The 111,423-nt window shown below is 64.1% G+C and carries 111 protein-coding genes and 1 tRNA gene (1 of these 112 only partly in view); 61 read left to right on the forward strand and 51 right to left on the reverse strand.

Features of this window, described 5'->3' with window-relative positions; all coding sequences use genetic code 11:
* Window positions 1-37 precede the first annotated feature (37 nt).
* On the reverse strand, window positions 38-445 hold the full coding sequence (locus G0P99_RS02845; protein ID WP_164127518.1) for a tyrosine-type recombinase/integrase: 408 nt from the start codon (window positions 443-445) through the stop codon (window positions 38-40).
* Complete coding sequence (locus G0P99_RS02850; protein ID WP_164127520.1) at window positions 388-933, reverse strand: hypothetical protein; 546 nt, start codon at window positions 931-933, stop codon at window positions 388-390. The genes G0P99_RS02845 and G0P99_RS02850 overlap by 58 nt, the downstream gene beginning before the upstream one ends.
* A 423-nt stretch (window positions 934-1,356) precedes the next feature.
* On the opposite strand from G0P99_RS02850, the gene G0P99_RS02855 reads away from it, so the two are divergent.
* The 10 genes from G0P99_RS02855 to G0P99_RS02900 all read left to right on the forward strand — a co-directional run bounded on the left by G0P99_RS02855 (window position 1,357) and on the right by G0P99_RS02900 (window position 12,682).
* Window positions 1,357-1,971 (forward strand): hypothetical protein, encoded by a 615-nt coding sequence (locus G0P99_RS02855; protein WP_164127522.1) that lies wholly within the window; start codon window positions 1,357-1,359, stop codon window positions 1,969-1,971.
* A 181-nt stretch (window positions 1,972-2,152) separates the two neighbouring features.
* On the forward strand, window positions 2,153-2,788 hold the full coding sequence (locus G0P99_RS02860; protein WP_164127524.1) for a TetR/AcrR family transcriptional regulator: 636 nt from the start codon (window positions 2,153-2,155) through the stop codon (window positions 2,786-2,788).
* Between the two features lie 19 nt (window positions 2,789-2,807).
* Complete coding sequence (locus G0P99_RS02865; RefSeq protein WP_164127525.1) at window positions 2,808-3,836, forward strand: zinc-binding dehydrogenase; 1,029 nt, start codon at window positions 2,808-2,810, stop codon at window positions 3,834-3,836.
* An 81-nt stretch (window positions 3,837-3,917) separates the two neighbouring features.
* Entirely contained in the window at window positions 3,918-4,793 is an 876-nt protein-coding gene (locus G0P99_RS02870; RefSeq protein ID WP_164127527.1) for a branched-chain amino acid ABC transporter permease, read from the forward strand.
* Window positions 4,794-4,797: 4 nt separating this feature from the next.
* Window positions 4,798-5,895: a branched-chain amino acid ABC transporter permease gene (locus G0P99_RS02875; RefSeq protein WP_164127529.1), complete on the forward strand. Its 1,098-nt coding sequence runs from the start codon at window positions 4,798-4,800 to the stop codon at window positions 5,893-5,895.
* A complete protein-coding gene (locus tag G0P99_RS02880) occupies window positions 5,892-6,656 on the forward strand; it encodes an ABC transporter ATP-binding protein (protein WP_164127531.1) in 765 nt (254 codons plus the stop codon). The genes G0P99_RS02875 and G0P99_RS02880 overlap by 4 nt, the downstream gene beginning before the upstream one ends.
* Window positions 6,653-7,426 carry an ABC transporter ATP-binding protein gene (locus tag G0P99_RS02885; RefSeq protein ID WP_164127534.1) on the forward strand — a complete coding sequence of 258 codons (774 nt, stop codon included), beginning with the start codon at window positions 6,653-6,655 and terminating at the stop codon, window positions 7,424-7,426. Before G0P99_RS02880 ends, G0P99_RS02885 begins: the two co-directional genes overlap by 4 nt.
* Before the next feature lie 17 nt (window positions 7,427-7,443).
* Window positions 7,444-9,327, forward strand: coding sequence for a long-chain fatty acid--CoA ligase (locus tag G0P99_RS02890; RefSeq protein WP_164127740.1), 1,884 nt, complete (start codon window positions 7,444-7,446; stop codon window positions 9,325-9,327).
* 32 nt (window positions 9,328-9,359) lie between these two features.
* Window positions 9,360-10,520, forward strand: a complete 1,161-nt coding sequence (locus G0P99_RS02895; protein ID WP_164127536.1) for an ABC transporter substrate-binding protein — start codon at window positions 9,360-9,362, stop codon at window positions 10,518-10,520.
* 71 nt (window positions 10,521-10,591) lie between these two features.
* On the forward strand, window positions 10,592-12,682 hold the full coding sequence (locus G0P99_RS02900; protein ID WP_164127537.1) for a molybdopterin oxidoreductase family protein: 2,091 nt from the start codon (window positions 10,592-10,594) through the stop codon (window positions 12,680-12,682).
* A gap of 171 nt (window positions 12,683-12,853) precedes the next feature.
* Here G0P99_RS02900 and G0P99_RS02905 read toward each other — a convergent pair whose 3' ends face one another.
* The 5 genes from G0P99_RS02905 to G0P99_RS02925 all read right to left on the reverse strand — a co-directional run bounded on the left by G0P99_RS02905 (window position 12,854) and on the right by G0P99_RS02925 (window position 17,241).
* The gene (locus G0P99_RS02905; protein WP_164127539.1) at window positions 12,854-13,756 is read right to left on the reverse strand and encodes an oxaloacetate decarboxylase; all 903 of its coding nucleotides are present in this window, start codon (window positions 13,754-13,756) and stop codon (window positions 12,854-12,856) included.
* 4 nt (window positions 13,757-13,760) lie between these two features.
* Window positions 13,761-15,035 carry a TRAP transporter large permease gene (locus G0P99_RS02910; RefSeq protein WP_164127541.1) on the reverse strand — a complete coding sequence of 425 codons (1,275 nt, stop codon included), beginning with the start codon at window positions 15,033-15,035 and terminating at the stop codon, window positions 13,761-13,763.
* Window positions 15,032-15,529 carry a TRAP transporter small permease gene (locus G0P99_RS02915; protein WP_164127543.1) on the reverse strand — a complete coding sequence of 166 codons (498 nt, stop codon included), beginning with the start codon at window positions 15,527-15,529 and terminating at the stop codon, window positions 15,032-15,034. The genes G0P99_RS02910 and G0P99_RS02915 overlap by 4 nt, the downstream gene beginning before the upstream one ends.
* A gap of 47 nt (window positions 15,530-15,576) precedes the next feature.
* Window positions 15,577-16,557 (reverse strand): TRAP transporter substrate-binding protein DctP, encoded by a 981-nt coding sequence (gene dctP, locus G0P99_RS02920; RefSeq protein ID WP_164127544.1) that lies wholly within the window; start codon window positions 16,555-16,557, stop codon window positions 15,577-15,579.
* A 105-nt stretch (window positions 16,558-16,662) separates the two neighbouring features.
* Window positions 16,663-17,241 carry a lytic transglycosylase domain-containing protein gene (locus tag G0P99_RS02925; protein WP_164127546.1) on the reverse strand — a complete coding sequence of 193 codons (579 nt, stop codon included), beginning with the start codon at window positions 17,239-17,241 and terminating at the stop codon, window positions 16,663-16,665.
* A gap of 205 nt (window positions 17,242-17,446) precedes the next feature.
* On the opposite strand from G0P99_RS02925, the gene ssb reads away from it, so the two are divergent.
* Together ssb and G0P99_RS02935 are read left to right on the forward strand one after the other, a co-directional pair.
* A complete protein-coding gene (gene ssb / locus G0P99_RS02930) occupies window positions 17,447-17,986 on the forward strand; it encodes a single-stranded DNA-binding protein (RefSeq protein ID WP_164127548.1) in 540 nt (179 codons plus the stop codon).
* A gap of 15 nt (window positions 17,987-18,001) precedes the next feature.
* Window positions 18,002-19,072 carry a site-2 protease family protein gene (locus G0P99_RS02935; RefSeq protein ID WP_164127550.1) on the forward strand — a complete coding sequence of 357 codons (1,071 nt, stop codon included), beginning with the start codon at window positions 18,002-18,004 and terminating at the stop codon, window positions 19,070-19,072.
* Between the two features lie 12 nt (window positions 19,073-19,084).
* Here G0P99_RS02935 and aroB read toward each other — a convergent pair whose 3' ends face one another.
* A complete protein-coding gene (gene aroB, locus G0P99_RS02940; RefSeq protein WP_164127552.1) occupies window positions 19,085-20,197 on the reverse strand; it encodes a 3-dehydroquinate synthase in 1,113 nt (370 codons plus the stop codon).
* 1 nt (window position 20,198) lies between these two features.
* On the reverse strand, window positions 20,199-20,786 hold the full coding sequence (locus tag G0P99_RS02945; RefSeq protein WP_164127554.1) for a shikimate kinase: 588 nt from the start codon (window positions 20,784-20,786) through the stop codon (window positions 20,199-20,201).
* 61 nt (window positions 20,787-20,847) lie between these two features.
* On the opposite strand from G0P99_RS02945, the gene G0P99_RS02950 reads away from it, so the two are divergent.
* The 5 genes from G0P99_RS02950 to G0P99_RS02970 all read left to right on the forward strand — a co-directional run bounded on the left by G0P99_RS02950 (window position 20,848) and on the right by G0P99_RS02970 (window position 26,495).
* Window positions 20,848-21,015: a hypothetical protein gene (locus G0P99_RS02950; protein WP_164127515.1), complete on the forward strand. Its 168-nt coding sequence runs from the start codon at window positions 20,848-20,850 to the stop codon at window positions 21,013-21,015.
* On the forward strand, window positions 21,005-22,537 hold the full coding sequence (locus G0P99_RS02955) for a hypothetical protein (protein WP_164127556.1): 1,533 nt from the start codon (window positions 21,005-21,007) through the stop codon (window positions 22,535-22,537). The genes G0P99_RS02950 and G0P99_RS02955 overlap by 11 nt, the downstream gene beginning before the upstream one ends.
* 3 nt (window positions 22,538-22,540) lie before the next feature.
* Window positions 22,541-23,497, forward strand: a complete 957-nt coding sequence (locus G0P99_RS02960; protein ID WP_164127558.1) for a site-specific tyrosine recombinase XerD — start codon at window positions 22,541-22,543, stop codon at window positions 23,495-23,497.
* 62 nt (window positions 23,498-23,559) lie between these two features.
* Complete coding sequence (locus G0P99_RS02965; protein WP_164127560.1) at window positions 23,560-24,867, forward strand: HlyC/CorC family transporter; 1,308 nt, start codon at window positions 23,560-23,562, stop codon at window positions 24,865-24,867.
* A complete protein-coding gene (locus tag G0P99_RS02970; protein WP_164127562.1) occupies window positions 24,864-26,495 on the forward strand; it encodes a folate/biopterin family MFS transporter in 1,632 nt (543 codons plus the stop codon). Before G0P99_RS02965 ends, G0P99_RS02970 begins: the two co-directional genes overlap by 4 nt.
* Here the strand turns inward: G0P99_RS02970 and G0P99_RS02975 are convergent.
* Complete coding sequence (locus G0P99_RS02975) at window positions 26,479-27,726, reverse strand: DUF2254 domain-containing protein (RefSeq protein ID WP_164127564.1); 1,248 nt, start codon at window positions 27,724-27,726, stop codon at window positions 26,479-26,481. The two genes, G0P99_RS02970 and G0P99_RS02975, sit on opposite strands and share 17 nt — an antisense overlap.
* Window positions 27,727-27,849: 123 nt before the next feature.
* Here G0P99_RS02975 and G0P99_RS02980 point away from each other — a divergent pair, with 123 nt between their 5' ends.
* Both G0P99_RS02980 and G0P99_RS02985 read left to right on the forward strand, forming a co-directional pair.
* Window positions 27,850-30,258, forward strand: a complete 2,409-nt coding sequence (locus tag G0P99_RS02980) for an FAD-dependent oxidoreductase (protein ID WP_164127566.1) — start codon at window positions 27,850-27,852, stop codon at window positions 30,256-30,258.
* Between the two features lie 31 nt (window positions 30,259-30,289).
* The gene (locus G0P99_RS02985; RefSeq protein ID WP_164127568.1) at window positions 30,290-30,886 is read left to right on the forward strand and encodes an NTP transferase domain-containing protein; all 597 of its coding nucleotides are present in this window, start codon (window positions 30,290-30,292) and stop codon (window positions 30,884-30,886) included.
* A gap of 90 nt (window positions 30,887-30,976) precedes the next feature.
* On the opposite strand, the gene G0P99_RS02990 is transcribed toward G0P99_RS02985, so the two are convergent.
* Window positions 30,977-34,816, reverse strand: coding sequence for a Hint domain-containing protein (locus G0P99_RS02990; protein ID WP_239059652.1), 3,840 nt, complete (start codon window positions 34,814-34,816; stop codon window positions 30,977-30,979).
* A 469-nt stretch (window positions 34,817-35,285) separates the two neighbouring features.
* Complete coding sequence (locus tag G0P99_RS02995; protein ID WP_164127570.1) at window positions 35,286-35,471, reverse strand: hypothetical protein; 186 nt, start codon at window positions 35,469-35,471, stop codon at window positions 35,286-35,288.
* A 311-nt stretch (window positions 35,472-35,782) separates the two neighbouring features.
* On the opposite strand from G0P99_RS02995, the gene G0P99_RS03000 reads away from it, so the two are divergent.
* The 6 genes from G0P99_RS03000 (at window position 35,783) to G0P99_RS03025 (ending at window position 42,810) form a co-directional block, all read left to right on the forward strand.
* On the forward strand, window positions 35,783-37,411 hold the full coding sequence (locus G0P99_RS03000) for an amidohydrolase (protein ID WP_164127572.1): 1,629 nt from the start codon (window positions 35,783-35,785) through the stop codon (window positions 37,409-37,411).
* The gene (locus tag G0P99_RS03005) at window positions 37,411-38,271 is read left to right on the forward strand and encodes a GTP-binding protein (RefSeq protein WP_370462687.1); all 861 of its coding nucleotides are present in this window, start codon (window positions 37,411-37,413) and stop codon (window positions 38,269-38,271) included. Before G0P99_RS03000 ends, G0P99_RS03005 begins: the two co-directional genes overlap by 1 nt.
* A 9-nt stretch (window positions 38,272-38,280) precedes the next feature.
* On the forward strand, window positions 38,281-39,051 hold the full coding sequence (locus G0P99_RS03010) for a M20/M25/M40 family metallo-hydrolase (RefSeq protein WP_164127574.1): 771 nt from the start codon (window positions 38,281-38,283) through the stop codon (window positions 39,049-39,051).
* A 104-nt stretch (window positions 39,052-39,155) separates the two neighbouring features.
* Entirely contained in the window at window positions 39,156-40,592 is a 1,437-nt protein-coding gene (locus G0P99_RS03015; RefSeq protein WP_164127576.1) for a DegQ family serine endoprotease, read from the forward strand.
* Between the two features lie 177 nt (window positions 40,593-40,769).
* The gene (locus G0P99_RS03020; protein ID WP_164127578.1) at window positions 40,770-41,450 is read left to right on the forward strand and encodes a response regulator transcription factor; all 681 of its coding nucleotides are present in this window, start codon (window positions 40,770-40,772) and stop codon (window positions 41,448-41,450) included.
* Window positions 41,443-42,810, forward strand: a complete 1,368-nt coding sequence (locus tag G0P99_RS03025; RefSeq protein WP_164127580.1) for a HAMP domain-containing sensor histidine kinase — start codon at window positions 41,443-41,445, stop codon at window positions 42,808-42,810. The genes G0P99_RS03020 and G0P99_RS03025 overlap by 8 nt, the downstream gene beginning before the upstream one ends.
* A 2-nt stretch (window positions 42,811-42,812) precedes the next feature.
* On the opposite strand, the gene G0P99_RS03030 is transcribed toward G0P99_RS03025, so the two are convergent.
* The 4 genes from G0P99_RS03030 to G0P99_RS03045 all read right to left on the reverse strand — a co-directional run bounded on the left by G0P99_RS03030 (window position 42,813) and on the right by G0P99_RS03045 (window position 47,207).
* Window positions 42,813-43,550, reverse strand: a complete 738-nt coding sequence (locus G0P99_RS03030) for a ParA family protein (RefSeq protein WP_164127582.1) — start codon at window positions 43,548-43,550, stop codon at window positions 42,813-42,815.
* Window positions 43,551-43,553: 3 nt separating this feature from the next.
* On the reverse strand, window positions 43,554-45,062 hold the full coding sequence (locus G0P99_RS03035; protein WP_164127584.1) for a CHAD domain-containing protein: 1,509 nt from the start codon (window positions 45,060-45,062) through the stop codon (window positions 43,554-43,556).
* A gap of 71 nt (window positions 45,063-45,133) precedes the next feature.
* Window positions 45,134-46,363, reverse strand: coding sequence for a cytochrome P450 (locus G0P99_RS03040; RefSeq protein WP_164127586.1), 1,230 nt, complete (start codon window positions 46,361-46,363; stop codon window positions 45,134-45,136).
* A gap of 22 nt (window positions 46,364-46,385) precedes the next feature.
* On the reverse strand, window positions 46,386-47,207 hold the full coding sequence (locus G0P99_RS03045; protein WP_164127589.1) for a class I SAM-dependent methyltransferase: 822 nt from the start codon (window positions 47,205-47,207) through the stop codon (window positions 46,386-46,388).
* 104 nt (window positions 47,208-47,311) lie between these two features.
* Between G0P99_RS03045 and G0P99_RS03050 the strand changes: the two genes are divergently transcribed.
* Window positions 47,312-47,662: a TfoX/Sxy family DNA transformation protein gene (locus G0P99_RS03050; protein WP_164127591.1), complete on the forward strand. Its 351-nt coding sequence runs from the start codon at window positions 47,312-47,314 to the stop codon at window positions 47,660-47,662.
* A 150-nt stretch (window positions 47,663-47,812) separates the two neighbouring features.
* On the opposite strand, the gene ndk is transcribed toward G0P99_RS03050, so the two are convergent.
* Complete coding sequence (gene ndk / locus G0P99_RS03055; RefSeq protein WP_093027089.1) at window positions 47,813-48,235, reverse strand: nucleoside-diphosphate kinase; 423 nt, start codon at window positions 48,233-48,235, stop codon at window positions 47,813-47,815.
* 127 nt (window positions 48,236-48,362) lie between these two features.
* The gene (locus G0P99_RS03060) at window positions 48,363-49,562 is read right to left on the reverse strand and encodes a multidrug effflux MFS transporter (RefSeq protein ID WP_164127593.1); all 1,200 of its coding nucleotides are present in this window, start codon (window positions 49,560-49,562) and stop codon (window positions 48,363-48,365) included.
* Window positions 49,563-49,682: 120 nt separating this feature from the next.
* On the opposite strand from G0P99_RS03060, the gene G0P99_RS03065 reads away from it, so the two are divergent.
* The 4 genes from G0P99_RS03065 to G0P99_RS03080 are packed head-to-tail and all read left to right on the forward strand — an operon-like array spanning window position 49,683 to window position 53,250.
* Window positions 49,683-51,533 (forward strand): ABC-F family ATP-binding cassette domain-containing protein, encoded by a 1,851-nt coding sequence (locus tag G0P99_RS03065; protein WP_164127595.1) that lies wholly within the window; start codon window positions 49,683-49,685, stop codon window positions 51,531-51,533.
* The gene (locus tag G0P99_RS03070; RefSeq protein WP_203582952.1) at window positions 51,530-52,012 is read left to right on the forward strand and encodes a GNAT family N-acetyltransferase; all 483 of its coding nucleotides are present in this window, start codon (window positions 51,530-51,532) and stop codon (window positions 52,010-52,012) included. Before G0P99_RS03065 ends, G0P99_RS03070 begins: the two co-directional genes overlap by 4 nt.
* On the forward strand, window positions 52,009-52,629 hold the full coding sequence (locus G0P99_RS03075; protein WP_164127599.1) for a MarC family protein: 621 nt from the start codon (window positions 52,009-52,011) through the stop codon (window positions 52,627-52,629). The genes G0P99_RS03070 and G0P99_RS03075 overlap by 4 nt, the downstream gene beginning before the upstream one ends.
* Before the next feature lie 39 nt (window positions 52,630-52,668).
* Complete coding sequence (locus G0P99_RS03080; protein ID WP_164127601.1) at window positions 52,669-53,250, forward strand: TIGR02281 family clan AA aspartic protease; 582 nt, start codon at window positions 52,669-52,671, stop codon at window positions 53,248-53,250.
* A gap of 9 nt (window positions 53,251-53,259) precedes the next feature.
* On the opposite strand, the gene G0P99_RS03085 is transcribed toward G0P99_RS03080, so the two are convergent.
* Window positions 53,260-54,816, reverse strand: a complete 1,557-nt coding sequence (locus G0P99_RS03085; RefSeq protein ID WP_164127603.1) for an AMP-binding protein — start codon at window positions 54,814-54,816, stop codon at window positions 53,260-53,262.
* Between the two features lie 266 nt (window positions 54,817-55,082).
* Here G0P99_RS03085 and G0P99_RS03090 point away from each other — a divergent pair, with 266 nt between their 5' ends.
* Window positions 55,083-55,655, forward strand: a complete 573-nt coding sequence (locus G0P99_RS03090; RefSeq protein WP_164127605.1) for an N-acetyltransferase — start codon at window positions 55,083-55,085, stop codon at window positions 55,653-55,655.
* Between the two features lie 41 nt (window positions 55,656-55,696).
* On the opposite strand, the gene G0P99_RS03095 is transcribed toward G0P99_RS03090, so the two are convergent.
* Window positions 55,697-56,161, reverse strand: coding sequence for a DNA polymerase III subunit chi (locus G0P99_RS03095; RefSeq protein ID WP_164127607.1), 465 nt, complete (start codon window positions 56,159-56,161; stop codon window positions 55,697-55,699).
* 5 nt (window positions 56,162-56,166) lie between these two features.
* A complete protein-coding gene (locus G0P99_RS03100; RefSeq protein ID WP_164127609.1) occupies window positions 56,167-57,642 on the reverse strand; it encodes a leucyl aminopeptidase in 1,476 nt (491 codons plus the stop codon).
* 252 nt (window positions 57,643-57,894) lie between these two features.
* Between G0P99_RS03100 and lptG the strand changes: the two genes are divergently transcribed.
* From lptG to rsmA, 5 genes are all read left to right on the forward strand, one after another.
* Window positions 57,895-58,992 carry an LPS export ABC transporter permease LptG gene (gene lptG / locus G0P99_RS03105; protein WP_164127611.1) on the forward strand — a complete coding sequence of 366 codons (1,098 nt, stop codon included), beginning with the start codon at window positions 57,895-57,897 and terminating at the stop codon, window positions 58,990-58,992.
* Window positions 58,992-61,139 (forward strand): LPS-assembly protein LptD, encoded by a 2,148-nt coding sequence (locus G0P99_RS03110; protein ID WP_164127613.1) that lies wholly within the window; start codon window positions 58,992-58,994, stop codon window positions 61,137-61,139. Before lptG ends, G0P99_RS03110 begins: the two co-directional genes overlap by 1 nt.
* Window positions 61,124-62,362 carry a peptidylprolyl isomerase gene (locus G0P99_RS03115; protein WP_164127615.1) on the forward strand — a complete coding sequence of 413 codons (1,239 nt, stop codon included), beginning with the start codon at window positions 61,124-61,126 and terminating at the stop codon, window positions 62,360-62,362. The genes G0P99_RS03110 and G0P99_RS03115 overlap by 16 nt, the downstream gene beginning before the upstream one ends.
* Before the next feature lie 3 nt (window positions 62,363-62,365).
* The gene (pdxA, locus tag G0P99_RS03120; protein ID WP_164127617.1) at window positions 62,366-63,325 is read left to right on the forward strand and encodes a 4-hydroxythreonine-4-phosphate dehydrogenase PdxA; all 960 of its coding nucleotides are present in this window, start codon (window positions 62,366-62,368) and stop codon (window positions 63,323-63,325) included.
* Window positions 63,326-63,409: 84 nt separating this feature from the next.
* On the forward strand, window positions 63,410-64,249 hold the full coding sequence (gene rsmA, locus G0P99_RS03125; protein WP_164127619.1) for a 16S rRNA (adenine(1518)-N(6)/adenine(1519)-N(6))-dimethyltransferase RsmA: 840 nt from the start codon (window positions 63,410-63,412) through the stop codon (window positions 64,247-64,249).
* A gap of 86 nt (window positions 64,250-64,335) precedes the next feature.
* Here the strand turns inward: rsmA and G0P99_RS03130 are convergent, their stop codons facing one another.
* The 4 genes from G0P99_RS03130 to prfA form a co-directional block, all read right to left on the reverse strand.
* Window positions 64,336-65,910 carry a trimethylamine methyltransferase family protein gene (locus tag G0P99_RS03130; protein WP_164127621.1) on the reverse strand — a complete coding sequence of 525 codons (1,575 nt, stop codon included), beginning with the start codon at window positions 65,908-65,910 and terminating at the stop codon, window positions 64,336-64,338.
* Window positions 65,911-66,082: 172 nt separating this feature from the next.
* The gene (locus G0P99_RS03135) at window positions 66,083-66,715 is read right to left on the reverse strand and encodes a DUF4167 domain-containing protein (RefSeq protein ID WP_164127623.1); all 633 of its coding nucleotides are present in this window, start codon (window positions 66,713-66,715) and stop codon (window positions 66,083-66,085) included.
* Window positions 66,716-66,949: 234 nt separating this feature from the next.
* Window positions 66,950-67,792 carry a peptide chain release factor N(5)-glutamine methyltransferase gene (gene prmC / locus G0P99_RS03140; protein WP_164127625.1) on the reverse strand — a complete coding sequence of 281 codons (843 nt, stop codon included), beginning with the start codon at window positions 67,790-67,792 and terminating at the stop codon, window positions 66,950-66,952.
* Entirely contained in the window at window positions 67,789-68,844 is a 1,056-nt protein-coding gene (gene prfA, locus G0P99_RS03145) for a peptide chain release factor 1 (RefSeq protein WP_164127627.1), read from the reverse strand. The genes prmC and prfA overlap by 4 nt, the downstream gene beginning before the upstream one ends.
* A 62-nt stretch (window positions 68,845-68,906) precedes the next feature.
* On the opposite strand from prfA, the gene G0P99_RS03150 reads away from it, so the two are divergent.
* Complete coding sequence (locus tag G0P99_RS03150) at window positions 68,907-69,200, forward strand: hypothetical protein (RefSeq protein WP_164127629.1); 294 nt, start codon at window positions 68,907-68,909, stop codon at window positions 69,198-69,200.
* Here the strand turns inward: G0P99_RS03150 and G0P99_RS03155 are convergent.
* From G0P99_RS03155 to G0P99_RS03170, 4 genes are read right to left on the reverse strand one after another with little or no spacing between them, the layout of a single operon-like run.
* Window positions 69,141-69,539, reverse strand: coding sequence for a DUF1499 domain-containing protein (locus G0P99_RS03155; protein ID WP_203582953.1), 399 nt, complete (start codon window positions 69,537-69,539; stop codon window positions 69,141-69,143). The genes G0P99_RS03150 and G0P99_RS03155 overlap by 60 nt on opposite strands.
* Window positions 69,540-69,548: 9 nt before the next feature.
* Entirely contained in the window at window positions 69,549-70,496 is a 948-nt protein-coding gene (gene speB, locus G0P99_RS03160; protein WP_164127633.1) for an agmatinase, read from the reverse strand.
* Window positions 70,493-71,455, reverse strand: a complete 963-nt coding sequence (gene speB, locus G0P99_RS03165) for an agmatinase (protein WP_164127635.1) — start codon at window positions 71,453-71,455, stop codon at window positions 70,493-70,495. The genes speB (G0P99_RS03160) and speB (G0P99_RS03165) overlap by 4 nt, the downstream gene beginning before the upstream one ends.
* A gap of 51 nt (window positions 71,456-71,506) precedes the next feature.
* Window positions 71,507-72,670: a M20 aminoacylase family protein gene (locus G0P99_RS03170; RefSeq protein WP_164127637.1), complete on the reverse strand. Its 1,164-nt coding sequence runs from the start codon at window positions 72,668-72,670 to the stop codon at window positions 71,507-71,509.
* Window positions 72,671-72,736: 66 nt separating this feature from the next.
* On the opposite strand from G0P99_RS03170, the gene mazG reads away from it, so the two are divergent.
* From mazG to G0P99_RS03190, 4 genes are all read left to right on the forward strand, one after another.
* Entirely contained in the window at window positions 72,737-73,558 is an 822-nt protein-coding gene (mazG, locus tag G0P99_RS03175; RefSeq protein ID WP_164127640.1) for a nucleoside triphosphate pyrophosphohydrolase, read from the forward strand.
* A 126-nt stretch (window positions 73,559-73,684) separates the two neighbouring features.
* Entirely contained in the window at window positions 73,685-74,626 is a 942-nt protein-coding gene (locus tag G0P99_RS03180) for a nucleoside hydrolase (protein WP_164127642.1), read from the forward strand.
* Window positions 74,623-75,135 (forward strand): GrpB family protein, encoded by a 513-nt coding sequence (locus G0P99_RS03185; RefSeq protein ID WP_164127644.1) that lies wholly within the window; start codon window positions 74,623-74,625, stop codon window positions 75,133-75,135. Before G0P99_RS03180 ends, G0P99_RS03185 begins: the two co-directional genes overlap by 4 nt.
* Entirely contained in the window at window positions 75,132-75,581 is a 450-nt protein-coding gene (locus G0P99_RS03190; RefSeq protein ID WP_164127646.1) for a GNAT family N-acetyltransferase, read from the forward strand. Before G0P99_RS03185 ends, G0P99_RS03190 begins: the two co-directional genes overlap by 4 nt.
* Window positions 75,582-75,596: 15 nt before the next feature.
* On the opposite strand, the gene G0P99_RS03195 is transcribed toward G0P99_RS03190, so the two are convergent.
* Window positions 75,597-76,286 carry a haloacid dehalogenase type II gene (locus tag G0P99_RS03195; protein ID WP_164127648.1) on the reverse strand — a complete coding sequence of 230 codons (690 nt, stop codon included), beginning with the start codon at window positions 76,284-76,286 and terminating at the stop codon, window positions 75,597-75,599.
* 107 nt (window positions 76,287-76,393) lie between these two features.
* Between G0P99_RS03195 and G0P99_RS03200 the strand changes: the two genes are divergently transcribed.
* Window positions 76,394-76,690: an antibiotic biosynthesis monooxygenase gene (locus tag G0P99_RS03200; RefSeq protein WP_164127650.1), complete on the forward strand. Its 297-nt coding sequence runs from the start codon at window positions 76,394-76,396 to the stop codon at window positions 76,688-76,690.
* A gap of 129 nt (window positions 76,691-76,819) precedes the next feature.
* Here G0P99_RS03200 and eno read toward each other — a convergent pair whose 3' ends face one another.
* From eno to G0P99_RS03215, 3 genes are all read right to left on the reverse strand, one after another.
* Window positions 76,820-78,097: a phosphopyruvate hydratase gene (gene eno, locus G0P99_RS03205; RefSeq protein ID WP_164127652.1), complete on the reverse strand. Its 1,278-nt coding sequence runs from the start codon at window positions 78,095-78,097 to the stop codon at window positions 76,820-76,822.
* Window positions 78,098-78,243: 146 nt separating this feature from the next.
* Window positions 78,244-79,155: a DMT family transporter gene (locus tag G0P99_RS03210; protein ID WP_164127654.1), complete on the reverse strand. Its 912-nt coding sequence runs from the start codon at window positions 79,153-79,155 to the stop codon at window positions 78,244-78,246.
* 141 nt (window positions 79,156-79,296) lie between these two features.
* Window positions 79,297-79,701, reverse strand: coding sequence for an ACT domain-containing protein (locus G0P99_RS03215; RefSeq protein ID WP_164127656.1), 405 nt, complete (start codon window positions 79,699-79,701; stop codon window positions 79,297-79,299).
* Between the two features lie 150 nt (window positions 79,702-79,851).
* Between G0P99_RS03215 and G0P99_RS03220 the strand changes: the two genes are divergently transcribed.
* Window positions 79,852-80,178, forward strand: coding sequence for a hypothetical protein (locus G0P99_RS03220; protein WP_164127658.1), 327 nt, complete (start codon window positions 79,852-79,854; stop codon window positions 80,176-80,178).
* Window positions 80,179-80,276: 98 nt separating this feature from the next.
* Here the strand turns inward: G0P99_RS03220 and G0P99_RS03225 are convergent, their stop codons facing one another.
* The gene (locus G0P99_RS03225; RefSeq protein WP_164127660.1) at window positions 80,277-80,690 is read right to left on the reverse strand and encodes a Fur family transcriptional regulator; all 414 of its coding nucleotides are present in this window, start codon (window positions 80,688-80,690) and stop codon (window positions 80,277-80,279) included.
* 337 nt (window positions 80,691-81,027) lie between these two features.
* Between G0P99_RS03225 and G0P99_RS03230 the strand changes: the two genes are divergently transcribed.
* Window positions 81,028-82,287 carry a DEAD/DEAH box helicase gene (locus G0P99_RS03230; RefSeq protein ID WP_370462688.1) on the forward strand — a complete coding sequence of 420 codons (1,260 nt, stop codon included), beginning with the start codon at window positions 81,028-81,030 and terminating at the stop codon, window positions 82,285-82,287.
* 253 nt (window positions 82,288-82,540) lie between these two features.
* Window positions 82,541-82,825, forward strand: coding sequence for a DUF1330 domain-containing protein (locus G0P99_RS03235; protein WP_164127661.1), 285 nt, complete (start codon window positions 82,541-82,543; stop codon window positions 82,823-82,825).
* A gap of 268 nt (window positions 82,826-83,093) precedes the next feature.
* Here G0P99_RS03235 and G0P99_RS03240 read toward each other — a convergent pair whose 3' ends face one another.
* Window positions 83,094-83,819 (reverse strand): endonuclease/exonuclease/phosphatase family protein, encoded by a 726-nt coding sequence (locus G0P99_RS03240; protein WP_239059653.1) that lies wholly within the window; start codon window positions 83,817-83,819, stop codon window positions 83,094-83,096.
* 55 nt (window positions 83,820-83,874) lie between these two features.
* Between G0P99_RS03240 and G0P99_RS03245 the strand changes: the two genes are divergently transcribed.
* Complete coding sequence (locus G0P99_RS03245) at window positions 83,875-84,780, forward strand: DMT family transporter (RefSeq protein ID WP_239059654.1); 906 nt, start codon at window positions 83,875-83,877, stop codon at window positions 84,778-84,780.
* A gap of 94 nt (window positions 84,781-84,874) precedes the next feature.
* Here the strand turns inward: G0P99_RS03245 and G0P99_RS03250 are convergent, their stop codons facing one another.
* Window positions 84,875-86,293: a YdiU family protein gene (locus G0P99_RS03250; protein WP_164127663.1), complete on the reverse strand. Its 1,419-nt coding sequence runs from the start codon at window positions 86,291-86,293 to the stop codon at window positions 84,875-84,877.
* A gap of 53 nt (window positions 86,294-86,346) precedes the next feature.
* On the opposite strand from G0P99_RS03250, the gene G0P99_RS03255 reads away from it, so the two are divergent.
* Both G0P99_RS03255 and G0P99_RS03260 read left to right on the forward strand, forming a co-directional pair.
* Window positions 86,347-86,778, forward strand: coding sequence for a cupin domain-containing protein (locus G0P99_RS03255; protein ID WP_370462689.1), 432 nt, complete (start codon window positions 86,347-86,349; stop codon window positions 86,776-86,778).
* A gap of 31 nt (window positions 86,779-86,809) precedes the next feature.
* Entirely contained in the window at window positions 86,810-87,700 is an 891-nt protein-coding gene (locus G0P99_RS03260; protein WP_164127665.1) for a fatty acid desaturase, read from the forward strand.
* A gap of 66 nt (window positions 87,701-87,766) precedes the next feature.
* Here G0P99_RS03260 and G0P99_RS03265 read toward each other — a convergent pair whose 3' ends face one another.
* Window positions 87,767-88,879, reverse strand: coding sequence for an anhydro-N-acetylmuramic acid kinase (locus tag G0P99_RS03265; RefSeq protein WP_164127667.1), 1,113 nt, complete (start codon window positions 88,877-88,879; stop codon window positions 87,767-87,769).
* Window positions 88,880-88,941: 62 nt separating this feature from the next.
* On the opposite strand from G0P99_RS03265, the gene tyrS reads away from it, so the two are divergent.
* A complete protein-coding gene (gene tyrS, locus G0P99_RS03270) occupies window positions 88,942-90,189 on the forward strand; it encodes a tyrosine--tRNA ligase (protein ID WP_164127669.1) in 1,248 nt (415 codons plus the stop codon).
* Window positions 90,190-90,278: 89 nt separating this feature from the next.
* Here the strand turns inward: tyrS and G0P99_RS24915 are convergent, their stop codons facing one another.
* A complete protein-coding gene (locus G0P99_RS24915; protein ID WP_255455748.1) occupies window positions 90,279-90,401 on the reverse strand; it encodes a hypothetical protein in 123 nt (40 codons plus the stop codon).
* 45 nt (window positions 90,402-90,446) lie between these two features.
* Between G0P99_RS24915 and G0P99_RS03275 the strand changes: the two genes are divergently transcribed.
* Complete coding sequence (locus G0P99_RS03275; protein ID WP_164127671.1) at window positions 90,447-91,349, forward strand: GNAT family N-acetyltransferase; 903 nt, start codon at window positions 90,447-90,449, stop codon at window positions 91,347-91,349.
* A 27-nt stretch (window positions 91,350-91,376) separates the two neighbouring features.
* Window positions 91,377-92,132, forward strand: a complete 756-nt coding sequence (locus G0P99_RS03280; protein WP_164127673.1) for an SDR family NAD(P)-dependent oxidoreductase — start codon at window positions 91,377-91,379, stop codon at window positions 92,130-92,132.
* 72 nt (window positions 92,133-92,204) lie between these two features.
* On the opposite strand, the gene G0P99_RS03285 is transcribed toward G0P99_RS03280, so the two are convergent.
* The 3 genes from G0P99_RS03285 to G0P99_RS03295 form a co-directional block, all read right to left on the reverse strand.
* Window positions 92,205-94,013: an ABC-F family ATP-binding cassette domain-containing protein gene (locus tag G0P99_RS03285; protein ID WP_164127675.1), complete on the reverse strand. Its 1,809-nt coding sequence runs from the start codon at window positions 94,011-94,013 to the stop codon at window positions 92,205-92,207.
* A gap of 52 nt (window positions 94,014-94,065) precedes the next feature.
* Window positions 94,066-94,806: a GNAT family N-acetyltransferase gene (locus tag G0P99_RS03290; RefSeq protein ID WP_164127677.1), complete on the reverse strand. Its 741-nt coding sequence runs from the start codon at window positions 94,804-94,806 to the stop codon at window positions 94,066-94,068.
* Window positions 94,807-94,905: 99 nt separating this feature from the next.
* Complete coding sequence (locus G0P99_RS03295; protein WP_164127679.1) at window positions 94,906-95,373, reverse strand: outer membrane protein assembly factor BamE; 468 nt, start codon at window positions 95,371-95,373, stop codon at window positions 94,906-94,908.
* An 84-nt stretch (window positions 95,374-95,457) separates the two neighbouring features.
* Here G0P99_RS03295 and G0P99_RS03300 point away from each other — a divergent pair, with 84 nt between their 5' ends.
* The 8 genes from G0P99_RS03300 to G0P99_RS03335 all read left to right on the forward strand — a co-directional run bounded on the left by G0P99_RS03300 (window position 95,458) and on the right by G0P99_RS03335 (window position 100,936).
* The gene (locus G0P99_RS03300; RefSeq protein ID WP_164127681.1) at window positions 95,458-95,994 is read left to right on the forward strand and encodes a DUF177 domain-containing protein; all 537 of its coding nucleotides are present in this window, start codon (window positions 95,458-95,460) and stop codon (window positions 95,992-95,994) included.
* A 207-nt stretch (window positions 95,995-96,201) separates the two neighbouring features.
* Entirely contained in the window at window positions 96,202-96,408 is a 207-nt protein-coding gene (gene rpmF, locus G0P99_RS03305; protein ID WP_093027172.1) for a 50S ribosomal protein L32, read from the forward strand.
* Between the two features lie 24 nt (window positions 96,409-96,432).
* A complete protein-coding gene (gene plsX / locus G0P99_RS03310; protein WP_164127683.1) occupies window positions 96,433-97,551 on the forward strand; it encodes a phosphate acyltransferase PlsX in 1,119 nt (372 codons plus the stop codon).
* A gap of 4 nt (window positions 97,552-97,555) precedes the next feature.
* On the forward strand, window positions 97,556-98,527 hold the full coding sequence (locus G0P99_RS03315) for a beta-ketoacyl-ACP synthase III (RefSeq protein WP_164127684.1): 972 nt from the start codon (window positions 97,556-97,558) through the stop codon (window positions 98,525-98,527).
* A gap of 85 nt (window positions 98,528-98,612) precedes the next feature.
* Window positions 98,613-98,915, forward strand: a complete 303-nt coding sequence (gene ihfA / locus G0P99_RS03320) for an integration host factor subunit alpha (RefSeq protein ID WP_164127686.1) — start codon at window positions 98,613-98,615, stop codon at window positions 98,913-98,915.
* 16 nt (window positions 98,916-98,931) lie between these two features.
* On the forward strand, window positions 98,932-99,657 hold the full coding sequence (locus tag G0P99_RS24640; protein ID WP_239059655.1) for a MerR family transcriptional regulator: 726 nt from the start codon (window positions 98,932-98,934) through the stop codon (window positions 99,655-99,657).
* 61 nt (window positions 99,658-99,718) lie between these two features.
* Window positions 99,719-99,795 (forward strand) — tRNA-Pro (locus G0P99_RS03330).
* Window positions 99,796-99,856: 61 nt separating this feature from the next.
* Window positions 99,857-100,936: a 2'-deoxycytidine 5'-triphosphate deaminase gene (locus G0P99_RS03335; RefSeq protein WP_164127688.1), complete on the forward strand. Its 1,080-nt coding sequence runs from the start codon at window positions 99,857-99,859 to the stop codon at window positions 100,934-100,936.
* An 11-nt stretch (window positions 100,937-100,947) separates the two neighbouring features.
* On the opposite strand, the gene G0P99_RS03340 is transcribed toward G0P99_RS03335, so the two are convergent.
* From G0P99_RS03340 to G0P99_RS03370, 7 genes are all read right to left on the reverse strand, one after another.
* Window positions 100,948-101,169 (reverse strand): hypothetical protein, encoded by a 222-nt coding sequence (locus tag G0P99_RS03340; protein ID WP_164127690.1) that lies wholly within the window; start codon window positions 101,167-101,169, stop codon window positions 100,948-100,950.
* A gap of 64 nt (window positions 101,170-101,233) precedes the next feature.
* Window positions 101,234-101,893 carry an SMC-Scp complex subunit ScpB gene (gene scpB, locus G0P99_RS03345; protein WP_164127692.1) on the reverse strand — a complete coding sequence of 220 codons (660 nt, stop codon included), beginning with the start codon at window positions 101,891-101,893 and terminating at the stop codon, window positions 101,234-101,236.
* On the reverse strand, window positions 101,890-102,681 hold the full coding sequence (locus G0P99_RS03350; protein ID WP_164127694.1) for a ScpA family protein: 792 nt from the start codon (window positions 102,679-102,681) through the stop codon (window positions 101,890-101,892). Before G0P99_RS03350 ends, scpB begins: the two co-directional genes overlap by 4 nt.
* A complete protein-coding gene (gene nagZ, locus G0P99_RS03355; protein WP_164127756.1) occupies window positions 102,671-103,678 on the reverse strand; it encodes a beta-N-acetylhexosaminidase in 1,008 nt (335 codons plus the stop codon). Before nagZ ends, G0P99_RS03350 begins: the two co-directional genes overlap by 11 nt.
* On the reverse strand, window positions 103,675-104,763 hold the full coding sequence (locus G0P99_RS03360; RefSeq protein WP_164127696.1) for an SPOR domain-containing protein: 1,089 nt from the start codon (window positions 104,761-104,763) through the stop codon (window positions 103,675-103,677). The genes nagZ and G0P99_RS03360 overlap by 4 nt, the downstream gene beginning before the upstream one ends.
* A gap of 94 nt (window positions 104,764-104,857) precedes the next feature.
* Window positions 104,858-106,609: an arginine--tRNA ligase gene (gene argS, locus G0P99_RS03365; RefSeq protein WP_164127698.1), complete on the reverse strand. Its 1,752-nt coding sequence runs from the start codon at window positions 106,607-106,609 to the stop codon at window positions 104,858-104,860.
* A gap of 72 nt (window positions 106,610-106,681) precedes the next feature.
* On the reverse strand, window positions 106,682-107,839 hold the full coding sequence (locus G0P99_RS03370) for a deoxyguanosinetriphosphate triphosphohydrolase (RefSeq protein WP_370462690.1): 1,158 nt from the start codon (window positions 107,837-107,839) through the stop codon (window positions 106,682-106,684).
* A 76-nt stretch (window positions 107,840-107,915) separates the two neighbouring features.
* Here G0P99_RS03370 and G0P99_RS03375 point away from each other — a divergent pair, with 76 nt between their 5' ends.
* Window positions 107,916-108,239 carry an iron-sulfur cluster assembly accessory protein gene (locus G0P99_RS03375; protein ID WP_164127702.1) on the forward strand — a complete coding sequence of 108 codons (324 nt, stop codon included), beginning with the start codon at window positions 107,916-107,918 and terminating at the stop codon, window positions 108,237-108,239.
* Window positions 108,240-108,246: 7 nt separating this feature from the next.
* On the opposite strand, the gene G0P99_RS03380 is transcribed toward G0P99_RS03375, so the two are convergent.
* From G0P99_RS03380 to G0P99_RS03390, 3 genes are all read right to left on the reverse strand, one after another.
* Window positions 108,247-109,134, reverse strand: coding sequence for a DMT family transporter (locus G0P99_RS03380; protein ID WP_164127704.1), 888 nt, complete (start codon window positions 109,132-109,134; stop codon window positions 108,247-108,249).
* Entirely contained in the window at window positions 109,131-110,207 is a 1,077-nt protein-coding gene (locus G0P99_RS03385) for a hypothetical protein (protein WP_164127706.1), read from the reverse strand. The genes G0P99_RS03380 and G0P99_RS03385 overlap by 4 nt, the downstream gene beginning before the upstream one ends.
* Window positions 110,208-110,270: 63 nt before the next feature.
* Window positions 110,271-110,690 (reverse strand): DUF6749 family protein, encoded by a 420-nt coding sequence (locus tag G0P99_RS03390; RefSeq protein ID WP_164127708.1) that lies wholly within the window; start codon window positions 110,688-110,690, stop codon window positions 110,271-110,273.
* A gap of 342 nt (window positions 110,691-111,032) precedes the next feature.
* Here G0P99_RS03390 and xth point away from each other — a divergent pair, with 342 nt between their 5' ends.
* Window positions 111,033-111,423, forward strand: the 5' end (the start) of a protein-coding gene (gene xth, locus G0P99_RS03395; RefSeq protein WP_164127710.1) for an exodeoxyribonuclease III. It continues 416 nt past the right edge of the window; only the first 391 of its 807 coding nucleotides appear in the window; its start codon is at window positions 111,033-111,035; its stop codon lies beyond the right edge, outside the window.

Raw genomic sequence — 111,423 nt, forward strand, 5'->3', positions numbered from 1 at the left:
CGGGGAAAGGTTCACATGGCTCAGTTCTCAGTGGAAATTATCCGCCGGCCCGGCTCACTTCTGGGTGGAAATCAACAGACTCGGCTGGGAACACATATCCCTCGCGGTGCGGCAGCAAGGTCAGCGCCTCAATCAGCACGTCCGCGATGGGGAACGTCCGCGACAGGCCGTTCTTCATTTCGGACAGGGTGATCGTCTTTTTTTTCAGATCAACCTGCTCCCAGGTCAGGGTGGGCACGTTGATCGAGCGGAAGCCCGTGAACAGCATTGTCAGCCATGCCGAGCGGGTGATCAGGCTCCGCGTGTCCATGATCAGGTCGAGCGCGGGCCATTTGTCCTTCGGGTCGAACAGCACGGCGCTTGACGCCTTGTGCTTCTGCGTCACCTTCAAGTCGGCTGACGCGTCGAAGCAGCGCCGCACGATAGCCGCACGGCGGAACGCCATTTGATGATCTGCACGAGGTGCTTCGCCGTCGAGGGCGGTTTGCCTTTCAGCGCGTCCTCGAGCATCGGCAAGGTGATCTGCTCAATCGGGCGCGCGAACAGGTCGGACAGGTGGTTTTTGATCTGCAAGCGGTAGGTCGCGATTGTCACCTCCTTCGCGTGGGAGCGGGCAACGTGGGACTCGAAGGCATCCATCAGTGACGCGATGTTGGTCGATTTCGCGTCCGTCCCTGTCTCACGTTCCGCGATCTTCGCCTTCGCAATCTCCTCAGCCGCCCCGCCCGTCGCGACAGCAGGCCAATCACCGAGTTTGATCGAGCGCACCTTGCCGTCGATCCGCTTCGTCAGAATCCACAACTTCGTACGGGCACCGACAGCAAGGCGGATGCCCTTCAAAGCGTCGCCGTCGTGCGAGTAGAAAACCGTCCCCGTGTCGGGGTGCTTGATCTTGGCGATCTCGGGGTGGGAAGTCAGCTTGGCCGTGGGCATGGCGATCCTCTGCAACATCCCCTGCAACATTAAGTCCCGATATAGTACGATCTAAGCCGAAAATGACCAACTTGTTTTTTGTTGCAGAGTGCAAGAATACCTTATTTTCAGGCATTTAACGGATCATATCCCGATCAAGCCCGATTGACACCAAACGCCTGTCAATCAATTGGTCGTAGGTTCGATCCCTACCGCCGGAGCCATGAAAAGCCCTTGAGCCCTGCTCGAGGGCTTTTCTGTTTGCGGGATCGCGATGCGCCGCCTCGCGTTCCTTTGACAGAGGCGGCGGCTTGCCCAACGGATCAGTTCGGCCGGGCGGAAAAGCGCCGGGCGGGGCCGGTTGATGAACAGGCGCGGGTTTTCCCCCTAGCCGAGGGCACCCGGCCCCTCCATCTAGACCACAGAATTGCCTTGGAGGTCTTCATGACACGCATTCTCGTTATTCTCGGAGCGGCAGCAGCCGGCGCTGCGGCCTATTTCCTTGTGATCCGGACCGAGCCCCAGGAAGCCGCTGTCGAGCCGTCGGCCCCGGCGGTTGTGACGCCGGCAGAACCCGGAACGGCCACGCTGGGCGACCAGATCAGACAAGCCGCTGAAACCGCCCGGACAGAAGTCGAGGCCGCCGCCGAGCAAGCGTCAGAGCAATTGGCCGAAGCTCGCGATACCGCGGCCGAGGCCGCAGCGGAAGCCATCGAATCCGCCAGCGAGGCGGCATCGCAGGCAGCCGAAGCCGCGAGCGAAGCGGCAAGCAGCGCCGCCGAGGCCACCACCGAGGCGGTGGGCACCGCGATTGCCGCAGCGAACCAGGAGACCACGGCGGCCATCGCCTCGGCCCGCGAACTGGTCGAAAGCTGGGACAGCGAAGGCATGCTGACGCAGTCGGGCTTTGACTATGACACCATGGTTGCCGCCGTCGAAGACAGCTCGATGAACGAGACGCTCAAGACCGGCATTCTGGGCATTCTCGAAGATATCCGGTCGGCGCCCGAGGCCATCGCGGTCCATGCCCAGGCGCTGCGCGCCTTGATCGGCATGTGACGGGACCTGTCCACCCCCCTGCAAACCCCCGCTGCGGCGGGGGTTTTTGTTTTCTGCGGTGTGCGGCATTCGAAACCCTGCCGCCACGTCACGGTTTGGGTCGGTTGACAGACATACCCGTCGGTATGTTTGATCATACCCGAGAGTATGTCGCCAATGCCAACCGAGGAGGCCGTGCCCCGTGACCGAGATTGCAACCACAGCCCGCAACGACCGGTACGAGGAATTGCTGACGGCCGCGGCGGAGTGTTTCCAGAGCCGGGGATTCGATGCGACCTCGATCGACACGGTGGCGCGCCATCTCGGCGCGACCAAGGGCCGGGTCTATCATTATTTCCCGTCCAAGATGGATCTGTTCAACGCGGTGCGCGACCGGGGCATGGACATCGTCTTTCAGGCGACCGATCCGGGGTATTTTGCAGATCTGCCGGTATTGGACCGGCTGGAAGCCATGGCGCGCGGCCATGTCAACGCGATGCTGCAACACCACTCCTTCATGCTGGTTCTGAAGGACGGCTTGCTGATGCGGCGCTATACCACCACGACCGATTTCCAGAAGGAATCGCTGGCCCAGCACATTGCCCGGCGCGACGCCTATGAGGCGCGGTTCCGCGAGTTGCTGGCGATGGGGCTGGCCGAGGGCAGCCTGCGGGCCGGTCCCGATCCGGCGATCACGGTGCAGACCTTCATGAGCGCGCTGAACGGGCCGGTGGCCTGGTTCCGCCCGCGCCCCGGCGACACGCCGGAGAAATACGATGCGATCGCGGAAGAGATCGTGCGTTTTGCGATGCAGGGCCTGCGCGCCCTGCCCTCCTGACCCTGTGACGAGGACTATGATGACCGACATTCCCGAAACGATGTATGCCGTGCTGCAAACCGGCGACGGCTATTCCGGCAAGGCCACCGGCCCGGCGATTGACGATGCCGCCGACTGGCTGGAGCCGGGTCAGATCGCGGTGCCGAAACCCGGACCGGGACAGGTGCTGATCCGGCTGCGCATGGCCTCGGTCAATCCGTCCGATTTGCATTTCATCAAGGGCGAATACGGCCAGCCGCGCGTCAAGGGCACGCCAGCGGGGTTCGAGGGCTGCGGCGACGTGGTCGCGGCGGGCAAAGGCGCCGAGGGGCTGGTGGGCCAGCGGGTCGCGTTTATCGCCTCGGGGTCCGGCGCCTGGGCGGAGTATGTGGTGACGCAGGCGCAGATGTGCATTCCGCTGCGCCCCGATATCAGCGACGAGGACGGCTCGGCGCAGATCGTCAACCCGATGACCGCCATGGCGATGGTCGATATCGCGCGGTCCGAGGGCGAGGCATTCGTCGTATCGGCGGCCACCAGCCAGCTGGGCAAGCTGATGGTGTCGCTGGGCCGCGATCTGGGGTTGAAAACCATCGCGCTGGTGCGCCGGGCCGAGGCGGTGGAGCCGCTCAAGGCGTTGGGCGCGGCCGAGGTTCTGGTCACCTCGGACCCCGAGATGGGGCAGAAGTTCGCCGCCATAAGCCGGGCGCTGAAACCGCGCGTGTTCCTGGATGCGGTGTCGGACCAGACCTCGGAACGCATCTTTACCGCCATGCCAAACGGCGCGCGCTGGGTGTCCTATGGCAAGCTCGACGCCGAATTGCCGGTGCTGACGCAGATGGGTCAGCTGATTTTCATGGGCAAGCGAATCGAAGGCTTCTGGCTCACCCAGTGGATGATGACCACCCCGCCCGCCGATCAGGCGCGCGTGGTGACCGAGGTGCAGGCGCGTTTTGCCGACGGGCGTTGGAAAACCGATGTGTCAGGCTACCTTCCGCTTCGTGACGTTGTGTCAGGTCTGTCCGAGGCGCTGAAAAAGACTGACGGAAAGGTGATGATCACGCCATAGTGAGGCGAGGCCCGGCGACCGACACGCTGCCGGGCCAAAAGAACGGGACGCCGGGGTACATACCGGCGCAGGGAGGAAAATTTGGATAACGTACAGCTGCTGATCAGCGGGCTGGCGAACGGCTGTGTCTATGGCCTGATCGCGCTTGGCTTTGTTCTGATCTACAAGGCGACCGAGGCGGTGAATTTCGCGCAGGGCGATTTCATGATGCTGGGCGCCTTTGTCACCATCGGGTTGACCAACACCGAATATATGGGCCTGCCCTTCTGGATGGCGCTGCCGATCTCGATCGGGATCATGGCCGGGCTCGGCTATCTGCTGGACCGGCTGGTGATCCGGCGCATGTTTGGGCAAAGCCAGACGGCGGTGGTGATCCTGACCATCGCGCTGGGCTTCGTCATCCGATTTGTCGCCGGTCTGATCTGGGGCCACGAGCCGCAGACCTTGCAGAACCCCTTGGCCGGGCGCGAGATCGCCTTTGGTGGGCTGGTGCTGGGAATGGAGGATGTGGCGGTCATCGTGGTCACCGTGCTGCTGACCGGTAGTCTGTTCCTGTTCTTCAGCCGCACCAAGCTGGGCCTTGCCATGCAGGGCGCGTCGCAGAACCAGCTGGCGGCCTATTACATGGGCATTCCGGTGAAACGGGTTCAGGGCTTTATCTGGGCGCTGGCGGGCGCGGTTGCGGCCATCGCCGGCATCCTGTTCGCGGCCAAGGGATCGGTCGATCCCTCGACCGGCCTGTTGGGCATCAAGGCCTTTGCCGCCGCCGTGATCGGCGGGTTCGGCAGCCTGCCGGGCGCACTGGCGGGCGGGCTGATCGTGGGCGTCATCGAACCCTTTGCCAGCCGCTATATCGCCGCCGGTTACAGCCAGATCGCGCCTTATGCGCTGCTGCTTGCGGTGCTGGTCTTCCGTCCCCACGGCCTGTTCAGTCAGGTCCGAGTCAAGAAGGTCTGAGCCCATGCGTATCGTATTCAAGACCGATTACATGCAGGATATCCGCCCCTGGAAGGACCGGTACCAGCTGAGCCTCTACCTGATCCTGCTGGCCGTGGTCTTTGCCGCGCCCTGGGTACTGGACGTGTTCTATCTGGGCGAGCTGACCAACGTGCTGATCTGGGCCATCGCCGGGATGGGGCTGATGGTGCTGACCGGGCATACCGGTCAGGCGAGCCTGGGGCATGCGGCCTTTCTCGCCTTTGGCTGTTATTCCAACGTGATCCTGCTTGAGGCCGGGGTGCCGTTCATCCTCGCCTTTCCGCTGGCCGGTGTGATCACCGGGATCATCGGCGCGCTGGTCGCCATTCCGGCGCTGCGGCTGCATGGCATCTACCTGGCGATCTTTACCCTGGCGATGTCGATCCTGGTCGACGACATCATCGTGCTGACCGAACCCTGGAGCGGCGGCGTGTCGGGCAAGTATATCGCGGGGATCGACCTGTTTGGTCTGACCATCGACCGCTGGGGCACGCCGATGCTGTTCTATTGGCTGGTGCTGGCGGTGACGGTGATCGTGACACTGGGCTATATCAACCTGCTGCGCTCGCCGCTGGGGCGCAGTTTCATCGCGGTGCGCGACAGCGAGGTTTCGGCACAGGCGATGGGTGTGGACATTGCCCGGACCAAGACCATCTCCTTCGGCCTGTCATGCATGGTCACCGGCTGGGCGGGCGCGTTCATGGGCCTGTTTGCGGGCGCGTTCAACAACGAGACCTTCAGCGTTGTGATCTCGATCGAGCTGTTGATGATGATCGTGATCGGCGGGCTGGGGTCGATCCACGGGGCGTTCTTTGGCGCCATCATCATCGGGTTCTTGCCGCAATTCCTGTCGATCGCCAAGGAATACGTGGGCGCGGTGTTCGGAGGCAGCACGGTGGCCATACCGGGTCTGGAGTTCGGCATCTTCGGCATGATCCTGATCGCTTTCATCCTGTTCGAGCCGATGGGCATCTACGGGCGATGGCTCAAGATACGGACGTTCTTCGAGCTGTTCCCCTTCTACCGCAAGGACATGTTCAAGCGGCAGAAGTCCTATCTGAAGACGGAGCGCCTGAGATGAGCCTGCTCGAGATTGAAAATGTCACGCTGAAATTCGGCGGGCTGACCGCGGTCGACAACCTGTCGTTCTCGGTCGAGGAAGGCGAGGTTTTCGCCATCGTCGGCCCCAACGGGGCGGGCAAGTCGACAGTGTTCAACCTGATTTCGCGGTTCTACGATCCCTATGCGGGCAGTATCCGGTTCGACGGGCATAACCTGTTGGAGGTCAAACCCTCGGGCGTGGCTGCATATGGGGTGGCGCGCACGTTCCAGAACATCGAACTGTTCGAGCATGCGACCGTGTTGCAGAACCTGCTGGTCGGCCGTCACCGGCACCGCCGCACCAATCTGTTCTCGGAGATCCTCTTTACCCCCTCGGCCCGGCGGCAGGAGTTGGAGAACCGCGAGAAGGTGGAGGAAGTGATCGACTTCCTCGACCTGCAAGCCTATCGCGACAAGATGATCGCGGGCCTGCCTTATGGCGTGCGCAAGGTGGTCGAGGTGGCCCGCGCGCTGGCGACCGACCCCAAGCTCTTGCTGCTGGACGAACCGGCCTCGGGCCTGTCGGTGGAAGAGACCACCGACATGCGCTGGTGGATCGACGATATCCGCCGTCAGATGGGGATCACGGTGCTGATGGTGGAACATGACATGGGGCTGGTCTCGGGCGTGAGCGACCGGGTGCTGGCCATGGCCGATGGCGCGAAACTGGCGCTGGGAACACCAGCGGAGGTGCAATCGCACCCGGCGGTGATCGAAGCCTATCTGGGGAAGGCGTCATGAGCGAAGCAATACTCAAGATCCGCAACATCGAGAGCTTTTACGGGCCGATCATGGCGATCCGGGGAGTCTCGCTGGAGGTGCGGCCGGGCCAGATCGTGTCGATCCTGGGGGCCAATGGCGCGGGCAAGACCACGCTGATGAAGACGATCTCGGGCGTGATGGACCCTGAAAAGGGCACCATCACCTTTGACGGCGAAGAGATCCAGGGATCGGAGCCGCACAAGGTGGTGCAGAAGGGCATCGTGCACGTCCCCGAGGGACGCGAGGTGTTCCCGCTCTTGACGGTGGACGAGAACCTGAGCCTAGGCGCCTATACCGCCACAGACAAGGCGCAGATCGAACGCGACCGGGAACTGGTGTTCAGCTATTTTCCGATCCTGAAGGAGCGGCGCGGCCAGGAGGCCGGGACGCTGTCGGGCGGTCAGCAGCAGATGCTGGCCATTGGCCGGGGCCTGATGGCCAACCCGCGCATCATGCTGCTGGACGAACCCAGCCTGGGGCTGTCTCCGCTGTTGGTGCAGGAGATCTTTGCCATCCTCAAACGGTTGAACGAAGAGCAGAACATGACGATGATGCTGGTGGAACAGAATGCCAGCGCGGCGCTGAACCTGGCACATCATGGCTATGTGATGGAGGTGGGCCGCATCGTGATGGACGGCTCGGCCCAGGCGCTGATGGCGTCCGAGGACATCCAGAACTTCTATCTGGGGGTTCAGGAGGAAGGCGCGCGGGAGAACCGCCGCTGGAAACGCAAGAAGACATGGCGATAACCGGAGAGGTGGACAAGATGGATACACGCACCCTGCCCGCCCAGACGCGGATCAACGGCGTCAGTTTCAACGCCACGCCGGGCCAGCGCCCGGTGCTGGTCGATGGCACGACGACAATCGTCGGCCTGTTCCAGAAGCGCTGCGCCGAACTGGGCAATCGCACCGCACATCGGGAAAAGGATTTCGGCATCTGGAAGACCTATTCCTGGGCCGATTACTGGCAGCATGCCAAGTGGATCGGGCTGGCCCTGCGCAAGCTAGGCCTGCAACGGGGCGGGGTCGTCTCGATCCTGAGCGAGGACCGCAAGGAATGGGCCTATTTCGACATGGGCATTCAGGCGGTCGGCGGCATCGCTTCGGGCGTCTACACGACCGATTCGGCCAACCAGTTGAAGTATTTGGTCAATGACAGCGACAGCCGGTTCCTGATCGTCGAGAACGAAGAGCAGCTAGACAAGTTCATGCAGATCGAGGGCGAGGTTCCCGGCCTCTTGAACGTGATCATCCTGGAGGACGAGGGTCTGCATGATCTGGATCATCCGCGCTGTCTGATGATCGACCGGCTCTACGAGATCGGCCGCCAGGCAGAGCGGGACGAACCTGACGCGTTCGAGGCAGAAATCGCACTGGCACGGCCCGAGGATGTCGCGCTGCTCATCTATACGTCGGGCACCACCGGCATGCCCAAGGGCGCGATGCTGACCCATGAGAACATCATGGCGGCCATCGAGGCTGGCGCGCACAGGTTGCCGACCCTGCCCGAAGACGAGCAGCTCTGTTTCTTGCCGCTCTGCCATATCCTGGAGCGGGACGTGTCGATCTATTTCCCGCTGGCGTCGAAAAGCACGGTGAACTTTGCCGAGAGCCCGGAAACGGTGTTTGCCAACCTGCAAGAGGTCTCGCCCGCCACCTTCACGGCGGTGCCGCGGGTCTGGGAGAAGATCTATTCCCAGGTGCTGATCATGGCGCAGGAGGCCACGCCCGCCGGGCGCGCCGCCTTTGGCATGGCCTTGAAGGCGGGGATGAAGCGCGCCGAATACCTGATTGAAAACAAACCGGTTCCTGCCGGTGTGGCCGCGAATTTCTGGTTCTGGGACCGGTTGGTTCTGCGCAATCTGCGGCGGATGCTGGGCATGGACAAGATGCGCCGGGGCGGCACCGGGGCGGCACCGATCTCGCCCGCGCTGCTGAAATGGTACTGGTCCATTGGCGTGCCGCTGGTCGAAGGTTACGGCATGACCGAGACCGCCGGGATCGCCACCATCAACACGCCCGAGGAAAACCGCATCGGCACCATCGGCAAGGTGGTTCCGGGTATCGAGGTGCGCATTGCCGACGGAGGCGAGATCCAGGTCAAGGGGCTCAACACCTTCAAGGGTTATTGGCGCAATAACGAAAAGACCGCCGAGACCTATACCGCCGATGGCTGGCTGCGCACCGGAGACATCGGCAGGGTCGATGCCGAGGGCTATGTCACCATCACCGGGCGCCTCAAGGACATCATCATCACCGCAGGCGGCAAGAACATCACCCCCGCCGAGATCGAAAGCCGACTGAAGTTCAGCCACTATATCTCGGACGCGGTGATCATCGGCGACAAGCGCAAGTACCTGACCTGCCTGATCATGATCGACCAGGAGAATGTCGAGAAATTCGCGCAGGACCGCAAGGTGCCGTTTTCGAACTTCGCCTCGCTCTGCGCGGCGCAGGAGGTCAAGGACCTGATCGCCGCCGAGGTGGCGGCGGTCAACAAGGAGTTCGCCCGTGTCGAGCAGATCAAGGATTTCCGCCTGATCGACGTGCTGCTGACGGCGGAGGACGAGGAACTGACCGCAACGATGAAGCTGAAACGCAGTTTCGTCGAAAAGAAACACGCACATCTCATCGAAGATATGTACTAATGATAAATGGGTTATCCATAGGGAGGAGAACTATGAAAACACTCATCAAACGTCTGGTCGCCGCATCGGCGCTGACGGCGGCGGCGACACTGGCCAACGCCCAGGCCCAGGGTGTGACCGACGATGAAATCGTCATCGGCGCGGTCAACGACCTGAGCGGCATCTTTGCCGCCGTGGGCGTGCCCGCGACCAAGGGCGCCAACGTCTATTTCGACAAGGTCAACGCCGCAGGCGGCGTGCACGGGCGCAAGATCCGCTATGTGGTCGAAGACCACGGCTATCAGATGCCGCGCGCGATGCAGGGCTTCAACAAGCTGCTGAACCGCGACAAGGTGTTTGCGATGATGCAGAACCTTGGCACGCCGATGAACCTGGCCGGGTTCAAGCTGATTGATCCGATGGGCATTCCGAACATCGCCCCGCTGTCAGCGGCGCGTCAGATGATCCAGGATCCGATGCACAACAAGTTCACCTCGTTCTCGAGCTATTACGACCAGAGCCGGGTGGGCGTGAAATATCTGGCCAGCACCTTTGGGGCCAAGAACGTCTGCACCATGTATCTGCCAACCGATTTCGGCAAGGAGATCCTGGATGGCACCAAGGCCGGGGTCGAGGAAGCGGGGCTGACCTTTGCCGCCGAGACCACGCACAAGCCGGATGAGACCGATTTTGTCGGCTCGCTGAGCAAGCTCAAGGAATCGGGCTGCGAAATCGTGACCATCGCGCTGGGCGTGCGCCAGGCGATCACCATCGTCGGCACCGCCAAGAAGATGGGCCTCACGGACATGAAATTCATGGGCACCTCGGCCAGCTTCCTGACCGTGGTGGCGCAGGTTCCGGGCGGCGTGACCGAGGGCTTCTATGCCGCGGCCAGCTGGCAAGACCTGTATGCGCGGGCCGAAGAGCCCGTCGTCAAGGCGTTCATCGAGGAATACAAGGCCGCAACCGGCGAGGATCCGCAGGGATTTGCGATGCTGGGCTATGCCGCGGCGCAACAGATGGTGATGGCGCTTGAGGCCGCAGGCCGCGACCTGACGCAGGAAAGCTTCATCGCGGCGATGGAAACGCTGGACTATCAGGATGACCTGGTCGGCAACCATATCAACTATGGCCCGGACGATCATCAGGGCGCGGACTCGGTCTATGTGCTGCTGGTCGAGAATGGCGGCTGGAAGAAAGTTCACGAGGAATAATCCTCGGTCTGGGCGTCCGTGGCAAACGGGCGCCCTCTTTGTGTCCGCCGTACCCGACAGGAGATACCCCGATGGCTGAGCCGATGGTCCAGTACCGCAGCTGCAACATCTGCGAGGCGATGTGCGGCCTGATCGTGACCCATGACGGGAGCGATGTTCTGTCGATCCGGCCGGACCCGGACGACCCGCTGTCGCGCGGTCACATCTGCCCCAAGGCGGTGGCCTTGCAGGATTTCCGCACCGATCCCGACCGGGTGACGAAACCCCTGCTGAAACGCGGCACCGATTTCGAGGAAATCAGCTGGGACGAAGCGTACGACCATGCCGCCGAGCGTATCCGCGCGGTGCAGGCCACGCACGGACAGGATGCAGTCGCCGTCTATCTGGGCAATCCCAACGCGCATAAGTTCGGCAACATGCTGAACCTGCCGACGCTGATCAAGGCAATCGGAACCGGCAACCGTTTCAGCTCGGCCACAGCCGACCAGATCCCGCATCACGTGGCGTCGATCCATATGCTGGGTCATCCGATGTTGATGCCGATCCCCGATATCGACCGCACCGATTTCCTGCTGATCATCGGCGGCAATCCGGTGATCTCGAACGGGTCGATGATGACCGCGCCGGGATATGGCCGTCGCATGGACGCGATCCGCGCGCGCGGCGGAAGGGTGGTGGTGATCGACCCGCGCCGGACCGAGACCGCCGAGCGCGCCGGTGAGCATCATTTCATCCGCCCCGAGACCGACGCCTGGCTGATCCTGTCGATGATCCATGTGATCCTGGTGGACGGCCCTGCCCGGCTGGGTCACCTGGCGCCGCTGGTCGACGGGTTGCAGGCGCTGACAGACGCGGTCGAGCCCTTCACACCCGAAGCCACCGCAGCGGCAACCGGCATCGAGGCCGAGACCATCCGCAGGCTGGCGCGCGACTTCGCCGCAGCACCCCGCGCCGTCTGCTACGCCCGCATGGGCGCCTCGACGCAAAGCTTTGGTACGCTGTGCCAATGGGCTGCCAATGCGCTCAACATCGTGACCGCCAATTTCGATGCCGAGGGTGGCGCCATGTTCACCACGCCGGCGCTCGACTATGTCGGGCTGACCTCGCGCAAGGGCAAGGCACGGACCTATCCCGAGCGCCGCTCGCGGGTCTCGGGACAGCCGCTTTATAACGGCGAATTTCCGGTATCGACACTGGCCGAAGAAATCGAGACACCCGGTTCGGGCCAGATCCGCGCGCTGGTGACGGTGGCCGGCAACCCGGTTCTGACCGCGCCCAACGGACGGCGCATCGAACGGGCGCTGACGGGGCTCGATTTCATGATGTCGCTCGACATTCATGTGAACGACACCACCCGGCATGCCGACCTGATCCTGCCCGGGACCGTGGCGCTGGAGGAACCCATGTATGACATGGTGTTCCACACCTTTGCGGTGCGCAACACGGTGGGCTTTGCCCCGGCACTTTTTGCGCCGCCGCACGGCAACCCTTCCGAATGGGAGGTGATCACGCGGCTCGCCGCCCGGCTGACCGGCGCCAACCATATCGGCCCCGCGCCCGAGCAGGTGCTGGGCATGCTGCTGCCCGAGGGGTTTCATGGCGACAAGGTCACGCTTGACGGGCTGCGTTCCCGGGGCCGCCCCATGGACCTCGGCCCGCTGGTGGCCAATCTGAGCGACCGGCTGGAAACTCCGGACGGGCGGCTGAACCTCGCGCCAGGCGCCTTTCTCGACGACCTGCCGCGCCTTTTGGCCCTGGCCGACCACCGGGATACATCCCGTCCCTTTGCCCTGATCGGGCGCAGGCAGGTGCGCAGCCACAACAGCTGGACCCAGAACAGCCCGCGCCTGGTCAAGGGCCGCAACCGCTGCACGGTCGAGGTCAATCCCGAGGATGCCGCCCGCCTGGGTCTTTCCGACGGGGCGGATGTGGTGGTGACGAGCGCCACCGGATCGGTCACCCTGCCGGTCGAGATCACCCCGGCAATGGCGCCGGGCGTGGTCTCCATTCCCCAGGGCTGGGGCCAGAAAAACGGCCGTCTCAGCGCCGCCACGCAAACCGCCACCGTCTCGATCAACGACCTGACCGATGACAGCCGCACCGACCCGCTCAGCGGCAATGCCGCCTTCAACGGCCTGCCCGTGGCCCTGCATCCGGTCTGAGACCGCCATAGCGCTTCTTTCTGGTTTGAAATACTCCGGGGGAGTCGCGCACCCGCGCGACGGGGGCAGCGCCCCCAGCGCCGCGCAGAGCGCGGCGCCCGGCCCAACGGCTGGGGGCGTTTTCGTCAGAAAACGATCTCAGCGGGCGGGAGTGCCCTGTCTCTCGGGTGGTCAGGTCCCGTCGCTGCGCGCCGGACTGTGGTCGCGTTTTGACGAGGCATAGCGTTCAGACGTCTTGTAATAGTCGTCGAACCCGATCCGCTGGCGCAATTCGGCGAAATCCATCAACCCGGTCCGCGTTTCTCCCCGCATCTGCCGCAGGCAGGTGACCATCGCCTGCATCGCAACCGCCATCAGCGACAGCGGATAGGCGGCGATGGAATAGCCGATGTCGTGCAGCGCCGCATTGGGCAGGTCCGGGGTTTCCCCGCCTTCGACGATATTGGCCATCTTGGGCCCGGGCAGATTGGCGCAAACCTGCCGCATCTCGGTCTCGTTGCGCGGCGCCTCGACAAACAGGATGTCGGCGCCCAGTTGGGCAAAGCGTTCGGCACGGGCGATGGCCTCGGCCAGCCCGTGTTCATGCCGTGCATCTGTGCGGGCAAGGATCAGGATATCGCCGCCCGCGGCACGCAGTTCCTCGCGCGCATCCACCGCAGCACGGATGCGGTCGAATGCCTCATCCCGCCCGACCACCGCCTTGCCGGGCGTATGACCGCAGCGTTTGGGCGCCAGCTGATCCTCGATCATGACCGAGGCACAGCCCGCGCGGGCAAACCCGGTCACCGTGCGGCGCACGTTCATCGCATTACCATAGCCGGTGTCGCCATCGCCGATCAGCGGAATATTGACCGCCTCGGTGATGTTGCGGGCCTGATCGACCACCTCGCCATAGCTCATCAACCCCAGGTCGGGCGCGCCGATCCGGCTGGCCGAAATCGCAAACCCCGACATGAAGGTCAGCTCATAGCCCTCCTGCGCGATCAGCCGGGCCGAGAGCGCGTCAAAACAGCAGGGCATCACATGGCAACGGTCCTCGGCCAGGAGAGAGCGGAGTTTTTGCGCTTGTATCATCGGGTTACCACTTGAAAGGGATGTAAAGGGCGAGATCGGGCCAAAGGTAGAGCAGCACCACCGTCAGCAGCATCAGGAGCAGGAAGGGCCAGACGCCACGCGCCACCTCGCCCAGCGAGACCCGCGCTACGGCCTGGATCACATAGAGGTTCAGCCCCACCGGCGGCGTGATCAGGGCGCATTCGACCATGATCACCATGAAGATGCCGAACCAGATCGGGTCGAACCCCAGCGCCATCGCCGCCGGCAGCAGCACCGGCGTCATGATCAGGATCATCGACAGCGCCTCGAACACCAGCCCCATCAGGAGGAGAACGACAGAGACCAGCAGGATGAACACCACCGGCCCGTCGATATGGGCAGCGATAAAGGCCGAGATGTCCTGAGGAATGCGGTAGAGGGCGATGGCCTTGCCGAAGATCTTGGCCCCGGCGATGATCAGCAGGATCGCGGTGGTGGTGACCGCACTGTCGCGCACGGCCTCCCACAGCTTGGCCCAGGTCAGGGTCCGGAGACCCAGCCCGGTGATGACCAGCGCGGCGGCAAAGCCGACGGCCGCTGCCTCGGTCGGGGTAAAGGCGCCGGAATAGAGGCCCAGCACGATCAGCAGCGCCAGCGCCAGCGATGGCAGCGCGCGAAAGGTGGCGGCCATGCGCTCGGGCCCGCTGGCCTTGGGCATGGGCGTATAGCTGGAGGTGAAGCGCGCATGGATCATCGCAAAGACGATGAACAGCCCCACCAGCAGGATGCCGGGGCCGATCCCGGCCAGGAACAGGGCGATGACCGATTCCTCGGCCACAAAGCCAAAGACGATCATCGGGATCGACGGCGGGATCAGGATGCCCAGGGTGCCACCGGCGGCCAGGAGGCCATAGACGAAACGGCGGTCATAGCCGCGACCAACCATTTCGGGGATGGCAACCGTGCCGATGGTGGCGGCCGTCGCCACCGAAGAACCGGAGATCGCGGCGAAGAGGCCGCAGCTGAGGATCGTGGCCACCGCCAGCCCACCGGGCCAATGCCCGACCCAGGCCTGCACTGCGGCAAAGAGATCGCGCCCGACGCCGCCCTTGAGCAGGATGTTCGACATCAGCAGGAAGAGCGGCACGGCGAGCAGAATGAACCCGTCGAGCGTGGAGAGCACCGCCTGTGGCGCCATCAGGGGCGAGAACCCGCCCAGGATCAGCATGCCAAGGCCAAGTCCACCCAGGGCAAAGGCAACGGGCACGCCGATCAGCAGCACCGCGAAGAGACAGACAAGGATCAGGACGATGGTCATTCGTGGCTGCTTCCCAATGAGGCGATGTCGCCGTGGCGCAGGCTGGCCAGTTCGACCAGCGCCTGTACTGTCAACAGGGCGAACCCGACCGGAACCGAAAGCTCGGCCACCCAACTCGGCAAGTCGAGCAGCGAGCCGGTGGTGCGGCCGCGCACGAAACTGTCATGGAAGATGTCCCAGCCCCAGATGGTGACGATGACCGAGAACACGATCACCGCCAGCAACGACAGCACCACGCAAAGCCTTTGCGCGGCCGGCGGCAACAGGTCGGTGACCGCGTTCACCGTTATATGGCGGCGCATGTTCAGCACCCAGGCCATCGCCAGCAGGCAGCCCCAGATCAGGCAGAGCTGGCTGAGCTCTGCCGCCCAGATCGTTGGTTTCACGAAGAAATAGCGCGCGACGACCTCATAGGTCAACATCGCGCCGGTGGCCGCCAGCAGGCAAGCGCCAAAGACGCCCGCCCAGCGGGAGATGGTGGTAACCAGCATCATGGCAAATCCCTTGGGCGGCTGTCGCCAGCCGCCCGGTATGGTCAGGTTCAGTTGCCTGCGGCGTCAAGGATCGCCTTGCCCGCATCGCCCGTGGCCGCAAGGTAAGCGTCATAGACCGGCTGCGCCACGGCTTTCCAGGCGGCCAGGTCCTCGTCGCTGAGCTCGACCACTGTCATGCCGTTTTCCTTGGCGGCAGCATAGGCTTCGGCCTCGATCTCGGACATGCGGTTGCGCACATCCTCTTGCGCGACGCTGGCGGCCTCGCGGATCTGGCCTTGGATCTCGGGCGAAAGACCGTTCCACCAGTCGGTGTTGACCACCACGACAAACTCGATATCGGCATGGTTGGTCACGGTGATCGTGTCCATCACCTCCCACAGCTTGCGCGACTTGACGCCGGAGACGCCGGTCATGCCGACATCGACGGTGCCACGCTGATAGGCCAGGTATTGTTCCGAGCCGGAGACCAGTGTCGGCGCCCCGCCAGCGGCGGTGACAAAATCGCCCAGCGTCTTGCCGAATACCCGCACCTTCTTGCCCTTGAGGTCCTCGGGCGTCTTGATCGGCCCGCCCTGCGACAGCATCACCGCGCCGCCATAGGCCTGCCAGAACAGAATCTGGCCGCCTGTCTTGGCCACCTCGGCCTCGATGGCGGTGCGGATCGGGCTGCCTTCGGCGACGGCAGCGCGCACCTTGTCCTCGGAGTTGAAGAGGAAGGGCATGTAGAAGACATCGACCACCGGCGCATCCCCCACATAGCGCGTCAAGGAGGCCACCCCGGCCTCGATCGCACCCGAGCCGACGGCAGCGGGCACTTCCTTGTCCTTGTAGAGCGTGGCGCTGTCGTAGATCTCGACGTCGATGGCGCCGCCGGTGCGGGCCTCGACCTCTTTCTCGAACAGTTGCAGGTTCTGGCCCAGGTGGCTCTTCAGCGGCAATTGCAGCGAGATGCGCATCTTTTCGGTGGCACTGGCGGTCGTTGCCATCAGGGTCAGGCCCAATGCGGTGCCCAGCAATGTCTTCATCATATCTCTCTCCTCCCAATTGTGGAGCGAGACTATCGCGACGGTCCCATTTCGCAAGACCTTATGCACATTGTGGAATATCAGGAACGGGGCCGCTGGCCCGTGCCCTCAGCTGCCCCAAATCGCCTTGACGTAGTTGCGGGTTTCCTCGTAGGGCGGCACGCCGCCGTGCTTGGTGACCGCCTCGGGCCCGGCGTTGTAGGCCGCAAGCGCCAGGCGCCAGGACTTGAACCTTGTGTACTGGCGCGACAGATAGCGCGCGCCGCCGTCCAGGTTTTCATAAGGGTTCTTCGGATCGACCCCCAGGCGCCGGGCGGTATCGGGCATCAGCTGTGCCAGGCCCATGGCGCCCTTGTGCGATTTGGCGTGCGGGTTCCAGCCGCTTTCCTGCTGCACGAGGCGCAGGAACAGATCCTCGGGCACGTTGTGTCGGCGCGCGGCGTCGCGGGCCATTTGCAGATACTCGCCCTTGTATTTGCCGACATAGCGCTTGTCGAAACTGCCTTGGGCCGAGGGCGGCTTCAGGCGGGTCGACGACTCGTACTGGCTGGCGCCGCGGGTATCCAGAAGCTTGGCCTGTTTCTGAAAGATGTCGCGCCGATTCTTGGTGGAGAACATATCCGCCTGCACGGGCATGGCCGCAACAGAGACCGCCGCGATAAGAAAACCGGAAACAAGCCTGCGCATTCTTGGTAACCTGTTCTTAAACCCTCGCGCGGGACTATACGGTCTTTGGCGTGAATTGGAACCCTTGCGAGACCCGGGCGACGGGATCGGCGGCCTGCCGCTTCCGGTTTCCCTCTGCCGCCCGGCGCGTGTAGGGTCTGCGCAGCGGGTCTTGGTGAGATTCGCGACACATGAATCAGACAGTGAGAAAAAAGCGGGGAAACATATGGCTGGCTCGGTCAACAAAGTCATTCTGGTGGGAAATCTGGGCCGCGACCCCGAAGTGAGGTCGTTTCAGAACGGCGGCAAGGTCTGCAACCTGCGAATCGCAACATCCGAGACCTGGAAAGACCGCAACACCGGTGAACGCCGCGAACGCACCGAATGGCATTCGGTCGCAATTTTCAACGAGGGTCTGGCCCGCGTCGCCGAGCAGTACCTGCGCAAAGGGTCCAAGGTCTATATCGAGGGCCAGTTGCAGACTCGCAAATGGCAGGACCAGTCCGGCCAGGACCGTTATTCCACCGAGGTTGTGTTGCAGGGCTTTGGCTCGACGCTGGTGATGCTCGACGGCCGTGGCGAAGGCGGCGGCAGTGGCGGCGGAAACTATGGCGGCGGCCAGGGCGGCGGCGATCCTTATGGCGGCTATGACAGCGGCCCCTCGGGCGATCCCTATGGCGGCGGCCCCTCGGGCGGTGGCAGCGGTGGCGGACGCGGGCGTGGACCGACCTCGGGCGGGATCGACGACGACGAAATCCCGTTCTAAGATCGGAGGCTAATCATGACATGGTCCTTCTCCCTCGGCCGTCTCTTCGGCTCGGAACTGAAGGTCCATGTCACCTTTTTCCTGCTGATCGGCTGGATCGGTGTTTCCGCCTATCAGATGGGCGGCTGGCCGAGCGCGGTGGAGAACACCGGTTTTGTGCTGGCGCTGTTTGCCTGTGTGGTGGCGCATGAATATGGTCATGCCCTGACCGCGCGCCGCTATGGCATCCGCACCCCCGATATCACGTTACTGCCCATCGGCGGGCTGGCCCGGCTGGACCGGATGCCCGAGAAACCGGGGCAAGAGATCGTGGTGGCGCTGGCCGGCCCGGCGGTGAATGTCGCGATCTGGATCGTGCTGACCCTGCTCGGCGTCGATACAAGGCTGGAGACGCTGACGGCCATCGACAGTGCCGAGCCCGATTTCCTGTCCCGGTTGGCGATGGTCAATCTGTTCCTGGCGGTGTTCAACATGATCCCCGCCTTTCCGATGGATGGCGGGCGCGTTCTGCGTGCGGCGCTCAGCCTGAGCATGGACCGGGTACGCGCCACCCGGATCGCGGCCGCCGCCGGGCAGCTGGTGGCGCTGCTCTTCGGCTTTGCCGGGCTGAGCGGCGGCAACCCGGTGCTGGTGCTGATCGCGGTCTTTGTCTTTATCGCCGCCAATGCCGAGGCGCAGGATGTCGCCATGCGCGCAGTGACCCGCCGCCTGCTGGCGCGCGACGCAATGATCACCCGGTTCGAGACACTGGGCCCGACTGACACGCTGGCCACCGCCGCGCAGGCGGTGCTGCATACCACCCAGCATGAGTTTCCGGTGCTGGATGGCGATGGGCAACTCTTGGGGTTCGTGACACGGGCACGGCTGTTCGCGGCGCTGGCCTCGGACCATCCGCGCTCGGATTCAGCGGAAACCGTGATGGAGCGTGACATCCCGCAGGTGCCGCTTTCCAGCGGGTTGGAGACGGTTCTGGACGCGCTTTACAAAGGGGCACCCGCGGTTGCGGTCACCACATCAGAGGGGCGGATGCTGGGCTATGTCACCCGCGAGAATGTGGGCGAACTGATGGTGATCCAGGGGCGGTAAACGCCCCCTTTTTCAACAGGTTGCCAGCGCATCCTCAAGCACGGAAAGCACCGCCGCGCGCGGCACGTCCGAGGTGACGAAGGCCTTCCCGATGCCGCGCGCCAGGATAAAGCGCAACTGCCCGTCGACCACCTTCTTGTCCTGCGCCATCAGATCGACCAGCGCCACCGCATCCGGCAGATCGCCGGGGATATCGGACAAATCGGTCTTCATCCCCATTGCCTTGAGATGCGCGCGCACCCGGCTTGGGTCCTCTTGCGAGCAGAGACCCAGCCGCGCCGAGAGTTCAAACGCCAGCGCACAGCCGATCGCTACCCCCTCGCCATGCAAGAGCCGGTCGGAATAGCCGGTCGCCGCCTCGAGCGCGTGGCAGAAGGTATGCCCGAGGTTCAACAGCGCCCTGTCGCCCTGCTCGGTCTCGTCGCGGGCGACAATATCGGCCTTCATCTGAACCGAGCGGGTCACCGCCTCGACCCGGGCAGTCATGTCGCCTGCGGCCAACGCCGGGCCCTGCGCTTCGAGCCAGTCAAAGAACGCCGCATCGCCCAGCAGTCCGTATTTCACCACCTCGCCATAGCCAGCCAGGAAATCGCGCGCCGTCAGCGTGCCCAGCACCGAAGTATCCGCCAGCACCAGCGAGGGCTGGTGAAAGGCGCCGATCAGGTTCTTGCCATGGGTCGCGTTGATGCCGGTCTTGCCGCCCACCGAACTGTCCACCTGCGCCAGAAGCGAGGTCGGGATCTGCACGAACCGCACACCCCGGCGCAGAATGGCGGCGGCAAAGCCCGCCAGATCGCCAATCACCCCGCCGCCAAAGGCCACCACGATATCGTTACGCTCGACCTTCTGGTCCAGCAGCCAATCGACCGCGCGTTCCAGATGCGGCCAGCTTTTGGTAGCCTCACCGGGCGGCAGCGCCAGAGCCTCCATCGTGATCCCGGCGGCGGCCAAGCCGTCGCGCAGCGCCTCCAGATGCAGACGTGCCACCGTCTCGTCGGTCAGCACGCAGACCCGGCGCCGTTTCATCAACGGCGCGATGCGTGCACCCGCCTCGGCCAGCAGGCCCGGCCCGATTTCCACATCATAGCTGCGCGCCCCAAGCGCCACATGCACGGTATTCTTCATCTCAGGTCAGTTCCAATACGTCCGGCCGCGACTGCAAGGCTTCGATAACCCGGTCGGCCATCTGTTCGATCGAGGTTACGGCATCCGACACCACGGTCAGATCGGCCTCGGCATAGATCGGAACCCGTGCATCGTGAAGCGCGCGCAAGGTCGCACGCGGGTCGGGTGTGCGCAGCAAGGGGCGGGTATCCTTGTGCCGAACCCGGCTCCACAAGACGCTTAGATCCGCCTTGAGCCAGACCGAAACGCCGCGTTCGGAGATCATCTGGCGATTCGCAGGCGCCAGGAAGGCCCCACCGCCCGTGGACAGCACGCAAGGGCTGCCATCCAGAAGCCGGGCGATCACCATGCTTTCCTTTTCGCGAAAGAATGCCTCGCCATCGCGCGAGAATATCTCGGGAATCGACATGTTTGCGGCCGCTTCGATCTCGGCATCGCTATCGAGGAAGGGAACCGCCAGTTTTTGCGCCAAAGCCTTGCCGACAGCGGTTTTTCCCGCCCCCATCATACCCACCATCACCACGGTCTTGCGCAGAACAGACCGCGTGGTGCCCCTTGTTTGGGCTGAGTTATGCTCAATTTGCTTCATTCCACCGTGAATGACGTGATCTTGTGAAAAAGGCCAGTTATAACTTGGTCAAAACAAAGAAATGAGGCAGTTTCAAATGATGGGTCGTCTGGTCAAACTCGTGATTTACATCGTGTGTCTGAGTATCATCGGCCTGGTCGGTTATGCCTATGTGGGTCCCTTCTTTGGCGTCGATTTTTCCTCGCCACAAAAGGAGATACGACAACCGGTGGTGTTGAATGCCGACTAGGTTGGTCGTTTTACTGCTGGCCCTGCCCGGTCTCGGGCTGGCGCAGGCCCAGGAGCCCCTGTCCGTCATCGATTGGCTGAACACGCCGCCGCCGGCGAATCTGCCGGGGACGGTTCTGTTGGAGCCGCCCGTGACCCAGAGCGGCCAACAGCCGCAGATTGAGGTGACGCCACTGGAATCTCTGGCCCCGCCCCTGGGGCTGGTGGCGTCAAGCGTGACGGGCTTGCCCGTGGATCTCTGGCAGCGCAGCGACGCGCGGCAATTGGCAGAGCGGCTGATGAACGTACCGGTTCGCGACAACCCGGCCATGCAGACGCTGCTCTATACCCTTCTGCTGTCGGAAACCCGCCCGCCGCACGGATCGGCCGAGGCGGGGGAAACCCTGTTGCTGGCCCGTCTGGACCGGCTCATGCAACTGGGTGCGGTGGACCCCGCGCAGGCCCTTGTACAACTGGCCGGGCCGACCGACACGGCCGAGCGGTTCGGCCGCTGGTTCAACGCGACCCTGCTGACCGGGGACGAGGATCGCAGCTGCGCGGCGCTGGTGGCTCAGCCTCACCTGGCGCCCGATTATGGCGCGCAAATCTTCTGCACCGCGCGGCGTGGCGACTGGACCTCGGCCGCGCTGACGCTCGAAGCCGCGCATGCGCTCGAGCTGCTGCCATCGGCGTCGCTCGATCTGCTCGACCGGTTTCTCAGCCCCGAAATCTTCGAGGATCTACCGCCGCCGCAACGGCCCTCGCGCCCAGATCCTCTGACCTTTCGCCTGTTCGAGGCGATCGGAGAGCCGATGGCCACGGCCTCTTTGCCGCGCGCCTTCGCCAACGCCGATCTGCGCGACCTGGCGGGCTGGAAGGCGCAACTGGAGGCGGCCGAACGCCTGACCCGGATCGGAGCTTTGACCCCGAACCAGTTGCTGGGTCTTTACACTCAAAGGACGCCGGCGGCCTCCGGTGGCATCTGGGACCGGGTTACCGCCTTGCAACGCTTCGAGACCGCGCTGAATTCAAACAGCTCCGAGGCGGTGGCCAAAACCCTGCCGATTGTCTGGCTGGCGATGCAACAGGCCCGGCTGGAAGTTCCCTTTGCCCATCTGTTTGCCGAGGCGCTGGCCAATCAGGCGCTGACCGATCCCAAGGCGGCCGCGCTTGCCTGGCGGATACGGCTGTTGTCCCCCGATTACGAGGTCGCGGCGCGCGCACCGGTCGGAACCGACGCCGAGGCGGGTTTTCTTGCGGCCTTGGCCAAGGGAGAGCCGGGGAATGTGCTGCCGCCCTCGCCACGCGCCGCCGCGATTGCGCAAGGGTTCTCGCCCGACGCACGGCTGTCGCCGGAGCTGGAACTGATGCTGGACGAAGGGCATCTGGGCGAGGCTATCCTGGAAGGGATGGACCGGTTCGCGCGCGGCGCCCAGGGCAATCATGGCGATCTGGCGATGGCGCTGGCCCTGTTCCGTCGTGTCGGCCTGGAAGACACCGCGCGCCGGGCCGCCTTGCAACTGATTCTGCTGGACCGGAACTGAGCCATGACCGCGCCCGCCAGTCCGGACCGCTGGATCTCGACCTTTCTGGAAGCGCAGGCCGCCGAGTTGGGGGCCGCCACCAACACGCTGCTGGCCTATGGCCGCGACCTGATGGATTTCGCCGCGTTCCTGGAACAGCGCAGCACCGGTTTTGCCGAAGCCGACCGTGACATGGTCGAAGCCTATCTGATCCAGTGCGACGCCCAGGGGCTGGCCCGCTCCACCCGGGCCCGGCGCCTGTCGGCGATCAAGCAACTGTACCGCTTTGCCTTTGAGGAAGGCTGGCGCGGCGATAACCCGGCGATCCAGATCCGGGGGCCCGGACGGCTGAAATCCCTGCCCAAGACACTGGAGGTGGTCGAGGTCGACCGCCTGCTCGATGCGGCCCGTCAATCGGGCCGGACCGAGGCTGACAGGTTGCGCAACATCTGCCTGATGGAGGTGCTCTATGCCACGGGCATGCGGGTGAGCGAGCTTGTGTCGCTGCCAGTCTCAGCCGCGCGTGGCGATCCGCGGATGCTGTTGGTGCGCGGCAAGGGCGGCAAGGAGCGTATGGTGCCGCTGTCCCCTCCGGCCCGTGCGGCGCTGGCGACTTGGCTTGCCGCCCGTGATGCGGCCGAAGACGAGGCGGTCGCCAAGGGCAAGGCACGCAGCGCTCATCTGTTTCCTTCGCGCGGCAAGAGCGGCCACCTGACGCGCCATGCGTTCTACCTGCTAATCAAGGATTTTGCGGTGGCGGGCGGCATCGACCCCGGCAAGGTGACACCCCACACGCTGCGCCATGCCTTTGCCACCCACCTGCTGGCCAATGGTGCCGATCTGCGGACCATTCAGACCCTGTTGGGCCATGCCGACGTGGCAACGACCGAGATCTACACCCATGTGCTGGACGAACGGCTGGCGGAACTGGTGTTGTCGCACCATCCGCTGGCGCGAACAAAGTCGCGGGATTCCGACTGACCCCTTGATCGGATGCGGGCCGAACCCCATAACGGATGCCACATCAACAAGTTTCAGGACCAATGGACCCTTCTTCTTCGGCGCTTGACAGCGCATTCTGGATCACGGCTGGCGCCATCCTGGGCCTGCTTGTCCTTTCGGCCTTCTTTTCGGGTTCCGAGACGGCGCTGACCGCCGCGTCACGCGGCAAGCTGCGCAGTCAGGCCGACCGGGGGTCGACCGGTGCCGAAAAGGCGCTGAAGATCACCGAGAACAACGAAAAGCTGATCGGTTCGGTCCTGCTTGGCAACAATATCGTAAACATCCTGTCGGCCTCTCTGGCCACCGCGCTGTTCACCCGGCTGTTCGGGGAAAGCGGCGTGGCGCTGGCCACTATCGTGATGACGATGCTGGTGCTGGTCTTTGCCGAGGTGCTGCCCAAGACCTATGCCATCACCAATGCCGAAAAGGCCGCCGCCGCCGTGGCCCCGATCATCAGCGTGGTGGTGATGCTGTTTGCACCCATTGTCGCCCTGGTCCGGGTGCTGGTGCGCGGGGTTCTGCGCCTCTTTGGCGTGCAGATCGACCCCGACAGCCATATCATGGCGGTGCGCGAGGAGATTGCCGGCGCGCTCTATCTCGGCCATTCCGAGGGCGTCGTCGAAAAGGAGGACCGCGACCGCATCCTGGGCGCGCTGGACCTGGCCGAGCGCACGGTCGAAGAGATCATGCTGCACCGCTCGAACATCCTGATGCTGGATGCCGACGCCGAGCCCGAGGCGATCCTGGCGCAATGTCTGGAAAGCCCGCATACCCGCCTGCCTGTCTATCGGGGAGAGCAGGAAAACATCATTGGCGTGGTTCATGCCAAGGACCTGTTCCGCGCCATGTATGCCCAGGTCGGCGGAACCGATGGCAATACAAGGCGGCTGAAGGATTTCGATATCACCAAGGTGGCAACCGCCCCCTATTTCGTGCCCGAAACCACCACGCTCGACGATCAGATGCGCGCCTTTTTGCGGATGCGCAGCCATTTCGCGCTGGTGGTGGACGAATACGGGTCGCTGCGCGGGCTGATCACGCTCGAGGATATTCTGGAAGAGATCGTGGGAGAGATCACCGACGAATTCGATCTGGAGAGCGAAACGCCCGTCACCCGCAGCGAGGACGGCCAGTTCGTGGTCGAAGGCGCCACCACCATCCGCGATCTCAACCGTGCGCTGGACTGGACCTTGCCGGATGACGAGGCGAATACCGTGGCTGGTCTGGTTATCCACGAGGCGCAGATGATCCCGACCATCGGCCAGGTCTTTGCCTTTCACGGCTTTCGTTTCGAGGTGACGGGCCGCGAAGGCAACCGCATCACCGAATTGAAGATCCGCCCGCTATGACCGCCGCGCGGCGCCTCTGGTCGTGGTTCGACGCGGTGGTGCTGGACCTTGGCCGGCAGATGCGCTGGTCGTTTCTGCCGCCGCTGATGGTCTATTTCGCGGCGGGCGCGCAGGGGCTGACTGCTGTTGTCGGCACGTTCTTCGTCAAGGAATACCTGGATGTCTCGGCGGCCTTCATCGCCGGGCTGGCCTTCTGGGCGGGGTTGCCCTGGGCGCTGAAGATGCCTTTGGGCCATCTGGTCGACTTGATCTGGCGCTGGAAAGCCTGGCTGATCTATCTGGGCGCGGCGCTGATCGCGGCCAGTTTCGCCATCATGTACGGGCTGGCCACCCGGGCCGATTGGATGCCGGGCATCATGTCGGTGACCGCCTGGTACGTGCTGGCGGTGATCCTGGCGCCCTGCGGTTACGTGGTTCAGGACGCGGTCGCCGATGCCATGTCGGTCGAGGCGGTGCCGCGGCATGACGAAAGCGGCGCGCCGCTATCGGACGAGACCCAGCGCGCCCAGCACACCACCATGCAGACGCTGGGACGGTTCGCCTTGATCGGCGGCGCCAGCGCGGTCGCCGCACTCAACATCATCCTGTTCGACGGGATCGAGACGCTGGCCCCGGCCGAGAAAGCGGCACGCTACGGGCATATCTATGCGCTGGCGCTGCTGATACCCTGTATCTCTATCTCTGGTGTTCTGCTGGCCGGGTGGCAAAAACGGCGCACCATTGCCCGGCTGACCGCAAGCGGGATGGACCGGGTGCGCGCGCTGGCCGCGTTCGACCCCGAGGGCGAGAAAGTGCGGCTGAACCACTGGTATTTCACCGGTGGCGCGGTCTTTGTCGCGATGACGCTGACCGTCGGGCTGATGGACTTGCCGTTTTCGCAGGAGATCGTCTTTGCCGGGTCTATGGCGATCGTGCTGACCCTGATGCGGCAACTTGTGCGCAATCTGGATCAGGCGCATGCGCGCGCGCTGATCGGAACCGCGATCATCGTCTTCATGTTCCGCGCCATGCCGCTGAACGGCGCGGCCTCGACCTGGTTCGATATCGACGTGTTGGGCTTTGACCAGCAATTCCTGTCGCTCTTGTATCTCATCACCTCGGTGCTGACCCTGGTGGGCATGGTGGTGCTGCGGCCCTTGATCGCCTCGCGCACCATCGCCGATATCGTGATCCTGCTGACGCTGGCGGCGGGGGTGCTGTCGCTGCCCGGTATCGGCCTCTACTACGGGGTACATCACTGGACCGCCGCCCTGACCGGCGGCATTGTCGATGCACGGTTCATCGCAATCGTCAACACTGCGGTGGAATCGCCGCTGGGTCAGGTGGCGATGATCCCCATGCTGGCCTGGATCGCACGCAATGCGCCCGCCAACCTCAAGGCGACGTTCTTTGCGGTCATGGCCTCGTTCACCAACCTGGCCTTGTCGGCCTCGAGCCTTGGAACCAAGTACCTCAACCAGATCTATACCGTCACCCGCGAGGTCCGCGCCGAGGATGGGACCATAACGGTTCCGGCGGATTATTCACAACTTGGCTATCTGCTGATGACGGTGGCCGCGATCACCGTGATCGTCCCCCTGATCACCGTTTGGCTGGTACAACAGAGCCGGTTCAAGAGCCGCGACTGACCCGTTCCAGCCGGTCGCGATCCTCGGCCGCGCTCAACCCTGCGATGCCCCGGGCCAGGCTGCGCGCGGCAGAGCGGCGGGCGGCCTGCGCCAGCTCGCCATCGCCGCGCGTGAGTATTGCCGCCAGCGCCCGCTGCACCGCCAGTTGCACCTCGATGTTGCCTGCCCCATCCCGCGCGATCCGGTCAAAGGTCTCGGCAAACAGCGCCTCGGGCGGCAACGGACGCAGCCAGACACGGTCGTAAGTCGGGCCGTCACCTTCAGGCTCCGCGCCCGCAAGCAGCAACAGCGAGGACAAACGGTCAATCACGGTGATTGCGGTCGACGGATCGTTGATTCCCGGTGACAGCGCCCGGCAAGCCATGTCGCCCAATACCGACAGGCCAAACAGCGGGTCCTGAACAAAGGTGCGCGCGCCCTCGACGGCAAAGGCTCGGAGGGCGGCTTTGGCGACCTCTTCGTCCAGATTACCGATATTGAACCGGGCCAGGTCCTGCCCGTCCTGCACGTAATCGCCGACCGACACGGCGACATAGACCTGGGTCTCGGCCTGTTGAGCCAGTTCCTGCAACATCCCGGTAAAGATCTGCTGGACATATCCGGCCCGAGGCGCGCGGACCGGCTGTCCGCCTGCGGGCAAGTCCGCCCCCTCGGTCAACGCATTGGCCCCGTAACAGGGCGTCTGTGCCAGCGTCCGCAGCGACACCGCCACGCGGCGCTCGACCTGCGCCAGGGTCTCACCAAAACTGCCCAGATCCTCCAGATGCGCGATCCAGCGGATGATCGAGACCACGATCAGGGCAATCACCAGCAGCGTCATGGCAAAGAGCGCCACGCTCTCCTGTTCGCCGAAAATGGGCGTGCGCCGCAGCACCATACCCGACATGGCAAAGAGATAAGCGCCGACAAACACCGCCAGAATCGAATGGGTGGCCGTGTCGTCCTTGAGAATCACATGTGTGCGCGGCCCCCATTGCGCCCAGGCGGCCCGATGGGCGCCGGTCATCACCGTCAGCGAAAAGGTGGTCACCGCCAGCATGCTCGTCGCCAGCGTCGCCAGGATCGGATCAACCGCCGCCGCACCGATGCGATCAGCCAGCCCCGGCGGGATCAGATCACCCAGGAGCGCCGCCAGCGGCACCGACATCAGGCTGAGGGCGGCGATCAGGATGATGCGCACATAAAGCAGCCGCAGCATGCGCCGCAGGATATTCAGGACCTTATTTCGCAAATCGCCCTCTCGAAGCCATACACATTACATTTGCGACATATCCCGTCGCTGAACGACAAGAATGCACCCGGGATCTGCCGTGACTGATGAGACAGACCTGTGCCCAGACTAACGGAGAGTGAAATGAAAACCACCACCCGAGTGGCCGTCATCGGCGGCGGCGTTGTCGGCTGTTCCGTCCTGTATCACCTGACCAAGCTCGGCTGGTCGGATGTGATGCTGCTGGAGCGCTCGGAGCTGACCTCGGGCTCGACCTGGCACGCGGCGGGTGGGTTTCACACGCTGAACGGTGATACCAACATGGCCGCCCTTCAGGGCTATACCATCCGGCTGTACAAAGAGCTGGAAGAGATCACCGGCATGTCCTGCGGGCTGCACCATGTGGGCGGTATCACGCTCGCCGACAATCGCGACCGGTTCGACATGCTGCTGGCCGAACGGGCCAAACACCGATTTATGGGGCTGGAGACCGAAATCGTCGGCCCCGAAGAGATCGCCAAGATCGCGCCCATCACCAATCTGGACGGCATCATCGGCGCGCTTTATGACCCGCTTGACGGGCATCTGGACCCGTCCGGCACTACGCATGCCTATGCCAAGGCCGCTCGCATGGGGGGCGCCACCATCGAAACGCACTGCATGGTACGCGAAACCAACCAGCGCGCGGACGGCACCTGGGACGTGGTGACCGACAAGGGCACCATCCACGCCGAACATATCGTAAATGCCGGTGGCCTCTGGGCGCGTGAAGTGGGCGCAATGGCGGGCGTCTATTTCCCGCTGCACCCGATGGAGCACCAGTACATCGTCACCGACGACATCCCCGAGATCTATGAACGCGGCAGCGAACACCCGCATGTGATGGACCCCGCCGGTGAAAGTTATCTGCGGCAAGAGGGGCGCGGGCTGTGCATCGGCTTTTACGAACAGCCCTGCAAACCCTGGGCAGTGGATGGCACACCCTGGACTTTCGGGCACGAACTGCTGCCCGACGACTTTGACAAAATCGAGGAAAGCATTGAATTCGCTTACAAACGTTTCCCCGTCCTGGCCCGTGCCGGGGTCAAGTCGGTCATTCACGGCCCCTTTACCTTTGCCCCCGATGGCAACCCGCTGGTGGGGCCAGTGCCGGGAATGCGCAACTATTGGTCGGCCTGCGGTGTCATGGCAGGGTTCAGCCAGGGCGGCGGTGTTGGTCTGACGCTAGCGCAATGGATGATCGAGGGCGAGCCCGAACGCGATGTTATGGCGCTGGACGTGGCACGGTTCGGTAGCTGGATCAGCCCCGGCTATACCCGGCCCAAGGTGATCGAGAATTATCAGAAACGCTTCAGTGTCTCTTATCCCAACGAAGAACTGCCCGCCGCGCGCCCGAGCCGCACCACGCCGATGTATGATATCTTTTCCGACATGGGCGCGGTCTGGGGCCAGCAATACGGGTTGGAGGTTGTGAACTATTTCGCTCAAGACGGCGAACCCACTTATGAAACCCCCTCCTTCCGCCGCTCGGATGCGTTTGCGGCCACCGGCCGCGAGGTGCGTGGCGTGCGAGAAGGCGTCGGCATCAACGAATTGCACAATTTTGGCAAATACCTGGTGACCGGGCCACGGGCGCGGGCCTGGCTCGACCGGATCATGGCGGGCCGTATCCCGGCGCCTGGGCGGCTGTCGCTGACACCGATGCTGAGCGCCAAGGGCAAGCTGATCGGGGATTTCACCGTTTCCTGCCTGGGCGAGACCGAGTTTCAGCTGACCGCCTCTTACGGATCGCAGGCCTATCACATCCGCTGGTTCCAGCAACATGAGGAAGACGGCGTAACCATCGAGAATATCAGCGATAAACGCAACGGGTTTCAGATTGCCGGGCCAAATGCGCGGGCGGTGCTGGCCGCCTGCACCCGCGACGACGTGGACAGCCTGCGCTTCATGGATGTGCGACGGGTGGTGGTGGGCATGACCGACTGCATCGTGCAGCGCGTCAGCTATACCGCCGATCTGGGGTACGAGATCTATTGCGATCCGATGGCGCAACGGCAGCTCTGGTGGACCCTGTGGCAGGCCGGGCAAGCGCATGGCATGGTCCCCTTTGGCATGCGCGCGATGATGAGCCTGCGGCTCGACAAGTTCTTTGGCTCGTGGATGCGTGAATTCTCGCCCGACTATACACCGGCGGAAACCGGGCTGGACCGGTTCATATCGTTCAAGAAAAATACCGATTTCATTGGCCGCGCAGCGGCGGAGGCAGAGCGGGCAGCCGGCCCCTCCCGCCGTCTCTGCGCCTTTGAGGTCGAGGCCGAAGATGCCGACGTGAACGCTTACGAGCCGATCTGGCTGGACGGCGCGGTGGTGGGTTTCTGTACCTCGGGCGGTTATTCGCACCATGCGGGCAAGTCGATCGCGCAGGGCTTCCTGCCCAGTGATCGCATCGCCGAGGGGCTGGAGGTCGAGATCGAGATCCTGGGCCAGATGCGCCGCGCGCAGGTGATCAGCCGGCCGCTCTTTGACGCGGATGGGGCGCGTATGCGCGGGTGACAAACCCCGCGCCAGGGACCAGAGTGGCGGCATGGACAAGATACCCATCCTCCTTCTGGCCGCGGGCCAATCTCGCCGCATGGGCGGCGCTGACAAGCTGATGCAGGAGATCGACGGTGAACCGTTGCTTCGCCGATCCGCCAGCATCGCGATGACAGCGGGACCGGTCATTGCCGCCCTGCCGCCTGCGCCCCACCCGCGTCACGGGGCGTTGGCCGGGCTGGACATCGAGATCGTCGAAGTTCCCGACGCGGCCGAGGGCATGAATGCCAGTTTGCGCCGGGCGGTTGCCGCCCTGCCGCCACAGGCCCCGGCGGCGATGGTGCTGCTCGCCGATCTACCCGACCTGACGGCACAGGATCTGTCGCATGTACTGGCCGCCATTGATTTTTCGTCGAACAATCTGGTCTGGCGCGGCGCGACCGAGGACGGCCGCCCCGGCCATCCGGTAGTGTTTCACTGCGCGCTTTTTCCGGAACTCCTGGCCCTGACAGGCGACGGCGGGGCGCAATCGGTGGCGCAGGCCTACAAGGACAGGCAGATGCTGGTACCCCTGCCCGGCCAGAACGCCCGCACCGATCTGGACACGCCCGAAGCCTGGGCAGACTGGCGCGCCAAACGGCAATAGGCGAGGCGCGAAAATCGCGCCCCGCCCTGCCCGCGCGCCCCGAGACCGCGCGGTTCAAGCTGCATATTCGGGGAAGGCCGAAGCCCGATGTCAGATCAGCAGGCGGGCTTCGTGTTTCTTCAGCGACCGGCGCGCGGCGGCATAGGCTTCGATCCCTTCGGCGGTCTTCAGCTCGGGGAACAGCTCGAACAGCTCATTGCGTTGCGCGTTGCCAAGCCCGGCCAGCGACTGATCGCCCGGCTGGAAGCTTTCGGTCCATGCACCATCCGACAGCACCACTTCGTGCTGGTCGAACATGAAGTGGATATAGGTCACTTCGGACATTTCCACGATGTCGACGCCATCCAGACCGATCAGGTGCTTGGCCGCGACCAGAACCTCGCGCTCTTCGAAGTAGAGCGCCGTCTTGTCGTTGGCCACAAGGATCCGGTGGTTCGGGCTGACGATCATGTCGCGTTCCGGCAGACCGCCACCCAGCGCGCCCTGACGGATCAGGACCGGGTTCAGGTGACCGGCACGGGCCAGTTCTGCGCCGGTCAGCGTGCGGGCGCCGACCCAGCGGATTTCCTGGATGCCGTTGTCGCGAGTGATCACGCGGTCGCCGACTTTCAGCTCCTCGACCAGACGCTCGCCCTTGGGGGTCGCGATCTTCGTCCCCGGGGTAAAGCAAGGCAGTATGACCGTTTCGATCTCGCTGAAGGTCGAGGTGCCGATTTCGGCACCGCCGCCATCAAAGAAACGCACGGTCCCGGCTTCGCTGTCGGTCGGGTCGTATTCTACCGTGACCGAACCACCCGGGACACCGGCATTGGTCAGGTCCAGAACGTCCTCGTCCAGACCATCGGCATCTTCGCCGCCGATGATGACTTCGCCCAGACCGATGTTGACGAAGACGTCGTCACCGAACTGACCAGCCAGAATGTCGCCACCGTCGTCGGGATTTTCATTGCTGCCCGACAGGGTGTCGTCACCGTCGCCGCCAACAACGATGTCGCGGCCCGCGCCACCGTCAAGCGAGTCGTTGCCCGCGCCACCGTCGATGGCATCGCCACCCTCTTCGCCGTAAACGGTGTCGTCACCGGCACCGGCAAACACGACATCGGTATCGAGGCCGCTGTAGATCAGGTCGTCACCGGCACCCGCAATCACTACATCCTGTTCGTCGACAAGCGGTGGCACCGCATCGTCGTTGTCGATCATGTCGCCGTCGGGATCGCCGGTATAACCCAGGTCGATGGTGTCGTTGCCGGATGTGCCTTCGACAACGCCATCGATGCCGCTTGGGGGTGTCGGAGCGCCGCCTGGCGGCAGAGTACCGTAGTTGGGGTCAACCGGAAAACCTGTTCCGCCGGGATTTCCGATCACCAGAACATTCTCGATTTCCGAGAACTCGGCCGTTCCGGCAACCGACAGATCGTCGTTGAAATAGGTGATGGTGCCGGATTCTCCGGTCGGATCGGTCTGGTCATAGCTGACAACCGCAAGACCGGTCGCAATCGCAACGTCAACGTCATTGCCGCCCTCACCACCATAAAGCGTATCGCCGATGCCAGCGCCAATGGTGTCGCGGTCGTCGTCGCCATAGAGAACGTCGGCCTCGGTTCCGCCCAGGATCACATCGTTGCCGGTACCGCCGTGGATCTCGTCCTCGCCATGCCGCCCAAGCAGCGTGTCGTTGCCGTCGCCGCCAACGATGCTGTCCTGGTCGATACCGCCATCGACCCAGTCATCACCGGCACCGCCCAGGATGGTGTCGTTGTCGTCCTGACCATAGATCGTGTCATTGCCATCGCCGCCATCGATGAAGTCGAGTCCGTTGGTGGTCTCGGGGTCGGCGGGACCATCGGTGCCATCGTCACGGATGTTGAGCGCATCCGGGAAGCTCGGGTCGAGGCCGCCATAAACCACGTCGTTGCCTGCGCCCGCCTGGATCGAGTCCGCGCCCTCGCCACCGACGATAAGGTCGTCGCCGTCGCCACCTTCGATGGTGTCATCGTCAAGACCGCCGTCGATCGAGTCGTTGCCAGCACCGCCAGTGATCAGGTCGGTGTCGTCACCGGTCATGATCATGTCATTGCCAGCGCCGCCGTCGACCGTGTCGCGGTCGTCGTCGACAACCGGATCGGCCGGCACCGCGGGCAGGCCGTTATAGGACGGGAAGCCGCGGTCAGGCAGGTTGCCGGACAGGCTGCCGGTGGTGTCGATCAAGTCGTCGCCATCACCGCCGTCAACGCTGTCGCTGCCGTTGCCGCCGACAAGGGTGTCATTGCCGCCTTCGCCGATCAGCGTGTCGTCGCCGTCGCCGCCAGTCATGCTGTCGTTGCCGTCAACGCCGCTGTCTGTGTTCGGCACATCGAAATACACGTCCGAGACGCTGATCTCGCTCGGGTTCGGGCCCGCCTGACTGTGTTCGATGGTCAGGCGCGCGACCGGACCCGGGATGGTGACCAGGATCGAGTAGTTTGCGTTGTTGGGATCGGCATAGCCGCCGTCACCGGTGGCGGTTTCATTACCGGCCACACCGTCGGTGTCGCTTTCGCTGACGTTCAACCCACCGGCAATGTTCACTGTGATCGGGTCGCCGTTCACGTCGAACGCCTGAACCGTCGCGCGACCGTCGCCGTCGATATCGTTGATCCGGAAGGACACGTTGGTCACGGCTTCCGAGAACGCCAGCTGATAGGCACCGGTATTGGCCTGACCGTTCAGTTCAGACTCCATCCCGCTGTCGTCGCTGGCGGTCGGGCCGTTGGTGTCGATATTACCGACGTGCTGTTCCTGGGTGGAAAACTGGGTCGTCACACCGCTATCGGCGCCCAGCACCGAGAAGGTGACATCCACACCGCCGGTGTTCTGGGTGAAGCCGCCGCTGAGATCGTCTTCGTCGTCGATCGCGCCGCCATCGTCCGGGTCGGGTGCCCGGAACCATTCGAAGACTTCGCGCGTGCTGCCACCGGCACCGCCGCCGGGCGCGCTGCTGTCGCCGATCAGCAGGTCATCACCTTCTTCACCGTTGACGGTGTCGCTGCCGCTGCCGGCATAGACCGTGTCGTCGCCCAGACCCGCATCGATCCGGTCGTCGCCCGCGCCGCCATCGACCACGTCGTCATCCGGGCCATGGGTCGGGTCGACCGCGTCACCGTTGTCGATCATGTCGCCTTCGGGGTCGCCGGTGTAACCCAGGTCGATGATGTCGTCTCCGGGCGTGCCGTCGACAATACCGTTCGGTTGACCCAGGACCGGGGCATCCAGAACGCCGACATAGTCGATGCCGCCTTCGAAGTGCTGGTCGAAGTTGCCTTCCGTCGCCTCGCGGGCTCCAATGGTAAAGCTCTGTTCGGTGTCGGTGGTGACATCCAGCGTCATGCCGGTCTGGTCGCTCGAAACCAGGGTTTCGGTGCCCTGGGTCTCGTTCACGACCTTCAGGTCCAGTCCGTTCTCGGACCAGGAGTAGGTGACACTGATGACATCCCCAAGCGAGAAGACACCGGGGGTGGTGCTCAGGATCTCTTCGATTCCGTTCGAGCGATGCAGGATTTCGACTTTGCCGTCATGGGTCACGCGCAGTTCAAAGAACCCGCTGTCAGCGCCGGGCGTCGTGCCCGCGCCGTCATCGACATTACCCGAGTCTTCGACGCCGCGGCTGAAGACGGTCGAAGGGCCATTCGGATCGGTCCCGAACACCCGGAAGGAGCTGACGATCGTGCCCTCGTCCAGGTCGAACTGGTCGTCATCGCCATCATCGACATCCATGCGCTGGTCGGACTGACCCGTGAACATCCATCCGGCAGCGAATTGAGGGCCGTTTACCGGCGTACCATCCTGCGCGATTCCATCGTCAAGGCCCGTGTCATTTGTCTCGGCACCCGGACGGAAATCCCAAAGACCGATCAGATTGGCCGAATACGGATTGTCAAAGTTCGTCGCCATACCATTCTCCTTCCCGACGCCACGCGCCGATCCGCAACCCAGCGGAAACCAATTTATCTACGGCGATGACGATCAGGCAGCGACTGCACCCAAATCGTTCATCCCGAAAACCGAGAAAGGCTGCTTGAAAGCAACATGAGGCAGGGTCACCTGTGCAATACGCGCACTTCTCCCTACATCACCGACGACACCCATGCCGCCGTGCGATCACGCATCTTCTCGCGTCCGAATGACGCAATTTTGGTGCGGTCGCCCCCGTGACCAACAAACATCGCCCCCCAGATGGGCTGCATCAATAAATACCGGACGCGCCTCGGGGGACAAAGGGAAAAAAGGTCTAGAAATTGCCACATTTGCTGTCGCACTCTCCCGGCGCCTGACAGGATCGCCGGCCATCCACACCCCAAGGTTGAAAATTGTTTCTGCGAATTTTAGTGAATTTCGGGGAAAACCCTAACGTTTCTTGGTTTCACCCCAATTGCCGATAGTCGCCCGCCGTCAAGACAGATGTTTTTGTTTCTCTTTTGGTGACAGTGGCAGGATTGTGGCATTCGCCGCGGCGCTGGACAGAGCCGCCACTATTTCGCCCCATTTTGTCACCCTTTTGGTCATCAATGCCGAGAAACACTGTTGTTTTTCTCCAGTTCTCGAACAATCAGCCCGGTTTCCGGCTCGAATCAAGTGCTCTGAGGCGCCTTGTGGCGACTCACTAGGGCCTGCGCCCGGCAGTGACATCTCTTGGTCACGACATGGTCTTGCAGGGCGGTTCGCACAGTCTTCCCGCTTGGCGACAGGCAGCCTCCGAACATCTTAGCCGCGCGCTGTTTCCGCCAGAGCGGCAATGATCACACAAGCGACACCGGGAGAGCGGGAACAGGAGCGGGCTTTGCTGGCCGCCTGAGGGGATAACAATTTACAGCCGGTCGAGCGCAAGCTACCCCTTTTGCAGGTCAGGGAGATTTCGAGATGCCAGGTATTACCGTTTTTGCCGCAAAGAAGATCATCACCATGGACCCAAGCCGACCCACCGCCACCCATGTGGCGGTACGCGAGGGCAAGATCCTGGCTGTCGGTGGGGTAGATTGTGCCGAAGCCTGGGGGCCGGTGACCCTTAACGACAGTCTGGCGCATGCGGTGCTGATGCCCGGCCTGGTCGAAGGGCATGCCCATATGATGGCCGGGGCGATGTGGGACTTTGCCTATGCCGGGTATCACGACCGGATCGACCCGCAAGGCCGCATGCACAAGGGCATGACCGATATCGGTGCCGTCGTCGCCCGCCTGCGGGAATACAGCGCGACCCTGCCCGAGGGCCAGCCGCTGATCGCCTGGGGCTTCGATCCGATCTTTTTGCCCACCGAACGGCTGAACCGGCATCACTTGGACCAGATCGCCTCTGACCGGCCGGTTGTCGTGATGTTCTCGAACTTTCACCTGCTCTGCGCCAACAGCCTGGCGCTGGAGATGGCGGGGTACGGTCGCGATACCAATGTCGAAGGTGTCGTCAAGGGAGCAGACGGCGAACCCACCGGTGAGTTGCAGGAAATGGCCGCCATGTTCCCAGTGATGCGGCGCACCGGCGTCGATTTTCGCGGCCTGTCGCAAAAGGAGAGCGCCATCCGCGCCTATGCGGATGTCTGCAAACATGCAGGCGTGACGACAGTGACGGACCTGTTCTCGGAGATGCAGGACGAAGACCTCGGCGCGCTGCTGGCCGTCACTTCGGACCCGGGCTTTGCTCTGCGCATCGTGCCGGTGCTGGGTGCAATGGGAGCCGCGCCGCGGGATATCGCCAAGCGCGCATTGGCGCTTCGCAAGAAATCCACTGACAAGCTGCGTCTGGGCGCGGTCAAACTGATGACCGACGGGTCGATCCAGGGCTGGACCGCGCGCGTGAAATGGCCGGGCTATGTCGGCGGCCAGCCCAACGGGATCTGGAACACGCCGCCCGACCTGATCTACGAACTTTGCGCTGCAATGCAGGAACATGGCGTGCAGATGCATATCCATGTGAACGGCGACGAGGCATCTTCGATCACGCTCGACGCGCTCGAGGCCGCAGGCCGCGCCCATCCCTGGCCCGGATCGCGCCATGTCTTGCAGCATTGCCAGATGATGGGGCCGGATCAATTCCGCCGCTGTGCGGAAATGGGCGTATGCACCAACATCTTCTCGAACCACATCTGGTTCTTTGGCGACCAGCACGCCGCGCTCACCATTGGCGAGGACCGCGCCACCCGCATGGACGCCGCCCGCTCGGCACTGGATGCGGGCGTGCATCTGGCGATCCATTCCGATGCGCCGGTGACCTCGATGGGGCCGCTCTTTACCGCCTGGTGCGCGGTCAACCGCCAGACCATGTCGGGCCGGACGTTGGGCGCGGAGCAACAGATCACGGTGGACGAGGCGCTTTACGCGATCACCCTTGGCGCGGCCTATACGCTGAAACTCGATGCCGAGATCGGCTCTATCGAAACCGGCAAGATCGCCGATTTCGCCGTGCTGGGCGCGGATCCGACCGAGGTCGATCCGATGGCACTGAAAGATGTGCCGGTGCTGGGCACCGTGTCTGGTGGCCGGGTGAACCTGATCTGATGCGCCTGCCGCTCACCGTCATCTCCGGTTATCTGGGCGCGGGCAAGACCACGCTGATCAACCGCCTGCTGGCCGAGGATCACGGGCTGCGCCTGTTGGTGATGGTCAACGATTTCGGCGCCATCAATATCGACGCGGGCCTGATCGCCGCGATGGGCGAGGATACCATCGCACTGACCAATGGCTGCGTCTGCTGCACCATGGGGGCGGACCTGTTCCTGGCGCTGGGCGATGCGCTGGACCGCAACCCGCGCCCCGATCACCTGGTGATCGAGGCAAGCGGCATCGCTGACCCGGCAGCCATCGCCAATGCCGCCAAGGCCGAGCCGGACCTGAGCTATGCCGGTATCATCACGCTGGTCGACGGGCTGAACGCCGCAACGCTTCTGGCCGATCCGCTGATCGCGCCGCAGGTGGCGCAGCAGATGCGGGTGGCGGACCTGCTGTTACTGACCAAGACGCAGGCCCCCGATGCCGAACTGACGCAGGCGCTGGCCGGGGCTGGGATTGCCGAGCCTGTGCCCCTGCCCCGGGACAGCGCGCTGGCACCGCTGCTCTTTGATGTGATGCCGCGCCCGGGATCGGTCGCCAGCGTGCCGCATCCTGCCTATACCGGCTGGTCCTGCGCCGCGCCGTGGCCTATGACGCGGGACGCCCTGCGCGACAAGCTCTCCACACGCCCGGCAGCGATTTACCGGCTGAAAGGCTTTATCCCCGGACCCGATGGCATGACCGAAGTCCATGTGGTTGGCGCCCATGCCGATCTGCGCCCGTCGCAGACCGGGACCGCCGGGCTGGTCGCGCTGGGCCTTGCAGGCCGGATCACACCGGAAGAGATCGAGGCGTGGTGGAACAGCTAGGGGCGTGACATGAGCAGGCAACAGGCGATTGCACGGGCGGAACAGGGTTTTGACAGCGGCCAGTTCTGGCGGGATCTGGCGGATCTGGTGGCGCAGGAAACCGAGAGCCAGGTGTCAGGGCGTGGCGACGCGCTGAGCGCCTATCTGACCGAAACGCTGGCACCGCATCTGGTCGCACTTGGCATGACCGCGCGCCTTTTGCCCAACCCCGCCCCCAATGGCGCGCCGTTTCTGCTGGCCGAACGGGTCGAAGCGCCGGGCTTGCCGACGGTCCTCAGCTATGGCCACGGCGATGTCACCCGCGCCCAGACCGATGCCTGGGCCGAGGGGTTGCATCCGTTTCGCCTGACCCAGCAGGGTGACCGGTTTTATGGCCGGGGCAGCGCCGACAACAAGGGGCAGCATCTGGTCAACCTGACCGCGCTGCGCGCGCATCTGGACCGGCACGGGTTCCCCATGGTCGAGATCGTCGACAGCGACGAGTTGCCCTTCACCGCCACCCGGCTTGACCCGGATCATCCCTGGGCCCGGTTCGCAATCGCCTCGGTCACCGAAACCGTTGGCACCGCGCCGCATCTATTGCCCAACCTCGGCGGATCGCTGCCCAACGAGTGTTTCTCGGACATTCTGGACCTGCCCACAATCTGGGTGCCGCATTTCTATGCGGGCTGCAACCAGCACGCGCCCGACGAACATGTCCTGGGTTCCACGATGCGGCAGGCCGCTCAGGTGATGACCGGTCTTTTCTGGGATGTCGGCGCGACCCCGCCGGGCAAATGAAGGCGCATTAACAAATTTTAATCCACGGATCAGCAAAGGATCAGATTGCGGGCTTATTCCCTTTGTCAGACCCGGACCAGCCGGGACACTGACAGGAGAACAAGATGAGCATTCGCATGTCCCGTAAACTGAACCCTTCCCTTCCGAACTGGGCCGCCGCCCCTGTCCTGGGCGCGCTGCTGTTGGGCTCGACCGCCTTGCCCGGCTTGGCTGACGAGGCGCTGGCCGATCTGGTCGAGCGCGTCTCGCCCGCAGTGGTCACCGTTCTGGCCTCGGAAGAGGCCAAGCCGCGGCAGATGAAAGGCCAGCCCAACCCGTTCGAAGGCACGCCGTTTGAAGAGTTCTTCCACCAGTTCGGCGGACCTGGCGGAATGCAACCGCCGCAGAGCGGCCCGCGCCAGGGTCTGGGTTCGGGGTTCATTCTGGATGCCGAGGGCTACATCGTCACCAACAACCACGTGGTCGAAGGCGCAGACAAGGTGACCGTCCGGCTCAGCGACGATCGCGAGTTCACCGCCGAAGTGGTTGGTACCGATCCGCTGACCGACCTGGCGCTGCTTCGCATTCAGGCTGGTGTGGACCTGCCTGCCGTGACCCTTGGCGACAGCGACGCCATCCGCGTGGGCGAGGATGTGGTGGCCGTCGGCAACCCCTTTGGGCTGAGCTCCACCGTCACTACCGGCATCGTTTCGGCCAAGGGGCGCAACATCTCGGACGGGCCGTATGCCGAATTCATCCAGACCGATGCCGCCATCAACAAAGGCAACTCGGGCGGGCCGCTGTTCAACATGGAGGGCGAGGTCGTGGGCGTGAACTCGGCCATCTATTCGCCGACGGGCGGCTCGGTGGGCCTGGGTTTTGCCGTCACCTCGAACATCGTCGAGCATGTGATCGACGATCTGCGCGAGGACGGCCAGGTTGACCGTGGCTGGCTGGGCGTGTCGATCCAGAACGTGGGCGCCGATATCGCCGCCGCGATGGGGCTGGACAGCCCGAACGGGGCTCTGGTGTCGGACGTTGTCCCGGACAGCCCCGCTGACGGCAACCTGAACCCGGGCGACGTGATCGTGGCCTTCGAAGGAAAGGCCGTGAAATCAAGCTCTGACCTGCCGCGTCTGGTCGGCGCCACCAAGGCTGGCTCCAGCGCCAATGTCCGGGTCATCCGCGACGGCAAGGCACAGGATGTGACCGTGACCATCGGCCAGCACCAGCAATCGGCCTCGGCCAGCGGGGTTGCCCCCCCCGATCCGGCCGAGACACCGGCCTTGGGCCTGACCGTAGCGCCGCTGACCGACGGCATGCGGGCACAGGCCGGGGTTGGCAGCGATGTCAGCGGCGTTCTTGTCACCGACATCGACCCCAATGGCCCCGCAGCCCAGGCGGGATTGCGCCGGGGTGACGTCATCCAGCGGGTGGGCGGAACCGATACCGACAGCCCGGCCGCGCTCAAGGCCGCACTAGGCAAGGAAAAGACCGACCCGGCGCTAGTTCTGATAAACCGCGACGGCAACCGGTTGTTTGTTGCCGTGCGACTGGCCTGATCCCCCGCTGCTGCCGCGCCGCCACCACTCAAGACACTTGTTGGCGCGGCCGCAGTGCACCGCCCGGGCACCTCATGCCTGACCCGGGCACGCCGGGCGCGACCCCATCCGCGCCCGGCGCGTGCATTTGTGGATTGTCTTGGATATATCCTGATAAAAACAAGGACCGGATTTTACATGAGCCGACGTGTTCTGATCGTCGAAGACGATGACGAGACCCGTGAGTTCCTGGTCAAGGGCTTCACCGAAGAAGGCTTTGCTGTGGAGAGCGCCGCCGACGGGCGCGAGGGGTTGTTTCATGCGACCGATGGCGGGTTTGACGCGGTGGTGTTGGACCGGATGCTGCCGGAGCTGGATGGCCTGTCGCTGATCAAATCGATCCGAGCCGCCGGGTTGAAAACCCCCGTCATCATGCTGACCGCGATGAGCGCCGTCGATGAACGCGTCAAGGGGCTGCGCGCAGGCGCTGACGACTATCTGGTCAAACCCTTTTCCTTTCAGGAACTTCTGGCCCGTATCGAAGCCCTGTTGAGACGCCCCAAGGACACGCAGGAGGCTGCGACGCTTTCTTGCCGGGATCTGGAAATGGACCTGTTGCGCCGCAGGGTAACGCGCAGCGGTCGCGACATCACCCTGACCCCGCGCGAATTCCAGATCCTGGAATTCTTTCTGCGCCGCAAGAACCGCGTGGTGACCCGGACCATGCTGCTCGAAGGGGTCTGGGACTATCATTTCGACCCCAATACCAACATCGTGGATGTTCATATCTCGAAACTCCGCCGGCAGATCGACGAGGGTTCGGAAACCCCGCTGATCGAGACCGTTCGCGGCGCGGGCTACATGATCTCTGATGGATAAGCCTCTGGTTACCCTCAGAAATGCCAGAACCCGGCTGGTGCTGCTCAGCATGGTCCTGAGCACGTTACTGACCGCGGCCGTACTGGCGCTGGTCTATGTCACCGCAAACCGCACCATCGCGGGCGAGACTCGCTCGGTGGTAACCGCAGAACTGGCCGGACTGTCGGATGAATACCAGCGGCGCGGCATATTCGGCCTGACCGAGGCCATCGAACGCCGCACCCAGGACGCCGCAGAGCGCGACGCGCTTTACCTGCTGACCGGGCCGTTCGGAACCGTGCTTGCCGGTAACCTCGTGCGCTGGCCACCGGATGTGGAACCGGGCAGCGGTTGGGTCGAACTGGACCTGATCCGTACCGAATCCCGCGAGAACGTACCGGTATCGGCGGCCTCGATCCGGCTGCCGGGTGGCGAGCGGCTGCTCGTCGGACGCGATGCGTCGGCCCGACGACAGTTTGACCGCGTGTTGTTGCGTTCTGTCGGGCTGGCCTTGCTGGCCGCGCTGGCGCTCAGCCTGCTGACCGGCTGGTTTCTGACCCGGCTGGTGTTTTCGCGGCTCAAGGACATCTCGCGCACCGCAACGGAAATCGTCTCGGGCGACCTGACGCGCCGGATCCCCTTGCGCGGCACCGGGGATGAATTCGACCGTATGGCCGGTACCCTGAACGAGATGCTGGACCGGATCGAGGAACTGGTTGGCCATCTGCGAACCACGTCGAACTCGATCGCGCATGATCTGCGCTCGCCCTTGTCGCGCCTGCGCCAAAAGGTCGAGGCCCTGACCGACCCCAGCCGGGGCGACGCAGAGCGGGATGCGGACGCCGCCCGCGCGCTGGCCGAGGTAGACCACCTGCTCAGGGTGTTCTCGCAACTGACCGAAATCTCGCGCGCCGAGGCGGGGCTGGGCCGGGAAGAGTTCGAACCGGTGGATCTGGCGGCGCTGGCCCGCGACGTGGCTGAATTCTATGAACCGCTGGCGCAAGAGAACGGCGTCACACTCACGGTCGAGACGGACCCGGCCATCCTGCCGGGTCACCGCGCCTTGCTGGCTCAGGCTCTGTCCAACCTGCTCGACAATGCCCTGCGCTATGCGCCGGGCGGCACCGAGGTGGCTTTGCACATCACCGCCGCCGAGGACATGGTGATCCTGTCGGTGCGCGATCACGGCCCGGGCGTGCCCGAGGCCGATCTGGAGCGGCTGGCGCAGCCTTTTGTCACGCTCGACCCGGCACGTACGGGGGGCAACTCGGGCCTGGGTCTGGCGTTGGCGGCGGCCATTGCACGGATGCAAGGCGGGGTGTTCGAGGCGCGCAATGCAAAACCGGGGCTGGAGGCCCGGCTGGTTCTGCCAAGACCCTGAGGTCAGAGCGCCAGTTCCCCGAACAGGTCGGCGTAACAGGCGGCGGCCTTGCTGCGGGGGGCATATTCGGCAACCGGTGCCCGTCGCAACCCCATGCGTTCCACATCCGCAGAATAGGGAATGCTGGCGGCGAGAAACCGCTTGGGATACGCCGCGCGCATTCGGGCCATGGTGTCGCGATGCAAGGACTTGCGCCCCTCAACCATCGAGAAGAACGCCGAAATCTTGCGCCGCGGCAACCCCTGATCCTTGAAGAATTCGACCAGCTGCTCGAACGTCCGCTCGCTCAGCGTGCTGGGCGGAACCGGCACCACAATTCGGTCGGCGGCACGAAACACGTTCTCGGAGAGCAAGGAAAAGTTCGGCGGGCAGTCGAGCACCACGACATCGTATTCGGCGCCACCGGCCACCAGTGCCTTGGACAGGCGCGACCGCTTGCTGCGGATGCGACTCAGGAAACGGTCGAAATCACGAAAACTCCGGTTGGCGGGCAAGATGTCGAGCCCATCGAAATCGCTGGCGCGGATCGCATCGGCAAAGCGGTCGGAATCCTCGAAAAACCGCGTCTCGCTCAACCTTTTCGACGGCTTGACGCGAAAATAGTAACTCGATGCCCCCTGCGGATCGAGATCGCACAGCAGCACCTGCCGCCCGGAACGCGCGATGGCATGGGCCAGGTTCACCGATGTCGCCGTTTTGCCGACACCGCCCTTGTTGCTGTAGCAGGCGATCACATGCATGGCCTAGCGCCCCGCCTCCTCTGGCTGGTGGAAAAGCTCTTCGAACACGGCCCGCACCGCGCGATTGTCGAAATCCGCGAAACTGGCGACAACGCGCGTCCGTTCACCGGCCTGCAAGCGCGACAGCGTCGCCAATAGCGCGCCAACGGCTGCGGCCATGTCGGTCTCTACCGGCGCGCCATCGTCGGGATGCAGGTACCGGCTGAGTTCCAATTGCTGCACCGAATAGTCGTTGAAAAGACCAAGAATGTCCTGCAAGCCTTTCAAGGGTCTCAGAATTTTCCTGAACTTCTTCTTCGGGAACAAGGGCCCGAAGAACTCCATGAGATAGCGCAGCTTCTTGCAGTGGATGCGCAGGCGATGGACATCGTCATCCGAGGTATCCGCATCTATGCGCCGTGCCAGCTTGCAAACCTTGCGATAGCGCGTCCAGATCAGGGCCTGCGCATAAGGCAGCGCCGCGCGGTCGCCCTCGGGCCCAGGCGGCAGACCTGAGGGATCGGTCAGACGCGCGTCCAGCGCGGCAACACGTGCGGTATAGCGGTCACTGCGCAGGTGACGGGCCAGGGCCCGTTGCGCGACGTCCCGTTCGGTCTTCATCCGGGCAAAGAGAAGGTCCAACCCGGGATGCAGCGCCTCGGGCACAAGGGCAAAGAACCCAGGCTTTCCCAACAGATACACATCGAGGTCGCGCACCCGTCCGGTAGGCGCCATCAGCTCCGAGAACTCCCTTTGCAACTCGTCTGTCTCTTCGGGCGGAAACACGTCGCGAAACAGGCTCAGGACCGAGCGGATGCGGCGCAATCCAATGCGATAGTCATGCAGGAATTCGGTATCGATATCCTCGATGATCCCCGCCTCGTTCTGGCGGGAGACCGACATGGAAGAGCGGATCAGGTCCGCCGCGACACGATGCGCCGGTTCATCCGCGGTGATCGGCACCTCGGGCTTGGACTGGTAAGGTTGAACCCCAGGCAGAAGAAGCGGCCAGAGACCGGTCGCGCCCCGGGATGCGCCCTCAAAGTCCAGCAGGGCATCGACCACGCGCTGATGCGCCCTGTCATACCCGCGCATCGGTTCGGTCAGAACCAATGTCGCCGTGCCGGACTGGGCCGACAGAGTGATGACCTGCATCCGTAGACAGGTTTTCTCCATATCGTCCAGAACAGCGACCGAAAGCGTTTCCGCCCGGCCCGCGCATTGCACCATCAGCGCCCGCAGCGGCGGCAGGCCCGTCAGCGCGTCGCACACCGCGCCGGATGCAATCGCGGGCACGCTACCTCGCCCCGGGTCCACCTTTTGTGAAATAGGCGCCACGTCGTCGGACAACAGGATCAGATCGCGGCCGGTCCGCAGCAGAACCCGCCCCGAACGGCGCAGGGGCTGGTCGAAACAATCGTAGAGCGCAAAATCACGACGCAGGGCGCCGCCAACGGCAAACCGCAGGCCCTCGCACGGCCTGGCCAGAACCAGAGGTGCGGCTTTGCCGGCGATGACAATCAGGCTGGTCATGTCCGCATCAAATCACGGCACGGGCCGCAATGAAACATTCATCTTTCCCGATGCTTTGTCTTACGCAGGGCTCAGGGTGTCATCCGCGCTGGCAGGGTGGCGTAGCCGTGAAACCGGATGCGCCCTCCGGGCACCCGGCCCTCGCGCAGGCGATAGTCCGGGTAACGGTCCAGCAGGCGCCCGAGCGCGATCCGCCCTTCGAGTCGCGCCAATGTCAGCCCGACACAGACATGCGGCCCGCCGGCAAAGGCCAGATGCCGGTTCGGCTTGCGCGTGATGTCGAAGCGCGCCGGATCGTCGAACACGGCCGGATCGCGGTTTGCCGCGCCAATGCACAGATGCAGGTTGGTACCCGCGGGCAGGCGCAGCCCGTCCAGTTCGATCTCGGCTGTGGTCTCTCGGTTGCCCAATTGGTTCGGCGAGCGGAACCGCAGGATTTCCTCGACAGCCGAGGGCAGTAGATCCCGATCTTCAAGCAGTTTTCGGCGTTCTTCGGGGAAATCGTTCAACAAGGCCAGCCCATTGCCGATCAGGTTCGAAGTGGTCTCGTGCCCGGCGTTCAGGATGAAGATACAGTTTTGCAGCAGCTCGATTTCCGACAGTTTCTGGTCGGCGCCCTCGCCCCGGATCAGCCGCGTCAGCACGTCGGTTTCCGGGTCGCCCGGCTTGGCGCGGCGCCGCGCCACCAGGTCCTCCAGATAGGTCTTGAACTCGGTCACGGCCGCCTGTCCGCGCGCCAGCTGATCGTCGGTCAGTTTCGGTTCCAGCGCGCCCAGAATCACCAGCGACCAATCCCGAAGGGGTCCGCGTTCCTCCATCGGAACATCCAGCAGGTTGCCAATGATCTGGATCGGGATGGTCGAGGCGAATTCCTCGATCAGGTCGACCGTTTCCCGCCCCGCCATCGCATCCAGCAGGTGATCGACCGTCGAGATCAGCCCCGGCTCCATCCGGGCGATGGCGCGCGGCGTCAGCGCCGAGGTCATGATCTTGCGCACCCGCGTGTGCAGTGGCGGGTCGTTGAACACCAGCGAGGTTGTGTGATGCTCGAACAGCGGCGAACCAACCCCGAACTTCGGGCCAAAGGCGGCCTTTTTGTCCGAGGAATAGAGCGTGGTGTCACGATAGATGCGGTCAAGATCGGCATGACGGCTCAGCAGAACCGACCCGTCCGGTTGCGGCAGCACCGGCGCATGCGCCAGAAGCGCGTCATAGAACGGGAACGGATCCTCCAGAAACCCCGGCGGAGGCGCGGTCAGGTCCAGATCCTTTACCTTGTCTCGCAAACCTGTGTCGTTCATCCTGCGTCTCCTCCAGATACCATCACTTGCGCCAATCCCGCACGAACCCCGTCAGGGCCCGCTCGCTGTCCTCGTCCGAACGGCGCAACCGGCGGACCGAAGGCATCTCTCCGGCGCGCATCTGCGCGTCCGATACCAGTTCGGGCAAGCCCAGCGGCTCTCGGGACACCAGAATCCCGCGCGCGCCAGTCGATCCCTCGACCTGGTACAGATGCACCTTGCCCCAGGCCAGATGTCCACCTTCCTCCAGGGCGATCAGGTCCTGGACGAAGTTGTGGCACTGCACATTCTCGACCAGCAGAACGTATTTCCCGGCCTGCCGCACCATGTTGGACAGGGCCACAAAGTGGCTGACCGCGGTATGGATATGCATAATCACCGCCTGGCTATAGACCATCTCGGCGCGGGGCCATTGGTCAGAGAAGGGCATGGTGATGTCCTGTATGCCGACCTTGCCCAACAGCTGCGGATGCCGCGCAATGGCCAGGTCGAGCTGAGTCTCGCCGCGATCGCCGCCGGTCACCTGAATATCCGGGAACAGCACAGAAGCATGCGCCACATGATCGCCCCCGCCACAGCCGACTTCGTGCACCGAGGCGGGTTGCAGCTGTCCGATGGTCTCCAGGATCAGTTGTACATTGGGGTGAAGCGCGCCGCCCCTGACGCTGACCTTGCCGGTCTCAGTCTCGAGCGACAGATCACCTTCGTCCGATATCGTTCTGAAGTTGCTTTCAATATCACCCTTCAGACGCCGGTGGTAACTGTCGGCCGTGTAGCTGCTCCAGTCGAAATCGTCGTCATAGAACTTGCGCGATTTGTAAAACAGACGCCCCAATATGCTCATGCAAATCCCCCCTCACGAACCTGTGACTACCGCAGGGATTTACGCCGGACAAGCATGCAGCGCCCCCCGGTGACTTTTCGTCCGACGACACGTAAGGTCGCCCCATGTCCGATCCCGTCTCTTCCATCCGCAACCTCGGCCCCGCCTTTCAGGAGGCTTGCGCGCGTGCCGGTATCCATTCCGCCCAGGAATTGCGCGAAATCGGGCCGGACGCCGCCTATGCCCGGCTGATCGAGGCCGGAACCCGGCCGCATTTCATTGGCTACTATGTTCTCGTGATGGGCCTGCAAGGCCGCCCCTGGAACGATTGCAAGGGCAAGGAAAAGGCTGAACTGCGCGCCCGTTTCGACGCGATCAAGGCGGCGGCGAAACCCGCCCCCGCAAGCCGACTCATCGCCGAGCTTGACGCTCTGGGTGTCCGCGTCCGCCCCGAGGATCTGCGCCCGCAAACCTGACGCGCCCGCACTTTCCTCTTGCTCCAAATATCCCGGGGGAATCGCGCCCCCGGCGCGATGGGGGCAGCGCCCCCGTCCCCGGCCAATGAAAAAGCCGCCCGCGAAACCGGGGCGGCTTTTCTTGTTCGTTCAGGTCCGTCGACCGGCGGCTCAGCCGACCAGTTCGATACCCGAGAAGAAATAGGCGATCTCGACAGCGGCAGTTTCCGGCGCGTCCGAGCCGTGAACCGAGTTCTCGCCGACCGACTCGGCAAACTCGGCGCGGATGGTGCCGGGGGCCGCGTCGGCGGGGTTGGTGGCGCCCATCACTTCGCGGTTCTTGGCAATGGCGTTCTCGCCTTCCAGAACCTGCACCACGACCGGGGCCGAGGACATGAATTCGCACAGTTCGTCATAGAACGGGCGGGCAGCGTGCACTTCGTAGAACTTACCGGCCTGTTCCTTGGTCATGTGGATGCGCTTCTGCGCGACGATGCGCAGACCGGCTTCCTCGAATTTGGCGTTGATCTTGCCGGTCAGGTTGCGGCGGGTTGCATCGGGCTTGATGATCGAAAAGGTGCGTTCCAGTGCCATCGGGGCTCTCCTTGAATCTGGCGGCGCGCCTTTCGCGCCGGATGTGTCGCGCGCCGCCTATCACGATGGAACGCGCAAGGAAAGTGCCATGATGGCAAATCCCGGGCCCGATAAGGGGATTGTCGGGTCAGCTATCGATCAGGGGCTCGCGCAGGTCGACCCAGCGTGTATAGAGCGCGGCAACCAGGCTGAGCAGGCTGGCGGCCAGCATCAGCCCCAGAACGGCATAAGGCGCGTTCTGAGCATTCACGACGACACCCGTCGCCGTGGTCAGCGCCGCCCCCAGCGCCACGGTCAGCGCGCCTGACAGGCCCGAGGCGCTGCCCGCCAGATGCGGGCGCACCGACATCAGCCCGGCATTGGCATTGGCCAGCGTCAGCCCGTTGCCAAAGCCCACGAATATGGCCGAGGCAAAGAACACCCAGACCGATCCCTGCCCGACAAGAAACAGTACCAGCCCCAGAAGTGGCCCCGCACTCGCCACCCAGCGCCCGGCGACGACCAGCGGCATCAGCCCCACGCGCGGCGCGATACGCCCGGTGACGAAGTTACCGGCCATGAATCCCAAAGTGATGATGCCGATACCCAGACCCAGCATCGCCGGGCTGAGCTCGAACCAGGCCGCCGCCACCATGGGCGCGCCGGTGATGAAGGCGTAAAAGCCCCCGACCGAGAAGGCGGCACACAGACTGTAACCCCAGAACCGGCGCGATCCGAACAGCTCGGGGTACTGTCGCATCTGTGCCCCGAAGGTGGCCGAGCGGTTCTGGTTCGTTTCACCCATATCCGCCCAGACGAGCGCCAGCATTCCGAATCCCATGACGGCATAGAGAACAAACCCGGCCCGCCATCCAAACAGGCTCTCCAGCACGCCCCCCAGCATCGGCCCCAGCATCGGCGCAAGCGCCATCGCCATGGACAATTGCCCCAGCCGCGCCGCGGCCTGTGACGGCGGGTAGAGATCGCGCAGCGCTGCCCGAGGCAGGACCTGCCCCGCGATCACCGCGCCCTGCACCATCCGGAAGCCAAGAAAGACCCAGATATTCTCGGCCAGCGCGCATCCGACAGAAGCCAGCGCAAAGACACCCATCGACCACAAAAGCACTGGGCGCCTGCCATAACGGTCAGACAAAGGCCCCATGATCAGCTGCAAGACACCGGTGATGATCAGGTATCCCGCTATCGACAGGTTCGCCAGCGCGTAGTCCACCCCGAAATCCGAAGCGATATGCGCCAGCGACGGCAGGAACATGTTCAGGGTCAGAACCGCCAGCGCGGTGGCCAGAACAAGCGTGATCAGATGCGGCGGGTTGGTGGCGGGACGCATGGGCGAAATCCGGCGGGTTGGGCTGTATTTCCGCGCTATCACGCGGCCGCGCGCTTGACCATCCCGGCAACGGGCCCAAGCCGCTGGCGGCCCCCTCACCTCTCTGTTATGAGCGCGCCCATGTTGAGGATTGATAACATCTCTTACGCGATCGAGGGCCGGCCGCTGTTCGACGGCGCCAGCGCCATCATTCCCGATGGCCACAAGGTCGGTCTGGTGGGCCGCAACGGCACCGGCAAGACCACGCTTTTTCGCCTGATCCGGGGCGAACTGGCGCTGGAAACCGGCAATATCGCCCTGCCCCGCCGCGCCCGTATCGGCGGCGTTGCGCAAGAGGCGCCCGCCTCGGACGTCTCTCTGCTTGATACGGTTCTGGCCGCCGATACCGAACGGTCCGCGCTCCTGGCCGAGGCGGAAACCGCCACCGATCCGACCCGCATCGCCGAGGTGCAGACCCGGCTGGCCGATATCGACGCCTGGAGCGCGCCCGCGCGCGCCGCCTCGATCCTCAAGGGGCTGGGATTCGACGATGACGAACAACTGAAACCCTGTTCCGATTTCTCGGGCGGCTGGCGGATGCGGGTGGCGCTGGCGGCGGTGCTGTTTTCCCAGCCCGACCTGCTGCTCCTGGACGAACCGACCAACTATCTCGACCTCGAAGGGGCGTTGTGGCTGGAAAGCTATCTGGCGAAATACCCCCATACGGTGATCATCATCAGCCACGACCGCGGGCTTTTGAACCGTGCCGTCGGCGCGATCCTGCATCTGGAGGATCGCAAGCTGACCCTCTACCAGGGCCCCTACGACCAGTTCGCCCGCCAGCGGGCCGAAAACCTGGCCCAGGCCCAGGCGATGGCCAAGAAGCAGGAGGCACGCCGCGCGCATCTGCAATCTTATGTCGACCGCTTCCGGTACAAGGCGGACAAGGCCAAGCAGGCACAGTCGCGCCTCAAGGCGCTGGCCCGGATGCAACCAATCAGCAGCCCGCAGGAGGCCGCATTGCGCGCCTTCACCTTTCCCAAGCCCGAGGAGATGTCGCCCCCGATCATCCATCTCGAAGGCGGGGTGACGGGCTATGGTGAAACGCAGGTCCTGAAACGGCTGAACCTGCGCATCGACCAGGACGACCGGATCGCGCTCTTGGGCAAGAACGGCCAGGGCAAATCCACCTTGTCGAAACTGCTCTCGGACCGTCTGCCGCTGATGGCGGGGCGGATGACCCGCTCGCCCAAGCTGCGCATTGGCTATTTCGCCCAGCACCAGGTCGACGAGCTATATGTGGACGAAACCCCCCTCGACCACCTGCGCCGCCTGCGCCCGGACGAGGCGCCGGCGAAAGCGCGGGCGCGGCTGGCGGGCTTCGGCCTAGGCGCCGAACAGGCGGAAACGGCCGTTGGGCGGCTCTCGGGCGGGCAAAAGGCGCGCCTCAGCCTGCTGATCGCCACTCTTGATGCGCCGCATATGCTGATCCTCGACGAGCCGACCAACCACCTCGACATCGAAAGCCGCGAGGCGCTGGTCGAGGCGCTGACCGATTATACCGGGGCGGTGATCCTGGTCAGCCACGACATGCACCTTCTGACCCTTGTGGCCGACCGGCTGTGGCTGGTCTCGGACGGGTCGGTCAGACCCTTTGACGGCGATCTGGAGGCTTACCGCGATTTCCTGCTGGCGCGTGACAAGCCGGAACCGGTAAAACCGACCGAGGCCAAACCCAAGCGCGCCAGCCGCGACACCGTACTTGCACTGCGGGCCGAGCTGCGCAAATGCGAAGAGCGGGTCGAGAAGCTGACCGAGATGCACGACAAACTCGCCGCCAAACTGGCCGACCCTGCGCTTTACACCGATGACAAGGTCGCCGATCTCGAAGTCTGGAACCGCAAATATGCGGAGCTGAAGGACGCGATGGACCGGGCCGAGACCCTGTGGATGGACGCGCAAGAGAAACTCGACGCCGCGCAGGCCTCATGATCGTCCGGCAGGCAGAGGCGGCGGATGCCGCCGCGATGAGCGCGGTACTGCAACCGATCCTCACCGGCTGGAACAGTGCCCGCCGGGGCGATGCGGCGACTGTTCTGGCCCATTACATCGCGCATCCCGACCGGTTGAGCTGTGCCGTGGCCTGCGCGGGCGAACGCATCCTCGGCTTTCAGTCACTGAAAGTCGCGCGCGCCCGGAACGATTATGACCTGCCCGCAGGCTGGGGAATCATCGGCACCTATGTCGCCGCCGATGCGGGCCGCCGGGGCATCGGGCGGGCGGTGTTCGCCAGCACGCTGGCGGCGGCGCAGGATGCCAATCTGGCCCATATCGACGCCACCATCGGTACGGCGAATGCAGAAGGTTTGGCCTATTACACCGCGCTTGGCTTTCAGACCTGGCGCGCGCTTGACGGCGCCGTGGGCAAGCGATTTGACCTGCCCGCGCCCGACCAGACGGAGGGGACATGATCGACACCGCCTTTCTGATCACCGCATTCACCACGCTTTTCGTGGTGATCGACCCGCCGGGTCAGACGCCCATCTTCATGGCACTGACCCAGGGCATGGACAGCCGCACCCGGCGCGGCATCGCGCTGCGCGCCTGCCTGACGGCGGCGGGCATCCTGGCCATGTTCGCGGCCTTTGGCGAGGCGGTGCTGGGCTTTGTAGGCATCTCGATGCCGGCTTTTCGGGTCGCGGGCGGCGTGCTCTTGTTCCTCACCGCGCTCGACATGCTGTTCGAACGCCGCACCAAGCGGCGCGAGGACCGGGCCGAGGCTGAAGACCATGCCGACCCCTCGGTGTTCCCGCTGGGTATTCCGCTGATCGCCGGTCCCGGCTCGATCGCCACCATGATCCTGCTGGCAGGCCAGCATCCCGGCGCCGAGGGGCTGGCCACCGTGATCGGGGTGATGCTGGCGGTGCTGGCGGTGGTGCTGTTCCTCTATCTCATCTCCGGCCTCTTGGCGCGACTTCTGGGCAAGACCGGGCTAAACGTGGTGACCCGCCTTCTGGGCATGCTGCTGGCGGCGCTGGCGGTACAATTCATCCTCGACGGGCTCCGGGCCTTTGGCTTTGCCGGGTGACACCCCATATCGGAAAGGACCCCACAGGAAAAGACGTTCATGGACGCAGACAGCACCGCCCGCCTGATCTATCTCTCGCTGCTTGGCGCGGCGCTGGTGTTCTGGTTCATCAGCCATAATCGCGCGAGCCTGGGCAAGTCCGTGCAAATGGCGCTGGCCTGGGTGTTCATCTTCATCGGTGCGATTGCGGTGGTGGGTCTCTGGCAGGACATTCGCGGGACCGTTGCGGGCACCCCGCGCATCTCGGTGAGCGAGAACCGGGTCGAGATTCCGCGCAGCCCCAACGGCCATTATTACGCGACGCTCATCGTCGAGGACAAACCGCTGCGCTTTCTGGTCGATACCGGCGCCAGCCAGGTGGTGCTGAGCCATGCGGATGCCGAACGGCTGGGCATCGACACCGGTGCGCTCAACTATTTCGGCCGCGCCTATACCGCTAATGGCGAGGTACGCACCGCACCGGTGAAACTGGGCCAGGTGCAGTTGGGCGGGTTCACCGACCAAGGCGTCACCGCCTGGGTGAACGAAGGCGAGATGAGCGAATCGCTCCTCGGGATGGATTACCTGCAACGGTTCGGTAGTATCGAGATCGCGGGCGGCAAACTGGTACTGAGCCGCTAAACCCGCCGCTCACCCCGCGATCTGGTCGCGCAAGAGCCGGCGCAGGATCTTGCCCGAGGCGGATTTCGGGATCGCCTCGACCACCTCCAGAACGCGCACCTGCTTGTAATGCGCCAGCCGGGTTTCAAGATAGGCCTGCACCTCTTCCAGTGTCGGAGCGGTCTGCCCCGGCGCCGGAACGACAAAGGCCATGGGCAGTTCCCCGGCCTCGCTGTCGGGCCTGCCGATCACGGCGGCATCGCCGATTGCGGGATGGGTCAGCAACTCGGCCTCCACCTCGGCCGGGGCCACCTGAAACCCCTTGTACTTGATCAGCTCCTTCAGCCGGTCGGTGATATAGAGATAACCGTCCGCATCGAAATGAGCGATATCGCCGGTACGCAGCCAGCCGCCCTCGACAATGGTCGATGCCGTGGCGGCGGGGTTGTTGAGATATCCTTTCATCACCTGCGGCCCGCGCACCCAAAGCTCGCCATCCTCGCCCGCCGGCAGGTCGGTCAAGGTTTCGGGGTTTACGATCCGGGACTCGGTGTTTGGTATGGCGATCCCCGAGGCGCCCGGTTTGCCCTTTCCATAGGGTGACACATGGCTGACCGGCGACAGCTCGGTCATGCCATAGCCCTGGGCCGCATTGGTGCCCAGCCTCTGCCCCATGGCGTCGCTGAGATCGGCGCTCAGCGGCGCTGCGGCACAGTTGATGTGCTGCACGCAGGACAGATCATAGCTTTCCACCATTGGATGCTTTGCCAACGCCAGCGCCACCGGCGGCACGATCCACAGGCGCGGGGTCTGGTATTGGGTGATCAGGCTCAGGAACATCTCAAGATCAAAGCGCGGCATGGTCACCAGACCGCCCCCCGCTGCCATGTAGATATTCATCAGCACTTGAAGCCCGTAGATGTGAAAGAACGGCAGAAAGGCCACCGTTTTTTCGTTCGCAACCAGTTCCGCCGCCGCCAGCGTCTGGTCGATGTTCACCACGAGGTTGCGATGGGTCAGCATCACCCCCTTGGGCAGCCCTGTCGTGCCCGACGAATAGGGCAGCACCGCGATATGCTCATCCAGATCGACCGGCGCCTGCTCGGCCAGGGGTGTCCCCATCAGCGCCGAGAGCGGCACCATCCCCTCAGGCGCGTCGCCGATGATCACGACCTCGCTGACGCCGGTGCCCTTGATCGCCGCACGCGCGGTGTCGGCAAACATCGCTATGGTTACCAAAACATCGGCGCCCGCATCCTTGAGCTGATGGTTCACCTCATGCGCCGTATAGGTCGGGTTGATCGTTGTGACCGTTCCGCCGGCCCAGACCGAGGCGTGGAAGACCACGCAATATTCGGGGATGTTGGGCGCCATCAGCGCCACAACCTTGCCCGCGCCCCAGCCGCGCGCGGTCAACCCTCCGGCCAGCGCCTTGACCCCGCCGATGAATTGCGCGCCCGTCAGGCTGCGGCCCGAGGGCCCATCAACCAGAACCGTGGCCGCAGGATCCAGACCCGCGAACACCCGCTGGGTGACCGTCAGGTCCGACAAGGCGACGTCCGGAAAAGTGCTCTTGTAAATATTCATTTCAACCTCCCCTTTTGGGACAGACTACGCTGGCTCGACCACTTTCCAAATGTTTTTGGATTAGGGCGTTGTAACCGGAACAAAGGCGCGCTGCTGACGGGCATCGTCTGCGGTGCCTGTGCCGGGGTCTGTCGGGTCTCGGCGACGTCTTTCCTTTTGCGCTGGTGCGGCCCGGTTGCAGGCGAACTCCGGACAGAATCGGAACAATGTGGTATGATCCGCTAAGACCAAGCAACTCGGACCACAGACCTTCCAACGAGGGACCCATGTTCGAAACAGCCGACCGATCCGCCCAGACCGAGGTGCTCAACGGCTTGACGCTGGGCTTTGTAGCCGACCCGTTCATACGATGGCTCTACCCGCAGCCGGACGCCTTTCTGAAGCATTTTCCGCGTGTGATGAACTTCTTTGGCGGGCGGGCGTTCGACCATGGGTCGGCCTATCGCAATGGCGACTGCACGGCGGCTGCCTTGTGGCTTCCGCCCGATGTCCATCCGGACGAAGACAATCTGTTGGCCTGTTTTGAAGAGACGGTCGCCCCGGAAAAACACACCGCCCTCTTTGCGACATTCGAGCAGATGGACCGTATTCACCCGCGCGAGCCCTGTTGGCACCTGGCCTTCATCGCCGTCGATCCGGTACGTCAGGGCAAAGGTATGGGCTCGGCGCTGCTCAAGGCGTCGCTGGACCAGTACGACGCCGACGGAAGACCTGCCTATCTGGAATCGACCAACCCGGCGAACCTGTCGCTGTACCGCCGTTTCGGGTTCGAGCAGATTGGCGTCATCGAAACGGACGAAGCCCCTCCGCTTTTTCCAATGTTCAGACCGCCGGCCTGATCCGTCCCACCCCGGACTGCGGGGATTGAGGTGTTGCCGGTTCAGCCGCCGGTTTCGGCCTTTTTCTCCCAGCGGCCCGAATCCTCGGACCAGTATTGCGCCGCACAGCCCGCACCGGTCAGCGTGCGCCACTGGCCGCGCGCTGCCTCGACCGCAGAGGGGTCGTTGCCGTCGAACAGGATGCAGACCCGGTCAAGCGCGGTTACTTCCTCGGGGCTGACAGCGGCGCCGTCGATGCACATGACACAGGTCGCGCCATTGGGCAGCTCGGGTTTCGAGGTCAGCAGCACAGGCTGTTCCGCATCATGCGGCCCACCTGCCATTCCATGCGGCAGGAACCCGTCGTCCGCGCCCAGCCACAGTTTCTCGTCCAGCCAGTCGAGCCGCTCCGGATCACTGCCCCGCACCGCCACCCGCCAGCCCGCCGCCAGCGACTTGCTCAGCAGCACGCCCAGCGTCTCCTCGAGCGGATTGCGGGTCAGGTGATAGAAATAGGCGGCGCCCATCGGTTTCAACCCGCCAGATCGTCCACCAGCCGGTTCAGCGCCATCACTCCCCAGCCAGTCGCGCCCTTGGGCGCCCAGGCCGTTTCCGAGGTGACCGAGGCCACACCGGCGATATCCAGGTGGATCCAGGGCGTGCCCTCTTGCACGAACCGCGCCAGAAACTGCGCCGCAGTGATCGACCCGGCAGGCCGCCCGCCCACGTTCTTCATGTCCGCGATACGCGATTTCAACATATCGTCATAGGCCTTGCCCAGCGGCATCCGCCAGGCGCCCTCGCCCTCGGCAGCGGCAGCCTTGAGGAAAGCATTGCACAGCGTATCGTCGTTGGAGAACACCCCGGCATTCTCATGCCCCAGCCCGATGATGATGGCGCCGGTCAGGGTGGCGAGGTCGATGAGCCCCGTGGGCTTGAACCGCTCCTGCGCGTACCACATCACGTCGCACAGAACGAGCCGCCCCTCGGCATCGGTGTTGATGATCTCGACCGTGTCGCCTTTCATCGATTTCACCACGTCGCCCGGGCGGGTGGCCCGGCCCGAGGGCATGTTCTCGACCAGGCCCACCAGACCCACCACATTGGCCTTGGCCTTGCGCAGGGCGAGCGCCCGCATGGTGCCCGCGACCACGCCCGCACCGCCCATGTCCATGGTCATGTCTTCCATCCCGGCGGCGGGTTTCAGCGAGATGCCGCCGGTGTCGAACACCACGCCCTTGCCCACCAGCGCCAGCGGGGCGGCGTCCTTCTCGCCACCATTCCAGTGCATCACGACCACCTTCGACGGGCTGTCGGACCCCTGCCCGACGCTCAGCAGCGTGCGCATGCCAAGCTCGGCCAGCTTGTCTTCTTCCAGCACCTCGACCTCCAGCCCCAGTGCTTCCATATCCTTGAGACGGTTGGCGAATTCGCTGGTGGTCAGTACGTTGGCCGGTTCATTGACCAGATCGCGGGTCATGTGCACGCCCTCGGCCACCGCCAGCAGCGGGGCAAAGGCCTCGGCCACCGCCTCGGCCTTGTTATGGGCGATGGTGACCGCGCCCTTGTCGCCCTCGGCATCGTCGCCAGGCGTCTTGTGCGCGGTAAAGTCATAGGCCCGCAGCGCCAGCCCCAACGCCAGATGTTCGGTCCGCGCCTGTCCGCCCGCCATCACCAGCATCGGCTTGGCGCCTGTCAGCTTGGCCAGAGCCGCGCCGCCCTTGCGCGCTGTCAGAGCATCGGCCCGGCGCGGCAGCACCAGAATATCCAGTGCCTCGGCGGCCATCCCGGCAGGCCAAGCCAGCGTAACCGTCTGGCCGGTCTTGAGCTTGGAGAACCGCTCGCTTTCCACCAGCCGCAGCAGCGCGCCCCGAGTCAGCCGATTGAGCCGCCGCGCCGCCGGGCTGAGCGTGCCCTCGGGCGGCAGGATCACCGCAACCCGTCCGGTCACGGTTGCCAGGGCATCGATCTGCGGCTCTTCGAAACGGATCTGGGTCAGGCTGGTCATCAGGGTCTCCTCAACATCTGTCCGACAACAGGTAGCCTGCCCACCGCATCTTGACCAGATAGCAGTTTTCCCGGCCAACCATTTGCTTTAAGGTCACAACAAAAATCGCATGACAGGCTCCTGGGGGATCGCGGTGTCAGAAAACACAAGGCATGTCTCGCTGTCCGCAGCGGCGTACCACGTTTGTGTGGGCATGGCTTGTTTTGCCGGTCCCGATGATCCAAAGCATCGCCTTTGCAGGAAAGGCGGCGCATGATTCTGGATCGTTACTTTGCCCGGCGTTTCACGCAAAGCTTTGTGATCATCGGCGCGGTGTTTGTCGCGCTGGTCATGCTGATCGACCTGATCGAACAATTGCGTCGATTCGAAAGCCACGATGTCAGTTTCGGCCAGATGCTGGGCCTGACGCTGCTGAACGTCCCGGCCGGGATCAGCGAGATTCTGCCTTTGCTGATGATCCTGGCGACCATCGTCCTTTTCGTCGGGCTTGCCCGCAGTTCTGAACTGGTCGTGACCCGCGCCATCGGCCGGTCCGGCATCCGTGTGCTGGTGGGTCCGGTGCTGGTGTCGTTGATCATCGGGGGGCTGGCGGTCGCCATGCTCAATCCGATCGTCGCCGCAACCTCGGTCCGTTACCAGACCCTGGCCGACACCTATCGCAATGGCGGCCCTTCGGCGCTGTCACTCAGTGGCGAGGGGCTATGGCTGCGCCAGGGCGATGCGCAGGGCCAGTCGGTGATTCACGCCGAGGGCTTTGGTGGCGACGGCGTGACCCTGCTCCGTGTCACCATCCTCAGCTATGCGCCCGATGGCCGGCCGGTGCGCCGGATCCTGGCCGACAGCGCGATGCTGGAACCCGGCCGATGGATGTTGAGCAACGCCAAGGTCTGGCCGCTGGAAACCGGCCAGAACCCCGAAGTCAACGCGACCCGGCACGACACGTTCGAGCTTCCGACCTCGCTCACCCAGGACCGGATACAGGACACCCTTGGCCGCCGTGACACGATCTCTATCTACAACCTGCCCAAGATCATCGACGAGTTGCAGCAGGCCGGGTTTTCGACCAGGCGCCACCAGGTCTGGCTGCAAGTCGAACTGGCCCGGCCCCTGTTCCTGATCTCGATGGTGCTGGTGGGTGCGGCCTTTACCATGCGCCACACCCGGTTCGGCGGTACTGGGGTCGCGGTGCTGACAGCGGTGCTACTGGGCTTTTCTCTCTATTTCATGCGCAATTTCGCGCAGATCCTCGGTGAGAACGGCCAGATCCCGGTGGCACTGGCCGCCTGGGCGCCACCGGTCGCGGCAATCATGCTGACCTTTGGCCTCCTGCTGCATGCGGAGGATGGCTGATGCGCTCCCTGTTCCGTGCCATGCTGGCCAGCGTCGCCTGCCTCTACCTGGCAAACCCCGCGCTCGCGCAAACGGCCGAGGATCCTCAGGAAACGGCCCAGCCCGCCATGCTGGTGGCCGACCGTGTGTTCATCACGCCCGAACGCCAGCTGATCGCCGAAGGCAATGTCGAGGCGTTCCAGGGGGACATGCGCCTGCGCGCGCAAAAGATCACCTTTGACCGGCAGACCGGCAAGCTGGAGATCGAAGGCCCGATCCGGATCGACCAGGGCGGCCGGGCGACGATTCTGGCCGATGCCGCCGAAATGGACAAAGGGCTGCAAAACGGTCTCTTGCGTGGGGCGCGGATGGTATTCGATCAGCAGCTGCAACTGGCCGCGTTACAGATGACGCGGGTCGGCGGCCGCTACACCCAGCTTTACAAGACCTCGGTCACCTCCTGCCATGTCTGCGACGATGGCAAGCCGCCGCTCTGGCAGATCCGGGCGCGAAAGGTCATCCATGACCAGCTGGAACAGCAGCTTTACTTCGAAGGCGCGCAGTTCCGCGTGCTCGATGTGCCGGTGTTCTATTTCCCGGCGATCCGTCTGCCCGATCCCAACCTGAAGCGCGCCACCGGCTTTCTGATTCCGTCGATCCGCACCACGTCGCAACTGGGAACCGGGATCAAGGTGCCCTATTTCTTTCGCCTCGGCGACAACAAGGACCTGACCGTCTCGCCATATATCTCGGCCAAGACAAAAACGCTCGATCTGCGCTACCGCCAGGCGTTCCGCCGTGGCCGGATCGAGATCGAGGGCGCTTATACCCGCGACGACCTGATCCCGGGAGAGGACCGCGGCTATGTCTTTGCCTGGGGGCAGTTCGACCTTCGCAACGATTACAAGTTCAGCTTCGAGGTCCAGACCGTTTCGGACAACGGCTACCTTGCCGATTATGGCCTGCCCGAATACGACCGGCTGCAGACCGAGATCGCACTGACCCGCGTCAAGCGCGACACCGCCTTTCGTATCGGGTTCATCCATTACGAAACCCTGCGGGACAGCGAAAACGAGGACGAGATCCCCTCGGACGTGTTTGATCTCAACTACGAAAAGCGGTTTTTCCCCACCGCCATCGGAGGAGAGGTGCGGCTGGCCTTCGACGGCCACGGCCACCAGCGGACCTCGACCGCCGACGTGATCGGCCGCGATGTCGCCCGCGCCACCATCGACGCGGAATGGCTGCGCAGCTGGACCTTTGCCAGCGGCCTGCGCGCCGACTGGAAGATGGGTGTTGCAGTCGACGATTACCGGGTCTGGAACGACAGCAATTACAACAGCGACACGCTCAGGACCGCGCCGCGCGCAGCACTGACGCTGCGCTATCCGACCGTGTACCGGGGCGCTGGCGGCACTCACTATCTGGAACCCATCGCCCAGATCGGCTGGTCCGACGTCTCCGGCGCCGCCCTGCCGAATGACGAAAGCAATTTCGTCGAATACGATCAGGGCAACCTCCTGGCCCTGTCCCGCTTTCCGGCCCCCGACCAGCGCGAGGAAGGCACGCGCGCCGTCTTCGGCCTGAATTGGGCGCATTACTCGAACAAGGGCTGGCAGGCCTATGCAACCGTGGGCCAGGTGTTCCGCAGCACCGCCGACCCGCGATTTTCAAAAACCTCCGGTCTGGGCGGCACCGCATCGGATCTGCTGCTCGCGGGTCAGGTGCTGTTGCCACAGGGGTTGGGCCTGACCGCGCGCGGCCTCTTGGACGGATCGCTGAACTTCTCCAAGGTCGAGGTGCGCGGCAGCTGGAGCGACAATCGCACCAATGTCAGCGGCACCTACCTGTGGCTGGGGCGCGACCCGGCCGAGAACCGCACGCTCGCGGTGTCCGAATTCTGGTTCGATGGCGCCTACAAGGTCAACCCTAACTGGACCGCCTCCGCAAACATCCGCTACGATATTGAAGACTCGCGGGCCACAAGGGCAGGCGTGGGCTTTATCTATCAGAACGAATGCGTATCGGTTAACATTTCGGTCAATCGCCGCTACACATCGTCGACAAGTGTTGAGCCATCGACCGATTTCGGATTTACCATCGCCCTCAGCGGCTTTGCCGTGGAGAGCGGAAACAAAGAATACAGGCGAACATGCAGCAAAACCTGACCCACCTGTCCCGATCCCTGGCGCAGCTATTGGGCGGTGCCGTCCTGGCGCTTGGCCTGTCGGCCACCACGATTGCGGCGCAAAGCCTGTTCAGCCCGGCGGTGCGGGTAAATCAGGGCATCATCACCCATTTCGAACTGGAACAGCGCGTCCGCCTCATGGAAGTGCTGCGAATCCCCGGTGACCCGGCAAAGGACGCCCGCCGCAGCCTGATCGAGGAAAAGCTCAAGATGCAGGCGGTGAGCGAGGCTGGCATCGAAGTCCCGCCCGAGGACGTGCAGCAGGGCATTGACGATTTTGCCTCCCGCGCCCGCCTCTCGACCGATGAATTCCTGGCCGCATTGCAGAACGAAGGGGTTTCGGCTGAAACCGTGCGCGACTTCGTGCGCAACCAGATGGCCTGGCGCGACTACATCAGCGCGCGTTATCTGGCCCAGGCCCGCCCGACCGAAGACGAGATCAACCGCGCGCTCGGCCTTTCCGGCGGCGGCGGCTTGCAGGTGCTGCTGTCGGAAATCATCATCCCGATCACACCGCAAACGGTGGATCAGGTCGATGACCTGGCCGCGCAGATCGCCGAACTGAAAAGCTACGACGCCTTCGCCACCGCCGCGACACAGTTTTCCGCCGCCGACACCCGCGCGCAGGGCGGCCAGATGCCCTGGCTGCCGCTGGCGCAACTCCCGCCCGCCCTGCAACCGGTCATCCTGGAGCTCGACCCGGGCGAAGTCTCGACGCCGATCACCCTGCCCAATGCGGTTGCGCTGTTCCAGATGCGCGGCCTGCGCGAGGCCCCGGTCGGAACCCCGCGTTATGCCTCGATCGAATACGCCGCCTATGCCATGGCCGGTGGCCGCAGCCCTGAAACGCTCAAGGCCGCAGCCGAGCTGCAACAGCGCGTCGATACCTGCGACGACCTTTATGGTGTGGCCAAGGGGCAGCCGGTCGAAGTGCTCGATCGGGTCACCGCCAAGCCCGGCGAAATCCCGCAGGACATTGCCCTGGAACTGGCCAAGCTGGACCCGGGCGAAACCTCGATTTCGGTGACCCGGAACAATGGCCAGACACTGATGTTCCTGATGCTTTGCAACCGGACCCGGGATCTGGGCGGCGACGCCTCGCGCGAGGATGTGGCCAACGCCTTGACCCAGCAGCGGCTTGAGACATTGGCAAACAGCCTGCTCGAGCATCTGCGCGCCGATGCCATCATCACCGAGGAATAACGCGTGCGCCCCATCGCGCTGAGCTGCGGCGAGCCTGCCGGGATCGGACCCGAGATCGCCGTGGCCGCGTGGCGCGCACTGCGCGCCGATTGCCCGTTTGTGTGGATCGGCGATCCCGGCCACCTGCCGCCGGCCACGCCGGTTGCCCTGCTCGACACCCCCGGTGAAGCGGTCCAGGCCGCGGCAGAAGCCCTGCCCGTGCTGTCGCTGCCCTTCGCCGCGCCAACGACTCCGGGCCAGCCGGATCCCCGCAATGCCGCGGGCGTGATCGCCGCAATCGAACGCGGCGTGGCGTTGGTTCAGTCGGGAGATTGTTCGGCCCTTTGCACCGCCCCCATCCACAAGAAGGCGCTGATCGACGGTGCGGGCTTCGCCTATCCCGGTCATACCGAGTTTCTCGCCGCACTCGCGGATCGCGACCGCGTGGTCATGATGCTGGCCAGCGACCAGTTGCGCGTCGTACCCGCCACCATCCACATCGCCCTGTCCGAGGTGCCGCGCACCCTGACACCTGCACTCCTGCGCGAAACCATCGAGATCACAGCGACCGGCCTGCGCGACCAGTTCGGCATCGCCCATCCCCGCATCGCGGTCGCCGGGCTGAACCCGCACGCGGGCGAAGGCGGTGCCATGGGCCACGAGGAACGCGACTGGATCACGCCGCTTCTGCAAGAGATCCAGGGCGATTTTACCCTCACCGGCCCGCATCCCGCCGACACCATGTTCCACGCCGCCGCCCGCGCGCGCTATGACGCGGCCGTCTGCATGTATCACGACCAGGCGCTGATCCCGATCAAGACGCTCGACTTCGACCGCGGCGTCAACGTGACCCTCGGCCTGCCGTTCATCCGCACCTCGCCCGACCATGGCACCGCCTTCGACATCGCGGGTCAGGGCATCGCCAAACCCTCCAGCCTGATCGAGGCGCTGAAAATGGCGCGAGATATGGCAAACTCGGTCTGACCCCCTTCATTTCGCTGCAAAAACTCCCGCCGGAGACGAAATCCTCTGGCGCTCCCCCTGCTGCAACGCATACATCCTGAACCTATGAGCGCCATCGACACCCTGCCTCCACTGCGCGAGGTCATCGCCACCCACCAGCTCTCGGCCCGCAAGTCGCTGGGCCAGAACTTCCTGCTCGACCTCAACCTGACTGCCAAAATCGCGCGCCAGGCGGGTGATCTGAGCGATTGCGACGTGCTGGAAATTGGCCCCGGACCCGGCGGCCTCACACGCGGGCTTCTGGCCGAAGGCGCACGCCGGATCCTGGCGATCGAGAAGGACCCGCGCTGCTTGCCTGCTCTGTCCGAGATTGCCGAAGCCTACCCGGGCCGCCTCAAGGTGATCAACGGTGACGCGCTAGAGATCGACCCGCTGGCCTATCTGACGCCGCCGATCCGGATCGCCGCCAACCTGCCCTATAACGTCGGCACCGAGCTGCTGGTGCGCTGGCTGACCCCGCCCGACTGGCCGCCCTTCTGGCAGAGCCTGACCCTGATGTTCCAGCGCGAAGTGGCCGAGCGCATCGTCGCCCGGCCTGGCTCCAAGGCCTATGGCCGGTTGGCGATCCTGGCGCAATGGCGGGCGGAGGCGCGGATCGTCCTGTCGCTGCCGCCCGAGGCTTTCACGCCGCCGCCAAAAGTCTCCAGCGCCGTGGTCCACCTGACCGCCCTGCCCGAACCCCGGTATCCCGCAAACGCGGCCATACTCAGCCGGGTCGTGGCGGCGGCCTTCAACCAGCGGCGCAAGATGCTGCGCGCCGCGCTCAAGGGGCTGGCCCCCGATATCGAGGACAGGCTGACGGCCGCGGGCATCGCACCAACCGAACGGGCTGAGCAGGTCTCGCTCGAAGCCTTCTGCGCCCTCGCCAGAGAGCTGGACCGCTGAACCGGGCGAAGGCAGAATTTCCACGAAATTCTGTCACAGAAAATGTTACATTTTCTGTCCGTTTCCCGGGTCGGGAAACGGTGGGTTCAGATCACCTGCGTCCCTGAGCCATGATGCACGGCATCGACGATGAAGCGGTCGGCTGCCGCCACGATATCGGCGATCTCGCGCCGCTGGTCCTCGGCCAGAACCCCCTGTTCCGGCGCTGACGCGATCAGCGACAGCGCCTTGTCGCGCGCCGCGTCAAATGCGGTGCGTCGACCCGACTTCTCGTAATCGTCGCGCCTCTGCCTCAGGAACACGCCCGGCTGATGCTGATCCCGGCAGAGCGCCAGAGTATGGCCACTGTCGAGGAAATGGCCGCCCGCCCGCACCTTCAGCATTTCCTCCCAGTTCAGCGCCTCGGCGCTGATCTCGGCCGGTTGCATGAAGCGCCGCACCATCGCGCCCACCTCGTCATCGAGGACCGCCTGCACCGGGCTGAACACGGTCGCGCATTCCAGCTGTCCGACCCCGCCCAGGATATCGGCGCCCGATAGCGCCACCGTCTGCGTGATCAAGGCCCGTTCCGCCATCGACTGGTGGTCGGCATCCGGCGTATCCGAACCCGACCCATAGGTATGCGTCGGCAGGCCAAATCCCTGTTTCATCAACTGCACCGCCATCGACGCCGCCTGGATCGATTCCGGACAGGATTGCAGCGCCGAACCGGTTCGCATGTCCAGTGTGAACATCAGCGGTACCGCAATCACCGGTGTCCCCGGCGCCAGCACATGCGTGACCGTCAGCATCGACAGGATCTCGGCCGCCGCCATCAATACCAGCCCGGCGCTGCTGAGCGGCGCGGTTCCGCCCGCCGAGGGCAGCGAACAGGCATGCAGCGGCAGTCCCAGCGCACCCGCCTGAAGGATCACCTCGGTATCCATGTACTTGAATTCCAGCGGCGAGAACGAACAGGTGATGACCGAGGTGATCGGATGCGCCTTCAGCGCCGCCTCGCCCCCGGCCGCGACGGCGGCGACCTTCAGCAGGAACTCGATGTTCTCCTTGCCATAGGGCTGCATCCAGCAATGCTTGTCGGTGTGCGACACCATCTCGGCAAAGGAATGAACGTCGGCTGTCACTTCGGGCACGCCATGCACAAAAGGATGCGCGATGAAGCCGATCTGGTTCAGCCCGCTGGCCACGGCCGCCATCTCGCGCACCGCTTTCAGGTCCAGATTGCGGTACTTGGTGTCACGCGGATCGACATAGCCATGCGCGCCGGTCCCCGTGCGCATGACGAAACCGCCATCGACCCGAGGAATGGCCAGGTCAAGCGCGCGCCGCTTGCCCGCAAGCGCGAAGTCGCGCGGCGCCTCGGCAATCGCCTCTTCGACCAGTTGACGCGGAAAGCGCAGCCGGTCGGCGTCGCGCCCGGGCGTGGCGCCCGCTGCCAGCAGGGCAGCGCGCGCGCGGGGATGGATTATCACGACGCCGTAATCGGCCAACAGATCGAGGCTGCGGCGGCGCAGATCAGAAATCTGGTCGCCCGACAGGAACCCGAACCGGGTCTGTGCCAGCGACACGGGCGAGGCGTGAAACGCATCCGGCGCGGTGATGTCCGGTGCGGGGCTTGTACGGCGGCGGGTGCGGCGGGGCGCGGCAGTTTTGGATTCCATGACGATTTCCCAAGTCCAATGAGCGTTAAGGCACACACCGATTAGACTCACTGCCTGCCGACTTGAGCAGGGAAACGGTGCCGCAAACCGCAGATTCGGTCAATTCCATCGTGATCACAAAAAAACACCGCCCAAAAGGGCGGTGTTCATGTCGTGTCAGGATCGGACCCGTTTACTCGGCCGCCTCGGCCGGGCCACCGCCGGGCTGCGGGTCGGTCGGTTCTTCCGCCGCTGCCGCCGCAGGCTTGCGGGTGCGCGGGCGTCGCGGTTTCTTGGGTTTGGGCTCGGGCGCTGCCTCGGGTTCGGATGCAGCCTCTTGCGGCGCGGCGGTTTCGCGCTTTACGCTGCTTTCGCCCCGGCTCTCGGGCGTTTCGACCAGTCCGGAGTCATCTTCGGCATGATCAATCGCCCCCAAATCCAGGACGCTCGGCTGCGGTACATCCGCCAGATCCGAGGGGGCGCCGCTCTCCCGTTCCTGCCGGTCTGCCCGCTCGCGATCGCGTTCGGCCTGGCGTTCACGGTTGAACCGCTCCTGCTCTTCGCGGCGTGCATCCGTCTCGCGCTGCGCCTCGCTCAGCAGCCGGGTATAGTGCTCGGCATGCTGTTGAAAGTTCTCCGCAGCCACCCGGTCGTTAGCCAGCTGCGCATCGCGGGCAAGCTGGTTGTACTTCTCGATGATCTGCTGCGGCGTGCCGCGCACCTTGCCCTCGGGGCCGGAGCTATCGAACACGCGGTTGACGACATTGCCGCCAGTGGGCCGGTTGCGGTTGTTTTTCGACCGCGAACGGGATTTGGACGATCTCATATTGTTAACGTCAGCCTTGTTGGTCTCTGCCGATGAACCCCTCGATGCCGCTGGCGGAATTTGCTGCCGGGTCATCGACTTTTTGGGCGTGTTGTCGGGGATGCACTGTATCCTGCGCATCAAATGCCGCGACAATCCCGAGTAACCACGTTCAGCCGCCGCAGACAAGAGGTTTGGCCGAAAAATATCAGTATTTCGATCAGGATTGGCACATTTGCGCCGCACCAGACCGGGTTATTCCACCAAGACTGCCGTCACGACACGGTCGCGCGCGTCCAGATCCGGAATCACCTGGATGCCCGAAAGGCCCGCCGCTTCGAAGAGTTGCGACACCGCCAACGCCTGTGTCGGGCCGATCTCGACCATCAGCCGCCCGCCGGGGCGCAGATAATCGGGCGCACCGGCGGCGATCCGCCGATAGGCGCCCAAGCCATCGCCGCCATCGGTCAGCGCCATTCTGGGTTCGTGGTCGATCACCTCGGGGGCCAGATCAGGCATCTCGGCCAGCGCGATATAGGGCGGGTTCGAGACGATCAGGTCGAACCGCCCGGCCACCTGCTCGAACCAGTCCGAGGTCCGCACATTCGCCCGGTCGGCCACCCGGTGCAGCACCGCGTTGGCGCTGGCCTGCAAGCAGGCCATTTCGCTCAGATCGACACCAAGCCCGGTCGCCTCGGGCCGCTCGGCCAAGAGGGTCACCAGGATGCAGCCCGACCCGGTCCCCAGGTCCAGCACCCGTTCAAACGGTGCGCTCAGCGCCACCTCGATCAAGATCTCGGTCTCGGGGCGCGGGTCCAGCACCTCGCCCGAGACCTTGAACCGTCGGCCATAGAATTCGCGCTCGCCCAGCAGATGCGACACCGGCACCCGGACCGCCCGCAGGGCGATCAACTGTTCGTAACGCTCAGCAATATCCGGGGCCAGATCCTCGGGCGCGATCAGGGTCACGCGGCTGGCCTCGATCCGCGCGGCATGGGCCAGAAGCAGCCGGGCATCGCGGGCCGGATCGGGAACACCGGCGGCGCGCAGCCGGGCGGTGGCCGCAACCATGGCCTGGGCGGCGGTCTGACCGCTCATTGACCCATCTCGGCCAGCATCCGCGCCTGCCCGTCGGCGATCAGCGCGTCGATCACCTCGTCCAGGTCGCCCTGCATCACCGCATCGAGCTTGTAGAGCGTCAGGTTGATCCGGTGATCGGTCATCCGCCCCTGCGGGAAATTATAAGTGCGGATCCGTTCCGACCGGTCCCCCGTCCCCACCTGCGCCGACCGGCTGGCCGAGCGTTCGCTGTCCAGCCGCTGGCGTTCCAGGTCGTAAAGCCGGGTTTTCAGCACCTGCATCGCGATCTCACGGTTGCGGTGCTGCGACTTCTCGGAACTGGTCACCACGATGCCGCTGGGCAGGTGGGTGATCCGTACCGCCGAATCGGTGGTGTTCACGTGCTGCCCGCCGGCACCAGACGACCGCATCGTGTCGATGCGGATATCGCCCGGGTCGATCTGGATATCGACATCCTGCGCCTCGGGCAGCACCGCCACGGTGGCCGCCGAGGTATGGATGCGCCCGCCGCTCTCGGTCTCGGGTACCCGCTGCACCCGGTGCACGCCGCTCTCGTATTTCAGCCGGGCAAAGACATTCTCGCCGCTGATCCGCGCCACCACTTCCTTGATGCCGCCCAGCTCGGTCTCTTGCAGCTCGATCAGCTCCAGCTTCCAGCCGCGCGCCTCGGCATGACGCTGGTACATGCGCAAGAGATCGCCCGCGAACAACGCCGCCTCGTCGCCCCCGGTTCCGGGCCGGATTTCCAGCATCGCGGGCCGCGCGTCGGCCTCGTCCTTGGGCAACAGCGCCAGTTGCAGCGCGCGTTCGGCCTCGGGCAGGCGCGCCTTCAAGACCGGCAGCTCCTCCTCGGCCAGCGCCTTCATGTCCGGGTCCGACAGCATCTCCTTTGCGTCGGCCATATCGGAACAGAGCTGCCGCCAGGCGGCAATCTGCTCGACCACCGGACGCAGGTCGGAATATTCCTTGGCCAGCCGCGCGATATCGCCGCCCGAGGCGCCATCGGCCATGGCCGCCTCCAGATAGTGGAAGCGCTGGGTAATCTGGTCTAGGCGTTCTTCTGGGATCATTGCGGCGGTGTCCGATATCCGGGGGCTTTGGTCAAGGGGCTGGGCTGTGCTAGCTTAGGCGCATGACACGTATTCTCGCCCTGATCCTGATGTTTGCGTCGCCGGCTCTGGCCGATGTTGTCGGCCCCGGCGGCAAGACCATCGACTGCTATTGCACCGACACATCCGGCAGCCGGGTGGAACTGGGCGAAACCATCTGCCTGCAAGTCGACGGACGCATGTTCATGGCGCAATGCCAGATGTCGCTGAACGTGCCGATGTGGCGCGAGGTGTCCGAGGGCTGCCTGTCCTCTGGCCTAGTGCCCCAGCGCCGCAAGCCACTGATCGACACGGTCGCGGTTTACCCCAAGATCTGAGCGCCCGAACCTGAGCCGCCCCCAGATCCGCAGCGTATCACCATCCTGCCAGGCCGTGGTGTAGTCGGGAAAGCCGAACACGCGGCTGCGGGTGACATAGGTGACCATGCCCTGCCCGACCGACCCGGCCAGCACCCGCGTGCGCGGCGTGGCGCGCGCGACCGCATCCAGTCGCACCAGCCCCTCCGGCCCGGTCACCACGGCACGCAGAACACCGCCCTTCATGTCGCGGTCCGCCGCCACCGCCGGGCGCTGGTGCCAGCGCGCCGGGTCCGAGGGCGCAAGCCTGATCCAGACAAGCCCCAGCACGACCAGCGCAATCAGGAACCAGACCAGCATCCGCACCGCTCAGCGCGCCCGCACGCCGGGCAGCACGCAGATCAGTTCATAGAGCAGATTCGCAGCCGTCAGCGCCGTGTTGCCCGAGGTATCATAGGGCGGCGACACCTCGACCAGATCGCAGCCGACGATATTCAGCCCCTTCAGCGCATGGATCAGTTCCAGCGCCTGTGGCGTGGTCAGCCCGCCGATCTCGGGCGTGCCGGTGCCGGGCGCATAGGCCGGATCGAGACTGTCGATATCATAGGTCACATAGACCGGCCGGTCCCCGATATCGCGGCGGATCTCCTCGCCCAATGGCTTCAGGCTGCGGTGCCACAGCTCCCAGGCCGGAAAATGCTGAAATCCCCACCCCTGCGCCTCGGTAAAATCGGTGGCCGCATAACCCGATCCGCGAATACCGATCTGATAGGTCTTGTCGGGCTGGATCAACCCTTCCTCAAAGGCACGGCGGAACACGGTGCCATGTGTCTCACGCTCGCCAAACATCTCGTCATTCACATCCGCATGGGCATCCACATGCACCAGCGCCACGGGGCCATGTTTGGCCGCAATCGCCCGCAGGATCGGCAGGGTAATCGAGTGATCGCCTCCCATCGCCACCGGGATCACGTCATGGGTCAGGATCGCGTCATAGCTCTCCTTGATGATACGCAGGCTGTCGGCCAGCGAAAACGTGTTGATCGCCAGATCGCCGATATCGGCAATCTGCAAACTGTCAAAGGGCGCCGCCCCGGTCGACATGTTATAGGGCCGGATCATCGCGCTTTCGGCGCGGATCTGTTTCGGTCCGAACCGTGTGCCCGAGCGCCACGAGGTGCCGATATCCATCGGCACCCCCAGAATGGCCACGTCCAGCCCCCCCAGCGCCTGCGCCTGCGGCAGCCGCATGAAGGTGTTCGGCCCGGAAAACCGGGCCAGATCGTTGCCACCGATGGGCTGGTTGAAATCGCTCATACCAGCTTGTTCCACCCCAGCAGACAGATGAGTTGCGTCGCCACATGCGCGCCTGCGATGGCGGTGGCCCCGGTGGTGTCATAGGGCGGCGAGACCTCGACCACGTCACCGCCCTTGATGTTGATCCCACCCAGGTCACGCAGCATGATCGCGGCCTGTCTGGAACTGAGCCCGCCCCAGACCGGCGTGCCGGTGCCAGGCGCATAGGCCGGGTCCAGCGCGTCGATGTCAAAGGTCAGATAGACCGGATGATCACCCACGATCTCGCGCACCTGTCTGGCGACCGCTGCCGGGCCGCGCTCCTCGACCGCGCGCGCGTCGATGATGTTGAACCCCATCGTGTCCGGGTTGGTGGTGCGGATCCCGATCTGCACCGAGCGCGCCGGATCCACCAGCCCAAGCTTCACCGCCTTGTAGAACATGGTGCCGTGGTCGATCCGCTCCATGTTGTCATCGGCCCAGGTATCGGAATGAGCATCGAAATGTACCAGCGACATCGGCCCGTATTTCTCGGCATAGGCCTTGAGGATCGGGAAGCTGATATAGTGATCACCCCCCAGCGCCACGGTCGGCACATCCGCGGCCAGAATGGTGCGGATATGGTCGGTCAGACGGTCCGGAAAGGCCGCCACATCGGCATAGTCAAAGGCCAGATCGCCATAGTCGACGATGGCCAGATCGCTCAGCGCCGCAAACGGCCAGCCATAGGGTTCGTCCATGGATTGCAGCGTGCTCGCCTCGCGGATGGCACGCGGCCCCATCCGGGTGCCGGTCCGGTTGGTCACCGCCTGGTCGAACGGCACGCCCGTCACCGCGACATCGACGCCTTGCAGGTTCTTTGTATAAAGCCTGCGCAGGAAGGACACCGCCCCGCCAAACGTGTTCTCAAAGGCCAATCCCTTGAGTTCCGGTACGGTGAACGCCTCGTCCACCGCATTCTTCGCATCTTCTAGAGCCACTTTTCCTTGCTCCTCCTTGGGTTCCCGGCGGGTTGGCGACGCGCGTCAACGTCAAGCCACCGGCTGTGCCTTCTCCACGATCCTCGCAAAAAAGGACGCCCCCACCGGCGCGATCTCGTCGTTGAAATTGTATTTCGGATGGTGCAGCCCTGCACCCTCGCCCTGGCCGATGAACAGATAGGATCCAGGCCGTTTTTCGAGCATATAGCTGAAATCCTCGGCCCCCATCTCGCGCCCGCCATCGGCCACCACATTGGTCGCGCCCGACACCTCGCGCGCCACCTCGACGGCAAACGCGGTCTTGGCGGCGTCGTTGATGGTGGCGGGATAGCCCACCTGGTAATCCAGCTCGGCCGTCACCCCATAAGAGGCCGCCTGCCCCGCCACGATCTCCTTCATGCGGCGCATCACCATCTGCTGCACCGCCGGGTCAAAGGTCCGCACGGTGCCGTTCAGATAGGCGGTGTCGGGAATGACGTTGTTCACGGTGCCGGTATGGATCTGGGTGACCGAGACCACCAGATCGTCCAGCGCATAATGGTTGCGGCTGACGATGGTCTGGATCGCCTGTGCGATACCGCAGGCCGCCATCACCGGGTCGATCGTCTCATGCGGCATGGCGCCATGGCCGCCACGCCCCTGGATATGGATCTCGAACGAATCCACCGCCGCCATCAGCGGTCCGGGCGTGGTATAGAATGCGCCTTCGGCATGGCCCGGCGCATTGTGCAACGCATAGACCTCGCCGATGTCGAACCGATCGAGGATGCCCTCGCGCACCATCACATCGGCACCACCGCCCTCTTCCTCGGCGGGCTGGAAAATCAGCGCCACCCGGCCGCTGAAGTTCCGCGTCTCGGCCAGATACCGCGCGGCGCCAAGCAGCATCGTGGTATGCCCGTCATGGCCGCAAGCATGCATCTTGCCCGGATGGGTCGAGGCATAGGCAACCCCGGTCTCCTCTGGAATCGGCAGCGCGTCCATGTCGGCCCGCAATCCGATGGTGGGGCCATCGCCCTGCCCGTTGATGATCGCCACGATCCCGGTCTTGGCAATCCCCTCGTGCAGCTCGTCCACCCCGAATTCGCGCAGCCGCTCGGCGACAAAGGCCGCAGTCTGGTGGCACTCGAATTCCAGCTCGGGGATGGTATGCAGATGATGGCGCCACGTGGCCATATCGGCTGCGAAATCGGCGATGCGGTTGATGACGGGCATGAGGTCTGGACTCCGGGGCCTTGCTGCGGGATGGATGCATCTGACACAGGAACGAGGACCGCCGCAATGCCCGATGACACGCTGATCCACGACCAGACAGCCGGAATCGAGCGCCTGCTGGAGATCATGCGCCGCCTGCGCGATCCCGAAACCGGCTGCCCGTGGGACATCGAACAGGACTTCGCCACCATCGCCCCCTACACGATCGAAGAGGCCTATGAAGTCGCCGACGCGATCGAGCGCGGTGCCTGGGACGAACTCAAGGGCGAGTTGGGCGATCTGCTGTTCCAATCGGTGTTTCACGCCCAGATGGCCGCCGAGGCCGGGCATTTCACCTTTCAGGACGTGGTGCGCACCATGTCCGACAAGATGGTCGACCGCCACCCGCATGTGTTCGGCGACGAGACACGCGACAAGTCCGCCGAACAGCAGACCCGCGACTGGGAGACGATCAAGGCCACTGAACGGGCAGAAAAGGCGCAGCAGGGTGCGCTCGACGGCGTGGCCCTCGGCCTGCCCGCCCTCCTGCGCGCCTACAAGCTGCAAAAACGCGCCGCGCGCGTGGGCTTCGACTGGGGCGATGTGGGCCCGGTACTCGACAAGATCGCCGAAGAGACCCGCGAACTGGTCGAGGCGCGCAACAGTCTCGATGCCGATGCGATCGAGGACGAGTTCGGCGATCTCCTCTTTGTCCTCGTCAACCTCGGCCGCCATCTCGGCGTCGAGCCCGAAGCCGCACTGCGCCGCACCAACGCCAAGTTCACCCGCCGCTTCGCGCAGATCGAGGCCCGCCTGGCCGCAATCGGCAAGACCCCCGAAGAGAGCACATTGGACGAGATGGACGCGCTCTGGACTCAGGTCAAGGCCGCGGAAAAAGCCCGCCCCTGACCCTTCATCTCGCTGCAAATACTCCGGGGGAGCGCCGTCAGGCGCGGGGGCAGCGCCCCCCTGTCCCCCTCTGGACAGACGCCCCCGCACCTGTCACCACTGACCCCGACACGACCGGAGACCCCCATGCCCCCCCGCAAGATCATCATCGACACCGACCCCGGCCAGGACGACGCGGTCGCCATCCTGCTGGCATTGGCCAGCCCCGACGAGATCGAGGTGCTGGGCATCGCCGCCGTGGCCGGCAACGTGCCGCTGCCGCTGACTGCAAAGAACGCCCGTATCGTCTGCGAACTGGCGGGGCGGCCCGATGTTCCGGTCTACGCTGGCTGCGACGCACCCATCGGGCGCAAACTGGTCACCGCCGAACATGTGCATGGCAAGACCGGGCTCGACGGCCCCGACCTGCCCGACCCGGTGATGCCGCTCCGGGACGCCCATGCCGTCGATTTCATCATCGACACCCTGCGCGCCCATGCTCCGGGCACAGTGACACTCTGCCCGCTGGGCCCGCTCACCAATATCGCCACCGCTTTCACGCGCGCCCCCGACATCGTCTCCCGCGTGCAGGAGATCGTGCTGATGGGCGGCGCCTATTTCGAGGTGGGCAACATCACCCCCGCCGCCGAATTCAACATTTACGTCGACCCCGAAGCCGCTGATATCGTGTTCAGATCCGGCGCCCCAATCGTGGTGATGCCGCTCGATGTCACCCACAAGGCGCTGGTCACCAAGGCGCGCAACGATGCCTTCCGCGCGCTTGCCACCCCAGTCGGCATCGCGGTCGCCCAGATGACCGATTTCTTCGAACGCTTCGACAAGGAGAAGTACGGCTCCGAAGGCGCACCCCTGCACGACCCCTGCGTCACCGCCTATATCCTGCGCCCCGATCTCTTCTCGGGCCGTCACATCAATGTCACGGTCGAAACCAGCTCTGAACTGACCCTCGGCATGACCGTCGCCGACTGGTGGCGGGTCACCGACCGCGCGCCCAACGCGCTCTTCATCGGCGACATCGATGCCCAGGGCTTCTTCGACCTTCTGACAGAGCGTCTGGCCCGGCTGTGAGCCTGCTCGCCGCGCCCGATCCCAGCTGGCCCGCCCGGGCACAGGCCGAGGCGGCCCGCTGGCGCGGCGCGGGTCTGAGCGGTCTCGTCACCATCCACCATATAGGCTCTACCGCCGTGCCGGGCCTGCCGGCCCGCCCGGTGCTGGACCTGCTGGCGGTGTTCGCCGATCCCGAAACCTGCGACGCCGCCCGCCCGGTTCTGTGCGGCCTCGGCTATGACCGGTTGCAGGATCGCAGCCCGGCCGAGGGCCACCGCCTGCGTCTGGATGACCCCGAGACCGGCGCGATGCTCATCCTGGCCCGCTGCCTGCCCCAGGCTGCCCCGGCCATCGCCCGCGCACTTGCCTTTCGCGATGCGCTGACCCGCAACGCCCCGCTGCGCGCCGCCTATACGGCCGTGCGCGCCCGCTGCGCCGCCCGGCATCCCGACGGTGGCGACAGCTATGACCGCTGCAAGGCGCATTGGATCGAAAAGACCGAAACCCGGGCGCTGGAGAAACGCACATGACCACCGCATTGCACCTCGCCCGCCCCGAAGATCTGGACCGGATCGCCGCCATGGTGGCCGGTTTCCATGCCGAAACCGGGATCGAGACAACCGAGGCGGCCCGTCGGGCCGCGATCGGGCCGCTGCTCGAGGGCATCCCGCATGGCTGCGCCTATCTGATCGGCCCCGCCCGCGCGCCGCTGGGCTATGTCATCGTGACCTTCGGCTGGTCGGTCGAATGCGGCGGCATGATCGGATCGGTGGACGAGATCTGGCTCCGCCCCGCCATCCGCCGCCGCGGCATCGCCTCGGATGTGCTCGATGCACTGCCCAAGGCGCTGGCCGGGGCCGGGTTGAAGGCGCTGCACATCCAGGTCGACCGCGCCAACGCAGCCGCGCAGCGGCTCTGTGGCCGCGCCAGATTCGTGCCACGCGAAACCCATGTGCAGATGACCCGCCTGTTTTGATCCGTCAGGATCCCCCTAGCCTTGCAGCGCCGCGACCCGCCGCGCCAGGTCCTTGAAATCCGCCGCGACAATGTCCCAGTCGCTCTCGGCGCCCAGGTCGCGGCTTTGGCCCGGGCCATGCTCCGTCGGGCGCGGCACAAAACCAGTCTTCAACCCGGCCCGCCGCGCGGCGAACAGGTCGTCGTTATGGGCGGCCACCATCATCACCCGATCCGGCGCCAGCCTGAGGGCCGCGCAACTAGCCAGATAGACCTCTGGCCGCGGCTTGTAGTCCCGCGCAATATCGGCCCCCAGAATACAATCCCACGGCAAACCGCCATAGCGCGCCAGCCGGGTCATCAGCGCAATCGAACCGTTGGAACAGGGCGCGATAATAGCGCGCGCCTTCAACGCGGCCAATCCCTGGGTAACATCCTGCCAGGGATCCAGCCGTTCCCAGGCGGCATTCAGCGCCCTACGATCCGGCACCCGGACACCAAAGGCCCGCGCCACCGTGTCGAGGTTCTCAAGATGCAGATCATCGAGCGGCACATAGCCCCGCGCGCCCTCGCGGATACGCGCCATCGCCGGATCGTACTCGGCCCGCCAGGCGGTGGCAAAAGCCTCGGCATCGACCTCGGGCAGAACCGCCGCCACCTCGCGCGCGACAGACGTGCGCCAGTCCACGCATGTCCCAAACACATCGAAAATCAGCGCCTCGACCATGCCCCAGCCTCCCTTGCCCCCACTGTGCTACAATGGGCGCATAGCGGCGGGCGGATTGCAATGCCGCGTTACGGACCCGTCCCGCCCCGAAACAGGAGGACATCGCCATGATCATGCGCATCTTTCAGGTCACGACCCGACCCGGCAAGGAAGCCGAGTTCGCCGAATTCTTCCACAGCACCGCGATCCCGCTGATGAAAGGCACCGAGGGAATCGTCCAGGTTCTGCCCGGTGCGCCGCGCCCCGATACTCCGCGCGACTTCAGTTTCGTGATGATCTGGCGGGATCTCGACGCGCTCAAGGCCTTTGTCGGCGAAGATTATCAGAGCCCGCATATCGACCCTGCCGAGGCCGAACTGGTCGAATCCCGGACAATCCGTCACTACAGTTTCGTGGCCGGCTGAAAGGGTCGCGCTTCTTTCTGGTCAGAAATACTCCGGGGGAGCCGCCCAAAGGGCGGCGGGGGCAGCGCCCCCGCATTTTTTCGTGAAAAAATGTGCTCAGAAAATCTCAGATTTTCTGCCCGCGCCCGATCAGCCGCGCAGGATCGAACGGCCGGCGTATTCTGCCACTTCCCCCAGCGCTTCCTCGATACGGATCAACTGGTTGTACTTGGCCAACCGGTCCGAGCGCGCCAGCGAGCCGGTCTTGATCTGACCGCAATTGGTCGCCACAGCCAGATCGGCAATGGTGGCATCCTCGGTCTCGCCCGACCGGTGGCTCATCACGTTGGTGTAGCGCGCGCGATGCGCCATATCGACCGCCTTCAGCGTCTCGGTCAGCGACCCGATCTGGTTGACCTTGACCAGCATCGAGTTGGCACAGCCCTTGGCGATCCCCTCGGCCAGACGCGCCGGGTTGGTCACGAACAGATCGTCGCCCACCAGCTGCACCTTGCCGCCCAGACGGTCGGTCAGCGCCTTCCAGCCCGCCCAGTCATCCTCGGCCATGCCGTCCTCGATCGAGATGATCGGGTAGTCGGCCACCAATGCCGCCAGATAATCCACATTCTCTTCGCTCGACAGGGTTTTGCCTTCTCCGGCAAGCACGTATTTGCCGCCCTTGAAGTATTCCGTAGCAGCGCAATCCAGCGCCAGGTGGATCTCGTCTCCGGGCTTGTAGCCCGCCTTCTCGATGGCCTTCAGGATGAAATCCAGCGCGTCGCGGGTGCTGGACAGGTTCGGAGCAAATCCGCCCTCGTCCCCAACACCGGTCGCCAGACCCGCCGCCGACAGTTCCTTCTTCAGCGTGTGAAACACCTCGGCGCCCATACGCACCGCGTCACGGATGTTTTCCGCCGCCACCGGCATGATCATGAATTCCTGGATGTCGATCGGGTTATCGGCGTGTTCGCCGCCGTTGATGATGTTCATCATCGGCACCGGCAACACCCGCGCCGAAGTACCGCCGACATAGCGGAACAGAGGCTGGGTGGTGAAATCGGCGGCCGCTTTGGCCACCGCCAGCGACACGCCCAGGATCGCATTGGCGCCCAGGCGGCTCTTGTTCTCGGTCCCGTCCAGTTCGATCATCGCGGCGTCGATGGCAACCTGCTCGGTCGCGTCAAAACCCACCAGCTCCTCGGCAATCTCGCCATTGACGGCGGCCACCGCCTCCAGCACGCCCTTGCCCATATAGCGGCTCTTGTCGCCATCGCGGCGCTCGACCGCCTCATAGGCCCCGGTCGACGCGCCCGAGGGCACGGCGGCGCGGCCCATGGTGCCGTCTTCCAGGATCACGTCCACCTCGACGGTCGGGTTGCCCCGGCTGTCCAGGATCTCGCGCGCGTGAATGTCGATGATGGTGCTCATGAAATCGGTCCCCGACTCTGCAATTGGATTGCCGCCCTCATACCAGCAGCCGTGTGAAAGTAAACCACGCTCGTTACCGCTAACACGCAGAAAAACCGCTGGTTAGGGCTAACATTTCATTGTTTGCGCCAACAGGCGGCGCCAGTTCACGCCACAGCGGCACCGTGCCGCGCCGGAACGCGGGCCTGCGCCATCGCGCGCGCCAGACGCCGCTCGCGCAGGAAAGTATAAAGCCCCGACCCGATGATCAGCGCCGAACCCGCCAACGTCAGCAAGTCGGGCCGCTCGCCGAACACCAGCATCCCGGCAAGGATCGAGAACAACAACCGTGAATACCGGAACGGCGTCACTACCGAGGCCTCGCCGACCCGCATCGCGGTGACGATGCCGTAATAGCCCAGAACCCCGAACAGGATCGCGCCCGCGTAGGGGACCCAATGCCCCGGCGCCACCGGCACCGGCGCGGTCCCCGACAGCACCAGTATTCCCGCGCCGCCAAAGATCAGCGCCAGATAGGCCTGGAACGACACCACGGCCGAGGCCACATGCGCGTCGATCCGCCGGGTGATCAGGTCGCGCGCCGCGACGCTGACAACCGAAGCCAACACAAGCAGCTGCGCGGGCTGGAACCCGGCCATGCCGGGGCGGATGATCATCAGAACGCCAATGAAACCAACGGTGATGGCGCTCCACCGACGCCAGCCCACCTGCTCGCCCAGAAACAGCGCCGCCCCCATCGTCACCACCAGCGGCATCGCCTGAAACACCGCCGCGACGGTCGATAGATCGACCAGCGACAGAGCTGTGGCAAAGGTCAGCGCGCTCACCGCCTCGGTCGCGGCGCGGATCAGCAGAAGCGGCGACCAGGCCGCCCGGCTGAACACCCTTTTCCGCGTCGCCACCGCCATGATCAGGAAGGTGGCGCCGCAGAACACGCCCAGCACCAGCAGGATCTGACCGATCGGCACCGTGGCGGACAGGTGCTTGATGAACATGTCCTCGATCGAAAAGGCCGCCATGGCGGCGACGACCAGAAGGATACCGTTTACATTGTTCATGACTATGCGCCTCGACAAATCCCGGCGGGCCGGATGTTGGCCGCAGCCAAAGCGCAAGCGCAGCGCCACCGCAAGGGCGAATCCCTCCCTGTCGATGAAAAGACGTGGCCCCCTCCATCGCGCTATGTGATGGAACGTCCGTTACCCCGCCTTGCCCTGCGCGATCTCAGACAGAATGCGCAGCGCCTCCGCCGCGCGCCCCTCGGGCACAAAGAGATGATCGTGATAGAAGCCCGAAACCGGGTTCACCCCCATGCCGTGACGCGCCAGTGCCGTGGCGATCCGCGCGATGAACCCCACCGCCGCCAACGAGGAATGCACCTCCAGCGTGATCATCCGGCAGGGAAATTCGAACGCCAACCCGTGCTCTTCGGCCTCGGTCCGCAACAGGATCAGCGTCGTGCCCTCTGCCTCGCGAAACATCATCCGAGGGCGCAGCCCGGCGGGAACCACGCCGTCCTCCAGCGTGACAAAGACGTATACCCCGTCCGCCAGCCGGGCCGACAGGCTCTGCAACAGGATAACGAGGTCGGTTTCTCCGCTCATCACCGGTCTCCTTTCGCGCTGCTGATCCTAGGCCGGATCGGCCGGATCGAAAAGCGCCCGGCGCCTTCCTGCCGGAACAGTTTGAGATCCTTCCCCCCTGCGCTAGCTTGATGACAGGACGCCTCCCGCCCCGGCAAAATGGAGATTGCCATGAAACGCCCCCTTGCCCTTGCCACCCTCTGCCTTGGTCTCGCGACCCCCGCAATGGCGGCCGATACCTGCCCCTGGTCCGACGGCCAGTACGCGTTCCGCGAACACGGCATCTATGGCGACTTCGCCGTCAACGGCGATTGCACCGAACTGGTCTGGGACCGGCTCAGCAACGCGCCCGAAACCACCACCCTGGAACGCAGCAAGCATGGCTGGAAAGGCAAGCTCAGCAAGGCCGATGTCGAACTTCTGGACAATGGCGAGAGCCTGCGGCTCACCAGCACCGGCGGCGCCATGCGCCAGGTCAAGGCAAAGCGCGAAAACTGAGCCCAAAGACCCCGCCGACAACGGCCCCTGCTTCTTTCTGGTTCGAAATACTCCGAGGGAGTCGCCCGGTACGGGCGACGGGGGCAGCGCCCCCCCCCTTATCCCTTGCGCAGCGGCACGCCGTAAAGCTCCAGCTTGTGCCCCTTGAGCCGGTATCCCAGCTTGGCCGCGATGCGTTCTTGCAGCGCCTCGATCTCGGGATCGCAGAACTCGATCACCTCGCCCGAGTTCAGGTCGATCAGGTGGTCGTGATGGTCGCGCTCGGCATCCTCGTAGCGCGCCCGCCCGTCGCCGAATTCCAGCCGGTCGAGAATGCCCGCCTCCTCGAACAGTTTGACCGTCCGATAGACCGTCGCGATCGAGATCCCCGAATCCATCCTGGACGCGCGGGCATACAGCTCTTCCACATCCGGATGGTCCTCGCTCTCCTCCAGCACCTGCGCGATGGTCCGGCGCTGGCCGGTCATGCGCAGGCCCTTGGCCTCGCAACGGGAGATGATGGGTTTGGACATGGGCGTATCCTGTCACGGTATTCGGGAATCGGGTTTACATGCTGTTGCGCCACAGGGCCAGCCGCGATTGCCACCGGGCAGTTGACTTTTCCCCTCCAAGCCGCCACATGGGGCCCAACGCCATTGTCCTCTGCCGCGTGAGCAGATGAAAAGACGTGCGGGGACAACCCGCCGGCCCGAACAAGGAAGGGCCTCGACAGGACAGGCGCAACCGTTCCCACATTCACGCATGGGGCAAACCGCTGGACCGGTCCGGGGCATGAGGCTGCCGGATCCGAGGCTCCGCGGACCCGCTCGTGACGCCGTGCCATTAGGGGTGCGGTGCGAAAGGATTATTGTGAGCGATTTTGATATGATGGGTCTCGACACGGCCCTGGTGAACCGCCTGTCCAAGATGGGCATCACCGAACCGACCCCGATTCAGGCCCGCGCCATACCCGAGGCACTGAACGGCCATGACGTGATGGGCCTTGCCCAGACCGGCACCGGCAAGACCGCCGCCTTTGGCGTGCCGCTGATCACCCTCTTGGGCCAGGTCGGCCGCAAACCGGCGCGCGGCACCGTGCGCGGACTGGTGCTGGCCCCCACCCGCGAACTGGCACAACAGATCGCCGAAACGCTCAAGGCGCTGACCGAGGATACCCCGCTCAAGGTGGCGATTGTGGTCGGTGGCGTGTCCATCAACCCGCAGATCAAGCGCCTGGAACGCGGCATCGACATTCTGGTCGCCACCCCGGGCCGCCTGATGGACCTGATGGAACGCCGCGCCGTCGATCTGGGCAGCTGCTCCTTCCTGGTGCTGGACGAGGCCGACCAGATGCTTGACCTGGGCTTCATCCATGCCCTGCGCAAAATCGCGGCGGTGCTGCCGAAAGAACGCCAGACCATGCTGTTCTCGGCCACCATGCCCAAGCTGATGAACGAGATCGCCCAAAGCTATCTGAAAAGCCCGCGCCGGATCGAGGTCTCGCCCCCGGGCAAGGCCGCCGACAAGGTGACACAGGTGGTGCATTTCATTGCCAAGGCGGCCAAGACAGATCTGCTGATCGAGCTTCTGGACACTCACCGCGACGAACGCGCCATCGTGTTCGGCCGCACCAAATGGGGCTGCGAGAAGCTGGCCAAGACCCTGGAGAAAGCCGGTTTCGCCACCGCCGCCGTACATGGCAACAAGAGCCAGGGCCAGCGCGACCGCGCCATCGCCGCCTTCAAGGAGGCGGAGGTCCGGGTTCTCGTGGCCACCGACGTGGCCGCGCGCGGACTGGATATCCCGGACGTGAAGCATGTCTACAACTATGAACTGCCCAATGTGCCCGACGCCTATGTGCACCGCATCGGCCGCACCGCGCGGGCGGGTAAGGACGGCGCGGCCATCGCCTTCTGTGCACCGGACGAGATGGAGGAACTGGCGGCCATCCAGAAAGTGATGAAGGCCGCGATCCCGGTGGCCTCGGGGCGCCCCTGGCAGCCGATGGAAGACCCCGCAAAGCCGGCCGCCAAGAAAGGCCCGCAACGGGGCGGCGGCGGCAAACCCGGCGACGCACGCCGCAGCCGCAGGGGCGGCCGGGGCCGCAGCGGACCGCGCAAGGCGGCCTGACAGGGATGTTTCGCCGCCTGACGGCGGCGACAAGCCGGGGGGCGCTGCCCCCCGGACCCCCCGGGATATTTTCGGCAAGAGGATGGGGATTAGGGCAAGGATCCCTTTTGTGCACAGCAAATGGCGACGCAGTCGGCCCCACTGGAGCTGATCTCTGGCACCGCCGCCGAAGATTGCAGGACGTTGGTGTCTTCGTTGACAATCGTCCGGCGAACTTCAATCCTCTCACCACTGCGAGAAATGGAGGAGCGGCATGCCAAAGGGATACCTGGTTGTTTTCTACAGAGAACCCGCGACGGCCGCGAACCTCGCAGCTTATGCAGGCCCGGCCAAAGAGGCGATCGAGGCCATGGGAGGAACATTCATCGCGCGTGGGATGCCCGTCAGAACATTCGAAGCAGGGCTGAACGAGCGCTCAATCGTGATAGAGTTCGAAAGCACGGCGGCAGCGATAAAGGCGTATGAAAGTCCGGCCTACCAAGACATACTTCCACGTCTTGGAGTCTTGCGCGACATGCGGGTTATCGAAGGGGTCTGACAACAGGCCCGTCAGGGAGATGACCAGCGAATGCCGGGCGGGCTAATCTTGGTTGGGCAGAACGGATTGTCGCATCAGGATATGCCTTGCGCCAAGTCCACATGACAGGGGAATCCCGCGCGCCTGGCGCAAGTGTTGGCGCGCGAAAACTATGGCGGCACGTAACGTAACGGGCCGCCTGGCTCGCAAGCGATCGTAGTCCAGTCGCCGATATACGACGCACAATCGCGCCGGACATGGGCTCTCAGGCATCCCGAGAAACCGCCTGTCAGTCCGCCGCGACAAGGTCGGCCCAGACCGGCAGATGGTCCGAGGCGATATGCGCCGGGCGGTCGGCATGAACGCCATGCGCCGTCACCGCCAGACCGGCGCTGTGCGCGATACGGTCGAGCGCGCCCAATGGCTGCGGCGACGGAAAGCTGGGGCGCGGCGGCAAGAACCGCATCATCGGCGCCAGGTGGTCGAGTACCGGCTGGCGCGACCATTCGTTGAAATCCCCGGCCCAGACCGTGGGCATCGCCTCCAGCCGGTCCATATCCCGCGCCAGATGCACAACCTGGTCGCGCCGTGACGCGCTCAGCAACCCCAGGTGCATACCCACCACCCGCAGGGGGCCGATCGGCGTGTCGAACTCGACCCGCACCGCGCCACGCGGTTCCAGCCCGGGCAGATCGTGATGGGCGGTGGCGCGCAGGGCGATATCCGATCCCTGCCAGATCACCGCGTTGCCATGCCAGCCCAGCGACCCCGCGCCGCCAAGATCGGCAATCTGCCACCCCGCCTCGTTCAGCACGAAATGCGGCAGCGCCGCGGGGCGCGGCGGCAGACGCTTGTCCGCCTCCTGCAACACCACGACCTGCGCTCCCAGCGCGCTCAGCACCTGCAAGGTGCGGCGCGGCTGGCGGCGCAGGTCGAGACCCACGCATTTCTGGATGTTGTAGCTGGCAAGCCGCAGGGTCTGGGGGCGGTGCATCGGGTCGGCCGGAGATCTCATGCCCCTGTCATGCGGGAGGTCGCGCCGCAACGCAAGGGGGCGGGATATGCTTGACATGTGCAGGATCTGCGCCTCCTTTGGGCGCATGGAAGAAAAACGCCCCGTCGACGCGGCCGGAGCCGCCGCCCTGATCGGCATCGCCGCGCTTCTGGCCTTCAACCAGGTTGTGATCAAGATGACCGGCGGCGGGTTCGGCCCGGTGTTCCAGGCCGGGCTGCGCTCGGCCATCGCGCTGGTCTTTCTCTTGGGCTGGATGCGGGTGCTGGGCAAGCCGCTGGCCTTTCCCCGCGCCGCGATTCTGGGCGGGCTGGTCACCGGGCTTCTCTTCACCATCGAGTTCATGGCGATCTTTTCCGCGCTCGACCTGACGACGGTATCCCGCTCCTCGATCCTGTTCTATTCCATGCCGATCTGGCTGTCGCTCAGCGGGCATATCCTGCTGCCGGGCGAGCGGCTGTCGGGCCTGCGGGTCGCGGGGCTGGGGCTGGCGATGGGCGGTGTGGTGCTGGCGCTGTTGGAGCGCGACGCCGCCCATGTCAGCCTGAGAGGCGACGCGCTGGCTGTCTTTGCCGCGATGTGCTGGGCCGGGCTGGTGCTGGTGGTGCGGACAACGCCGCTGTCCCGGGTCTCCCCCGAATTGCAGCTGATGTGCCAGCTGGTGGTCTCGGCCCCGATCCTGCTGGTGCTGGCGCCGGTGTTCGGCGACCTGTTTCGCAACCCGCAGCCGTTGCACTGGGCCGGGCTGATGTTCCAGGCCATTGGCGTTGTGGGCCTGGGCTTCATCATCTGGTTCCGACTGCTGGCAACCTATCGGGCAAACGGGGTCGCCTCGTTCAGTTTCCTGTCGCCGGTACTGGCGGTGATCTTTGGCTGGCTGGTACTGGGCGAGCATGTCGGCGGCCAGGTCTGGCTGGCGCTGGGGCTGGTGGCGGCCGGCATCTATCTGATCAACCGGCGCTGAGGCCGCAAAGGCGGTAGGGGGCGCTGCCCCCCGGGATCAAAATCCGCAAAATATTGCCCCCTTTCCCCCAGAGTTTTTTGCGCGAAATGAAGGGTCAGGTGCCACAGAACGTGGCCTGCACCACTTCGTTTTCCGCAGGCGGGCGGGTCAGGTCAATGTGATCCGGCTGATCCTCGCAGGGGCGTGCAAGCACGGAATTGAGCCGGTGGAACGGGGCATAGTCGCCGCTCACCGCCGCCGCGATCATCTGCTCGACCCGGTGGTTGCGCGGGATAAAGGCCGGATTGCCGGCCTGCATCAACGCTTCGGGCGCGGCCTCGCGCACCAAACGCTGCCGCCAGCCCTCGGCCCAGCTGTCATAGGCGGTGGGATCGGTGAACTGGTCACGGGCTTTGGGTGCGCCAAGTGCGCGGAACGTGTTGGTGAAATCGGCCTGCCCCTGTGCCATGCGCACCAGCAGGTCAGTCACCAGCGCCTTGTCCCCTTCGACAGGCCGTTCGATGCCGATCTTGGCGGCAAAGACGCGCAACCATTCGCGCTCCAGCAGGCCGGGCATTGCATGCACGATCCCGGTGGCCTCTTCAACGGCGGCCTCTTTGTCCTCGGCCTGCTGGATCAGCGCTGTGGCCAGCTGTGCCAGATTCCAGACCGCGATATCGGGCTGGTTGGAATAGGCATAGCGCCCATAGCGGTCGATCGAGGAATAGACCGTATCCGGATGGTACGTGTCCATGAAGGCGCATGGACCATAGTCGATGGTCTCCCCCGCGATCGAGCTGTTGTCGGTATTCATCACCCCGTGAATGAACCCCACCCCCATCCAGCGCGCGATCAGTCGCGCCTGTGCGTCGCGCACCGCCGTGAGCAGACCCATAGGCCCATCGGCATCCGGATAGTGGCGGGCAATGGCATAGTCGGTCAGCCGTTTCAGGTGCCCGATCTCGCCCCGCGCGGCAAAGACCTGGAACGTGCCCACCCGCAGGTGGCTTTGCGCCACCCGGGTCAGCACCGCGCCGGGCAGGACCTGCTCGCGCCGCACCGCCTCGCCGGTCTCGACCGCCGCCAGCGCGCGGGTGGTGGGGATGCCCAGGGCCGCCATCGCCTCGCTCACCACATATTCGCGCAGCACCGGGCCCAGCCAGGCCCGCCCGTCACCGCCACGCGAATAAGGCGTGCGCCCGGCACCTTTGAGCTGGATATCCCGGCGGATGCCGTCGCTTCCCACCACCTCGCCCAAGAGGATCGCGCGCCCGTCGCCCAATTGCGGGCTGTAATTGCCGAACTGGTGCCCGGAATAAAGCTGCGCCAGCGGCTCGGCGCCAGCGGGCAGCGCGTTCCCGGCAAAAACCTGCGCCATTTCCCCGATCTCGCCCGGCGCGATGCCCAGAAGCTGCGCCAGGTCAGCGTTAAAGGCGACAAGGCGCGGCGCCTGCACCGGGGTCGGCGCCTGGATCGAGTGAAACCCGCCCGGCAGCCGGGCGTAACTGTTGTCGAAGGGGATCGCGATTGTCATGCGCCCAAGATATGCTGCCCCGAGCGAAAGACCAGCCCCAAGCGAGACAGCCGATGCCCGATCCCATGACCGCCGAACAGATCATCCGCCACCTGGAGCTGGAACCCCACCCCGAGGGCGGCTGGTACCGGCAGACCTGGATCGCCGACACTCCGGGTCGCGCCAGCGGTACCTGCATCTATTTCCTGCTGAAATCGGGCGAGCGCAGCCATTGGCACCGGGTAGACGCGACCGAGATCTGGCTCTGGCACGCGGGCGCGCCGCTGGTCCTGTCGATGAGCGCGACCGATACCGGCCCAGCCACCGATCACCTGCTAACCCCTGATCTGGACGCAGGCGCGCCGCAACAGATCGTGCCGCCCGGCTGGTGGCAGGCCGCGCGCAGCACCGGCGAATACACGCTGGTCAGTTGCACCGTCTCACCCGGCTTCCGGTTCGAAGGGTTCGAACTGGCGCGCCCCGGCTTCGACATCCCCCGCGCTTGACCTGCCCCGCCGCCTGGCTACGCTCGACCGCATGGACCACAAGACACTTGTCGCCAGCTTGCCGCCCGAGACCCGCGCCCACCTGACCGCGCGCTCGGACTCGGCCGGTCTGAGACATCTGGCCGTATACGCGGCGCTGCTGGGCTTGTGCAGCCTCGGCATTCTGATGCAAATCCCCCTCTGGCCGCTGCTGATACTGCCGCAGGGTATCCTGTTGGTTTTCCTCTTCACCCTCTGCCACGAATGCACCCACAAGACGCCGTTCCGCTCGACCTGGCTGAACGAGGCGGCGGGCCATGCCTCGGGCGCCCTGATCGCCCTGCCCTTCACCTGGTTTCGCTACTTCCACCTGGCCCATCACAAATGGACAAACGACCCCGCCCGCGATCCCGAACTGGCAGGCGGGCCGCGCCCGGGAAACCGCCGCGCGCTCATGATCTACTTGACCGGATGGCACTACTGGACCGGCATGGCGCGGGTCCTGATCGACAACGCCCGCGGCCGGTTTGACGCCCCCTACCTGCCAGAACGCCAATATCCCGCAATGCGGCGCGAGGCGCGGGCGCTGCTCGCCCTATACGCCCTGGTGCTGGCCAGCCTTGCCGTCTCGCCGCTGGCCCTGTGGCTCTGGCTGCTGCCCCTCGCCATCGGACAGCCTTTCCTGCGCCTCTATTTGCTGGCCGAACACGGGCTCTGCCCGGCGGTCGCGGATATGCTGGAAAACTCGCGGACCACCTTCACCACCAGACTGGTGCGCTTCCTGGCCTGGAACATGCCCTATCACGCTGAACACCACGCCTTTCCGTCGGTGCCCTTTCACCGGCTTCCGGCCTTCCACCGCTGGACCCGGGCGCATCTGAAATCCACCTCGGGCAGCTATACCGGTTTCACCGCGCACTACCTCGACAGTCTCCCCGACTGATCGCCCCTTCCTCTTGCCACAAATATCCCGGGGGTGAGGCCGCAGGCCGAGGGGGCAGCGCCCCCTTCATGCCTCGTCCGGCAGGCTGACGATGCCGCCGCCCACCAGCGCGCCCACACCGGTGGTGCCGGGGCACGAGGTCGGCAACCCCCGCGCCACCCGCACTGCCAGATAGGCAAAGGCCTGCGCCTCGAGCATGTCACCGTCCAGACCAACACTTTCGACCGGTTCAACGGCACAATCCAGCGAGACTTGCAGCATCTCCATCAGCACCGGGTTGTGCCGCCCGCCGCCGGTGACCAGCACCCGCGCAGGTGGACGCGGGCAATGTTCCATCCCCTGCGCCACCGCTGCCGCGCACATACCCGTCAGCGTTGCCACCGCGTCGCTGTCGCTGAGTTCGGATACCAACCCGATCATCTCGGCAAAATCGTTCCGATCCAGCGACTTGGGCGGCATTCTTGCGAAATAGGGCTCGGCCAGGAACAGCTCCAGAGCGCCAGTCTCCACCGTGCCGCCTCGTGCCACCGCGCCGCCCTCGTCCATCGGCAGCCCCAGCCGCGCCTGCATCAGATCGTTGACCGGCGCGTTGGCCGGACCGGTGTCAAAGGCCAACAGAGCGCCGGGCACCTCGGGCCGGTCAAAACCCGGGTCCACATAGGTCAGGTTGCCCACCCCGCCGAGGTTGAGAAAACACAGGGGCTCGCTCGCGCCGATCCACTTGGCGCAGGCAAAGTGAAAGAACGGCGCCAAAGGCGCCCCTTCGCCGCCCAGCTGCACGTCGTCGCTGCGGAAATCCCAGACCACCGGCCGCCCAAGGGCAGCGGCCAAAGCCGCGCCATCGCCCACCTGAAGCGTGCCGCGCCCGCGCGGCTCATGCGCCAGGGTCTGGCCGTGAAAGCCCACCAGATCAACACCCTCGAACCCGGCCAGCGCCTGCGCATGGGCGCGCGTCACCAGATCGCCCGCCGCCTCGACCTCGGGTCCGGCCCAACGTCCCAGACCGGCGCGCAGCACGCTGCGCTCCTCCGCGGAATATGCTCGGTACCCCACCGGTCCGAATCCGAATATCGCCAGACCGTCGGTCTCGACCACCGCCGCATCGACCCCGTCCAGCGACGTGCCCGACATCGCCCCCAGCGCCGTCACCGGCCCCTCTCGCCCGATGGCCCTCTTCATGGCCTTTTCCTTTGTTCAACTGCCGCCTATAAGTGCCCCGCAATCCAACCCCGAGGCAAGACATGACCTACCATCCCAAATCGGATTTCATCGCAGTGATGATGGAGCGCGGCTTTCTCGCCGACTGCACCGATTACCAGGGCCTCGACGAGGCACTGATCAAGGGATGCCAGCCCGGCTATATCGGCTTTGACGCCACCGCCAAATCGCTGCATGTGGGCAGCCTCATTCAGATCATGATGCTGCGCTGGCTGCAAAAGACCGGACACAAGCCGATCACCCTGATGGGCGGCGGCACCACCAAGGTGGGTGATCCGTCCTTCCGCGCCGACGAACGCCCGCTGCTGACGCCCGCCCAGATCGACGAGAACATCGCCGGGATCCGCAAGGTCTTTGCCGCCTATATCGACTATGACAGCGGTGCCGAGAACGCGGCGCTGATGCTCAACAACGACGAATGGCTGGCCGATCTGAACTATCTCGATTTCCTGCGCGATATCGGGCGGCATTTCTCGGTCAACCGGATGCTCAGCTTCGAGAGCGTGAAATCCCGCCTCGACCGCGAACAATCGCTCAGCTTCCTCGAATTCAACTACATGATCCTGCAAGCCTATGATTTCATGGAGCTGAACCGCCGATATGGCTGCATCCTGCAAATGGGCGGCTCCGACCAGTGGGGCAATATCGTCAACGGCATCGACCTGACGCGCCGGGTGATCGACCACGAGGTCTATGGCCTCACCTCGCCACTCCTGACCACGTCTGACGGCAAGAAGATGGGCAAGAGCCAGGACGGCGCTGTCTGGCTCAACCCGGACATGCGGTCGCCTTACGAATTCTGGCAGTTCTGGCGCAACACCACCGATGCCGATGTGGGCCGCTTCCTGAAACTCTATACCGAGCTTCCGGTGGGCGAATGCGACCGTCTGGGCGCGCTGGCAGGCTCCGAGATCAACGCCGCCAAGGTGATCCTCGCCAACGAGGTCACCGCGCTCTGCCACGGGGCAGAGGCGGCCGCGACGGCCGAGGCGACCGCCCGCGAAGTGTTCGAAAAGGGCGGCATCGGTGACGACCTGCCCACGCTCACCCTTGACGCCGCCGACCTGCCCGCCTCCATCGTGCAGCTGATCGTCAAGACGGGCCTCGCCAAATCCGGCAAAGAGGCCAAGCGCCTCATCGCCGAAGATGGCGCGCGCCTGAATGACACGCCGCTCACCGATGCCGGGATGATGATCGAGGCGGGTGACCTCGCCCAACCGATCAAGCTCAGCGCCGGCAAGAAACGCCACGCGCTGGTGCAGCTGGCGTAAAATCAGCCGCCCCTTCATTTCGCCCCAAATACTCCGGGGGCTAGGCCCGTCAGGGCCGAGGGGGCAGCGCCCCCTTGCCCCCACCGGGTTCAGAACAGGGCCATGACCCCCAACCCCAAAAGCAGCACGCCGGACAGGATCACCGCCAGCAGGGCGGCGGCCGCCCGCGTCGGTCTCGAGGCGGCGATCCCCTTGCCAAATACCCGTTTCATACACGTATTAACCCGGTCTTAGGTTTCGAACCGGTTAATGGCGCCATGGTCGACACCACCGCCCCCAATGTGCCCCCCTTGCAACAGAGCGCCGAATTCGCCGCCACACTGGCGCTTTGCGGCCAGCAGGCGGCGCAACTGGACGACGGAACACTGGTGCTGACTCGGCGCATTGGCGGGTTACCCATTGCCTTGCTCAGCCGCACCCGGCTTGACCCTCCGGCCCTGCCCGGCCTGCTCGCCCGCGCCGGGCTGCGCCGCAGCCTGATCCTGATGAACCCGGACGCACCCTGCCCGGGCCTCGCCCGGATGGGGGCGGTACCGCTGATCACCCCCGCCCATGTCGCCGAACTGGGTCTGACCGGCGACCTGATGGCCGGGTTGCACCAGAAATGGCGCAACCGTCTGCGCCACGCGCGCAACCAGAGCCTGCTCGTGACCCAAGGCCCGCTGCCACAGGATCCCGCCCACTGGCTGCTCATCGCCGAGGCCGCGCAACAGCGCGCGCGCGGCTATCGCAACTGGCCCACGGCCCTGACGCTGGCCTATGCACGCGCCAATCCCGGCGCGGCCCAACTCTTGACCGCCCGCCAGCGTGGTACCCCCATCGCGGGCCTGCTGATCCTGCGCCACGGCAGAGCGGCCAGCTATCACATCGGCCACAGCACTCCGGCGGGCCGCGCCGCCAGCGCCCAGACCCTGCTGATGTGGCAGGCGATGACATGGCTCGCCGCCCAAGACGCGACCAGGCTCGATCTCGGCCCGGTGAACACCGAACAAACCCCTGGCCTGACCCGGTCCAAGCTGGGCACCGGCGCCCGCACCCGCCCCCTTGGTGGTACCTGGGCCTGGTGGCCGCCCCTGGGGAAAACGTTGCGTCCGCTGGCCTGGCTCGACCGCGCGCGCATGTTTCAAAGCTGGACAGACGCCCCCGCCCCGGATTATTGAACATATGTTCATATCAGGGAGAGGCCCATGCAACTCGACACCACAGCAGCCGTGATCACCGGCGGCGCTTCCGGCCTGGGCGAGGCGACCGCCCGCTATTTCGCCGCCCACGGCGCGCAAGTCACCCTTCTCGATCGCGATGCCGAGCGGGGCGAAAGGATCGCCGCCGAGATCGGCGGCCACTTTGCCCAGACAGACGTGACCAGCGAAGACTCGGTCGCCGCCGCCATCGCCCATGCCAAGGCCAAGATGGGCAAAATCACCGTCGCGGTGAACTGTGCCGGTATCGGCACCGTCGGCAAGACGCTGGGCAAGGACGGCCCGCTGCCGCTCAAGACCTTCGAGATGACGATCGACGTCAACCTGCTGGGCAGCTTCAACGTCGCCCGTCTGGCCGCGGCCGAGATGGCCCAGAACGAGCCCGATACCGATGGCGAGCGGGGCGTGATCATCAACACCGCCTCCATCGCCGCCTTCGACGGGCAAAAGGGCCAGGTCTCCTATTCGGCCTCCAAGGGCGGCATCGTCGGCATGACCCTGCCGATGGCCCGCGATCTGGCGCGCGACAATATCCGGGTCATGGCCATTGCGCCGGGCATTTTCCTGACGCCCATGCTGCTCGGCCTGCCGCAAGAGGCGCAGGATTCGCTGGCCGCCGAGGTCACCTGTCCCGCCCGTCTGGGCCGCCCTGAAGAGTTCGGCCGCATGGCCGGCTTCATCGTGCAGATGGGCTATCTCAACGGCGAGGTCATCCGCCTCGACGGCGCGCTGCGGATGCGCTGAACCGGCCTGTCCGGTCTTGTACAAAACGGTCAGTACCGGCCTCCGGGCCGGTACAAAACGGTCAATTCGCGCCTATTCGGCCTCGGCCTTCTCGGCCAATACCAGCCATTCCTCCTCGGCCGCCGACAGCTTTTCCTGCCGCTGCACCAGGGCCTCGGTCGCCTTCTGGAACTTGACCGGCTCGCGGCTGTAGAGTTCGGGATCCGACATCAGCTCGTTCAGCTTGCTAATCTCCGCCTCCAGCCGCGCGATCTCGCCCGGCAGCGCCTCCAGCCGGTGTTTCTCCGAGAAGGTCAGCCCCGGTTTCGGCTTGGTTTCCGACTTCACCTTTTGCGCGGATGCCTTTGGTTTGTCGATGTTTTCCGAAACCTTTTCGGGCCGCTGCGCGCGATAATCCGACCAGCCGCCGGCATAGACCAGGGCCTTGCCATCCCCCTCCATCGCCACTGTGGTGGTGGCGACACGGTCCAGGAAGTCGCGGTCGTGGCTGACCAGCAGAACGGTGCCGTCATAGTCGTCGAGGATTTCCTGAAGCAGGTCCAGCGTCTCGACATCCAGATCGTTGGTCGGTTCGTCCAGCACCAGTAGGTTCGACGGTTTCGCCATCAACCGGGCCAACAGCAACCGCGCTTTTTCCCCACCAGACAAGGACTTAACAGCCGCTCTTGCCTGCCGCTCATCGAACAGGAAATCCTTGAGATAGGCCACCACATGGCGGGGTTCGCCGCGCACCATCACCTGATCGGCCTTGCCCGAAACCCGCATTTCCGGATCCCCCGTAAGGCTGTCCCACAGGGTCATCTCGGGGTCGAGCTGCGCCCGTGTCTGGTCAAAGACGGCGATCTCCAGATTCGTGCCCAGCCGCACAACACCTGCGTCCGGTTCAACCTGCTGCAACAACATCTTGAGGGCGGTGGTCTTGCCCACACCGTTCGGCCCGACAAAGGCCACCCGGTCGCCGCGCAGCACCGTCAGGTCGAATCCCCTGACGATGGTCTTGCCGTCATAGGCCTTGCTCAACTCCTTGGCCTCGATCACCTTGCGACCGGATTTTGGGCCGGAATCCAGGGACATAGCGGCGGTTCCCTGACGCTTGATCTGCGTCGCCCGTTCCACGCGCAACGCCTGCAAGGCGCGCACCCGGCCCTGGTTGCGCTTGCGTCGCGCGCTGATTCCCTCGACCGCCCAGCGACCTTCGGACTTGATCAACCGGTCCAGCTTGTGGCGGGCGGCATCCTCATCCTCCCAAACCTTGTCGCGCCAGGCTTCGAAATCCTCGAAGCCACGCTCTTGCCGACGCACCATTCCCCTGTCAATCCAAAGGGTTGCGCGTGTCAGTGCACGCAAGAATGCCCGGTCGTGCGAGATCAGGACATAACCCGCGCGGGTCGCCGACAACTCCCGCTCCAGCCAGCCGATCGCCTCGATATCCAGATGGTTGGTCGGCTCGTCCAACAGCATCAGATCGGGCGCCTCGGCCATCAGCTTGGCCAGCGCCGCGCGCCGTCGCTCGCCGCCCGAGGCCGTTTCGACCGCGCGGGCCGGATCGAATTTGAGACCCTCTCCGGCGCGTTCAACCCTGTACAGTTCGCCCGGTTCCAGCCCACTGGAAGCATAGTCGCCAAGCGTCGCATACCCGGTCATCGTCGGGTCCTGCTCCATGTAACCCACTGATTTCCCAGGTGGTATCACGATCTCTCCGGCATCCGGCTCGACCAGGCCAGCCATCACCTTCATCAAGGTTGATTTGCCCGACCCGTTGCGCCCGACAAGCGCGACGCGGTCACCGGGCTGAACCACAAGGTCGAGCCCGGAAAAAATCGGATCTCCGCCAAAGGTCAGCGAGATACCGGTCATCTGCAACAGAGGAATACGTGCCATGAGCGCCAGCTAAACCGCGCCTTGCAGGACGTCAACGCCCCTTGAAGACGGCCTAACCCGCGACCAGCCGCAAAAGCCGTTTGCGCGCCGGTGGAATCGCGCCGATCTCGACGCCTGTAAACACATGCAGCGTGTTCATCTGCCGGTCCACCACCGCATGATCGCTGACCCAGCCCCCCATCATCAGATAGGTCCTGAGCAAGGGCGGCATCCTGAGCATCGCCTTTTTCGCATCCGGCTTGCGCCGCAGCCGGGCCGCGAACCGGAACACATCAGGGGCCTTGACCCGGGGCAGCCAACGCTTGGGCGCGAGATGCCGGTGCTTCAGCATCGCAAACGCGTCGAGATACATGTCGGTCTCTATCCCCGCGAAGGACGAACAGCCAAACAGCAACTCGATCCCGTTGCGATCCACAAAAGCCGTCATACCCCCCCAGGCCACCCGCAGGATATCGGGGTCATGGCGATCGGGATGCAGGCAGAACCGGCCCATCTCCACCATCGGCCCCGCGAAATCCTGAAGCGCGGAGAGGTCATAGAACTGTGCCGAATAGCTGTTGGCGATCTCTTGTCCACCCTGCATGGTCAGCATGCGAAAGCAACAGACCAGCGCCTCGCCATCACTCAAATCCTCGATCAGGACATGTTCGCAGATCGTGTCGAAGCGGTCCTGGTCCAGCTCTCGCGTGCCAAAGGCCAAGGTCCGCAACTGCTGCGCCCTCACCAAATCCCCAGACGACGCGGTAAGCCGTGCGCGATAGCGGCCCTTACTCAACAGCACAGCGTCACTCATGACCCGGTCCTTTGCGAGATCAAACCAAAGCTATTGCGCTCTGCCCTATCACACAAGTGTGTGACGGGTCGGTGACGTGCCCGCTGAGAACGGCGCCGATCAGTTGATCACGTTGGCCGGGTTGAAGCTGCCGATATTGCCCAGAAGCTGCCGCAGGAAGGTCTTGTCCTCGATGCTGGAACTGGTGACCCGACGATCCAGCGCAATCACACGGCCATCTTCCAGCCCGTAGCGCTCGATGTTGCGCACCACGCCGCGCTGATCAAAGCTGATCGCCACCAATTGGCGCGACACCACTTCGGGCGCGCGCGCGCCATAGTGGCGCATGCGGGTCGAGACATAGTAATACCCGCTTTCGTTCAGCAGGCCCGAAGAGCTGGGAGCACCCACCGCCTCAAGCACACTGTCGCGGTTATCCACGCCCACGGTGATCGCGGCCAGTTCCTCTTCGGTTGGAACATAGCCGTGATTTCGGTAGATGGCTGTGCAGGCGGTCACAACGCCGACGGTGAGACCGATCGCCAGGATACGGAACACCGGTTTCATCAGCCCTGCGGTCTTTGACATTCCTGCCCCCTTGCCTTGGCCTTGCGCGCCTTTTATCCCGATTACAGAAACCTTTGCTTCGGTTCAACAGACGAAAGCCACTCGATGACTGACGAAACCGTGCTGCGGGTCTCGGATCTGCCGCAAAACAGGGCCACACCTTTCTCGCTCAGGCCGGATTCGGCCCGACTCGGCGACATTGCGCGCGAGCTTGGCCTCGACGGGTTGAGAAAGCTATCCTTTACGGGCCAAGTGCAGGCCGAGGGGAAGCGTGACTGGCGGCTGACCGCAATGCTGGGCGCAACTGTCGTGCAGCCCTGTGTCGTGACGCTGGAGCCGGTGACAACCCGGATTGACACCGAGGTGCGCCGGCTGTTTCTTGCCGACTGGTCGGATCCGGACGAAGAAGAAGCCGAAATACCCGAGGATGACGAGTCGGAACCGCTGGGATCCGTGATCGATCTGGGCTCGGTCATGGTCGAGGCCCTGGCGCTGGCACTTCCTGTCTATCCCCGCAAGGAAGGCGTAGAGCTGGGCGAGGCAGTGTTCGCCGAGCCCGGCAAAAAGGCAATGACCGACGAGGAAACGCGCCCCTTTGCAGGATTGGCCGCGTTGCGGGACAGCCTGAAAAAAGACTCATGACAAGGGCCCGGAAACCTGCCATAGGGGGCCGCCAGAAAAACCCCTTGAACGTGGCGAGAATCGCAGTATTTTCGCGCGCTCAATCGGATTTAGGGTTGGACAACGCGCGGGCAGCAGCCTAAACGCTCGTCACACCTTCTAGGAAACGAAGAATGAAACCGGCCCCGGCTTTGACCGAGGCCCTCAGTTAAGACAAAGGTTGAGACCATGGCTGTCCAACAGAACAAAGTATCCAAATCGCGTCGCAACATGCGCCGTGCGCATGACGCCCTGGTTGCTGCCAACCCGAATGAATGCCCGAACTGCGGCGAGCTGAAGCGCCCCCACCACGTGTGCGGCGCCTGCGGCCACTATGACGACCGCGAAGTCGTCGCCAAGGCCGACGAGATCGAGCTGGACGAAGACGCGGCCTGAGCGCGACCCTGAGCAGGCCACGGCATGACAGCTCAGCCCGATCAGACCGGCACAGCGACCGGAAAGATCATCATCTCGGTTGACGCTATGGGCGGGGACGCGGGTCCTTCGGTCGTGGTGGCAGGGATTGCAAACTCGGCAACGAAGAACCCCGAACTGGGGTTCATCTTGCACGGCCCCGAAGAAACGCTGCGCGACTTGGTGGCGAAACGACGTGTCCTGGACGGGCGCGTCGTTTTTCGTGATTGTCCGGACATCGTCACGATGGAGGACAAGCCAAGTCAGGTCGTCCGCAATGGCAAGAATACGTCGATGTGGTCGACACTCGAATCGGTGCGTACGGGCGAGGCCGCTGGTGCGGTAAGCTGCGGCAATACCGGCGCATTGATGGCGCTCAGCATGCTGCGGCTGCGGCGGCTGCCGGGGGTGACCCGCCCGGCGATCGCGATTCTGTTCCCCTCGCGCAATCCTCAAGGATTCAATGTCCTGCTGGACGCCGGAGCCGACATCCGCGCCGATGCGCCCGACCTGCTGCAATATGCGTTGATGGGGGCGTCTTATGCCCGCAACGGCATGCACCTGTCGCGCCCCCGTGTGGGCCTGCTGAACGTCGGCACCGAAGAGCACAAGGGCCGCGCCGAACTGAAAGAGGCGCAGGCGCTGATAGCGCAATACGCAGAACCCGCGAATTTCGAATTCGTGGGCTTTGTCGAGGGTAGCGATATTCCGGGCACCCGTTGCGATGTGATCGTGACCGATGGATTCACCGGCAATGTCGCGATCAAGACGGGCGAAGGCACCGCGCGCATGATCGCCTCGCTGCTGCGCGAAGCATTCCAATATTCCCCGCTGTCGCGTCTGGCCTCTCTGCTGGCCGTCACCTCGCTGCGGCGGCTGAGCAAGCGCATCGACCCGCGCCAGGTCAACGGCGGCGTGTTCCTGGGGCTGAACGGCACCGTGATCAAGTCGCATGGCAGCGCCGATGCCACCGGGGTTTCGGCTGCGATCAAACTGGCCTTCACGCTGGCGCGATCAGGTTTTGCCGAAAGGCTTGCGGCCCGCGTTGCCTCTGTCGCGGAACTGACGCAGGATGTTACCAAGACCGCGGATGCGGCCACGAACAAAGAACAAGAAAGCAACTGATCCGATGACAGGCCGAGCAGTCGTAAAAGGAGTCGGGCACTATCTGCCCGCCCGTGTCGTTCCCAACTCCGAGTTCGAAAAGACGCTGGACACGACCGACGAGTGGATTCGCAGCCGCTCCGGTATCGAAAGACGCCATTTCGCGGCCGAAGGCGAAACCACCTCGGATCTGGCCACAAAGGCCGCCCAGGCCGCTCTGGATGATGCTGGCCTGCGTGCGGATCAGATCGACGCCATCGTGCTCGCGACATCAACTGCGGATCTGACCTTTCCCTCTGCCGCGACCATGGTGCAGGCCCGCCTTGGGATGACCAGCGGTTACGCGTTCGACGTACAGGCCGTCTGCGCCGGTTTTGTCTATGCATTGAGCAATGCCAATGCCCTGATCGTCTCGGGCCAGGCGAAACGGATTCTGGTGATCGGCGCCGAAACCTTCAGCCGGATCATGGACTGGACTGACCGTTCGACATGCGTTCTGTTCGGAGACGGCGCCGGAGCTTTGGTTCTGGAGGCCGAAGAGTCGGCCGGCACCCCGCAGGATCGCGGCATCCTGGCGGTGGATCTGAACTCGGACGGGCGCTATCGCGATCTGCTTTATGTCGATGGTGGCGTGTCTACGCATACAACGGGTTACCTGCGCATGCAGGGCAACCAGGTTTTCCGCCACGCTGTTGAAAAACTGGCGCAAACTGCTGAAACCGCCTTGGAAAAGGCAGGTTTGCACAGCGCCGATGTCGACTGGATCGTCCCGCACCAGGCCAATATCCGCATCATCCAGGGTACCGCGAAAAAGATGGGCCTGCCGATGGAGAAGGTTGTCGTCACGGTTCAGGATCACGGCAATACATCGGCCGCCTCCATCCCTCTGGCCCTGTCGGTGGGTAAGCAGCGCGGCCAGATCCAAAGGGGTGATCTGGTTGTGACCGAGGCCATCGGCGGCGGCCTTGCCTGGGGCGCTGTGGTACTGCGCTGGTAACTGCCTAACCTGCGCTTTGCAATTCATTGATATTGACAGGGATTTTCCCCTCGCCCTATGCTCGCACAACAGCACGGGGGTCCCGATGAGTGACAAAACTCTGACACGAATGGATTTGAGCGAAGCGGTTTTTCGCGAAGTTGGTCTTTCACGCAATGAAAGTGCGCAACTGGTCGAGAGCATGCTGAACCATATGTCGGACGCGCTGGTGCGCGGCGAACAGGTGAAGATCTCGTCCTTCGGGACCTTCAGCGTGCGGGAAAAAACCGCCCGTGTCGGTCGCAATCCGAAAACCGGCGAAGAGGTACCGATTCAGCCCCGCCGGGTGCTGACCTTCCGCCCTTCTCATCTGATGAAGGAACGAGTCGCTGCCGGAAACCGCAAGTAGGTCAAAGGCATAGCTCATGAGCAAGTCGCCGGATGCATTTCGTACCATTTCCGAAGTCGCGGAATGGCTCGGCGTTCAGGCACATGTTCTGCGGTTCTGGGAAAGCAAGTTCAGCCAGGTCAAACCGGTGAAACGCGCCGGCGGCAGGCGCTATTATCGTCCGGCGGACATGCAACTGCTGGGCGGGATCAAGAAGCTGCTGCACGAAGATGGGATGACCATCAAAGGTGTCCAGAAAGTCCTGCGCGAACAGGGTGTGGGCCATATCGCCTCCTTGTCACAGAGCCTTGACGATTCGGCAGGTGCCGAGTTGGAGGACAATGGCAATGTCGTCCGGTTCAATGCCCCCAAACAAATACCCTCCGGGGCGGTGCAGATCGACATGGATCTGGGCGAAGAAAACGGCCTGGGATCCCTGTTTCCCGATATCGCCGCTAAAACCCTGGAAGCGGACAGTTCCGACGAGTCGGGCTACATCGACGATGACGATGTTGCAGACGGCATCGACATCGTAACGCTCGCCGCTCCGGGCAGGCTGGAAGACGGGCCTGAAACAGAGGAAGAGCCCGCCCTTGCTGCAACAGAAGATGACATAGCGCTCGCGAACGAGGAAGAGATCGAAGCCCAACCCGGGCTGCTTGGTCTGCTGTCACATGTCACGGCTCTGTCCCCAAATGCGACGCCTGAAATCGAACCCTTGGTCGATCAGTTGAAAGGCTGGCTTTCCCGGCAGGCAGGGTAACGAAAAAGGTTATGTTTTCCCCTTGCCCCTGCCGCGAAAACCGGTATGAACACTCCAACGTCGGGCTATGGCGCAGCCTGGTAGCGCGTCCGTCTGGGGGACGGAAGGTCGCAGGTTCGAGTCCTGCTAGCCCGACCAAGTTAAACCGACGTAACGAAAAAATGGCAGACCAGGGCCTCTGTAAGACGGGGGAAATGGGATGACAGGTGTTTGTCCGAACCAGCAGATCGAGGCGATGATCGACGCGGGCCAGATCCGCGCGGTGCCGCCGGTACTGCCGGCGCAGGTTCAGCCCGCAAGCCTCGATTTGCGACTGGGAAACGTGGCGTATCGCGTGCGTGCATCGTTCCTGGCCGGGGCCGGGAACATCGTTTCCAGCCGCCTGAACGAGTTTGAGATGCATCGGATCGACCTGAGCCAGGGCGCGGTTCTGGAAAAAGGATGCGTCTACCTGGTTCCGCTTATGGAATCACTGGCCTTGCCCGAGGATGTCAGCGCAGTCGCCAATGCCAAGAGTTCGACCGGCAGGCTGGACCTGCTGACCCGGACCATCACTGACGGTGGAATAGAGTTCGACCGGATTCCCGCCGGGTATTCCGGCCCGCTCTATGCCGAGATCTGCCCCAGATCCTTTTCGGTTCTGGTGCGTCCGGGAATGCGATTGAACCAGATTCGCTTTCGCTGCGGCCAGGCCAGCCTGAGCGACGATGACCTTCGCGCGTTGCATGCCCAGACACCGCTGGTCGATGGCCCTGCCGTCATTCAGGATGGCTTGGGCTTCTCCGTCGATCTGCGCCTGCCTGGCAGCGATCTGGTAGGATACCGGGCGAAACCCCATACCTGCGTTATCGATCTGGACCGTATTGACGCCTATGATCCGGCCGAATACTGGGAAGAGGTGCGCACCCGCGACGGGCGCATCATCCTCGACCCCGGTGCGTTCTATATCCTTGTGAGTCGCGAGGCGGTGCATATCCCGCCGCTCTACGCGGCCGAGATGGCGCCTTATCTTGCCATGGTGGGGGAATTCCGGGTTCATTACGCGGGCTTCTTCGACCCGGGCTTTGGCCATGCCGAGGCGGGCGGTGCCGGATCGCGAGGGGTTCTGGAGGTGCGCTGCCACGAAGCGCCCTTTGTTCTGGAACACGGTCAGATCGTCGGCAGGCTGGTCTACGAGAAGATGTCAGAGCGCCCGACGCAGCTTTACGGCGCGGGAATCGCTTCGAACTATCAAGGGCAGGGTCTGAAGCTCTCGAAACACTTCAAGGCCCCGAGTTGAACGGCCGAGATTTACCCTTGCGAGGATCGCGCAGCGCGGCGCGCCTGACGCATCGCGCGCAGCTTTTCACGCTCCGGATCTGATTGCGGCTTGACCTGATCCGTTCTGGTCCGCTCCGGTTCGTTTTTTTGCCCGAGTTTCGAAACCGCGTCGAAGCCCGCGTTTACACCCGAGTTGACCGCCCGCCGAATGACCGTGCGCACAATCATGTCGATCAGTTGGTTCATGTTCATTCTTTGGTTCCTTTTGCTGCCCAACAGGAATGTAGTGCAGAAATTGGGAGATTTCAGGGCGCCTCTATCCCTCGCCCTCAAATAATTCCGGTTGTCCGGTTTCCGCCTCGTCCTCTTCGCGGGCTTCGCTGATCGGGAGCATGCCGGGCGGCGGCCTGTTTTCCAGCAACCCAGCGGCGCGCAACTCCTTCAACCCGGGCAGGTCGCGGGCGCTTTCCAGTCCGAAATGATCAAGGAAATGCGGTGTCACGACAAAGGTGACCGGTCGTCCGGGCGTCATGCGGCGGCGGCCCAGCCGGATCCACTCCATTTCCAGCAACTGGTCGATGGTGCCCCGGCTGACCGAGACGCCCCGGATTTCTTCGATCTCGGCCCGTGTCACCGGCTGGTGATAGGCGATGATCGCCAGCGTCTCGATCGCCGCGCGCGACAGTTTGCGGGTTTCAACCGTTTCCTTCTGCATCAGAAAACCCAGGTCGGGCGCGGTGCGGATGGCCCAACCCTCGCCCACCTGTACAACCCGCACGCCGCGCCCTTCATAGCGCTTGCGCAGCATCTCGAGCGCCTGGGCCGGGTCGCTGCCATGGGGCATGCGCGCAGCCAGATCCCCCACGCCCACCGGGTCGGGGCTGGCAAACAGCACCGCCTCGACCATGCGTTCCTGCTCTGCCATTGGCGGCGCCTCGAACAGGCTTTCGGTGCGGTCCTCGGGCGCGTCGTTCATGTGTCTATGTCTTTCTTGCGCAGATGGATCGGGGCGAACAGCTCGCTTTGCCGGATTTCCAGATGCCCCTCCTTGACCAGCTGCAACGAGGCGGCAAACGTCGCCGCTGTGGCCGAACGGCGGCGCACCGGGTCCTTGCCCCAGCCCTCGGGCAGATAGCTGGCCATATCGGTCCAGCTGCCGGCGAACCCGATCAGCCCGCGCATCCGTTCCAGCGCCTGTTCCATCGTATAGACCTTGTCACGATCCATCACAAAAGGGCGGAATTCGTCGCGGGTGCGGATGCGGGCATAGGCTTGCATCAGGTCCAGCAGCGAGGCGGAATAGGTCACGGTGCGGACGCGGGCGATATCCTCGCCCTTGCCCCGGCGGAAAAAGTCGCGCCCCAGCTGGTCGCGCCCCATCAGACGCGCGGCGGCATCGCGCATCGCCTGCAAACGCTCCAGCTGAAAGGCCAGATGCGCAGCCAGTTCCTCGCCCGAGGGGCCGTCCTCGTCCGGGTCGGGAGGCAAGAGCAGGCGCGATTTCAGAAAGGCGAGCCAGGCCGCCATCACGAGGTAATCGGCCGCCAGTTCGATGCGCAGCGCCTTGGCGCGTTCGACAAAGGCCAGGTATTGCCGCGCCAGCTCCAGCACCGAAATCTTGCGCAGATCCACCTTTTGCGTGCGCGACAGGGTCAGCAGCACGTCAAGCGGGCCCTCGAACCCGTCCACATCGACGATCAATGCCTCGGCGGCCAGCCGCTCGGCAACCGTGGTCTGGTCTTCGCTGAAGAGGTTATCCGTCATACACCTGCCCGCCCATGAGGCGAGATAGTTCCGCCTCGGCGGCGGCGATGTCAAGTTCCGCAGGCGGCTGACGCAAGGCCAACGCTCGCTCGGCCCGGGCGTGCGCCGGTCCGGTCATTCGACCGGCAGCCTGTGCCGCGGCCCCGCGGTCCTTCAGCGTCTGGTTACATACCAGCGCGATATCGCAACCCGCTGCGATGGCCTGTGCGGTTTTTTCGGCGATGGTACCGGCCAATGCCTTCATCGAGATATCATCGGTCATGATCAGCCCCTGAAAGCCGATCCGCTCGCGGACCAGCTCCATCACGACCGGGGAAATCGTTGCCGGTCGCGGGTCGATCTGGTCAAGGACGATATGCGCCGTCATTCCCAGCGGCAGATCGTTCAGCGCGCGAAAAGGCGAAAAATCGGTGTCATCGAGCTCTTCGGCGCATGATGCAACATGCGGCAGGTCATGATGGCTGTCGAGAGTTGCGCGCCCATGGCCGGGCATATGCTTGACCACGGGAAGAACGCCCCCCCCCAACAGCCCATCGGCTACGGCCCGCCCCAACCGGGCAACTGTCTCAGGTTCACTACCGTAGCAGCGGTTGCGCAGAAAGGTGTGGGTTTGATCCCGCGCAAGGTCCAGCATCGGGGCACAATTGCTGTCTATCCCTAGGTCACGAAGCTCGGAGGCAATGAGACGATAGCGCAAGTACATCGCCCGTTCCGCATTCTCGCCTGCCCGCGCGACGTTGTCGAGGGGCGGCAGCCAGTTGCGGGCCAAGGGCGGACGCAGCCGCTGGACCCGGCCGCCCTCTTGGTCGATCGTAATGATGCAGTCGCGCCCAACCGCCTCGCGAAAATCGGCGCAGAGCGCGCGCACCTGATCCGCCGTGTCGACATTGCGCCCGAACAGGATGAACCCGAACGGGTCGGCGTCCCGAAACAATGCCTTTTCATCCGCACTCAGGCGCAGTCCCTCGGCATCGAGGATCGTCGCGCCGTAACTCACCGCGTCGTTACCGGAATGCAATCGGCGCGTTCCGCGACCAGAACCGAACAGAAATGACGCGCCTCGCTCAGGTCATCAAACCCCGCGGCGCGCAGCCGGTAAAAGGTGCGTCCACCGCTCGACGCCTCTTGAATGACGCGCTGCTTGCCATCCATGTATTCGCCAAAACGGCCATAGAGGCGATCCCATTCCGCACGCGCGATATCCGGCGTGTCATAAGCGCCAAGCTGGGCCAACCGAGTGCCCGTCGGCAAAGCCTCGGGGTCGAGGTCGACGGCTGTGGCGGTGCCAAGCGCCGCATTGATCGCCGCGTTGGTCGTGGCCTCGGCCGTACCATCGCGCGGAACGGCACGGCCCGGACGCGCAATCGGCCGCAGCGAGCGTCGCACGCCTGGCTCTCCGGCAAGCGGGTTGCCGGAATTCACCTGAGCCAGATCGGCCGGATCGATTGCGGTCAACGGTGCTGGCTGCTCGATCGAGGCCAATTCTGTCTTTTCTTCTTCCAGCAAGGCGTTTTCACTGTCAGAGAGCTGACCGGCACCTTGTGTAAGCTCCTGAACCAACTGATCAATCTGCCCATTCCGGAAGGCTTCTACTGCTTCCGGTTGGATTTCACCCGCAGTCGTCAGCGAGGCCGGAATCGGCTTGATTTCGCCCATGGGCACGTCCTCGTCGCTAAGCGACACCGGACGCGGGGCAAGGACAAGACGATCAGCCGGGGGCGCGGCAGTGCCTTGTGCGGCGACCATGTTCACGGCAAGGCCCTGATTATCGGCAGGCAAACCACCCGGATTGTCAGGCTGGATGCGCATCGGCCCTTCCAGCGCACGCACGACTGGCACGCCGCTGACATCCCGCATCACCAGCTTGTAGCCCCAGACGCCGATACCGACGACCAGCGCCAGAGAACCAACCGCCCCCAAAAGACTGACAACCCGGCCTAGTTTCCGGCTTGCCTGCTCGGGGGCCAACTCTTCAGGCTGGACGTCGTCCAGAGGAAATTCAGCCACATCGAACTCTGGTACCTTGTATGAATAATGCACCTGGTTCGGGTTCACGTGACCCGTGTAATCGAAACTCGCCATACTCCGCCTCACTGCCCATTCGCGCAACTCTTTGTTCGCGCTCAGGTTTTTCTTGCCACTGCCTCGGTCAGCGGTTCGGGCGGTTTTGTTTAGATTACCGCATCTCCTCCGCTGGAGTGACGCCGAGAATAGCAAGACCCGCCGAAATCACAACCGCCACCGAACGGGCTAGCGCGATTTTTGCCTGACTTGTGGCCGCATCGCCATCTTGGATGAACCTCAGTTCGGGCACCTCGTTGCCGCGGTTCCACAGCGAATGGAACTCTCCCGCAAGCTCGTAGAGATAAAAGGCGATCCGGTGTGGTTCGTTGGTCCGCGCGGCAATCTCGACCAGACGTGGCCATTCGGCCAGCTTGCGGGTCACGGCAATCTCGCTCTCGTGGTTCAGCAACGTGAGATCGGCCGTGGCCAGCGTGGCGTCATCGGTGGCAATGCCCGCCTCGGCCGCCCGTCTCAGTACCGAGGAAACCCGGGCATGGGCGTATTGCACGTAGAAAACCGGGTTCTCGCGGCTCTGCTCCAGCACCTTGTCGAAATCGAAATCCAGCGGCGCGTCGTTACGGCGGGTCAGCATGACGAACCGGGTCACATCCGGGCCAACCTGGTCAATCACGTCGCGCAGGGTGATAAAGGTCCCTGCCCGCTTGGACATCTTGAACGGTTCGCCGTTCTTGAACAGCTTGACCAGCTGGCACAGCTTGATGTCGAAAGACACGCGCTTTTCGGTATCCAGCGCAGCGACAATCGCCTTCATCCGTTTGACATAGCCGCCGTGGTCAGCCCCGAACACATCGATGATCACGTCGAATCCGCGCTTCACCTTGTCATAGTGATAGGCGAGGTCTGGGGCGAAATAGGTCCATCCGCCATCGGATTTCTGTACCGGACGGTCAACATCATCGCCATAGTCGGTCGCCTTGAACAGCATCTGCTCACGCGGCTCCCAATCCTCAGGCGGGGCCTTGCCCTTTGGCGGTTCCAGCGTGCCGCGATAGATCAGCCCCATATCGGTCAGCTCTTGCAGCGTGCGCTCGATCTTGCCGCTTTCGTAGTAAGAACGTTCCGAGGACCAGACGTCCATCTCGACACCCAGCGCCGCAAGGTCGCCGCGGATCTGTTCCATCATCGCGGCCATGGTGAAATCGCGGAACGGATCCAGCCATTCGCTTTCCGGCTTGTCGATCATGGTGTCGCCGAATTTCTCCTTCAGCGCCTCGCCGACCGGCACCAGATAATCGCCGGGATAGAGCCCTTCCTTGACCTCGAAATCCAGACCGTTGGCCTCGCGGTAACGTTCATAGGCCGAGCGGGCCAGCACATCGACCTGCGCGCCGCCGTCATTGATCCAGTATTCACGGGTCACATCATAGCCCGCATACTCCAGCAACCCGGCCAAGGCATCGCCGAACACCGCGCCCCGGCAATGACCCACGTGCAGCGGGCCGGTAGGGTTGGCCGAGACATACTCGACGTTGGCGCTCTTGCCGGAGCCCATGTCGGACTTGCCGAAATCGGTGCCCTGACGCAGCACTGCGCCCACCACCCCCTGCCACATCGAATGTGCCAGTGTCAGGTTGAGGAAGCCAGGGCCCGCCACCTCGGCATTGGAAATGCGCGGGTCGGCCGCCAGTTTCGAGGCGAGGCCCTCGGCAATGTCGCGCGGTTTCTGACCGGCCGGTTTGGCCAGGACCATGGCGGCATTGGTGGCCATATCCCCATGCAGCGCGTCGCGCGGCGGTTCGACCGCGACATTGGCGAAATCGAGGCCCTGGGGCAGCGCGCCCTCGGCTTGCATCTGTTCCAGCGCCGCCACGACCAGGGCGCGGATCTCGGTAAAGAGGTTCATCTCTGTATCCTTTTGCTTGGTTGGCGGTTTACCACGCAAAGCGGCAAGGTCAATGGAACCGTGAGTTTCAGCTCAAATCCGGGCCGGATCGGAGCCGGTCAGCCGGGCATGATCCAACAGGGCGAAGCGGTCGGTCATACCGGCGATGTAGTCTGAGACAATCCGGGCCAGCGTCGTTTCATCGGGCGCGGCGTCGATCTCGGGATGCCAGCGTTCGGGCATCTGATGCGGATCGCTTAGGTAGATGGGAAACAGGTCCTCGACCACCTTTGCGACCTGGGTCCGTTTTTCCATCACCGAAGGCGCCCGATACATCCGCGTGAAAAGAAAGGCGCGGATCACCTTGAGGTCGCGCCAGACCGTATCTGAAAACCGGATCACCGGATGACCAAGGGCGCGGACATCCTCGACCGTTTGCGCCCCCGACGCGATCAGCGCGGCGCGCGATGTCTCGATCACGTCCGATACCATTACGCCAAAAACCCGGCGCAGCGCCTCGTGCCTGCGGCGCAGCGCATCTGTTTCGGGATAAAGCCTGTCGACCTCGGCGTAACACTCCCCCACGATTGGCAGGCTGGCAATCTGCGCGTCGGTAAACAGCCCTGCACGCAACCCATCATGCAGGTCATGATTGTTATAGGCGATATCGTCCGAGAGAGCGGCAACCTGCGCCTCGGCGCTGGCATGCGTGTGCAGTTCCAGGTCGAAGGCCGCATTGCACTCGGCCAGCGCCCAGGGCAGTTCGCCCAGCACCGGGCCGTTGTGCTTGGCGATCGCCTCGAGCGTTTCCCAGGTTAGGTTCAGCCCATCGAAGGCCGCATAATGGCGTTCCAGACTGGTGACGATGCGGATCGCCTGCGCGTTATGGTCAAACCCACCATATGGCGCCATCAGGGCATGCAGCGCGTCCTCGCCCGTGTGGCCAAAGGGAGTGTGACCGAGGTCATGCGCCAGTGCCACCGCCTCGGTCAGTTCCGCGTTCAGGTTCAACGCGCCGGCGATGGTGCGGGCAACTTGCGCCACCTCGATGGAGTGGGTCAGCCGCGTGCGGTAATTGTCGCCCTCGTGTTCGACAAAGACTTGCGTCTTGTGTTTGAGACGCCGAAAGGCGCTGGCATGAATGATCCTGTCCCGGTCGCGCTGGAAACACGACCGGAACGCACTTTCTTCCTCGGGCACCAGACGCCCCCGCGCCCGGGCCGGATCCGACGCGAACCCCGCTCTTGTCACTCTTTCAAGTCCTTGTCGCCTGTCCTCGGGCTTTCTATATTGCACGATACCGCAGATTGAAACCTTGGAGACGGCCATGCTCTTGCCCCCGAAAGTCACCGACCGCGCCTTTGCCCGGCTGGCCGAGATCGGCGCCTCCGGCCAGGGTCAGGCACTGCGGGTCGCCGTCGAAGGCGGCGGCTGTTCCGGATTCCAATACGAAATCGCGCTGGATGCACCCAAGGAGGACGATCTGGTTCTCGAAGGACAGGGCGAGCGGGTGGTTGTCGATGCGGTGTCGCTGCCGTTTCTGGAGAATGCCACCATCGACTTTACCGAAGAGTTGATCGGCGCCCGGTTTGTCATCGACAATCCGAACGCGACCTCCTCTTGCGGCTGTGGCACATCGTTTTCGATCTGAGCCGTTTTCAGGGATCGGTTCGCGTGCGCCAGATCGGGACGCGCTGCGGCGCCACCTGATCCCACAGCAGGAACAGCCCCGACCCCATCACGATGGCCACGCCAAGCCATGTCATGGGGTGCGGCCACTCGCCAAAGGCCCAGGCGCCCAGCCCGACCATCCAGACGAATTGCAGGTTCAACAGCGGCGTCACGACATAGGCGGCCAACAGGCGCAGCGCCACGACCAGTAGCCACCGCGCCGCGAACAATAGCCCGGCATAGGCCAGAACCCAGCCGAGATCGGTCAGAGGCATCGGCCGCCAGAAGAACGGCAGCGCCAGACCCATGCTAAGCCCAAGTGCAAGATTGGGATAGAACACCTGCGCCAGTGCGTTTTGTTCAAACCGGGCGATATAGCGCGAAAGGACCAGTGAAAACGTCCCGGTCACTACCCCGCCCATGGCACAGAGATGACCGGGTGACGCCGTGCCGACACCGCCGGGCATCAGGCACAATAGCCCAACAAACCCCGCGATCAGCGCCGCCCAGGCGGCCGGACGTGGATGTTCGCGCAGCATCAAGCCCGACATCAGTGCTGCCGTGATCGGCATCAGCCCGACAAACACGAAGACATCCGCGAATGGCAGCAAGCGAAAGGCATTGAAAAAACAGATCGATGCCAGAACCGTCGCCACCGCGCGCAAGGCCATGGTCCCAGGACAGACGGTGCGCAGCGCCCGAGCAGACTGCCCCCCGGCCGCAACCAGGCTGAGCGCCGCAACGATCACACCCGAAATGGCAAACAATTGTGGCGCGGCATAGCCTTGGGCGATGAACTTGGTGATGGCATCGGCCGAGGAGATGACGGCGGTATAGGCCAGCACCAGCAGCCCTCCAACCAGCGCCGCCCTCATACCGCCACCTGCATCCGGGCAGCCCGTGCAAAGCCTGCAAAGAAACTATCGAAATGCGAACTGCTTGAAACCGCTTCGGTCAGGATGTCGTGGCCTGTTTGACCCAGCGCGGCCCTGACCCGAGGGGCCATGACCCCCCAGTCGCCGCTGCGACCCGAGCCCATCCGAAAGATGCATTCCGAGATTGCCCGCAAGGGGCCGGCAAAGGCCGGTTCCCGATAAAACGCAACTGGACCCGCAGCCAAGGGGCCCTCGAACGCCCGCACGCCCGCTACCCGCGCTGCCCAGCCACAAACGAGGTATTCGTGATAGTCATCCTGCGCAGCCCCATTTGGGCGTTCCAGAACTGTAAAGGCCCTTGCTGCGTTCAAAACCCAATTTTCCCAGATTGCGGACGGCGTTGCGCCAGCGTAGCGCATGGCGACACAGATTTCAGCCAAAAGATCCGCGTTCTGTTCCAGATAGGCGAGAATCCCGGCATATTCCAAGCTGATCAGCGCTTGCGGCGGCAATTCTGGATCCTTGCGCCCGTACTCCGACAGATAAAAAACGATATGGGTTAGCTCATACGCAGCCTTCTTGTTCGGCAAGGCAAAGGTTGCCGACCGCGAGATGAACCGGTGCAAACGCTCTGTCAGCGCGCCGTCCTCAGAGCGCAGCACGACGCCGCGCCGCGACAGCAAGCGCCGCGCCTCGGCGCGTTGCAAGTCCGACAGTTCCGCCTCGGGCAGGCCCTGCGCAGCGACCCAGTGCGCCGATGCCTCCCCCTTGGCGCCGCCGAGACCGAGGTCTTCGAGGTCCAGGCAGAGCGACAGCAAAAAGCGATAGTATTGCGGAAAGAACTCAAGCCGCTTTTCGATCTCTTGATAAAGGGCGTGGTGCGGCTCAAGCGCGGCTGGGTCCAGCGTCTGCCCCGTACATTCCAGAATGTTCAGAAGCTCGGCGTTTTCCTTGAGCCAGAAAACATCGTCGACAGAGCGCCGGTGATCGGCGAAACCGGCGACGAGGGCGGCAGGCCCCGCGAGGGGCCTGACCAGGGCACGCCGGGCATTCAACTGGATGACGTTCGACATGAGATTTTTCTCCTGTTTCGCGGCCCCCAGTGGAAAGCCGGCCTGCCTTTTGGTCCGAGCGTCTTAGCTGCCCGACGAGAACATCTGGGTCCCTTCGCCCAGCTTGACGGCGACGGCGACGGCATCCGACATCTGGCAACTGGTCGAGAACATCTGGGTTCCTTCTCCGGCCATCGAATTGGACCCGGTCATCTGGCAGCTGGTCGAAAACATGTGCACGCCTTCGCCGTCGATCACCGTCGACCGTTTGGCGGGGTTGCAGCTGGTCGAGTAGAGCTGGGTCCCCTCGCCCTCAATCGTATCCGCGCCCAGCATCGGGCCGCAGCTGGTCGAGAACATCTCGACCCCCTCTCCGATCTGGCCGCATGCCTGTGCCCTGGGTGCGGAACCCGAGGAAAACAGGCCGGTCACATCACCGTCCAACGTGCTGAAACGATCGCTTGCGAAAGCCGCGGAATAGTCAGTCTTGAACATTGCAGTCATGGTCGAAGGTCCCCTTTTAGGTGTGTTTGACCCCCTCACGGTTGCAGGCCAGTGATGTGATGAAAAGTCTTTTTTCAATTTGTGATTGCAAAACATTCAGTTATCCACATTAACAAATAAAGGCAAAAATATGACACGGAAGAAAATTGCATCACGTTGCAAACATTGAAATTTTTTTATCCACAAGGCAAGAATTTCATGAAAATGCCTCGATTCACCTCAACCCTTTGGCGAATCATTTGCCACAATCCAGGTGTGCCACCCCCAAGGCGCGGGGCTGAGTCTTGCCCCTGTGTCCCTTTCAGGGATAGACCGTGAGTGAACAGGACAGGGAGCGCCCCCATGAAGATCGCCACGTTCAACATCAACGGGATCAAGGCAAGGATAGCCGCCCTGCCCGAGTGGCTGGACCAGGCCCAGCCCGACGTTGTGGTCTTGCAGGAGATCAAAAGCGTCGACGAGGCCTTCCCGCGCGATCTGTTCGAAGAGCGGGGGTACAATGTCGAAACCCACGGGCAGAAGAGCTTCAACGGGGTGGCGATCCTTTCAAAACTCCCGCTCGAGGATGTGACCCGCGGCCTGCCGGGGGACGAAACGGACGAACAAGCGCGCTGGATAGAGGCCACGGTTGTCGGGAAAAAGGCGCTGCGGATCTGCGGCCTTTACCTCCCGAACGGCAACCCGGTCGAACTGGGTGAAGATGGGCATCCGGTTCCGGGTGGCAAATACGCCT

It is taken from the genome of Ruegeria sp. PrR005 (assembly GCF_010500245.1).
Lineage (GTDB): Bacteria > Pseudomonadota > Alphaproteobacteria > Rhodobacterales > Rhodobacteraceae > Ruegeria_B > Ruegeria_B marisflavi.

Excerpts from the sequence above, each read along its gene's own strand:
- G0P99_RS02845 (WP_164127518.1), bottom strand. The coding sequence starts at position 445 with ATGGCGTTCCGCCGTGCGGCTATCGTGCGGCGCTGCTTCGACGCGTCA.
- G0P99_RS02850 (WP_164127520.1), bottom strand. The coding sequence starts at position 933 with ATGCCCACGGCCAAGCTGACTTCCCACCCCGAGATCGCCAAGATCAAG.
- G0P99_RS02855 (WP_164127522.1), top strand. The coding sequence starts at position 1,357 with ATGACACGCATTCTCGTTATTCTCGGAGCGGCAGCAGCCGGCGCTGCG.
- G0P99_RS02865 (WP_164127525.1), top strand. The coding sequence starts at position 2,808 with ATGACCGACATTCCCGAAACGATGTATGCCGTGCTGCAAACCGGCGAC.
- G0P99_RS02875 (WP_164127529.1), top strand. The coding sequence starts at position 4,798 with ATGCGTATCGTATTCAAGACCGATTACATGCAGGATATCCGCCCCTGG.
- G0P99_RS02880 (WP_164127531.1), top strand. The coding sequence starts at position 5,892 with ATGAGCCTGCTCGAGATTGAAAATGTCACGCTGAAATTCGGCGGGCTG.
- G0P99_RS02885 (WP_164127534.1), top strand. The coding sequence starts at position 6,653 with ATGAGCGAAGCAATACTCAAGATCCGCAACATCGAGAGCTTTTACGGG.
- G0P99_RS02890 (WP_164127740.1), top strand. The coding sequence starts at position 7,444 with ATGGATACACGCACCCTGCCCGCCCAGACGCGGATCAACGGCGTCAGT.
- G0P99_RS02895 (WP_164127536.1), top strand. The coding sequence starts at position 9,360 with ATGAAAACACTCATCAAACGTCTGGTCGCCGCATCGGCGCTGACGGCG.
- G0P99_RS02900 (WP_164127537.1), top strand. The coding sequence starts at position 10,592 with ATGGCTGAGCCGATGGTCCAGTACCGCAGCTGCAACATCTGCGAGGCG.
- G0P99_RS02905 (WP_164127539.1), bottom strand. The coding sequence starts at position 13,756 with ATGATACAAGCGCAAAAACTCCGCTCTCTCCTGGCCGAGGACCGTTGC.
- G0P99_RS02910 (WP_164127541.1), bottom strand. The coding sequence starts at position 15,035 with ATGACCATCGTCCTGATCCTTGTCTGTCTCTTCGCGGTGCTGCTGATC.
- G0P99_RS02915 (WP_164127543.1), bottom strand. The coding sequence starts at position 15,529 with ATGATGCTGGTTACCACCATCTCCCGCTGGGCGGGCGTCTTTGGCGCT.
- dctP (WP_164127544.1), bottom strand. The coding sequence starts at position 16,557 with ATGATGAAGACATTGCTGGGCACCGCATTGGGCCTGACCCTGATGGCA.
- G0P99_RS02925 (WP_164127546.1), bottom strand. The coding sequence starts at position 17,241 with ATGCGCAGGCTTGTTTCCGGTTTTCTTATCGCGGCGGTCTCTGTTGCG.
- ssb (WP_164127548.1), top strand. The coding sequence starts at position 17,447 with ATGGCTGGCTCGGTCAACAAAGTCATTCTGGTGGGAAATCTGGGCCGC.
- G0P99_RS02935 (WP_164127550.1), top strand. The coding sequence starts at position 18,002 with ATGACATGGTCCTTCTCCCTCGGCCGTCTCTTCGGCTCGGAACTGAAG.
- aroB (WP_164127552.1), bottom strand. The coding sequence starts at position 20,197 with ATGAAGAATACCGTGCATGTGGCGCTTGGGGCGCGCAGCTATGATGTG.
- G0P99_RS02945 (WP_164127554.1), bottom strand. The coding sequence starts at position 20,786 with ATGAAGCAAATTGAGCATAACTCAGCCCAAACAAGGGGCACCACGCGG.
- G0P99_RS02950 (WP_164127515.1), top strand. The coding sequence starts at position 20,848 with ATGAGGCAGTTTCAAATGATGGGTCGTCTGGTCAAACTCGTGATTTAC.
- G0P99_RS02955 (WP_164127556.1), top strand. The coding sequence starts at position 21,005 with ATGCCGACTAGGTTGGTCGTTTTACTGCTGGCCCTGCCCGGTCTCGGG.
- G0P99_RS02960 (WP_164127558.1), top strand. The coding sequence starts at position 22,541 with ATGACCGCGCCCGCCAGTCCGGACCGCTGGATCTCGACCTTTCTGGAA.
- G0P99_RS02965 (WP_164127560.1), top strand. The coding sequence starts at position 23,560 with ATGGACCCTTCTTCTTCGGCGCTTGACAGCGCATTCTGGATCACGGCT.
- G0P99_RS02970 (WP_164127562.1), top strand. The coding sequence starts at position 24,864 with ATGACCGCCGCGCGGCGCCTCTGGTCGTGGTTCGACGCGGTGGTGCTG.
- G0P99_RS02980 (WP_164127566.1), top strand. The coding sequence starts at position 27,850 with ATGAAAACCACCACCCGAGTGGCCGTCATCGGCGGCGGCGTTGTCGGC.
- G0P99_RS02985 (WP_164127568.1), top strand. The coding sequence starts at position 30,290 with ATGGACAAGATACCCATCCTCCTTCTGGCCGCGGGCCAATCTCGCCGC.
- G0P99_RS02990 (WP_239059652.1), bottom strand. The coding sequence starts at position 34,816 with ATGGCGACGAACTTTGACAATCCGTATTCGGCCAATCTGATCGGTCTT.
- G0P99_RS03000 (WP_164127572.1), top strand. The coding sequence starts at position 35,783 with ATGCCAGGTATTACCGTTTTTGCCGCAAAGAAGATCATCACCATGGAC.
- G0P99_RS03005 (WP_370462687.1), top strand. The coding sequence starts at position 37,411 with ATGCGCCTGCCGCTCACCGTCATCTCCGGTTATCTGGGCGCGGGCAAG.
- G0P99_RS03010 (WP_164127574.1), top strand. The coding sequence starts at position 38,281 with ATGAGCAGGCAACAGGCGATTGCACGGGCGGAACAGGGTTTTGACAGC.
- G0P99_RS03015 (WP_164127576.1), top strand. The coding sequence starts at position 39,156 with ATGAGCATTCGCATGTCCCGTAAACTGAACCCTTCCCTTCCGAACTGG.
- G0P99_RS03020 (WP_164127578.1), top strand. The coding sequence starts at position 40,770 with ATGAGCCGACGTGTTCTGATCGTCGAAGACGATGACGAGACCCGTGAG.
- G0P99_RS03025 (WP_164127580.1), top strand. The coding sequence starts at position 41,443 with ATGGATAAGCCTCTGGTTACCCTCAGAAATGCCAGAACCCGGCTGGTG.
- G0P99_RS03030 (WP_164127582.1), bottom strand. The coding sequence starts at position 43,550 with ATGCATGTGATCGCCTGCTACAGCAACAAGGGCGGTGTCGGCAAAACG.
- G0P99_RS03035 (WP_164127584.1), bottom strand. The coding sequence starts at position 45,062 with ATGACCAGCCTGATTGTCATCGCCGGCAAAGCCGCACCTCTGGTTCTG.
- G0P99_RS03040 (WP_164127586.1), bottom strand. The coding sequence starts at position 46,363 with ATGAACGACACAGGTTTGCGAGACAAGGTAAAGGATCTGGACCTGACC.
- G0P99_RS03045 (WP_164127589.1), bottom strand. The coding sequence starts at position 47,207 with ATGAGCATATTGGGGCGTCTGTTTTACAAATCGCGCAAGTTCTATGAC.
- G0P99_RS03050 (WP_164127591.1), top strand. The coding sequence starts at position 47,312 with ATGTCCGATCCCGTCTCTTCCATCCGCAACCTCGGCCCCGCCTTTCAG.
- ndk (WP_093027089.1), bottom strand. The coding sequence starts at position 48,235 with ATGGCACTGGAACGCACCTTTTCGATCATCAAGCCCGATGCAACCCGC.
- G0P99_RS03060 (WP_164127593.1), bottom strand. The coding sequence starts at position 49,562 with ATGCGTCCCGCCACCAACCCGCCGCATCTGATCACGCTTGTTCTGGCC.
- G0P99_RS03065 (WP_164127595.1), top strand. The coding sequence starts at position 49,683 with ATGTTGAGGATTGATAACATCTCTTACGCGATCGAGGGCCGGCCGCTG.
- G0P99_RS03070 (WP_203582952.1), top strand. The coding sequence starts at position 51,530 with ATGATCGTCCGGCAGGCAGAGGCGGCGGATGCCGCCGCGATGAGCGCG.
- G0P99_RS03075 (WP_164127599.1), top strand. The coding sequence starts at position 52,009 with ATGATCGACACCGCCTTTCTGATCACCGCATTCACCACGCTTTTCGTG.
- G0P99_RS03080 (WP_164127601.1), top strand. The coding sequence starts at position 52,669 with ATGGACGCAGACAGCACCGCCCGCCTGATCTATCTCTCGCTGCTTGGC.
- G0P99_RS03085 (WP_164127603.1), bottom strand. The coding sequence starts at position 54,816 with ATGAATATTTACAAGAGCACTTTTCCGGACGTCGCCTTGTCGGACCTG.
- G0P99_RS03090 (WP_164127605.1), top strand. The coding sequence starts at position 55,083 with ATGTTCGAAACAGCCGACCGATCCGCCCAGACCGAGGTGCTCAACGGC.
- G0P99_RS03095 (WP_164127607.1), bottom strand. The coding sequence starts at position 56,161 with ATGGGCGCCGCCTATTTCTATCACCTGACCCGCAATCCGCTCGAGGAG.
- G0P99_RS03100 (WP_164127609.1), bottom strand. The coding sequence starts at position 57,642 with ATGACCAGCCTGACCCAGATCCGTTTCGAAGAGCCGCAGATCGATGCC.
- lptG (WP_164127611.1), top strand. The coding sequence starts at position 57,895 with ATGATTCTGGATCGTTACTTTGCCCGGCGTTTCACGCAAAGCTTTGTG.
- G0P99_RS03110 (WP_164127613.1), top strand. The coding sequence starts at position 58,992 with ATGCGCTCCCTGTTCCGTGCCATGCTGGCCAGCGTCGCCTGCCTCTAC.
- G0P99_RS03115 (WP_164127615.1), top strand. The coding sequence starts at position 61,124 with ATGCAGCAAAACCTGACCCACCTGTCCCGATCCCTGGCGCAGCTATTG.
- rsmA (WP_164127619.1), top strand. The coding sequence starts at position 63,410 with ATGAGCGCCATCGACACCCTGCCTCCACTGCGCGAGGTCATCGCCACC.
- G0P99_RS03130 (WP_164127621.1), bottom strand. The coding sequence starts at position 65,910 with ATGGAATCCAAAACTGCCGCGCCCCGCCGCACCCGCCGCCGTACAAGC.
- G0P99_RS03135 (WP_164127623.1), bottom strand. The coding sequence starts at position 66,715 with ATGAGATCGTCCAAATCCCGTTCGCGGTCGAAAAACAACCGCAACCGG.
- prmC (WP_164127625.1), bottom strand. The coding sequence starts at position 67,792 with ATGAGCGGTCAGACCGCCGCCCAGGCCATGGTTGCGGCCACCGCCCGG.
- prfA (WP_164127627.1), bottom strand. The coding sequence starts at position 68,844 with ATGATCCCAGAAGAACGCCTAGACCAGATTACCCAGCGCTTCCACTAT.
- G0P99_RS03150 (WP_164127629.1), top strand. The coding sequence starts at position 68,907 with ATGACACGTATTCTCGCCCTGATCCTGATGTTTGCGTCGCCGGCTCTG.
- G0P99_RS03155 (WP_203582953.1), bottom strand. The coding sequence starts at position 69,539 with ATGCTGGTCTGGTTCCTGATTGCGCTGGTCGTGCTGGGGCTTGTCTGG.
- speB (WP_164127633.1), bottom strand. The coding sequence starts at position 70,496 with ATGAGCGATTTCAACCAGCCCATCGGTGGCAACGATCTGGCCCGGTTT.
- G0P99_RS03170 (WP_164127637.1), bottom strand. The coding sequence starts at position 72,670 with ATGCCCGTCATCAACCGCATCGCCGATTTCGCAGCCGATATGGCCACG.
- mazG (WP_164127640.1), top strand. The coding sequence starts at position 72,737 with ATGCCCGATGACACGCTGATCCACGACCAGACAGCCGGAATCGAGCGC.
- G0P99_RS03180 (WP_164127642.1), top strand. The coding sequence starts at position 73,685 with ATGCCCCCCCGCAAGATCATCATCGACACCGACCCCGGCCAGGACGAC.
- G0P99_RS03190 (WP_164127646.1), top strand. The coding sequence starts at position 75,132 with ATGACCACCGCATTGCACCTCGCCCGCCCCGAAGATCTGGACCGGATC.
- G0P99_RS03195 (WP_164127648.1), bottom strand. The coding sequence starts at position 76,286 with ATGGTCGAGGCGCTGATTTTCGATGTGTTTGGGACATGCGTGGACTGG.
- G0P99_RS03200 (WP_164127650.1), top strand. The coding sequence starts at position 76,394 with ATGATCATGCGCATCTTTCAGGTCACGACCCGACCCGGCAAGGAAGCC.
- eno (WP_164127652.1), bottom strand. The coding sequence starts at position 78,097 with ATGAGCACCATCATCGACATTCACGCGCGCGAGATCCTGGACAGCCGG.
- G0P99_RS03210 (WP_164127654.1), bottom strand. The coding sequence starts at position 79,155 with ATGAACAATGTAAACGGTATCCTTCTGGTCGTCGCCGCCATGGCGGCC.
- G0P99_RS03215 (WP_164127656.1), bottom strand. The coding sequence starts at position 79,701 with ATGAGCGGAGAAACCGACCTCGTTATCCTGTTGCAGAGCCTGTCGGCC.
- G0P99_RS03220 (WP_164127658.1), top strand. The coding sequence starts at position 79,852 with ATGAAACGCCCCCTTGCCCTTGCCACCCTCTGCCTTGGTCTCGCGACC.
- G0P99_RS03225 (WP_164127660.1), bottom strand. The coding sequence starts at position 80,690 with ATGTCCAAACCCATCATCTCCCGTTGCGAGGCCAAGGGCCTGCGCATG.
- G0P99_RS03235 (WP_164127661.1), top strand. The coding sequence starts at position 82,541 with ATGCCAAAGGGATACCTGGTTGTTTTCTACAGAGAACCCGCGACGGCC.
- G0P99_RS03240 (WP_239059653.1), bottom strand. The coding sequence starts at position 83,819 with ATGAGATCTCCGGCCGACCCGATGCACCGCCCCCAGACCCTGCGGCTT.
- G0P99_RS03245 (WP_239059654.1), top strand. The coding sequence starts at position 83,875 with ATGTGCAGGATCTGCGCCTCCTTTGGGCGCATGGAAGAAAAACGCCCC.
- G0P99_RS03250 (WP_164127663.1), bottom strand. The coding sequence starts at position 86,293 with ATGACAATCGCGATCCCCTTCGACAACAGTTACGCCCGGCTGCCGGGC.
- G0P99_RS03255 (WP_370462689.1), top strand. The coding sequence starts at position 86,347 with ATGCCCGATCCCATGACCGCCGAACAGATCATCCGCCACCTGGAGCTG.
- G0P99_RS03260 (WP_164127665.1), top strand. The coding sequence starts at position 86,810 with ATGGACCACAAGACACTTGTCGCCAGCTTGCCGCCCGAGACCCGCGCC.
- G0P99_RS03265 (WP_164127667.1), bottom strand. The coding sequence starts at position 88,879 with ATGAAGAGGGCCATCGGGCGAGAGGGGCCGGTGACGGCGCTGGGGGCG.
- tyrS (WP_164127669.1), top strand. The coding sequence starts at position 88,942 with ATGACCTACCATCCCAAATCGGATTTCATCGCAGTGATGATGGAGCGC.
- G0P99_RS24915 (WP_255455748.1), bottom strand. The coding sequence starts at position 90,401 with ATGAAACGGGTATTTGGCAAGGGGATCGCCGCCTCGAGACCGACGCGG.
- G0P99_RS03275 (WP_164127671.1), top strand. The coding sequence starts at position 90,447 with ATGGTCGACACCACCGCCCCCAATGTGCCCCCCTTGCAACAGAGCGCC.
- G0P99_RS03280 (WP_164127673.1), top strand. The coding sequence starts at position 91,377 with ATGCAACTCGACACCACAGCAGCCGTGATCACCGGCGGCGCTTCCGGC.
- G0P99_RS03285 (WP_164127675.1), bottom strand. The coding sequence starts at position 94,013 with ATGGCACGTATTCCTCTGTTGCAGATGACCGGTATCTCGCTGACCTTT.
- G0P99_RS03290 (WP_164127677.1), bottom strand. The coding sequence starts at position 94,806 with ATGAGTGACGCTGTGCTGTTGAGTAAGGGCCGCTATCGCGCACGGCTT.
- G0P99_RS03295 (WP_164127679.1), bottom strand. The coding sequence starts at position 95,373 with ATGTCAAAGACCGCAGGGCTGATGAAACCGGTGTTCCGTATCCTGGCG.
- G0P99_RS03300 (WP_164127681.1), top strand. The coding sequence starts at position 95,458 with ATGACTGACGAAACCGTGCTGCGGGTCTCGGATCTGCCGCAAAACAGG.
- rpmF (WP_093027172.1), top strand. The coding sequence starts at position 96,202 with ATGGCTGTCCAACAGAACAAAGTATCCAAATCGCGTCGCAACATGCGC.
- plsX (WP_164127683.1), top strand. The coding sequence starts at position 96,433 with ATGACAGCTCAGCCCGATCAGACCGGCACAGCGACCGGAAAGATCATC.
- G0P99_RS03315 (WP_164127684.1), top strand. The coding sequence starts at position 97,556 with ATGACAGGCCGAGCAGTCGTAAAAGGAGTCGGGCACTATCTGCCCGCC.
- ihfA (WP_164127686.1), top strand. The coding sequence starts at position 98,613 with ATGAGTGACAAAACTCTGACACGAATGGATTTGAGCGAAGCGGTTTTT.
- G0P99_RS24640 (WP_239059655.1), top strand. The coding sequence starts at position 98,932 with ATGAGCAAGTCGCCGGATGCATTTCGTACCATTTCCGAAGTCGCGGAA.
- G0P99_RS03335 (WP_164127688.1), top strand. The coding sequence starts at position 99,857 with ATGACAGGTGTTTGTCCGAACCAGCAGATCGAGGCGATGATCGACGCG.
- G0P99_RS03340 (WP_164127690.1), bottom strand. The coding sequence starts at position 101,169 with ATGAACATGAACCAACTGATCGACATGATTGTGCGCACGGTCATTCGG.
- scpB (WP_164127692.1), bottom strand. The coding sequence starts at position 101,893 with ATGAACGACGCGCCCGAGGACCGCACCGAAAGCCTGTTCGAGGCGCCG.
- G0P99_RS03350 (WP_164127694.1), bottom strand. The coding sequence starts at position 102,681 with ATGACGGATAACCTCTTCAGCGAAGACCAGACCACGGTTGCCGAGCGG.
- G0P99_RS03360 (WP_164127696.1), bottom strand. The coding sequence starts at position 104,763 with ATGGCGAGTTTCGATTACACGGGTCACGTGAACCCGAACCAGGTGCAT.
- argS (WP_164127698.1), bottom strand. The coding sequence starts at position 106,609 with ATGAACCTCTTTACCGAGATCCGCGCCCTGGTCGTGGCGGCGCTGGAA.
- G0P99_RS03375 (WP_164127702.1), top strand. The coding sequence starts at position 107,916 with ATGCTCTTGCCCCCGAAAGTCACCGACCGCGCCTTTGCCCGGCTGGCC.
- G0P99_RS03380 (WP_164127704.1), bottom strand. The coding sequence starts at position 109,134 with ATGAGGGCGGCGCTGGTTGGAGGGCTGCTGGTGCTGGCCTATACCGCC.
- G0P99_RS03385 (WP_164127706.1), bottom strand. The coding sequence starts at position 110,207 with ATGTCGAACGTCATCCAGTTGAATGCCCGGCGTGCCCTGGTCAGGCCC.
- G0P99_RS03390 (WP_164127708.1), bottom strand. The coding sequence starts at position 110,690 with ATGACTGCAATGTTCAAGACTGACTATTCCGCGGCTTTCGCAAGCGAT.